This window comes from Nocardioides jensenii JCM 1364 = NBRC 14755, assembly GCF_001552535.1.
GTDB lineage: Bacteria > Actinomycetota > Actinomycetes > Propionibacteriales > Nocardioidaceae > Nocardioides > Nocardioides jensenii.
In genome coordinates this window covers 1-85,021 of the sequence record NZ_BCRJ01000054.1, presented here as the reverse complement: position 1 = coordinate 85,021, position 85,021 = coordinate 1, and the positions used below count along the sequence as shown (strand labels likewise).

The window sequence follows — 85,021 nt, the reverse complement described above, 5'->3', positions numbered from 1 at the left end:
CGGGAGCGCTCAGCCTGATGCTGTACGGCGACAGCGAGCACCAGGTCACCGTGCGCGCCGAGATCTCCCGGATGCGGCGGTCGTTGGGGGCGCTCCTGGCGACCAGCCCCTACCGCCTCGGCGATGGCGTCGAGATCACCGTCCTCCGCGACTGACCGCTCCCCGGGTCGAGGCCGCTGCTGTCAGTGCGCCGACATAGGGTGGATGCAGCATGAGCACCTCATTTCCGATCCCCGGCCTCGAATCCGTCGAGCCCGCCCGTACGCCGTCCAACGAGGCCCTTCTCGAGGGTCTCAACGAGCCCCAGCGGGCGGCCGTGATCCACGCCGGACGCCCACTGCTGGTGGTGGCCGGCGCCGGCTCCGGCAAGACCCGGGTGCTCACCCGGCGCATCGCGTGGCTGATCCGCGAGCGCAAGGCACACCCCGGCTCGATCCTGGCGATCACGTTCACCAACAAGGCCGCTGCCGAGATGAAGGAACGGGTCGAGGACCTCGTCGGCAAGCGGGCCCGCATCATGTGGGTCTCCACGTTCCACTCCGCGTGTGTGCGCATCCTGCGCAAAGAGATCGACAAGCTCGGCTTCAAGTCGTCGTTCTCCATCTACGACGCGGCCGACTCCAAGCGGCTGATGACCTTGGTCTGCCAGGACCTCGACCTCGACGTCAAGCAGTACCAGCCCCGCGCCGTCCTCAACTGGGTCTCCAACCAGAAGAACGAGTTGAAGGACCCCGACGACGCCGCGAAGGACACGCACAACAAGTTCGAGGAGAACTACGCCGCGGCCTACTCGCTCTATCAGCGGCGGCTGCGCGACGCCAACGCTCTCGACTTCGACGACATCATCATGTTCACCGTGCACCTCTTCCAGTCCTACCCAGAGGTGCGCGAGGTCTACCGCCGTCGGTTCCGGCACGTGCTGGTCGACGAGTACCAGGACACCAACCACGCCCAGTACGCCCTGATCCACCAGCTCTGTGCCGAGCAGATGGAGCAGCCGACCGACCAGACCAGCGGCGGGGAGCGGGTCGAGCCGGCCGAGCTGATGGTGGTCGGTGACGCCGACCAGTCGATCTACGCGTTCCGCGGCGCCAACATCCGCAACATCCTCGACTTCGAGCAGGACTTCCCGGACGCCACCTCGATCCTGCTGGAGCAGAACTACCGCTCCACGCAGACCATCCTCAACGCCGCCAACTCGGTGATCGGCAACAACGCCGGCCGCAAGCCGAAGCGGCTCTGGAGCCAGGCAGGTGACGGCGCCGCGATCGTCGGCTACGTCGCCGACGACGAGCGCGACGAGGCTCGCTTCGTCTCCGAGGAGATCGACAAGCTCACCGACGCCCGTGATGCGCGACCCGGTGACGTGGCGGTGTTCTACCGCACCAACGCGCAGTCGCGGGTCTTCGAAGAGGTCTTCATCCGCACCGGCCAGCCCTACAAGGTCGTCGGCGGGGTGCGGTTCTACGAGCGCAAGGAGGTGCGCGACGCGCTGGCCTACCTCCGCCTGCTGGCGAACCCGGCCGACGAGATCTCACTGCGCCGGGTGCTGAACACTCCCAAGCGCGGCATCGGCGACCGCGCCGAGGCCTGCGTCTCGGCGTACGCCGAACGCGAGCGCACCATCTTCTGGGAGGCATTGCGCCGAGCCGAGGAGGCGCCCGGCATCGCGACTCGCTCGCTGAACGCGATCCGCGGATTCGTCGCGATGGTCGAGGAGCTCCAGTCGATGGTCGACGCGGGGGAGCGGCCCGACGTGATCCTCGAGTCGGTGCTCGAGCGCTCCGGCTACCTGGCCGAGCTCGAGGCATCCGACGACCCCCAGGACGAGACCCGCGTCGAGAACCTCGCCGAGCTGGTGGCGGTGGCACGCGAGTTCTCCGACGACCCGATCGCCGGGCCGTCCGCCGACCCCACCGATGTCGACGCCGGCACAGTCACGCCCGGCCTGGGTGACTTCCTCGAACGCGTGGCGCTGGTGGCCGACACCGACCAGATCCCGCCGCCACCGGCAGACGGCGAGGACGGCGAGGCGGCCGACGCCCAAGGTGTGGTCACCCTGATGACGCTGCACACCGCCAAGGGCCTGGAGTTCCCGGTGGTGTTCCTGACCGGCCTCGAGGACGGCGTCTTCCCGCACATGCGCTCACTCGGCGACAAGCCCGAGCTCGAGGAGGAGCGGCGGCTGGCCTACGTCGGCGTCACCCGGGCCCGCGAGCGGCTCTACCTCTCCCGAGCGATCATGCGCTCTGCCTGGGGTGCCCCCTCCCACAACCCGGCCTCGCGCTTCCTCGACGAGATCCCGGCGACCCTGGTCGACTGGCGGCGTACGGCGGCATCGCAGACCTCCTGGAACCGTCCCGACCTGGGCCGATCCTCGGGCATCGACTTCAGTCAGCCGACCGCAGCCGGGCGCCGCAACTTCGGCAGCGCCGCCGCGCGCCTCGACGCGGCGAAGAAGGCCAAGCCGGCTCGCGAGATTCCTTCCCTGGAGCCGGGTGACCGGGTCGTGCACGACTCGTTCGGCATGGGCACCGTCGTGGCCGTCGAAGGTGTCGCGGACAAGTCCGTCGCCTCCATCGACTTCGGCTCCGAAGGGGTCAAGCGGCTGCTCCTCCGCTACGCCCCCGTCGAGAAGCTCTGACCGGCCTGTCGAGACCCGGTGACGCGATCGCAGTCCGCCGGCCAGTCACGAGTTGTTGATTCTGGTCGCTCGAGTTGTGGGTTCTCCCCAGGCGCCGGGGCGCCGACGCCCGCACCTGGCAGGAATCAACAACTCGACACGCAAGAACGCACAAGTCGCGACGCGAGAATCAACGACTCGTGACGCGAGGCTGCGTCAGGGCGTGATGCCGTGGGCGACGAGCGCCTGGAACGGGTCGACCGGGTCACCGGCGCCGGGACGCACCTCGAGGTGCATGTGGGGGCCGGTGGTGTTGCCGGTCACCCCGACGTAGCCGACGACGTCGCCCGCACGAACCGTGTCGCCGACGGCGACCGCGAACTCGTTCATGTGGCAGTACCAGAGCTCTTCGCCGTCGTCGGTGGTGACGATGATCTGGTTGCCGTAGGCCCCGGCGTACTCGGCGGAGGTGACGGTGCCGTTGGTGACCGACATGATCGGCGTGCCGACGGGGGCGGCGAAGTCGAGGCCGGTGTGCGTGCTGGACCACAGGCCGCTGGACTGGCCGAAGGTGGCCGTCAGGCGGTAGCTGGTGAGCGGTAGCTGCCACTGGTTCAGGGCGATCTTCTTGGCCTGCTTCTCGGCGTCCTGGGCCAGGCGCTGCAACTCGACGTTGCGTTGCTCGGCGGTCGCCTCGGCCGCGGCCTGGAGCTTCTGCTCGCTGGAGTCGGCCAGGGCGTCGCGACGGGAGTCGCGCGAGACGGTCTGCTTGCGCTCGGCACGGGCGCTCGTGGAGGAGACCGTGCTCTGACCCGACAGCGCGGTCGCAGCCGCGGCGAAGTTCACGCCGTCGGATGAGGCCGTTGACATGTCGGCCTGTCCGACGGTGACGGCTCCGGTGGCCGAGACGGTGAGGGCCGCGACACCGAGGAGGACGGGCGTCGAGGGAAGCTTGCGGAAGAGAGGGCCGCGCTGTCCGGCGTGCTTGACCGCCTTGCGCTTGCCTCCGGCAGGGGCGCCGACCGAGGGTCCCGGGGTCGCGGACTGCGCTCCACGACGGGGAGCTCGGTGGTTACCCATACAAGAATCCTCAAACCTCGGGGGATGAAGCAGCCTCAGACTTTAGCGGACACCGGGAGGGTGCTGTAAATCGAGGTCGGCGTCCATTGTGGACAACCTCCGGACAGTCTGCGTGATGTTCGCCGGAAATTCTTCCGGTGGTGACGCGTCACACCGTCCACGGCGAGACCCTCCGTGGGGCAATCTCTGTCGACGGGTCTAAGGTGCCCAGTGGAATCCCCGGACTATAACGAAAAGAAAAAGGACTGGGTGGATGTCAGACCTGATGGAGTACCAGGCGAAGGAACTCTTCGCCAAGCACGGCGTCACCACGACCCTCGGCAAGGTCGTTGAGACCGCCGACGAGGCACGTGCGGCCGCTGAGGAACTGGGCGGCGTGACCGTCATCAAGGCCCAGGTGAAGGCCGGAGGCCGCGGCAAGGCCGGTGGCGTCAAGCTCGCCAAGACCGCGGACGAGGCCTTCGAACACGCCTCCAACATCCTCGGCATGGAGATCAAGGGCCTCACCGTGAACCGGGTGCTGGTCACCCCCGCGACCCCGCCGGTGGAGGAGTACTACTTCTCCTTCCTGCTCGACCGGTCCAACCGGTCCTACCTCTGCATCGCCAGCGTCGAGGGTGGCGTCGAGATCGAAGAGGTCGCCAAGACCAACCCCGACGCAGTCAAGAAGATCTCGATCAACGCCCTCACCGGCGTCGACGAGGCCAAGGCGACCGCGATCGTCGACGAGGCGGCCTTCCCGGCCGAGCTGCGCGACCAGGCCATCAAGATGGTCCAGGACCTGTGGAAGGTCTTCGTCGAAGAAGACGCCACCCTGGTCGAGGTCAACCCGCTGGCCCGTCTCGAGGGCGACAAGCTCGAGGCCCTCGACGGCAAGGTGTCACTCGACGACAACGCCTCCGAGGTGCGCCACCCCGAGCACGAGGCCTTCGAGATCCGCGAGGAGGCCGACCCGCTCGAGGCGAAGGCCAAGGACAAGGGCCTCAACTACGTCAAGCTCGACGGCTCGGTCGGCATCATCGGAAACGGTGCCGGTCTGGTCATGTCGACCCTCGACGTGGTCGCCTACGCCGGTGAGAACCACGGCGGCGTGACCCCCGCGAACTTCCTCGACATCGGTGGCGGCGCCAACGCCCAGGTGATGGCCGACGGCCTCGACGTGATCCTCAACGACGAGCAGGTCAAGAGCGTGTTCGTGAACGTCTTCGGCGGCATCACCGCGTGTGACGAGGTCGCCAACGGCATCAAGGGTGCCCTGGAGATTCTCGGCGACGCCGCCACCAAGCCGCTGGTCGTGCGCCTCGACGGCAACAACGTCGACGAGGGTCGCCGGATCCTCAACGAGCTGAACCACCCGCTCGTGACGCAGGTGGACACCATGGACGGTGCGGCCGACAAGGCCGCCGAGCTGGCGAACGCCTGAGAACGGGACGAGAAACATGTCTATCTACCTGAACAAGGACTCCAAGATCATCGTCCAGGGCATGACGGGCGGTATGGGCTCCAAGCACACCACCCTCATGGTCGAGGCCGGCTCCAACATCGTCGGTGGCGTCAACGCCCGCAAGGCCGGTACGTCGGTCGAGCTCGGCGGCAAGGACCTCCCGGTCTTCGGCTCCGTCGAGGAGGCCATGAAGGAGACCGGCGCCGACGTGTCGGTCGTCTTCGTGCCGCCGGCGTTCACCAAGGACGCCTGCATCGAGGCCATCGACGCCGGCATCGGCCTGCTGGTCGTGATCACCGAGGGCGTGCCGGTGCAGGACTCCGCCGAGGTGTTCGCCTACCTCGACGGCAAGTCCACCCGCATGATCGGCCCCAACTGCCCCGGCATCATCACGCCCGGTGAGTCGCTGGCCGGCATCACGCCGCACACCATCGCCGGCTCCGGCCCGGTCGGTCTCGTCTCGAAGTCGGGCACGCTGACCTACCAGATGATGTACGAGCTGAAGGACTTCGGCTTCTCGACCGCCATCGGCATCGGCGGTGACCCCGTCATCGGCACGACGCACATCGACGCGCTCGAGGCCTTCGAGAACGACCCGGAGACCAAGGCGATCGTGATGATCGGCGAGATCGGTGGCGACGCCGAGGAGCGTGCCGCGGCCTACATCAAGGACAACGTCACCAAGCCGGTCGTCGGCTACGTCGCGGGCTTCACCGCCCCCGAGGGCAAGACGATGGGCCACGCCGGCGCGATCGTCTCGGGTTCCTCCGGCACCGCGCAGGCCAAGAAGGAAGCCCTCGAGGCCGTGGGCGTCAAGGTCGGCAAGACGCCGTCCGAGACCGCCGAGCTCATGCGCGAGATCCTTCAGAGCCTCTGATCCACCGCTGACCCGTCGCTCGTCGACGGGAGAGCGACACCGACCCGTCGTCACCTGACGACGGGTCGGTGTCATTTGCTGCCGACCAGGCGACGGGTCGCCGGGTCAGCCCCAGTCGTCGGCACCCGGCAGGTCGAGGTCGAAGGGCACCGACTGGTCGAGGTCCCGGATGATCAGCTCGGCCACCCGGTCCGTGTCGGCCGACGGGTCCGACGACCTGGCGATCAAGGAGTCGACCTGCCCGTGCGAGGCGTAGTGCTCGCAGACCCTGCACAACATCACCCGGTCGCCCAGCTCGCCCAGCGCGGCACCGCGCATCATGACCGCGAAGGATGCCGGCTCCTCACACATGCGGCACACCTCGTCGAGGAGGTCGGGGTCACTGGCATCGAAGTTCAGCCAGGGTGAGTCAGTCATGTGTGCGTCCTGCCTCCGTTGCGGCCGTGCCCGTTGCTCCCGTCAGGCTACGCCGGCTGTCCTGGCCTCGGACGAGGAGTGCCGCCACGCCGTACGACGAACGAGCGCCCCGGCCAACTCGGTCCCGGGGCGCTCGTCCGTCGTCGTTCAGTGCACGCAGTCCTGGTCGGCGTGCTCGAGCTGGAAGGCAGTCACCTTCGACCCGTCGGTCAGGAAGAACCAACTCCTCCCGTCGACCGCAACGGTGTTGTAGGCGTCCTGCCCAGTCAGCTCGCCGTACGCCGCCCTCACGTCGTCGACCGTGGAACCGACCCCGATGCCCTCGGGGGTCTTCATGCCGGGTTGGGCGAAGATGATCGCGAGTCCGTGCACGGTGCTGACGAAGCCGTGCACCTGTCCGCTCACGTTGGGATGGACAGTGTCGGCCCAGCCCTTGATGGTGAAGGCCCGGCATGCGGCGGCGGGGTCGTCGGCCTCCGCGATCGTGACCAGTCCGGTGGCCTCCATCTCGGCGGCGGTCATGCCGATCTTCAGCTCACCCCAGCCGTCGGGTCCCAGGTTCGTCGCCGAGGCCGGTTCGGTGCCTGACGTCGAGTCGCCGCCGCAGCCGGCCACGGTGAACCGGCACATCGCGCCGATCGCCTCGGCGGCCTGGGTGGTCATCGCGTCGATCTGGCCCTGGCCGTTTCCGTCGGGGTAGCCTCCGTGGCCGCCGTGCTGGACGATCAGGACGGAACTGCCCACCCGGAGGACCAGGGCGCTCGCGCCGAACGGCGACGGACTCCCGTTCATCGTGTCGCGCTCCAGGATCGCCCACGCCTCGCCACCGGCCGGAACCTTGCGGACCTCGCGGTGATTGACGTAGCCGTCGTCACGCTGTGGCTCCACGGGGCACGCCTGCTGCTGGGCGACCAGGCTGGCGACCGCTGCCACGGCGGCGTCCGCATCGGCGTACGTCGTCAGCTGGCGGTAGCGGTAGTCCTCGACGTTGTTCCAGTCGGCTCGCAGACGGTCGGCGTGGGACGGCTCCTGCCACGGCTCGCCGCAGGCCGTGAACTCGAGTGGGTCCAAGGTGCGGTTCGGCCCCTGCAGACCCATGTCCTTGCCGGGCTCGGCCTCCGAGTCGTCCGGCCATCCGGCACCCAGGGGGAAGCCACCGGGGATCGTGGTGGGCACGGAACCCGGGGCGGCGGGATCGGTCGAGTCGTCCGAACCCGGGGCGTCGTAGGGACCGAAGTCGCTCATCGCCACCATGACGGGCTGCAGTGCCTGACGTTCGTCGGCCACGCCGGTGTCGATGTCGGTGCTCCACGACCCGAAGGTCGAGGTGACCAGCAGGGTCCTGCCCGCGGAGACCACGTCGACGACCTCGACGGAGGGCTCTGTGGTGCTCTCACCATGGGCGAAGTCCTCGGTCACGGTGCTGCCCGGCCATCCCTCGCCGGGGCCGTGGACGGCAACGTCGCCGGTGTCCTCCGGGTCACCGTCGGTGCATGCAGCGGCGGCGTCGAGGATCGCCTCGTGCGCGGCCACCGAGGCCTCGGGTGTGTCGAGCAGGTAGAGCGTGCGGGTGATGGAGGTCTCGCCACCGCTGAGCGCGATGCTGCGCACGTCGGCCGGGTCGAGGCCGGCCAGCGGCGTGGCCCCGCAGTAGTCCAGGTCGGACATTGCCGCGGTGTCGGTCTCCTCGGCGCCCCGGACGCCGGCGGCGAGGGGGAAGTCGTCGGGAATCTGCGTCGGTGCGGGGCTCTCGGTCTGCGACGGGCTCACCGGCCCTGGTTCTTCGCCCTGGTCGACGGCGTTGTTCACCAGCACGCCGGAGGTGGCGATCACGGCCACGGCGGCGGCGGTGCCGAGCGCCATGACGCCGTTGTTCCGGCGACGCAGCCGGTCGCCGCGGCGGCGCACCTCGGAAGGTGTCAGCGGGTTCATGGGAAGTCCTTGGGGGTCGAAGCTCTCGAGGTCCTTGATCGGATCAGACATGGCTGGCTCCTTCCTGGAATCCATGGGGTTCGTTGTCCGAGAGCAGTACCGCCAGTGCCGCGCGCCCGCGGGAGAGACGAGCCTTGACCGTGCCCTCCGGGGCACCCACCTCAGCGGCCACGGCGGCCACCGGCAGGTCACACATGTGGTGCAGCACCAGGGCCCGGCGTTGCGGCTCCGGCAGCTGCTTCAACGCTGCGACCAGGGCGACGTACCTCTCGTCGACCGGCTCGGTGACCATGGCCGCGGACACGGCGCGGTCCTGGGCACGCCTGCCCAGCTTGGTGCGGCGCCAACGGCTCACCGCCAGGCGGTGTGCGGTGACCCGAACCCAGGCCTCCGGATGATCGGCCTTCTCGAGCTTGCGCCGGTGGGCCCACGCCCTCACGAACGCTTCCTGCACGCACTCCTGCGCCTCGTCGCGGTTCCCGATCATGGCGTAGACCTGACCGGTGATCCTGGCGAACGAGGCGGTGTAGAAGTCGTCGAACTCCTGCTCGTTCATCGACGTCCCCCGTCCCGATCGTTGGTGCCCTCATTGTCGAACGGGGATACGCGTGGGCGCTGCAGGCGGTTGCGTCGGACCAGACTATTTCTGCGGCAGGTTCGTCACGCGTTCCAGGCCCCGGACCGCGAGCCGGTGGAAGGCGCCGTCGCCGATCGAGTGCTTGTCGTCGGGGACGAAGCCGACCTGGACGACGACCCTGCCACGGCGCAGGATCGCCATCTGGAACTGCACGCTCTTCTCGTCGGTGATCTCGGTGGTGAGGTGCCAGATGGTCAGTTCGCCGGACTTGTCGGTCTGGGAGTGGGCCTCGACGACCTTGGTGGAGAGATCCTTGTCCTCGCAGCCGCGGAGCTTCTTGCGCACCGTGGCGACGAAGGCCTTCGCCTGACCGACCTTGCGGAAGACTCCGAGCGTCTCGGTGAGGCCGAATGCCGTGGGCAGCTTGGCGCCGGGGATCACGAACGTACGCGTGGTTGCCGACCGGACGGCCCGCCCCCGGAAGACTGAGTCGTCGCACCGGGTGGCCGCGGTGTTGTCGGTGGGGACCTCCGGATCGGTTCCGACCCAGGGACGGGTGACCCCGGCAACGGGCGGGAGGTCGACTTCCTGGAGCAGCCCGGGGGCGCGCTCTCCGGGTGGCGGCGCAACGGGGCGGGCCTTCGGTGTGCTCACGCACGCCCCGGCGGCCTCGTGCTCGCACAGCCCGGTGACGGCGCTCGCGGTGAGGTCGACCATCGGCGCGAGCCGCGGTTCACGGTCGTCGTCGAACCGGCGTACGACCGAGGTGACCAGACCACCTGTGCGGGCAATGCCGACGGTGTAGGTGCGCACCGGCGCCTGCCAGGTGCGCAGGACCAGGAGGACGGCCTCGTCGCCGACGCCGTCGAGCGCCTGGGTCGACAACAGCTGCGCGCGCGACTGGGTGCAGCCGGCATACCAGCCCAGGGTCGTGTCGTACGTCGTCTCCGCGGTCGTGGTGTCGGAGGAGAGCTCCACCGACTGGAGCGCCCTCATCTGCGGGTCACCGTCGAAGCGGAACTTGCGGACCAGCGCCGCCTCGCCGTCCGGGTTGGCGAAGCGCTCGTCCTGGCAGACCGTGTTGATGCCGGTGCCGCTGGTGTTGTTGCTCGTCAGCGGCGCCTTGAGGGTGCGGGCGGGAGCCAACCCGTTGGCCTGCTCGCGGGTGAGCAGCTCGTCCATCTTCAGGAGCGGCTCCTGGTCCGGATCGTCGTCCAGCGCCGAGTCACCGTGGGCGCTGACCCCGCCGAGTGCCGGGGTGATGCCGTCGGCCTCGTGGACCAGGGCGCCGCCACCGAGCAGGACGGCGACCGCGGCCACGATCCCCACCCCGGTGTGGGCCCGGCGTCGAGCGGCACCGGAGCGCCGGACGATCGTGACGCGGGGGAAGCGGACCGTGTCGATGCGTGAGGACAGTGCCTCGAGATGGATCCGCACCGAGGCCGAGTGGACGCCCCGGTTCCGGGCGAACTGGGCGGTCGCGGTCTGCAGCTCCTGCTCGGCGGCCTCCTGGGTGAGACCGACCTCACGGGCCATCTGCTCGATGCGGACGAAGCCGAGCTGGGTCAGCAGCAGTGCCTTGCGCTGGGACAGGCTCAGCTTGCCGAGGGCATCGAGCGTCGCCCGGCTGTCGGCGTCGAGGGTCTTGTCGCGGTGCCACAGGCGCGCGGTGTGACGTCGTTGTGCGTGGCTCCATGCGTGGGGACGGACCCAGGACTCGGGGTCCTCGAGGCGGGAGACCTTGCGCCAGTGGTGCCAGGCCGCGATGAACGCGTCGCGCACGGCACCACGAGCCGCTGGGAGGTCGCCGGTCAGCGCGTACGTCTGCAACAGCAGGCGGGCGCGGGCAGCGGCGTAGAACGCGTCGAACTCAGCGGGATCGTGCATGGCCACACCACGGTACGGGGTGTGGGGGCAACCTGTGAAACCGCCCAAGGCGGCGTGTGCAGCGTTCCTTGCGGGGCTCGTCGGGCGAAGATGGGCCGCGAGATGACCGCTACGTTGACCCCTCCGGGCCTTTCCCCAGCCGACGCCGCTCGTCGGCCGTTGACGCTGCTGGCCACCCTGGCCGGCCTCACTGCCGCTGCCGGAACGCTGACCGTGTGCGCGGCCCTCGCGCTGCTGGGTTGGTTCCTGGCCGACGGTGGTGTGCACGGTGCTCCGCGCGACGCGTTGCGCACCGGCGCGTTGGCCTGGTTGATGGGGCACGGCTCCGGCGTCCAGGTCCAGGGCGTGCCGGTGACCGCCGTACCCCTCGGACTCACGTTGGTCTTCGCCGTCGTCGTGTGGCGCACCAGCCTCCGGTTGGGGGAGCAGGTGGCCGGTCACGGGCCGGACGCCGACGCGCTCTCTGACGGCGACCGGGACTGGACCGTCCCCGCGGCGACCGGACTGTTCGGCGCCACCTATCTCGTGGTCGCCGTCGTCACCGCGGTGCTGGCCGGCACCGCGGACATCACTCCCGACCTGAACGCCGTGGTGCTCTGGTCGATCGCGCTCACCTGCGGTCTCGGCGGTGCCGGCATCGCGGTCGGCTCCGGCCGCGCGGCGATCTGGCTCTCGTTGGCGCCACCGGCCGTGCGCGCCTCCCTGCACGCGGCCGGGTCGGTGCTGGTCACCTTCCTGGCCACCGCGGCAACGGTGTTCGTGATCGCGCTCGCGCTCGACTTCGGTGCCGCGATGAACGTGATGTCGCAGCTGCACCTCGACACCGGCGACGGGCTGATGTTCGTGCTGCTGGTGCTCACGGTGGTGCCCAACGCGGTGATCTTCTCCGGTGCCTACCTGCTCGGCCCCGGGTTCCTGGTCGGCACCGGCACTCTGGTGTCGCCGTCCCTGGTCGCCATCGGCCCGGTTCCGATGTTCCCGTTGCTCGCTGCCCTGCCCGACACCGGCCCGACACCGGCCTGGACGCCGGCCCTGATCGCGCTGCCCGTGCTGTGCGGACTGGTCGGGGTGCTGGTCAGCCAGCGCCGCAATCCCACGGCCGCGTGGGACGAGGGCGCCCTGCGTGGTGTCGTCGGCGGGGCCCTGGCCGGGCTGCTGTTCGGGCTGTTCGCCGCGGTCTCCGGCGGTGCCGTCGGCCCGGGGCGGATGACCGAGGTCGGGCCGTTGGCCGCCGAGGTGCTCTGGCACGGCATCGTCTCGTTCGGAGTCGGTGGACTCCTCGGTGGGCTGCTGGCCACCTGGTGGGTCCGCCGCTCGCTCCCCGATGCGGAGACCGTCGACGCCGGGTGAGTCACGAGCCTCGAGGTTGAGACCGGTTCGGTGAATCGGCGCGCGATCGATAAACTCCGCCCGTGTCGACCTCCCGGAACCCTCAGCGCCTCGTGGTGCTCGTCTCCGGGTCGGGCACCAATCTCCAGGCGCTGATCGATGCGTGCGCCGATCCGGCGTACGGCGCCGTCGTGGTCGCGGTCGGCGCCGACCGCGACGACATCCTCGCCCTCGAGCGCGCCGAGGCCGCGGGGATCCCGACGTTCGTGAAGAAGGTCGGCCAGTTCACCTCCCGCGACAACTGGGACCACGCGGTCGCGGACACGGTCGCCGCGTTCGAGCCGGACCTCGTCGTCCTCGCCGGCTTCATGAAGCTGGTCGGGGAGGACTTCCTCGGCCGGTTCGCCGGGCGAACCGTCAACACGCACCCCGCGCTGTCCCCGTCGTTCCCCGGCATGCACGGACCGGCCGACGCGCTGACCTACGGCGTCAAGGTCACCGGCGCCACGCTCTTCGTCGTCGACGGCGGGGTCGACACCGGCCCGATCGTGGCGCAGACCGTGGTGCCGGTCGAGGACGACGACGACATCGACTCCCTGCACGAACGGATCAAGGTCGCCGAGCGGGCGATGCTGGTCGAGAACGTGGGCCGGATGGCCCGAGAAGGTTTCACCATCACCGACAGGAAGGTGCGGTTCGGCGCATGACAGACGGCAAGATCACCATCAAGCGGGCCCTGGTCTCGGTCTACGACAAGACTGGTCTGGAGGAGCTCGTCCGTGGTCTGCACGCTGCCGGGGTCACCCTGGTCTCCACCGGCGGCTCGGCCGCCCTGATCGAGGGACTGGGCATCCCGGTCACCAAGGTGGAGGACCTCACCGGCTTCCCCGAGTGCCTCGACGGCCGGGTCAAGACGCTGCACCCGCGCGTGCACGCCGGCATCCTCGCCGACCGTCGCCTGGAGTCTCACGTGCAGCAGCTCGCCGAACTCGAGGTCGAGCCGTTCGACCTGGTCGTCTCCAACCTCTACCCGTTCACCCAGACCGTCACCTCGGGCGCCACCCCCGACGAGTGCGTCGAGCAGATCGACATCGGCGGCCCGTCGATGGTGCGTGCCGCCGCGAAGAACCACCCGTCGGTCGCGATCGTCACCTCGCCCGACGCGTACGACGCAGTGCTGGCCGCCGTCACCGCCGGCGGCTTCACCCTCGCCCAGCGCAAGAAGCTGGCGGCCGAGGCGTTCGTGCACACCGCGTCGTACGACGTTGCGGTGGCCTCGTGGATGGGCTCGGTGCTGACCGACTCCTCCGACGGCTCCGGGTTCCCGGCCTGGGCCGGTGCCACCTGGAACCGTGCCGACGTGCTCCGCTACGGCGAGAACCCGCACCAGGGCGCCGCGCTCTATGTCAACGGCTTCGCGCCCCAGCCCGGCCTGGCCCAGGGCAAGCAGCTGCACGGCAAGGAGATGTCCTACAACAACTACGTCGACGCCGATGCGGCCTACCGCGCGGCCTACGACCACGGCGACCTGCCGACGGTGGCGATCATCAAGCACGCCAACCCGTGCGGCATCGCCGTCGGAGCGACCGACGAGTCCATCGCCGCCGTGCACGCCAAGGCCCACGCCTGTGACCCGGTCTCGGCGTACGGCGGCATCATCGCCACCAACCGCACGGTGACCCGCGAGCTGGCGGAGGCGGTCAAGGACATCTTCACCGAGGTGATCGTGGCGCCCGGCTTCGACGGCGAGGCGCTCGACGTCCTCACCGCGAAGAAGAACCTGCGTCTGCTCGTCGTCGACCCGCCGGTGCCCGGCGGAGTCGAGACCCGGCCGATCTCGGGCGGCCTGCTGATGCAGGTGCGCGACGCGATCGACGCCGAGGGCGAGGACAAGCTCGGCAACGCCACCGGTGACGACGCCTCGCGCTGGCGCCTGGTCGCCGGTGACGCCGCCGACGAGGCCACGCTGGCCGACCTCCAGTTCTCCTGGCGCGCGATCCGCGCGGTGAAGTCCAACGCGATCCTGCTCGCCGCGGGCGGCGCGTCCGTCGGCGTCGGGATGGGCCAGGTCAACCGGGTCGACTCCTGCAACCTCGCGGTCACGCGTGCGGGGGAGCGGGCGGTCGGCTCCGTTGCTGCCTCCGACGCGTTCTTCCCCTTCGCCGACGGTCTCGAGGTGCTGCTCAAGGGTGGCGTCCGTGCCGTCGTGGCGCCGGGTGGGTCCATCCGCGACGATGAGGTCATCGCGGCTGCGAACGCCGCCGGCGTGACGATGTACTTCACCGGGACTCGTCACTTCGCCCACTGATGTGGTGACTCCTCGGGTGTTGGCGGGGCTGGTTCCGCCGACGAAGCTGGAGCGCGACCTGGCGCTCCAGTCGGTGCTCTCGGCGTTCGCGACCGGTGCGTTCCTGACCGGCACGGCGGTCTTCTTCACCCAGGTCGTGGGGTTGACCGGAGCCCAGGTCGGGCTCGGCATGAGTGCGGCGGCCCTGGTGACGCTCGGGCTCGCGATTCCGCTCGGCCGGCTCAGCGACAAGGTCGGCGCCAAGAGACTCTGGGTGATCAGCGCGCTGCTCGAGGCGGTGCTCTACTTCTCGTGGCCCCTGGTGTCCGGGTTCCTGACCTTCGTCCTGGTGCTCTCGGTGCTGGCCTCGGTCGAGACCGCAGGTCGCTCGGCGCGCAACGTCTATCGCCTCGAGGTCTTCCCCCGGGAGACCCGGGTGCGGGCGATGGCCTTCCAGCGCTCGGCTCGCAACGTGGGCTACACGCTGGGCGCGGGCGCGTCGGGCGTCGCGCTGGGCATCGGTTCGCGTGAGGCGATCCTGGCCATCCCGCTGCTGACCGGCGGCCTGCTGATCGTCAATGCGCTGATGATCTCGTTCCTGCCGACACTCGTGCGGTCGGTCCCCGACCACGGCGAGGAGCACCACCTCTCGCCGGGCGCGTTCCGCAACCGCGGGTTCGTCGTACTCTCGATGTGCAACGGCGTGCTCTCCTCCAACCAGGTGCTGCTCAACGTCGTCGTGCCCCTCTGGCTGGTCGAGCGCACCGACGCGCCCCAGGTGCTGCTGGCCTGGCTCTTCGGCACCAACACGGTGCTCGCCGTGCTGCTGCAGGTGCGGGCCTCGCGCGGGGCCGAGACGGTCAACGGCTCCCTGCGGGCAGTGCGCTGGTCGGGCTGGGCCTTCGTGCTCTCCTGCGTGGTGCTCAGCGTGACCCACGAGACCGTCGGCTGGGTCTCGATCGTGCTGATCTGGGTCGGCCACATCACCATCACCGGTGCCGAGCTGTGGCAGTCGGCCTCCGACTGGGGCTTCACCTCCGAGCTCTCGGATCCGCGCCGGCTCGGCGACTACCAGGGTGTGTGGAGCCTGGGCTACCAGGTCGAGCCGATCATCTTCCCGGCGCTCTACACGTTCCTCGCCCTCGGCTGGGGGGCGCCCGGCTGGGTCGTGATCGCGGGCATCGCCGTCGCTGCCGCCGTCGTCTCCCATCCTGCGGCGCGGGCCGCCGAGCGTCACCTGGCCCGGCACGGCGCTGCCCCCGCACCAACCCCCGTGTGACGCGGTGTCCTTGACGCTCCGTACGTCGTACGACGCGTGCGGAGCGTCGGGAACACCGCGTCACACGGGCTGGGGAGCGGTCACTAGGATGGCCCGGTGACTGCACAGAAGCTGGACGGAACGGCCACCGCGGCGGCGATCAAGGACGAGTTGCGGGTGCGGGTCGCTGCGCTCAAGGAGCGGGGGATCACGCCCGGCCTGGGCACGGTCCTGGTCGGCGACGACCCTGGCAGTCGGTGGTACGTCAACGGCAAGCACAAGGACTGCGCCGAGGTCGGCATCGAGTCGATCCGCGTCGATCTGCCCGAGGTGGCCACGCAGGCCGAGATCGAGGACGCCGTCCGCACCCTCAACGAGGACCCCGCCTGCACCGGCTACATCGTGCAGCTGCCGCTGCCCCGCGGACGCGACGAGAACCGCGTGCTCGGTCTGATCGACCCCGCCAAGGACGCCGACGGGCTGCACCCGACCAACCTGGGCTGGCTGGTGCTCGGCAACGAGGCGCCGCTGCCCTGCACTCCCTACGGCATCGTCGAGCTGCTCCGCCGCCACGACGTGTCGATCGCGGGCGCCGACGTGGTCGTGGTCGGCCGCGGGGTGACCGTCGGCCGGCCCCTCGGCCTGTTGCTCACCCGCCGCTCCGAGAACGCCACCGTCACGCTCTGCCACACCGGCACCGTCGACCTGGCCGCCCACGTGCGCAACGCCGACATCGTGGTGGCCGCGGCCGGCGTGCCGGGCATCATCTCGAAAGACATGGTCAAGCCGGGTGCGGCCGTGCTGGACGTGGGCGTCTCGCGCGTCGAGGGCAAGCTCGCCGGTGACGTGGCAGACGACGTCTGGGACGTCGCCGGGTGGGTCTCGCCGAACCCCGGGGGAGTGGGGCCGATGACCCGGGCGATGCTGTTGGCCAACGTCGTCTCGATCGCCGAGAGCGCCCTGGCCTAATCGTGGCCGAGCACATCGAGGAGACACCCGCGCCGGAGGAACCGGACGAGCGCACCGACGAGTTCGGGGGCGAGTCGGACGCCGCGGTGGAGTCGACCGACGGTGATGCCGACGGCGACGGTGAGGCCGGTCTCGACGTCGACCAGATCGGGCCGCGTCCGGTCACGGAGCTCAAGAAGCCGTCCACCTTGGGTGGCGTGATCTATCTGGCGGTGCTTGCCGGTGCCCTGATCGGGGTGTGCGTCGCGGGCACCGGTGCCTGGCGCACCGGAGTCAGCTGGCTGTCCCTGTCACTGCTGGCTGCGGCCGCGGCCAGGCTGGCCCTGAAGGACGACGACGCCGGCATGCTGCGGGTGCGCCGCAAGGGCCTGGACGCCACCATCCTCGTGGTGATGGGAGTCGCGCTGCTCGCGCTGGTCGCCACGATTCCCGACCAGCCCGGCTGACGTCGGGCCGCTGGGAAATGGTCGAAGGGGCCATCCGGTCTCCCGGACGACCCCTTCGCTGCCATCAGATCAGGCCGATCAGATCAGATCAGGCCGAGCTCGGTGACGGCCGTGCGCTCGTCGGCGAGCTCCGCGGTGGAGGCGTCGATCCTGGTGCGTGAGAACTCGTTGATCTCGAGGCCCTGGACGATCTCCCAGTTGCCGTCCTTGGTGGTGACCGGGAACGAGGAGATCAGGCCCTCGGGCACACCGTAGGAGCCGTCGGAGCGAACGGCCATCGAGACCCAGTCGCCCTCGGCGGAGCCGTTGAGCCAGTCGCGGGCGGCATCGCACGTCGCCGAGGCGGCCGAGGCGGCCGAGGAGGCGCCGCGGGCGTCGATGATCGCCGCGCCGCGCTTGGCGACGGTCGGGATGAAGGTGTCGGCCAGCCAGGCTTCGTCGTTGACGGTCTCGGCGGCGTTCTTGCCGCCGACCTCGGCGTGGAAGATGTCGGGGTACTGGGTGGCCGAGTGGTTGCCCCAGATCGTCATCTTCTTGATGTCGTTGACCGACGCACCGGTCTTGGCAGCGAGCTGCGAGATCGCACGGTTGTGGTCGAGGCGGGTCAGCGCCGAGAACCGCTCCTGCGGGATGTCGGGCGCGTTGGTCATCGCGATCAGCGCGTTGGTGTTGGCCGGGTTGCCGGTCACGCCGATGCGTACGTCGTCAGCGGCGACCTCGTTGAGCGCCTTGCCCTGGGCGGTGAAGATCGCACCGTTGGCGGAGAGCAGGTCGCCGCGCTCCATGCCGGGGCCGCGAGGGCGGGCGCCGACGAGCAGGGCGAGGTTGACGCCGTCGAAGATCGCGTTGGCGTCGTCGCCGATCTCGACACCGGCGAGGTTGGGGAAGGCGCAGTCGTCGAGCTCCATGACGACGCCCTCGAGTGCCTTGAGCGCGGGGGTGATCTCGAGCAGTCGCAGCTCGATGGGCCGGTCGCCCAGGGCGCCACTGGCGAGACGGAAGAGCAGGCTGTAGCCGATCTGGCCGGCAGCGCCGGTCACGGCCACCTTGAGCGGTGTGCTCACAGGGGGTCTCCTTCGAAGATGCGGGTGATCGCTCCTGACGCTAGCAGCGGCTGGGACTCCCCGTTGCCACGGGTGTCGCGGATGGGATGCTCTCGGTATGCGTTCCGTGGTCGCCGTGGCACTGGCCCTGACAGTGGGGCTCGCCGTGCTCAGCGGATGTGGGTCGACACCCGAGAAGATCGACGCCACCGGGACCGACGGGCTCACCGTCCCGACGCCGTCACCGGATCCCGACGACTTCGTGAGTGTGGTGGACAACCGGTGGTTCCCCCTCGCGCCGGGGACCACCTGGACCTACGAGGTCAGCGGGAGCGAGCGGGCCGGTGGGAACCGGCGGCCGGTCTCGGCCACGACGACGGTCACCGACCGCACCAGACAGGTTGCCGGTGTGCCGACGGTCGTCGTACGACAGGAGCAGGCGGACGCCCGGGGCCGAGTGGTGGCGCGGAGCGACTCGTACTTCGCCCAGGACCGCGACGGAAACGTGTGGATCTTCGGGACGACCGGTCCCGGCGGCTGGCTGGCCGGCCAGGGCCGGACCCGGGCGACCCTCGTGATGGCAGCGGCACCCAGGCACGGTGACGGCTACCCGGCGGCGTACGTCGACGGCGTGGTGACCCGCACGGCGGAGGTGCTGGACACCGACTCGCGATCCGTCACGCCGGCAGGTGTCTTCGACGACGTCGTACAGATCGAGGAGGTCGACCGTGCCGGGGACGGATCGAGAGGACGGCCGGGCGAACCGTCGAGCGGACCGAGGTCGTTGTCCTATGCCCCCGGCGTCGGACTGGTGGAGGTCGACTCCGGGGAGCTTGACCTGGATCTGGTCGAGGTGACCCACTGACGACGGGCCCGGCTCCCCTGAGGGGAACCGGGCCCGTGGCCAGTTGAACGTGTGGATCAGGACGGGTTGTCCTCCGGCGGGCGGATCTGGGTGCGCGACCCGTCGTCCTCGGGAGCGGTCCACGGCTCGGGAGCCTGCTCGGGCTGTCCCCACTGCTGGTCGCCGCCCTGTTGCGCGGGCTGTCCCCACTGCTGGTCGGGTGCCTGCGGCGCCGGCTGTCCCCACTGCTGCTCGGGTGCCTGCGGCGCCGGCTGTCCCCACTGCTGGTCGCCGCCCTGTTGCGCGGGCTGTCCCCACTGCTGCTCGGGTGCCTGCGGCGCCGGCTGGCCCCACTGCTGTCCGGTGGCGGGCTGGCCCCACTGCTGGTCGGGCGCCCCTTGCTGCACGGGCGCCTGACCCCACTGCTGCTGGTCGTAGCCGCCGCCCTGGTAGCCGGCCTGGTGCGCGTTCGGGTCCCAGCCGCCGGCGAACCCGGTGGCCTGGGCGTTGGCGCCGCCACCGAAGTTGAGGCCGGAGCCCGGGACCGGCTCGCCGTCGCTGCCGAAGATCAGGGCGTAGGTGAAGCCGGCGATCAGGGCGCCGACCAGTGGAGCGACGATGAAGAGCCACACCTGCATCAGCGAGTCGGTGCCCGCGAAGAGGGCGGGGCCGATCGAGCGCGCCGGGTTGACCGACGTGCCCGTGAGCGGGATCAGGGCCAGGTGGATGCCGGCCAGTGCGATGCCGATCGCGATCGGTGCCGCCGCGGCGCTCGGGTTGCGCTTGTCGGTGGCCGCGAGGATCACGTAGAGGAAGATCGCGGTGCCGATGATCTCGACGATCAGCGCGCCCCAGAGAGCGATGTCGCTGGCCGCCTCGTCACCGAACGCGTTCTGGCCCATCGCTCCTTCGGCCTCCCAGCCGTCGATGCTCTTGTAGACGATGAAGAGCGCCGCGGCGGCGACGATGGCGCCGACCAGCTGTGCGGCGGCGTACAGGCCCGCCTGCACCCAGGAGAGCCGTCCGGCCATTGCGGCACCCACCGAGACGGCCGGGTTGAAGTGCCCGCCGGAGATGTGGCCGACGGCGTACGCCATCACCAGCACGGCAAAGCCGAAGGCCAGGGCGACACCGGTGACCCCGATGTTGTCGAGGTTGATCGCGGCCCCGACGCCGATGAAGACGAGCACGAAGGTACCGAGGACTTCGGCGGAGATCTTCTGGACCAGAGTCGGCTCTGGTGTTGCTGGTGTGTCTGTCATCCGAGAACCCCTTGTCGCACGACGTGGACCCCTGACGTTCAGGGCGCACGAGGAACTCTAGACCGATGCGGTGTCGGGTGCGAGGCTGGTCGCGACCCCGTGTCAGGTATCTTGATGTCAAGAAACCCATTGACCCCACAGGCACAGACCGATCAGGAGTCGCCGCAACCATGGCCAAGATCCTCTACACCTACACCGACGAGGCGCCGATGCTGGCGACCCACTCGTTCCTCCCGATCATCCAGGCGTACGCCTCCACCGCAGGCGTCGACGTCGAGACCCGCGACATCTCGCTGGCCGCCCGGATCCTCGCCCAGTTCACCGACCGCCTCCCCGCGGAGCAGCAGGTCCCCGACACGCTCGGCGAGCTCGGCGCCCTGGCCAAGACGCCCGAGGCCAACATCATCAAGCTGCCCAACGTCAGCGCCTCGATCCCGCAGCTCAAGGCCGCGATCAAGGAGCTCCAGGCAGCCGGCTACGACCTCCCCGACTACCCGGAAGATGCGGCGGACGACGAGGACGGCAGCCAGGCCGACATCCGCGCCCGCTACGACAAGGTGAAGGGCTCCGCAGTCAACCCCGTGCTCCGCGAGGGCAACTCCGACCGCCGCGCCCCCGCCTCGGTCAAGGCCTATGCCCGCAAGAACCCCCACTCGATGGGTGCCTGGAGCGCCGACTCCAAGACCAACGTCGCGACCATGGACGACGGCGACTTCCGCCACAACGAGAAGTCCGTGATCATCGAGGCCGACGACGACCTCACGATTCAGCACGTCGCAGCTGACGGCACCACCACCGTGCTCCGTGAGTCCGTCCCCGTGCTCGCCGGTGAGGTCGTCGACGGCACCGTCATGCGCGTCGCCCAGCTCCAGGAGTTCCTCAAGGAGCAGATCGCCCGGGCCAAGGCCGACGACGTGCTCTTCTCGGTGCACCTGAAGGCCACCATGATGAAGGTCTCCGACCCGATCATCTTCGGCCACGTGGTCAAGGCGTTCTTCGCCGACGTCTTCGACCAGTACGGCGACCAGCTGGCTGCCGCCGGCCTCAGCGCCAACGACGGTCTCGGCGGCATCCTGGCCGGCCTCGACAAGCTCGACAACGGTGCTGAGATCAAGGCCGCCTTCGAGAAGGGGATCGCCGAGGGTCCGCGTCTGGCCATGGTCGACTCCGACAAGGGGATCACCAACCTGCACGTGCCCAGCGACGTGATCGTCGACGCCTCGATGCCGGCGATGATCCGCACCAGTGGCCACATGTGGGGTCCCGACGGCAACGAGGCCGACACCCTCGCCGTCCTCCCCGACAGCAGCTACGCCGGCATCTACCAGGCCACGATCGACGACTGCCGCGCCCACGGCGCCTACGACCCGACCACGATGGGCTCGGTGCCCAACGTCGGCCTGATGGCCCAGGCGGCCGAGGAGTACGGCTCCCACGACAAGACGTTCGAGGTGCCCGCCGACGGCACGGTCCAGGTCGTCAACAAGGCCGGCGACGTGCTGATCGAGCACGACGTCGAGACTGGTGACATCTGGCGTGCCTGCCAGGCCAAGGACGTGCCGATCCGTGACTGGGTCAAGCTGGCCGTCACCCGGGCCCGTGCCTCGCAGACGCCGGCCGTGTTCTGGCTCGACGAGACCCGGGCCCACGACCGCAACCTGATCTCACTCGTGGAGAAGTACCTCAAGGACCACGACACCGAGGGCCTCGACATCCGCATCCTTTCGCCGATCGAGGCCACCAAGTTCTCGGTCGAGCGCATCCGCAGGGGCGAGGACACCATCTCGGTGACCGGCAACGTGCTGCGTGACTACAACACCGACCTGTTCCCGATCCTCGAGCTCGGTACGTCGGCCAAGATGCTGTCGGTCGTGCCGCTGATCAACGGTGGTGGCCTGTTCGAGACCGGCGCCGGGGGTTCGGCGCCCAAGCACGTGCAGCAGCTGGTCAAGGAGAACTACCTGCGCTGGGACAGCCTCGGCGAGTTCCTGGCCCTGGCGGTCAGCTTCGAGCACTTCGCGCAGACCAACGACAACGCCCGCGCGCAGATCCTGGCCGACACCCTCGACCGGGCCACGGGAACGTTCCTGCTCGAGAACAAGTCCCCGGCGCGCCGGGTCGGCTCGATCGACAACCGGGGCTCGCACTTCTACCTCGCGCTGTTCTGGGCCGAAGAGCTCGCCAAGCAGACCGAGGACACCGAGCTCGCCGCGGCGTTCGCGGAGCTGGCCGGCAACCTGCGCAGCAACGAGGACGCCATCAACGGTGAGCTGATCGGCGTGCAGGGCAACCCCGCTGACATCGGCGGCTACTACAAGGTCGACGAGGCCAAGACCGACGCGATCATGCGACCGTCGGCCACGCTCAACGAGCTGATCGGCTCGCTCAGCGTCTGATCAACCATCGATTCCGGGACGGCACCGGATCGCAGTCACCCACTGACCGTGATCCGGTGCCGTCTCGCACTCCGGGGCATCAGGCGGGGGCAGTGATCGCGACCAGCGTGGCGGCGTCGGGTTGGTCTCGAGCAGCACCTGCTCGAGACGGTCGGCGTCGGAATGGTCGCCGGCGACGACCACCTCGAGGTGGGCGTCGCCGCGGTGGTGTTCGCTGGCGTCGACGGCGAGCACCGGAACGCCTGAGGCGAGCACGGCGTCGAGCAGGTCGCGGATCTCCGCGGAGACGCCCTCGTCGTCGAATCGGAGCGCGCCGGGTGCGTTGAACTCACCCGCACTGAGATGCAGCTGCTCCGGATCCAGGTCACGCAGCTGGGGGACTGCCGTCACCAGTGAGTCGGCGGACTCGAAGTTCGCGACCAGGTTCCCGGAGCTCAGCGACGCGTTCCTGAGCCCGTCGGTGGCCAGCAACGAGGCCCAGCGGGAGACGGTGCGGTCCCGCTCGGAGCAGTCGACCTCCACCTCGACGTCACGCTCTTGTGATGCCTGCGCGGCAGCGATGGACTCGGGTGCCTTCGCCGAGTCGAGATGGAAGACGGTCTCCTTGTCGGGGTCGTAGCCGCACAGCTCGTCGACCAGCCCCGCGACGTCGACCGACGCCTCCGGCATCAACCAGATCTCACCACTGCCCGCATAGGGCAGGTCGTTGTTGTCCTGCGTGTGGATGATCTCGACGCCGTCGACCGCGTGTCCGTCCCACCAGTCCTCGAAGTCCGAGACCGCCTGTTCCCCGGCATTGACGTTGCCGCAGCCGGCGACGACGGGCGCGGCGGCGAGCAAGACCGCGGCGCGCAGCACGGTGCGACGCAGCCGGGGTGCCAGTGCTCTCATGAATGCCAGTGTTCCCGGACGGACTCGATCCATTCCTCGGCGCGTGAGTGGCTGCGATCAGTCCGCCGTACGGCTCCGGGCGGCGAAAAACCAGAGGCCGTACGTCGGTGCGTCGACGTAGTCTCGACAGGTCATGACCGAGACCCTCACCACCGCACCCGACAGGCCACCCGTGGCCCCGTCGCAGCACTCCCGCCCTGATGACGCACGACGGGTCGACTGGCGTCGGATGAGGTCGCCGATCGCGGCGTTCGCGCTCGCGTGTGCCGCGGTCGCGGCCGTGTCCACGACCTTCGGAACGGTCGTGATCGGCCGGCTCGCCGCGGACCCGACCGGCGGGCTGGTCTGGCTGCTGGCGGCCTGCGTGATCGGCGCGTCGTTGGTCGACACGTTCGGCAAGGTCATCTGGGTGGGGCTCTCCGACCGGGCCGAGGGGCGGCTGCGCGAAGACCTGCTGGACGCCGCCCTCCGACAACCCCTCGCCACCCTCTCCGAGCAGGCCGTGGGCGAGATCCTCGACCGGGTCGACGACGACACCCACGAGGTCGGCAACCTGGTGCGCTGGCAGCTGTGGATGTTCGCCCGCACCGTGTTCGGCGTTCTGCCGATGTGGGTCGTGGCCGGACTGACCTGGTGGCCGGCGTGGTTGCTCTTCCCGACACTCGGGGTCGTCACGTGGTTCGCGATCAAGCCGCTCCTGGGCGAGATCTCCCGCCGCAAGGTGATCGAGGAGATGGCCTGGACCGACCATGCCGCCGCGCTCGAGGAGGGCATCGCCGGGCGCGACGACCTGCGCACCAGCCTCGGCCAGGCCCATGTCATCGGGCGGGTGGCCCGACTCTCCGCGGCGGTGCACGCGAAGTTCCTCGCGGTCCTCGACGTCGAGCGTCGCCTGGCGCTGCGGGCCGGCCTGTTGCTGCACGCACTGTTGGCCGGCATCGGACTGTCCGGCATCGCCCTGGCCGGCAACGGCGACCTCTCCGTCGCCCAGCTGGTCACCCTCTTCCTGGTGACCTCCACCTTCGTCGGCCAGATCGCGATGCTGGCCAACCACCTGCCCGACCTGCAGGCGGGCCTGGGGGCCGTCATCCGGTTGCGCCAGATGCTCGCGGTCGAGCCGGAGCCCGAAGGCGGCCGGCCGCTGCCCCCTGACCCGGCCCTCGAGCTGCACGTCCGCAGGCTCTCCTTCGCCTACGACGAGGGCACTTTCGCGTTGCGCGACATCGACCTGCTGCTGCCTGCCGGTGACACGATCGCCCTGGTGGGACGCACCGGATCCGGCAAGTCGACGCTGGCCTCGCTGATCTCCAGGGCCGTCGAACCACCGCGTGGGGCGGTGTTCCTGGGCGGGGTCGACGTGCTCGACCTCGACCTCCAGCAGCTGCGGTCGGCGGTCGGCGTGGTCACCCAGCGCACGGAGATCCTGGCCGGCACGCTGGCCGAGAACATCACGATCTTCGGTGACACGCCACGTCACGAGATCGAGGGCGCGGTCACCGAGCTGGGCCTCGACGACTGGGTCTCCGGACTGCCCGACGGACTGGACACCCTGCTCGGCCCGGGCGGCACCTCCCTCTCTGCGGGGGAGGAGCAGCTCGTCGCCTTCGCTCGACTGCTGATCCGGCACGTGCGGGTCGTCGTACTCGACGAGGCCACCGCCCGGATGGACCCGCTCACCGAGCACCGGGTGGTCGCCGCTGCCGACCGGCTGCTGCGGGGCCGCACCGGTGTGCTGATCGCCCACCGGCTCAGCACCATCGAGCGGGCGCCGCACGTGGCGGTGCTCGACCACGGCCGGGTCGTCCAGGACGGGCTCCGGGCCGTGCTCGCCACGGAGCCCGGGCCGTTCCGCGACCTGCTCCACGACAGCCGCATCCAGCACCGCGGCGAGCATGCCGCCGACTTGGCTGCTGACGTGGTGGCCGTCGAACCAGTGGCTCCGGCACCCGTCGAGCACGCCACCCTCGACCACGTGACCAAGACGGAGACCGAGGCCGAGAAGGCCGGCGCCTCCGCGGTCGGAGGGCGTCGCCGCTCCGGCACCCCGCCACCGGTCCGCGAGATCGGCAACGGGCCGTCGTTGGCCACGGGCATCCTCCACGCGCTCCTGGTCCGGCCGGCTTGGGGCATCGCCGGTGCCGTGCTGTTCCTGCTGGTGTCGCTGATCGGCGCCCAGGGCGCCGTGACCGGGCTGGTCTGGGGTCACATCGTCGAAGATCTCCAGGACGGCGACACCCCGGGCCTGCTCAGCCTGGCGCTGGTCCTCTGCCTGGTCGCGATGCCGTTCATGTTGGCCGACGCCTTCTGGCGCTACCCACGCTGGTGGATCGAGGTCATGCTGCGCACGCGCATGGCCGTGTTGCACGGCCAGACCGCTCAGCAGCGCCTGGTGCGCACCCCGCCCGGCGAGGTGGTCGCCCGTTCGATGGACGCCGACCGCTACGCCCGCTACGCCGATCGCTGGGTCGACTTCATCAACGGCATGCTGATTGCCGGCTTCACCGCGCTGTTGGCCGGCACGTGGGTGGCCGGCTCGGTGCTGCTCGCGGTGATGGTCACCTCTGCCTTGGCGTCCTCGATCGGTCGTCCGATCGCGGGCCGCTCCGCGGCAGAGGCGTCGACCGCGCGTGCTCGTTTCGGTCGAGCGCTGGTCTCGGCACTCGAGTCCGCCCGCACGGTGAAGCTCGCGGCCGCGACCCCGTCGGTGCACCGGCACCTGCGCGACGTCGACGCGGGCCGGGTCAGTGCGGCGGTCAAGGAGCACCGGGTCCAGGCGTTCCTCGACGGGGTGCCGATCGTGATGGTGCAGTGCGGTGTGGTCACCGCGTGGGCGATCTACTTCGGTGGCGGGTGGGGCCTGGCCACTGCGCTCCTGGTCGCGAACGCGGTGGCCGGTTTCGACTGGTTCGGACGAGTGGCCGGCATGGTGGTCACCGAGGCCCCGGGCACCCGCGCCTGGCAGCTGGAGACCAATCGGTTCGCGGGTGGGGTCGACCTGATGGACCTGCCGCCGGGAGTCGACCTGGTCTCCGGCGCTGCGCCCGCACCGGAGTCGGCCGGCAGGGTGCCGCTGCAGCGGCTCGAGCTGCGCGGGCTCAGTGCCGTCCACGATGACGGCACCCTGGGCGTCTCGGGTGTCGACCTCACGGTCGAGGCCGGAGAGCTCGTGCTGCTCGTCGGTCAGGTCGGCTCCGGCAAGTCGAGCCTGCTTGCGGCGTTGGCCGGGCTGATCGGGCACCGCGGTGAGATCCTCTGGAACGAACGCGACGTCGACGACGCCGAACGCTTCCTGCGCCCGGGCCAGGTCTCCCACGTGGCTCAGGTCCCTCGCGTGCTGTCGGGCACCTTCGACGACAACGTGCGCCTCGGACACGACCGGGCCTTCGACGCTCCGGTCGGTGCGGCGCGTCTCGGCTCCGACATCGAGGAGGCCGGCGGCAAGGACGCCCTCGTCGGCCACCGCGGGGTCCGTCTCTCGGGTGGCCAGGTGCAACGCCTGGCCTTGGCGCGTGCGTTGGCGACCGATGCCGAGCTGATGTTGGCCGACGACGTGTCCAGTGCGCTCGACGCGAGGACCGAAATCGAGCTGTGGCAGGCGCTGCGTGACCGAGGGGCCACCGTGATCGGGGCCAGCGCCAAGCGTGCTGCTCTCTCGCGCGCGGACCGGGTGGTGGTGCTCGTCGACGGCGAGGTGGCCGCGGTCGGGCCGTGGACCGAGCTCGCTCCACAGTGGGGGCACCTCGCGGGATGACGCGTCGAGTGCCGGCGAGGGTGTGCCCAGCGACACGGAATAGGCGCTCGGCGGGACCCGGTTGGACAATGCGATGAGCATGCCAACCACTGAGCGCCCTGCCGCCGACCCCAGCCCGACCCAGTCCTCCGAGAGGTCGACCCACTTCGGGTTGGCCGTGCTCGCGCTGGCCATGGGTGGCTTCGCGATCGGCACCACCGAGTTCGTGACGATGGGCCTGCTGCCGCAGATCGCGGACGGTGTCGACGTCAGCATTCCGACGAGCGGTCACGTGATCTCGGCGTACGCGCTCGGTGTGGTGGTGGGGGCTCCCCTGCTGGCCTTCTTCGGAGCCCGGCTGCCCCGGCGGGCTCTGTTGGTGGCGTTGATGGTCGCGTTCACGGTCGGCAACGGACTCAGCGCGCTCGCCTCCAACTACGAGCTGCTGACCCTGGCCCGCTTCGTCTCGGGGTTGCCGCACGGCGCCTACTTCGGGGTGGCCTCACTGGTTGCCGCCCAGCTGGCGGCGCCAGGACGCAAGGGCCGGGCGGTGGCGCTGGTGATGCTCGGTCTCTCGATCGCCAACGTCATCGGCGTCCCCGCGGCCACCTGGATGGGGCAGAACCTCGGCTGGCGGTCGGCGTACGTCGCCGTGGCGGTCCTGGGCGTCGTGACCGTGTCGATGATCCTCGCCTCGGTGCCGTCGATCGCGGCCGACCCCGAGGCCACCGGACGACGTGAGCTCGCGGCCTTCTCCCGGGTGCAGGTCTGGCTGACCCTGCTGGCCGGAGCCGTCGGCTTCGGCGGCATGTTCGCCGTCTACTCCTACATCTCGCCGACGATCACCGAGGTGGGGGAGCTGCGCGAGTCCGCGGTCCCGGTCTTCCTGCTCATGTTCGGCCTCGGCATGACCTTCGGCACCTGGCTGGCCGGCGAGCTCGCCGACTGGTCTGTCTTCGGCTCCCTGCTCGGGTCGGCGCTCGGCATGGGTGTGGTGCTGTTGCTCTTCGCCGCCGTCACTCCGTACGGCTGGTGGGCGCTGCCGTTCGCGTTCGCGATCTCGGCGATCAGCTCGGTGCTGGTGGTCAACCTGCAACTGCGGCTGATGGAGGTGGCCGGGGACGCACAGACCCTGGGCGCCGCGATGAACCACGCCTCGCTCAACGTGGCGAACGCGCTCGGCGCCTGGCTCGGCGGCCTGGTGATCGCGGCCGGGTGGGGCTACCGATCGCCGGCACTGGTCGGCGTCGTGCTCTCGATCGCCGGCTTCGCGGTGCTGATCGTCTCGTTCCTCCTGGCCAGGGGCGAGGATCGGATCCTCAAGGCCGGGGGCGCGCACTAGCCCGCCCCGGCTGATGGAAGAATGCGCGGCATGTCCACCTCGACCGCGCCCCAGGTTGCTGCCGCCGGAACCGGGACGGGCACAGCCCGGCCCCGGGTGCTCTCCGGGATCCAGCCCACCGCTGACTCGTTCCACTTCGGCAACTACCTCGGTGCCCTGCGTCAGTGGGTGGACCTGCAGGAGAACTACGAGCCGTTCTTCTTCATCGCCGACCAGCACGCGATCACGGTCGAGCAGGACCCGAAGGTGCTCCGTGACCGATGTCTGCGCGCCGCGGCCCAGTTGATCGCGATGGGCGTCGACCCCTCACGCGCCGCGATCTTCATGCAGAGCCAGGTGCCCGCGCATGCGCAGCTGAGCTGGGTGCTCCAGTGCCTGACCGGTTTCGGTGAGGCGCGCAGGATGACCCAGTTCAAGGACAAGTCGGCGAAGGGCGGCGAGGGTGCCGCCTCCGTCGGCCTGTTCACCTACCCGATCCTGCAGGCCGCCGACATCCTGCTCTACCGGCCGCACTACGTGCCGGTGGGCGAGGACCAGCGCCAGCACCTCGAGCTGACCCGCGACCTCGCCCAGCGGTTCAACCACCGCTACAAGAAGACGTTCCGGCTGCCCGAGCCCTACATCCTCAAGGCCACCGCGAAGATCACCGACCTCCAGGATCCGACGTCGAAGATGTCGAAGTCCGCGTCGTCACCGAGCGGCATCATCGACCTGCTCGACGAGCCCAAGGCGAGTGCGAAGAAGATCCGTTCCGCGGTCACCGACTCCGGCTCCGAGGTGCGCTTCGACGTCGAGGAGAAGCCCGGAGTGTCCAACCTGCTCACGATCTACGCGGCCCTGACCGGCCGCGTAATCGAGGAGATCGCAGCGTCGTACGACGGCCAGGGCTACGGCGACTTCAAGAAGGACCTGGCCGACGTCGTGATCGAGTTCGTGACCCCGTTCCGTGACCGCACCCTTGAGCTGCTCGAGGACAAGGACACGCTGAGTGACGTCCTGGCCTCGGGGGCCGAGAAGGCCGCAGCCGTGGCCGAGCGCACACTGGCCGACGTCTATGAGCGGGTGGGCTTCGTGGCACCCGCCAGGCGCTAGGGTCGGGCCGTGCCGACCATTGGTGTAGCGATCGCGATCCCGGAGCCTTGGGCCACTCAGCTCCAGGAGTACCGCGCCTCGATCGGTGACGCGACGGCGACGATGATTCCCACGCACATCACCCTGGTGCCGCCGACCGAGTGCGAGGACCTCGACGAGGTCGAGGAGCACCTGCAGGCGGTCGCCGGCGTGCGTGCGGCCTTCCGCGTGCACCTGCGGGGCACGGGTTCGTTCCGGCCTGTCTCACCGGTGGTCTTCGTGGGCGTCGTGGAGGGCATCTCCGCGTGCGAGCAGCTGGCCGCGGCAGTGCGCACCGGTCCGCTTGCCAGTGAGCTCGAGTTCCCCTACCACCCGCACGTCACGATCGCCCATCACCTCGACGACCTGACTCTGGACCGCGCGTTCACCGAGCTGGCAGGCTTCGAGTGCCGGTTCGCTGCCGAGGAGTTCCACCTCTACGTCCACGACGAGCAGATCGGCTGGCAGGTGGACCGCTCGTTTGCGCTGATGCCCACCGACGTGGTGACCTGACCCGGTGTCCACGTCTGACGACAGTGTCTCCGAGCCGAGGCCCGACCCCGAGCCCAAGTCCGAGCCCACGCTGAAGGAACGACTCACCGCGCACGTCACCCGCCTTCGGGAGCGCCGCCCCATGTTCGACCACCTCGTGCGCATGGTCGAGCACTTCGGCAGTGTCAAGGGAAACCTGCAGGCGGGGGCGGTGACCTACTTTGCGTTCCTCTCCTTCTTCCCGATCCTCGCCCTTGCCTTCTTCGTCATCGGCTACGTCGCCAAGGTCTACCCCGAGGCACAGGGCAACCTCACCGAGGCACTCGACGGCGTGCTCCCGGGCATGATCGGCGACGACGACGGCCAGATCTCGCTGAAGTCCATCCAGGACTCCGCCGGTGCCATCGGGCTGATCGGTCTGGTCGGTGTCCTCTACGCCGGACTCGGCTGGTTGTCGGGCATGCGTGAGGCCCTGCTGGTGATGTTCGAGACGCCGCAACGCGAGCAGCCGAACTTCGTGGTCGGCAAGGTGCGTGACCTGGTCTCGCTCGGCCTGATCGGCCTGGTGATGATCCTCAGTGTGGCCGTCTCCAGCGTCATCTCGCGCTTCTCCAAGCAGGTGCTCGACCTGATCGGGCTGGGCGTGGGGCTGTCCCCTCTGCTGCAGGTCATCTCGGTGGCCGTCGGCATCGGCGCGAGTGCCGTGCTGTTCTTCGCACTGTTCAAGCTGCTCGCCGACCCCGACGTCCCTCGTTCGTCATTGTGGTCAGGGGCCCTGCTGGGCGCCCTGGGCTTCGAGGTTCTCAAACAACTCTCCACCCTGTTGATGGCCTCCACGAAGTCCCAGCCGGCCTTTCAGGCATTCGGCATCGCCTTGATCCTCGTGGTCTGGATCAACTACTTCTCACGCGTCGTGATGTACGCCGCGGCCTGGGCCTACACCGCCGCTCCTGCCCGCGCAGCCCGTGACAAGGCGGAGAAGAAGCGCCTCGCACGAGAGGCCGCGGAGGAGCGCGCAGCCCGTCGTCGTTCGCGCGGCAGACGCGCGCCGGTCCTGCGACCGGAGGGCACGCCCGAACCCGACGGTGTCACGGTCGGTGGACCCAAGGCAGCCTTCGCGGCCGGAGGAGCGTCGATGCTCGCCGCCATGGCCGTCGTACGCCGCCTGACCACCCGACGCTCCTCGAGCTGATGCGGCGCTCGATCTGATACGAGTGCCGTGGATGTGCCGCGAACGGAGGCGCTCCGGCGGCCGCTGGGTGGGTGGGACCAATTGGTCCATCACACCCAGTCCGCACCTGGCTACCTGAGTGCCTCGGCCAGGAGGCGCTGAGCCATCAGCCGGAAATGACCGCGGGGCGCCCCGGCCTCGGCCGGAGCGCCCCGTCGGACTGAGTCGGACTGAGTCGTCGGATGCGACTCAGTGGCCGTGCATCATGGCCGTGCGCAGGTCCTTGTTGAGCTGGGAGATCACGTCGAGCGGGATCTCCTTGGGGCAGGCGGCACTGCACTCACCGATGTTGGTGCAGCCGCCGAAGCCCTCGTGGTCGTGCTGGGCGACCATGTCGACCACGCGGATGTCGCGCTCCGGCTGGCCCTGGGGGAGCTCGCCGAGGTGAGTGATCTTCGCGCCGAGGAACAGCGACGCAGAGCCGTTCGGGCAGGCCGCCACGCAGGCGCCGCAACCGATGCAGGTCGCCATGTCGAAGGCCCGGTCGGCCTTGGCCTTCTCCACGGGGAGGTTGTTGGCCTCCGGGGCGGAGCCGGTGTTCACCGAGATGTAGCCACCCGACTGGATGATCCGGTCGAACGCCGAGCGGTCGACGATCAGATCCTTGAGCACCGGGAACGGGTCGGCACGCCAGGGCTCGACGGTGATGGTGTCCCCGTCCTTGAACGAGCGCATGTGCAGCTGGCAGGTGGTGGTGACCTCGGGCCCGTGCGCCACCCCGTTGATCATCAGGCTGCACGTGCCGCAGATGCCCTCACGACAGTCGGAGTCGAAGGCGACCGGGTCCTCGCCCTGCTCGTTGAGGTTCTCGTTGAGCAGGTCGAGCATCTCCAGGAAGGACATGTCCTCGGAGACGCCGTCCAGGTCGTACTTCTGCATCGCGCCGTTGCTGGTCGGGTTGGGCTGGCGCCAGATGTTGAGTGTGATCTTCACTTGTAGGACCGTGCCTTCATCTCGATCGCTTCATAGCTGAGTGCCTCCTGGTGCAGGACGGGGGAATGACCGTCCTCGCCGCCCCACTCCCAGGCGGCGACGTAGGCGAACTCGGAGTCGATGCGCTCCGCCTCACCGTCAGGAGTCTGCGACTCGGCCCGGAAGTGGCCACCGCAGGACTCGCGACGGTTCAGCGCGTCGATGCACATGAGTTCACCGAGCTCGAAGAAGTCGGCGACACGGCCGGCCCGCTCCAGGCTCTGGTTGAGGCTCTCGTTGGTGCCGAGCACCTTGACGTTCTTCCAGAAGTCGGCCTTCAGCTCGCGGATCTTCTCGATCGCCAGCGTCAGCCCCTCCTTGGTCCGCTCCATGCCGCAGTACTCCCACATCAGGTGCCCGAGCGCCTTGTGGTAGCTGTCGACCGAGCGGGTGCCGTTGGTGGTGAGGAAGTGGTTGATCCGCTCCTCGACCGACTTCTTCGCCTCGACCACGGCGGGGTGCGACTCGTCGATGCGCTCGTGGCTGTCGGCCAGGTAGTTCGCGATCGTGTAGGGCAGCACGAAGTAGCCGTCGGCCAGACCCTGCATCAGCGCCGAGGCTCCGAGACGGTTGGCGCCCTGGTCGGAGAAGTTGGCCTCACCGGCCACGAACAGGCCCTTGACGTTGCTCTCGAGGTCGTAGTCGACCCAGAGGCCGCCCATCACGTAGTGCACCGCGGGATACACGCGCATCGGAACCTCGTAGGGGTTCTCCGCGGTGATCTGGGCGTACATGTCGAAGAGGTTGCCGTACTTCGCCTCGACGGCGTCACGGCCCACTCGCGCGATGATGTCGGCGAAGTCGAGGTAGACACCACGGCGTACACCGTCGACCTCGGGGCCGACACCGCGACCGTCGTCGCACATGTACTTGGCCTGGCGGGAGGCGATGTCGCGGGGGACCAGGTTGCCGAACGCCGGGTAGATCCGCTCCAGGTAGTAGTCGCGGTCCTCCTCGGGGATCTCGCGCGGGTCCTTGGCGCAGTCCTCCTTCTTCTTCGGCACCCAGATGCGACCGTCGTTGCGCAGCGACTCCGACATCAGGGTCAGCTTCGACTGGTTCTCACCCGAGACCGGGATGCAGGTCGGGTGGATCTGCGTGTAGCAGGGGTTGCCCATGTAGGCGCCCTTGCGGTGCGCACGCCACGCGGCGGTGACGTTCGAGCCCATCGCGTTGGTGGAGAGGAAGTAGACGTTGCCGTAGCCGCCGGTGGCCAGCACGACCGCGTCGCCGAGGTGGGTCTCGATCTCGCCGGTGACCATGTCGCGCACGATGATGCCCTTGGCACTGGTCACGCCGTCGGCGTCCTCAGTCGTGATCAGCTCGAGCATCTCGTGACGGGTGTGCGTGGTGACGGTGCCAGCGGCGACCTGACGCTCCAGGGCCTGGTAGGCACCGATCAGCAGCTGCTGACCGGTCTGGCCACGGGCGTAGAACGTGCGGGAGACCTGCACGCCGCCGAACGAGCGGTTGTCGAGCAGGCCGCCGTACTCGCGAGCGAACGGGACGCCCTGGGCGACGCACTGGTCGATGATGCTGGCGGAGACCTCGGCGAGACGGTAGGAGTTCGACTCGCGCGAGCGGAAGTCGCCACCCTTCACGGTGTCGTAGAAGAGTCGGTAGACCGAGTCGCCGTCGTTGCGGTAGTTCTTCGCGGCGTTGATGCCGCCCTGGGCGGCGATCGAGTGGGCCCGGCGCGGGGAGTCCTGGTAGCAGAAGCTCTCCACCTGGTAGCCGGCCTCACCGAGGGTCGCCCCGGCGGCCGCACCGGCCAGACCGGTGCCGACGATGATCACCTTGATCTTGCGGCGGTTGGCCGGGTTGACCAGCTTGGCGTGGGCCTTGCGCTCTTCCCACCGGGTGGGGACCGAGGCGTCGGCGGGTGCCTTGGTGTCGGCGATCGGGGCGCCGAGAGTGAAGAAGTCCGCGGCGTCGCTGACCGTCGTCGGAGCAGCCTGTTGTGTGTCAGTCATGTCTGAGATCAGCCCTTAGTCGACGATGCCGAAGAGGATGGACAGCGGGACGAGCGCGAAGCCGCCGGCGATGACGACCGCCAGGAACACGCCGGCGGAGTTCGCGCGGGCACGGCTCTTGGCGGTGTTGGTCAGGCCGAGGGTCTGGCAGGCGCTCCACACTCCGTGGCGCAGGTGCATGGCCAGGGCGCACATCGCGAGCAGGTAGATCACCGCGACCCACCACATCTCGGGCTGGAACGAGCTCACCACGCGGTCGTAGGGCGAGTCCTTGTCGCCGTTGACGTTGATGGTGCGGGTGGTGAAGTGCAGCAGGTGGAAGATCACGAACAGCAGCAACGTCACACCGCCCCAGCGCATCATCTTCGAGCTGAGGGTCGCAGCCACGGCCTTCTTCACGGCGTACTTCTGGGTGCGCGCCTTGTTGGCCCGGGCCCAGAGCGTGAACGCCGCGTAGGCGTGACCGATGATCGACAGCAGGAGCACGGCGCGGACCACCCACAGCAGACCTCCGTAGGGGAGCATCGGCTCCCCGAAGGTGCGCAGGTGGTGCGCGTACTCGTCGAAGGCATCCTGGCCGGCGAAGACCTTGAGGTTGCCGTACATATGGAGCAGCACATAGCCGATGAAGACCAGGCCGGTGACGGCCATGAGGAGCTTCAGCGCGATCGTGGATCGCGTCGACCGGCTGCCTTTCACAAGAGTCGGAGTTGCCACGGTGGCACGTTACCGCTGATTTGCGCCCCAGTTCCCCGAAGGTAACCCTAACCGGATGTGAGATCCGCCCCGTTACTCGTCAGTCACCTGCCCGGAGACCGTCAGCGCGGCGATCGCGGTCGTTGCGGGGACTGCCAGGACCAGCCCGATCGCGGAGGCCAGCGTGCGCACGACCTCGGCGGCGATGCTCTCGTCGTACAACGTGTCCATGAGCGGCCGGTCGTAGAGGGAGAGCAGCATCAGCACGGCCAGCGCCGTGCCCGCGTAGGCGAACACGATCGTGTAGATGGTGGAGGCGATGTGGTCACGACCGATCCGCATGCCACTGGTGAACAGCTGCATGCGGGTCATGCCCGGCGCCGCGGCCCGCAGCTCCCACACCGCCGACGACTGGGTGATGGTCACGTCGTTGAGCACGCCGAGCCCGGCGATGATCACCGCACAGGTGAGCAGGCCTTGGAAGTTGAGGTCCGGCGCGTTGAGCATGAGGTACTGGTTCGTCTCGTCGGCGACACCGCTCAACCGCGCCGCACTCACGCCCCAGAGACCGAGCAGGGTGATGATCGCGATCCCACTCAACGTGCCGGCCAGAGCGGTGCTCGTGCGGATCGAGACGCCGTGCGTCAGATAGAGGACGACGAACATGATCGCGGTGGACCCGACCAGCGCCACCCCGATGCCCGAGCCGCCTTCGAGCAGCGCGGGCAGCATGAACTTCGCGACCACGAATCCCGCGAACACGAGACCCAACAGGGCCATCACCCCGCGCAGTCTGGCGACGATCGCGACCACGAGCACGAAGGCCAGGGCCATTGCACCCAGCGGCATGTTGCGCTGCGTGCCCACCCAGCCGTACGTCGGCTCGGCACTGGGCCGGGGGATCTTGGCCAGCTTGATCGCGTCGCCCTTCTCGAGGCCGGCCTTCGCGACGTACGGCGGCACCTGGATCGTGACCTCGTCACCGTCCACCGAGGCGGTCAGCTCGTTGCAGTGCTCGGGGAACGGCTCGTTCTCGCCCGGCGGCTTCGACGGGTCGGCCACGATCACCGGGCACGGATCGCTGACCGAGACCACCGTCGCCTGCGGGAACGTGGTGCCCTCGGCGGAGTACTGCACGGCCTCGGGGCGGTCGCCGTCGCCGGGCCAGAGGGTGACGAGTCCGGCCACCGTGCCCAGCGCGGCCAGTCCCAGCAGCCCGAGGAGCAGGAGTCGGGGGAGCGCACCCACGGCCACGTCCGGCACCGGGCCGCCGTGGGAGTGCCCGTGACCGTCCGGGGCCCCCGAGGTCGATTGATCAGTCTTGTTGCCCCGAGAAGAGTGTGCGCCGGCCATGGATGAATCCTGCCTGAGTGCAGGTCAGGCGACGCGGACGCCCCTCCCGCGCTCGTTGGTCGAGGAGGCCGCGCGGCGACCGTCTCGAAATCCGGGGTACTGCTCGGCCACCAGCTCATCGACCGCGTCGACCCAGCTGCGTTGCAGGGCAAGCTCGCGCCCGCGGGCACCGAGCTCGGCGCGGCGCTCGTCTGCGGCAAGGCTGGCCACCGCCTCGCGGAGCCCGCTGGCGGACGCCGGCTCGTGGAAGAGGCCGGTCTCGACATGACGCAGGACGTCCACGGCGCCACCCGAGCGGGGCGCCACGATCGGCACCCCGGACGCGGACGCCTCGCGCAGTGCATGGGAGCAGGTCTCGAACTCGCCCGGATGCACGAGGACGTCGAGTGAGGCCATCGCGGTGACCAGGTCGCCGGGCTCGACGGCACCGGTGAACTTCGCTCCCGGAAGGTGCGACTCCAGCCAGTGACGTTGCGGTCCGTCACCGATCACGACCAGCCTGATGCCGGGCAGTGACGCCAGCTCCGCGAGACGGCGTACGCCGTGCCGCTTGTGCAGGCTGCCGACGTGACCGACGACGACCCTGGCGGACTCCCCGGCCCGTCGCGACCACCGGTCGTGCAGATAGGCGTCGCGCAGTGCGGGGTTCCACGCGGCGACGTCGACACCGGGCGTCCATACGGGAGCGTTGACGCCGAGCACGCTCAGACGCGTGCGCATCCACTGGCAGGTCACCACGAGGTGGTCGGCGCGGGCGGCGACGGAGCGCACCCAGTGGTCGGCGGTCAGTGCCGGCACCGGTGACTGCTGGACGACCACCGTCTCGCGACCCTGGAGTGTGGCGTGCTTTAGGGCCTTGCGACCCAAGATGCCGGGCGAGGCCACGTGCACGAGGTCCGGTTCGAAGTCGGCCAGTGCGGTCGCGACCTGGCGGCCGGGCTTGTCGAGGGGGCGGATGCGCGCCACGCGAGACGAGCGATAGGTGGCCAGCCCGGGCCCGGGGGCGATGATCTGCACCTGGTGGCCCAGATCGACGAGCCGGTCGACCACCTGCTTCACGGTGCGCGTCGTGCCGTCGACCGCGGGGTAGAACGACTCGGTGACGACGCTGATCCGACGAGTTGCCATGGCGCCAGCCTCCGTCGGTCGTACGACGGGCAGGCGGCGTCGTGACCAACTGGCGGAGAACTCGAGGCGAGAACTCCTCGCTGAACGCTCAGTCGCTCCCGATGGTGCGCGGCGGCAGATCCCCACGCTCGATCGCCGCGGCGATGTCCCGGACCCTGCCCGAGCTCACCGACCAGCGGCCGGCCGGTGTCTCGAACCACGGCGTGAACCCGCGGCGGGCCTCGACGACCCAGTGCCGGCCGAACAGGATCCGGGCCAGGATGGCGAACGGCAGCAGCAGCAGGAGGAGCAGAAGCTCGACGCCGGCGATCAGCGCGAGGATCAGGAACGGGATCATGATGATCAAGAAGACGATCCCGATCACCGCACTGATCGGGTCGTCGCCCAGGACCGGGAAGTTGGGCATCAGGTCGAGGGCGCCCTTGAGCTTGCGCCGCCACGGCACCCATCGACGGGTGACCCGCCAGCGTTGACCTGTGTGGTCTCGAACCTTCATGGTGGGCTGTCTTTCCCGTTACCGGCCGGTTCACACTGTCCGAGGAATGGGAGATCTCACATCGAGTGGCCGAGGCGGTCACCGTTCCCTATTGTGCGACTCATGACTTCTGGCCCTGACGTGGACCGCCCCGAGAGCTCCCTGAGCCTGGCGGCGTCCGAGGACCAGCACTCCGCCGCGGATTGGGAGAAGGCCACCGCGGCCGTGCTGCGCAAGACCCGACAGCTGGGCGAGGACGCCCCCGACTCCGAGGTGTGGGCGAAGCTGACCCGGTCCACACTCGACGGCATCGAGGTGGCGCCGATCGGAACCCGCGACTCCGTCGCCGGTCTCCCGGCGACGGGTGTGCCCGGTGCCGCGCCGTTCACCCGCGGCCGGTTGGCCGAGAAGCCCGAGATCGGGTGGGACATCCGCCCGCACCTGTTCGGACTCGAGGCGAAGGCGCTCAACGAGGCCGCCCTGGTCGACCTCGAGAACGGCTCCACCTCGCTCTGGCTCGAGGTCGGTACGACGCTCGCGGCCGACCAGCTCGAGGCCGCGCTCGAGGGCGTCTTCATCGACCTGGCTCCGGTGGTGCTCGACGCTGCCGAGGACCCGGTGGGCGCCGCCGAGGCACTGGCCGCGATCTTCGTGGACCGTGGCATCACCCCGGCCGAGGGCACGAACCTGGCCGCCGACCCGATCGCGGCGCTCGTGCGCGGCGAAGGCGCCATCTCGCTCGACCTGCTCGAGATCGTGGCCGCGAAGGCCGAGGAGATCGGCTCCCTCGGCGTGGTCGTCGACGCCACCGCGGTCCACGATCTCGGCGCCTCCGACGCCCAGGAGCTCGGCTACAGCCTGGCCGTGGGTGCGGCGTACCTGCGCCACCTGACCGCCGGCGGCCGCCCCGTCGAGGACGCCTTGGCCCTCCTCGAGTTCCGCTACGCGGCGACCGACGAGCAGTTCCCGACGATCGCCAAGCTCCGTGCCGCCCGCCGACTGTGGGCCCGCGTCGCCGAGCTCTCCGGCGCTGCTCCCGAGGTCGCCGGTCAACGCCAGCACGCGGTCACCTCGCGACCGATGATGAGCAAGTACGACCCGTGGGTGAACATGCTGCGCACCACCGTGGCCACGTTCGCTGCCGGTGTCGGTGGCGCCGACTCGGTGACCGTCCTCCCGTTCGACTCCGCGCTCGGCATCCCCGACGCGTTCGGTCGCCGGATCGCCCGCAACACCGGCTCGCTGCTGATCTCGGAGTCCCACGTGGCCAAGGTCGTCGACCCGGCAGGCGGGTCCTACGCGGTCGAGAAGCTGACCGACGACCTGGCGAACGCGGCCTGGGCGGAGTTCGGCCGCATCGAGGAGGCGGGTGGCGTCCTCGCCGCGATCGACGACGGGTCGCTGCGCTCGCGCATCGGCGACGTGGTCGCCGAGCGGGACAGCCAGATCGCCCACCGCACCCGGCCGCTGACCGGGGTCAGCGAGTTCCCGAACCTGGCCGAGGTCCTGCCGGAGCGTCCCGCGCACCCCAACGCCGACGGCGTACGACGTTATGGCGCACCGTTCGAGGCGTTGCGTGACGAACCCGCCTCGACGCCGGTCTTCCTGGCCACGATGGGGCCGATCGCCTCGCACACCGCGCGCGCCACCTTCGCCAGCAACCTGTTCGCCGCCGGAGGCATCGACGTCGTCGTCGCCGGCGCGACCGACGGTGTCGATGCCGTCCTGGCGGCGTACAACGCGGACGGGGCCGGGAGCCCGGTCGTCTGCCTGGCCGGTGCCGACACGACCTACGCCCAGTGGGGCGCAGACCTGGTCGCGAAGCTGCGTGAGGCCGGCGCGCGCCACGTCGTGCTGGCCGGCAAGCCCGGAGCCAAGACCGTTTCCCCTGACCTGGTTGACGATTCGGCCTCGGTCGGTGTCGATGCACTCACCTTCCTGAACACCACGAGGGAGCACCTCGCATGAGCATTCCTGAATCCTTCGCGGGTCTCCCGTTGGTCGACCCGTCGAGTGGTTTCGAGACCGGCGCTGGCGCGCCTTCCTCACCCACCGAAGCGGCCACCGAGCCGTGGCAGAGCCCCGAGGGCATCCCGGTGCTCCCGGTCTACGGCCCCGAGCACCTCGAGGGCCTCGACGCCCTCGACACCTGGCCGGGTCTGAGCCCGTTCCTGCGCGGGCCCTACCCGACGATGTACACCACGCAGCCGTGGACCATCCGTCAGTACGCCGGCTTCTCGACCGCCGAGGAGTCCAACGCGTTCTACCGGCGGAACCTCGCCGCCGGTCAGAAGGGTCTGAGCGTCGCGTTCGACCTGGCCACCCACCGCGGCTACGACTCCGACCACCCGCGCGTGCGCGGCGACGTCGGCATGGCCGGTGTCGCGATCGACTCGATCTACGACACCCGCACCCTGTTCGACGGCATCCCGCTCGACACCATGTCGGTGAGCATGACGATGAACGGTGCCGTGCTGCCGGTGCTCGCGCTCTACATCGCCGCCGCCGAGGAGCAGGGGGTGAAGCCGGAACAGCTCGCGGGGACCATCCAGAACGACATCCTCAAGGAGTTCATGGTCCGCAACACCTACATCTACCCGCCGGCGCCGTCGATGCGGATCATCTCCGACATCTTCAGCTACACGTCGGCGAAGATGCCGCGCTTCAACTCGATCTCCATCTCCGGCTACCACATCCAGGAAGCCGGGGCGACGAACGACCTCGAGCTCGCCTACACGCTGGCCGACGGAGTCGAGTACATCCGCGCGGGCCTCGAGACCGGCATGACGATCGACCAGTTCGCGCCGCGGCTCAGCTTCTTCTGGGCGATCGGCACGAACTTCTTCATGGAGGTCGCGAAGATGCGTGCCGCGCGTGCCCTGTGGGCCCGCCTGGTGCGCCAGTTCGACCCGGCCAACCCGAAGTCGCTGAGCCTGCGCACTCACTCGCAGACCTCCGGCTGGTCGCTGACCGCGCAGGACGTCTTCAACAACGTGCAGCGCACCGCGATCGAGGCGATGGCCGCGACCCAGGGCCACACCCAGTCGCTGCACACCAACGCCCTGGACGAGGCGATCGCGCTGCCGACCGACTTCTCGGCTCGCATCGCCCGCAACACCCAGCTGCTGCTGCAGCAGGAGTCGCGCACCACCGAGGTGATCGACCCGTGGGCCGGCTCCTACTACGTCGAGAAGCTCACCCACGACCTGGCCGAGCGCGCCTGGCAGCACATCCAGGAGGCCGAGAAGGCCGGCGGCATGGCCGCCGCCATCGAGCAGGGCATCCCGAAGATGCGCATCGAGGAGGCCGCCGCGCGCACCCAGGCGCGGATCGACTCGGGTGCGCAGAAGGTGATCGGCATCAACACCTACCGGCTGGCCGCCGAGGACAAGCTCGACGTGCTCAAGGTCGACAACGACGACGTCTACAAGCAGCAGATCGCCAAGCTGGAGCGACTCCGTGCCGAGCGCAACGACGACGACGTACGACGCACGCTGGAGGCCCTGACGAACTCGGCCGAACGGGGCGCCACCAAGGGTTCGCTCGACGGCAACCTGCTCGCCCTGGCCGTCGACGCGGCCCGTGCGAAGGCCACGGTCGGTGAGATCTCGGAGGCACTGGAGAAGGTCTACGGCCGGCACCAGGCCGTGATCCGTACGATCAGCGGTGTGTACAGGTCCGAGGCAGCCGAGGGTGGCGACGCAGCCGTCGACGCCGTCGTCGCCGCGACCGAGAAGTTCGAGGAGGACGAGGGGCGTCGTCCTCGCATCCTGGTCGCGAAGATGGGCCAGGACGGGCACGACCGTGGTCAGAAGGTCGTGGTCACCGCGTTCGCAGACATGGGCTTCGACGTCGACGTGGGCCCGCTGTTCTCCACGCCCGAGGAGGTCGCCCAGCAGGCGGTCGACGCCGACGTGCACATCGTCGGTGTCTCGTCGCTGGCCGCCGGTCACCTCACGCTGCTGCCTGCCCTCAAGCAGGCACTGGCCGACCTCGGGCGACCGGACATCATGATCGTCATCGGTGGGGTCATCCCGCCCGACGACGTGGAGACCCTCAAGGAGATGGGCGCCGCCGCTGTGTTCCTCCCCGGCACGGTCATCGCGGAGTCCGCGATCGACCTGCTGGAGAAGCTCTCCCACTGATGTCCCGGCGGCAGGTCGACGTACCGGCCCTGGTCGAAGGTGTCCGGGCCGGACAGCGAGCCGCGGTGTCGCGGGCGATCACGTTGGTCGAGTCGTCGCGTCCCGACCACCGGCTGGCCGCGCGCGACCTGTTGGCGCAGCTGACCCCCGATTCGGGCGGTGCCGTGCGGGTGGGCATCTCCGGGGTGCCGGGCGTCGGCAAGTCGACGTTCATCGAGTCGCTCGGCATGACCCTGGTCGAGGCCGGCAGCAAGGTGGGCGTCCTCGCCGTGGACCCGTCGTCGGTGCGCACCGGTGGTTCGGTGCTCGGTGACAAGACCCGGATGGCACGGCTCTCGGCCAGCCCCGACGCCTACATCCGGCCGTCGCCGTCGGCGGGCACCCTCGGTGGCGTGGCCCGCGCGACGACGCAGGCGATGATCATCCTCGAGGCCGCCGGGCACGACGTGGTGCTCGTCGAGACCGTCGGCGTCGGTCAGTCCGAGGTGACGGTGGCCGGCATGGTCGACACCTTCCTCTTCCTCACCCTGGCCCGCACCGGCGACCAGCTGCAGGGCATCAAGAAGGGCATCCTCGAGATCGCCGACGTGATCGCGGTGAACAAGGCCGACGACGCGGGCGGTCACAGTGCCGGCGAGAGCGAGGCCCGGGTCGCGGCCCGTGAGCTGGCCGGCGCGATGCGCCTCGTGCAGGGCAAGGGGGAGTGGGCCCCACCGGTGGTCACCTGCTCCGGGCTCACGAACATCGGCGTCGACGACGTGTGGGAGCGGATCCTCGGTCACCGGGAGCACCTCGGCGAGCAGGGGCTGGCCCGCAAACGCGCCGACCAGCAGCTGGACTTCACCTGGGCGCTGGTGCGCGACGAGCTCGCCGAGCGGCTGCGCCGTTCACCGGGGGTCGCCGCCGTGCGGGACGACGTACGCACCTCGGTGCTGGCCGGCGAGATGGCCGCACCCGAGGCCGCCGACCGCATCCTCGCTGCCTACGACGCGTCCTGACTGCCGATACGCGAGCGGCGCGGCGGATATGCTCGCGGCAACATGTCTGAAGCCCACGAGATCGTCTCCACCGTCCTCGAGAAGTACGCCGTCGAGCTCCTCGAGTTCCGGCGCGACCTCCACGCCCACCCCGAGCTGTCCTGGAGCGAGGCGCGCACCACGGAGAGGGTGGCCTCGCGACTGGAGCAGGCCGGGCTGCGCGTACGCCGCCTCCCGCGCAACGGCCTGATCGCCGAGGTGGGGGAGTCGGGTCGCGTGATCGCGCTGCGTGCCGACCTCGACGCACTGCCGGTCGACGACCGCACCGACGACCGCTGGCGCAGCACCGTGCCCGGAGTTGCCCACGCCTGCGGGCACGACGTGCACACCACCGCACTTGTCGGAGCCGGCCTGGCCCTGGCCGAGCTGGCCGACCGAGGGCTGCTCGCCGGCCGCGTGCGACTGCTGTTCCAGCCGGCAGAGGAGGTCATGCCCGGTGGCGCCCTGGAGATGCTGTCGCGCGACGCCCTGGCCGGGGTCGACCGCATCTTCTGCCTGCACTGCGACCCCACCGTCGATGTCGGCACCGTCGGGCTCCGCGAGGGCGCACTCACCGGCGCCGCCGACTCGCTCGACGTCCACCTGGTCGGCAAGGGCGGGCACACCTCGCGCCCCCACCTGACCGAGGACCTCACCTTCGCGCTCGGCAAGCTGGTCACCGAGCTGCCCGCCGTGCTGTCCCGTCGCCTCGACCCGAGGGCCGGGGTCAGCGTGGTCTGGGGCCTGATCCGTGCCGGCGCCACCCACAACGTGATCCCGGCGACCGGGCGGGTCGCCGGCACCGTGCGCATGCTCGACGCCGTCGCCTGGGCCGGCGCCGAGGAGCTGGTCCGCGAGCTGGTCGAACAGATCATCGCGCCGTACGGCGTCCGCGCCGAGACGGTCTACGTCCGGGGTGTCCCACCTGTGGTCAACGACCACGACTCGATCGGCGCCCTGGGCCGCTCCGTCGCGAACGTCCTGGGCCCCGAGGGCACGGTCCCGACCCTCCAGAGTCTGGGCGGTGAGGACTTCGGGTGGTATCTCGAGCACGTCCCGGGCGCCATGGGCCGACTCGGCACCCGGACGCCCGGCGGGCCGACGTACGACCTGCACCAGGGTGACCTGCGCGTCGATGAGCGCGCGATCGCGATCGGTGCGGCAGTGCTGGCCGGGGCCGCGCTCGAGTCGATCGGCTAGAGGTGCCCGGGCGCCGCTCCGATCCGCGGGAGCCCGATCGGTCACCGCGAGATAACAGTTCGGAGCGATTGACCTCATTTCTCGAGGCGGGGGCTTACTGTGACCCGGTGGCCCGGATCACAGGGGCCTAAACCGACCTCAGGAGGACCGCCGTGAAGAAGACGGCTCGCATTGCAGTGGCGTTGAGCATCGCCGCACTCGCCCTTTCCGGCTGTGGTGAGCGGCCGAGCGACGACAACGACACCAACGCTCAGGAGACTCCCAGTGCGAGCGACTCGGCGACCACACCCAAGGAGAGTCACCCCAACTTCAAGGCCTGCATGGTCTCGGACTCGGGCGGCTTCGACGACAAGTCCTTCAACCAGACCTCGCACGACGGTCTCGTGAAGGCCAAGACCGACTACGGCATCAAGACCGGTGAGGCCCAGTCGAAGGCCGACGCCGACTACGCGCCGAACCTCGAGAACCTGGCCAAGGAGGGATGCAACCACATCAGCACCGTGGGCTTCCTTCTCGGTGAGGCCACCGAGAAGGCCGCCAAGAAGCACCCCAAGATCGACTACTCGATCGTCGACTTCGGCTACGAGAAGCCCGCCAAGAACGTCAAGGGCCTCGGCTTCGCGACCGACCAGCCGGCCTACCTCGCCGGCTACCTGGCCGCCTCCCAGTCCGAGTCGCAGATCGTCGGCACCTTCGGTGGCGCCAAGATCCCGACCGTGACGATCTTCATGGACGGCTTCGTCAAGGGCGTCGAGAAGTACAACGAGGACAAGGGCGCCGACGTCAAGGTCGTCGGCTGGGACGTCGCCAAGCAGGACGGCTCCTTCACCAACGACTTCGAGAACCAGGCCAAGGGCCAGTCCCTGGCCGACGCCCTGATCCGCCAGGGCGCCGACATCGTCATGCCGGTCGCCGGCCCGGCCGGCCTCGGTGGACTGCAGGCGGTCAAGGCCGCCGGCAAGAAGGCGATCTGGGTCGACACCGACGGTTGTGTCTCGGCCGCCGAGTACTGCGACGTGCTGCTCAGCTCGGTCATGAAGGGCATGGACGTCGCCGTCGAGGACGCCATCAAGTCCTCCATCGACGGCACGTTCTCCAACGAGCCCTACATGGGCACGCTCGAGAACGGTGGCGTGGCGCTGGCGCCGTACCACGACTTCGACAGCTCGATCGACCAGGAGACCAAGGACGAGATCGACGCGCTGAAGGCACAGATCATCAGCGGGGAGATCACGATCAGCTGACGCTGGTCCGAACGAAGCAGTCGGGGCGGGAACCACGGTTCCCGCCCCGACGCGTCCCCCTCTATCCTTCGTACGACGACCGCCATCGCACAAGGGAGTGCCATGCAGTTGCAGATCCAGGGGCTGACCCGTCGTTTCGGTGACTTCGTCGCCAACGACGCGATCGACCTCACCATCGAGCCCGGTGAGATCCACTGTCTGCTCGGGGAGAACGGGGCCGGCAAGTCGACCCTGATGAACATGCTCTACGGACTCCTGGAACCCAGTGACGGCCAGATCCTGCTCGACGGCGAGCCGGTCACGTTCACCTCACCCAAGGACGCCATCAACGCCGGCATCGGGATGGTGCACCAGCACTTCATGCTGGTCCCCGTCTTCACGGTCGCCGAGAACGTCATGCTCGGACGCGAAGGTGGCCCGGTGCTCAACCGGGGCGCGGCAGCCAGGAAGGTGCGCGAGCTCTCCGAGCGCTACGGGCTCCACGTCGACCCCAAGGCGCGCGTCGAGGACATCCCGGTCGGCGTCCAGCAGCGCGTCGAGATCCTGAAGGCACTCGCCAACGACGCCAAGATCCTGATCCTCGACGAGCCCACGGCCGTGCTCACGCCGCAGGAGATCGACGAGCTCATGGAGATCATGCGCCAGCTGAAGGCACGCGGCACCTCCATCATCTTCATCACCCACAAGCTGCGCGAGGTCAAGGCCGTCGGCGACCGGATCAGCGTGATCCGCCGCGGCAAGTTGGTCGGCACCGCCGAGCCCACCGCCTCCGAGGCCGAGCTCGCCGAGATGATGGTCGGTCGCGCGGTCAAGCTCACCGTCGACAAGGACGCCCCCCACGTCGGAGCGCCCGTCCTCGAGGTCCGCAACCTCACCATCATCGACCCCCGCGGCCACGAGGTGGTCAAGAACGTCTCCCTCGAGGCACGCGCCGGCGAGGTGCTGGGCATCGCCGGCGTCCAGGGCAACGGTCAGACCGAGCTGATCAAGTCCCTGCTCGGCCTGGTCCGGCCCTCGGCCGGCGAGGTGATGCTCGACGGTGACGAGATCACCCGGCTCGGGCCGCGCCGCACCCTCGAGGCCGGCATCGGCTACATCCCCGAGGACCGCTCCCACGACGGCTACGTCGCCGAGTTCAGCGTGCGCGAGAACCTCGTCCTCGACCTCTACCGCTCCGACGAGTTCTCCAGCGGCCCGGCGCTCAAGCTGGCCGCGATCGAGGCCAACGCCGATCACCGCATCGAAGAGTTCGACATTCGCACCACCTCTCGCGAGACACCCGTGGGGTCACTCTCGGGCGGCAACCAGCAGAAGGTGGTCGTGGCCCGCGAGTTCTCGCGACCGCTCAAGGTGCTGATCGCCTCGCAGCCGACCCGCGGTGTCGACGTCGGCTCGATCGAGTTCATCCACAAACGCATCATCGCCGAGCGTGACAAGGGCACGGCGGTGATCATCATCTCCACCGAGCTCGACGAGATCTTCGCGCTCTCCGACCGCATCGCGGTGATGTACGACGGCCGCGTGGTCGACACGGTGAGCCCCGACATCCAGCGCGAGGAGATCGGTCTGCTGATGGCGGGTGGCACCAAGGACGCAGGCACCAACCAAGGAGGTGCCGCGTGAGCGGCAAGCGCCGGTTCCGTCTCGACGGCAAATGGGTCGACTCGGTGCTCACCACCGTGGCCGCGATCTTCCTGGCCCTGTTCATCGGTGCGGTGCTGATCGCGCTGAGCAACGAGGACGTCGTCGACTCGATGGGCTACTTCTTCGTCTATCCGTGGGACTTCTTCAGCCGGTCCTTCGACGTGGTCGGCCAGTCCTACGGCAAGTTGATCTCCGCCTCGCTCGGCTCCGGTGACGCCCTGGCCAACACCCTGAACCGCTCCGCGCCACTGATCTGCGCCGGCCTCGGTGTGTCCCTCGCCTTCCGCTCGGGACTCTTCAACATCGGTGCCCAGGGCCAGATCATCCTCGGCACCCTGGCCGCCAGCTACGTCGGCTTCACCTGGGACCTGCCCGGCCCGATCCTGCTGCTGGCCTCGGTCGCCGCGGGCATCCTGGCCGGCGCCTTCTGGGGCGCGATCGCCGGTTTCCTCAAGGCGGTCGCGGGCGCCCACGAGGTGATCAGCACGATCATGCTCAACCAGGTCGCGGCCCTCGGTGTGCTGGCCTACGCGTTGAGCGAGATGAAGGCGTTCCAGAAGCCGGGTGACACCCTCGGTCTGCCGCAGTCCCCGCCGGTCCCGGACAAGGCCGCCTTCCCCGAGCTGTTCGGCGTCCACCTGGGCGTGGTGCTGGCACTGGTCGCGGCCGCGATCGTGTGGTGGCTGCTCAACCGCAGCACGCTCGGCTTCGAGCTGCGCTCGGTCGGCTCGAACCCCGAGGCGTCGCGCACCGCCGGCATGAGCACCGCCAAGGTGTTCATCCTGACCATGGCGATCGCCGGTGCCCTCAGCGGGCTGGCGGCCTGCATGTTCATCAACGGCGACCAGGCCAGCAACAACGAGAGCCTGGTCGGGTCGGTCGGGTTCGATGCCATCACCGTGGCCCTCCTCGGTCGCGGAACACCGCTGGGCAGCGTGCTGGCCGGCTTCCTCTTCGGCGCCCTGGCCGTGGGCGGCGGCGCCATGCAGACCACCGACGCCGGCACCGCCCCCGAGGTGGTCCAGGTCATCCAGTCCCTGATCGTCCTGTTCGTCGCGGCGCCTGCCGCCGTGCGCTGGCTGGTCCGCCAACGCCGCAAGGAACCCACCAGCACCTTTGCCGCGAAGGGAGTCACCCCGTGAGCGCGCCCGCAGATGCACCCGTCGCCGCCACTGCACCCACCCGCCCGGTGCGCGACCGCGCCGACAAGCTCCGCCAGCTCAAGCTGGTGGTCACCTTCGGTCTGGTCACCGCACTCGTGCTGTGGATGGCCCTGAGCATCGACGACCCCAACGTGCTCTACCTCAACGCGCCTCTGCCCGACAAGGACCACCAGCCGGAGGCCTTCAACGGGCTGCGTCTGGTCTGGATCGCACTCGTGATCTGTGCCGCGGCCCTGGTCGCCGCGGTGGCCAACGTGATTCCACGCAACGCCTGGTCGGCGGTGATCTTCGGCGCCGTCGGGCTGGCCTTCTACATGGCCTTCACGATCTGGTACTACGCGGACCAGACCGGCGTCGTGGAGTCGTGGATCGTCAACCCGCTGCCCAGCACGCTCAAGTACTGCCCGCCCCTGGTGCTCGGCGCCCTGGCCGGCGTGATCTGTGAGCGCGCCGGCGTCATCAACATCGCCATCGAGGCGCAACTGCTGATGGGCGCGTTCTTCGGCTGGGTGATCGCCGCGATGGCCTACAGCAACGGCGCCGGACTGGTCGCCGCCGCCCTCGCGGGCGTGGTGGTGGCCCTGGTGCTCGGCCTGTTCTCGCTGCGCTACCACGTCGACCAGGTCGTGGTCGGCGTCGTGCTGATCGCGCTGGCGCTCGGTCTGACCACGTTCCTCAAGGGGCAGATTCCCACCCCGGAGGAGAACAAGGACCTGAGCACCCTGCTCAGCGACAGCCCCGACCCGCTGGCGCCGATCGAGATCCCCGGCCTGTCGAGCATCCCGGTGATCGGCCGGGCCCTGTTCAACCAGTCGATCCTGGTCTACATCGCGCTGCTCGCGCCGTTCGTGGTGTGGTTCCTGCTCTACCAGACCCGCTGGGGCCTGCGGGTCCGCGCCGTGGGTGAGCACCCCAAGGCCGCCGACACGGTGGGCATCCGGGTCAACCGGGTCCGCTGGCAGGCGATCACCCTGGGCGGTGCCCTGGCCGGTCTGGGCGGTGCCTTCTTCACGGTCGGCTCCTCCACGACCTTCAACGACAACGCCTCCAACGGGCAGGGCTTCATGGCCCTGGCCGCGGTGATCATGGGCCGGTGGCACCCCGTCGGTGCCACGATGGCGGCGCTCTTCTTCGCGCTGACCGCCGCGATGAAGGACGACTTCGGTCTGGTCACCAAGGTGCCCTCGCAGCTGATCGCGGTGGCGCCCTACCTCGCCACCCTGATCGCGGTCGCCGGCTTCGTGGGTCGGGTCCGCCCGCCCGCCGCCGACGGCGAGCCCTACGTGAAGGACTGACGTGCAGGTCGACTGGGACGCCCTGACCCGGGCCGCCACCGACGTCTCCGCGCGCGCCTACGCGCCGTACTCCAACTACCGGGTCGGCGCGGCCGCGCTGGTCGACGACGGTCGCACCGTGGTCGGCTGCAACGTCGAGAACGCGGCGTACGGCGTGGTCCTGTGCGCCGAATGCGGCCTGGTCAGCTCGCTGCACGCCACCGGTGGCGGGCGGTTGACCCACTTCGTGTGCGTCAACGGGAGTGGCGAGGTGATCATGCCGTGCGGCCGTTGCCGCCAGCTGCTCTTCGAGAACGGCGGGCGCGAGCTGCTTCTGCTGACCGTGTCCGGCGTACGCCGTATGGACGAGGTGCTGCCCGACCCGTTCGGACCCGATGACCTGATGAAGGAGAGCCAGTGAGCCAGCACGACGCCGTCGAGGTGATCACCGCCAAGCGCGACGGTCATGAGCTCACCGACAGCCAGATCGACTGGGTGATCGCCAACTACACCGACGGTGTGGTGGCCGACGAGCAGATGTCGGCGCTGGCCATGGCGATCCTGCTCAACGGCATGAACCGCCGCGAGATCGCCCGCTGGACCGGCGCGATGATCGCGTCGGGGGAGCGGATGGACTTCTCCTCCCTCTCCCGTCCGACCTCCGACAAGCACTCGACCGGGGGCGTGGGCGACAAGATCACGTTGCCGCTGGCCCCGTTGGTCGCGGCCTGCGGGGTCGCCGTGCCGCAGCTGTCCGGGCGCGGACTGGGGCACACCGGCGGCACCCTCGACAAGCTCGAGGCGATACCGGGCTGGCGGGCGTCGCTGAGCAACGACGAGATGCTAGCCCAGCTCGAGGGCATCGGCGCGGTCATCTGCGCAGCCGGCACCGGGCTGGCGCCGGCCGACAAGAAGCTCTATGCCCTGCGCGACGTCACCGGCACCGTCGAGGCGATCCCGTTGATCGCCTCGTCGATCATGAGCAAGAAGATCGCCGAGGGCACCGGCTCGCTGGTGCTCGACGTCAAGGTCGGCACCGGCGCGTTCATGAAGGACGAGGCCAGGGCCCGCGAGCTGGCCGAGACCATGGTGGGCCTCGGCAAGGACGCCGGCGTGCACACGGTCGCCCTGCTCACCGACATGTCCACCCCGCTCGGGTTCACCGCCGGCAACGCGATCGAGGTCGCCGAGTCCGTGGAGGTGCTGGCCGGTGGCGGCCCCGCCGACGTGGTCGAGCTGACGCTCGCACTCGCGCGGGAGATGCTGGCCGGCGCCGGTGTCACCGACGTCGACCCGGCCGACAAGCTGGCCGACGGCTCCGCGATGGATGCCTGGAAGGCGATGATCCGGGCCCAGGACGGCGACCCCGACGCCCCGATGGCCACCGCCCGGGAATCACACGTGGTGAACGCGCCGAGCACCGGCGTGCTCACCCGGCTCGACGCGATGGGGGTCGGGCTGGCGTCCTGGCGGCTCGGTGCCGGGCGCGCCACCCTCGGTGATGCCGTGCAGGACGGGGCCGGTGTCGTCTGGCACGCCCGCCCCGGCGACGAGGTCACCCAGGGGCAGCCGCTGTTCACGTTGCTCACCGACGAGCCCGAGCGCTTCGACCGTGCCCTCGCCTCACTCGAGGGGGGCTACGACATCGGCGACGGTGCGAGATTCGACGCGCAGCCGCTGGTGATCGACCGCATCGCCTGACCTCGCTCTGTCCCGTGCAACGCGGTGTCACGGTCGCTGCACATGTCTCGTGCCACGGTGGAAGCGTCCGCAGCACCGCGCGAGGGCCGACGAACGGCGGGGGTCAGGGCAGCAGGAGTACGACGGTCTCGGCGACGCAGGCGGGCTTCTCCTCGCCCTCGATCTCGATGGTGTGACGCACCGTCAGCTGCTTGCCCTTGGGGATGTCGATGACGTCGGCGATCGCGACGTGCGAGCGGATCCGCTTGCCGACCTTGAGCGGGTTCGGGAAGCGCACCTTGTTCACCCCGTAGTTCAGCTTGGCGCCCGGGGTCTGCAGGGTGAAGATCTGGCTGCCCAGCCACGGGATCAGGGACAGGGTCAGGTAGCCGTGGGCGATGGTGCCGCCGAATGGCCCGTCCTTGGCGCGCTCCAGGTCGACGTGGATCCACTGGTGGTCACCGGTGGCGTCGGCGAAGTCGTTGACTCGTCGTTGGTCGACGGTCAGCCATTCGCTGGTGCCGAGGTCGGTACCGGCGGCCGCGGTCAGTTCGTCGAAGGTGGTGAAGACGCGCATGGTGGCTCCTCGGGGTGCGGGGTCACGGTGACAGCACGAACGTACCGCTTGCAGGGGGGTTTCATCGAGGGTGGTGCAAGGATGGCGCCATGTCGACTGAGCCCACACCCACGCCCCCCACGGCCGACCAGGTACGGCGTGCGCCGAAGGTCCTGCTGCACGACCACCTCGACGGTGGCGTGCGCCCGCAGACGGTCGCAGAGCTGGCCCACGAGATCGGCCACGAGCTGCCGGTGGACGACGACTCGCACCTCGGGCAGTGGTTTGTGGAGGCCGCGGACTCCGGCTCCCTGGTGCGCTATCTCGAGACCTTCGACCACACCGTCGCGGTGATGCAGACCGGGGCCTCTCTGGAGCGGATCGCCCGCGAGTGCGTCGAGGACCTGGCCGCCGACGGCGTCGTCCACGCCGAGATCCGCTATGCCCCTGAGCAGCACCTCGAGGGCGGGCTGACCCTCGACGAGGTGGTGGCCGCGGTTCACGACGGGTTCGCCGCCGGGATGGAGCAGGCCGGCGGGCGGATCGTCGTACGCCAGCTGCTGACCGCGATGCGCCACCAGGCTCGTTCCCGCGAGATCGCCGAGCTCGCGGTGGACTGGCGTGACCGGGGTGTGGCCGGCTTCGACATCGCCGGCGCCGAGGACGGCTTCCCGCCCACCCGTCACCTCGACGCGTTCGAGTACCTCCAGCGCGAGAACGCGCACTTCACCATCCACGCCGGCGAGGCGTTCGGGCTGCCGTCGATCTGGCAGGCGATCCAGTGGTGCGGCGCGGACCGTCTCGGTCACGGCGTGCGCCTCATCGATGACATCACCGTGCACGACGACGGCACCGTCGAGCTGGGGCGCCTGGCCGCCTACGTGCGCGACATGCGGATCCCGTTGGAGATGTGCCCGTGGTCGAACATCCAGACCGGCGCGGCCGCGTCCATCGAGGAGCACCCGATCGGCCTGCTCACCAAGCTGCGGTTCCGGGTCACGGTCAACACCGACAACCGGTTGATGAGCGGCACGTCGATGACGCGCGAGATGCACTCGCTGGTGGAGGCCTTCGGCTACGACCTGCGCGATCTCCAGTGGTTCACGATCAACGCGATGAAGTCGGCGTTCCTGCCCTTCGACGAACGACTGGCGATCATCGACGACGTGATCAAGCCGGGCTACGCCGCGCTGGTTGCCGAGTCGGAGTCGGGGAGCACGACGAACCAGGGGTGAGACCACCCGGCCAGGTCCAGGTCGCCGGAGTGGAACGCCTCCGCGTCCACGGTCCGACGCCGGCCACCCGAGGGCTCGTAGACCGTGAGGTCCGAGTCCAGGACCAGCACCACGTGGCGCGGCAGCCAGCGGTTGCCGACGAACAGTGGGACGACGTGCCCGTTGCCGGTGGCCGCACGGATCTCGGCCAGGGCCGTCGTACGCCGCCAGGGCAGGACCGGCGCGGGTCGGTAGACCGTGCCGGGCACCCCGGATGACCCGGTCATCTGGTTGGCCACCGCCCACGGTGGCGTGCCCAACGCACGCGGCCAGGGCAGCTGCAGACGCCCCAGGACGTCGACGCTGCTCGTCGTACGCCGGTGCATGGCCAGCGTCTCGTCGCGGAACGCCTGCACCGAATCGACCCGTTCGCGGTAGCGCGCGTCGTTGATCATCCGGGCCACCACCAGCACGGCGGCGCCGCAGGTCTGCTGGTTGGGTTGGCGGAGCGGCTCGGACCAGAGGCTCATGACGTCGCGTTCTCCCGCATGCGCTCGATGTCGTGGAAGGCCTGCTCGGGCGTCGTGCGACGACAGCCCTTGGCGACGGCGTCGGCGACCACGACCCGTTGGTTGCGCATCAACGCCAGGCCGCGCCGAACCAGCACCAGCGGGGGCTTGCGGCGCTCGCGCAGGTCACGAGTCAGGCGACGCCAGAACGTCACGACCGGGCGCTGGGTCACGCAGTACGCCGCGGCGAGGAGCCCGGCCTCCTCGCAGGCCGCCACGATGTCCTGGGCGAAGATGCCCTCCGCGACGAACAGGGGCGAGCCGTCGAGGTGCACGACGTGCGAGCCGCACCGACCATTCCGCGCAATCTCATAGACGGGGACTTCGGCGTACCCGCTGGTGCAGAGCTCGCTCAGGGTGGCGAGCGCGTCGTCCGGCAGCCAGGAGTCCGGGTGGTCCCAGTCGACCAGGCCGGCGTTGGCTCCCTCGGTGAGCCGGGGAAGGGTCGGGTCGCTGCCGTCCTTGTAGAAGTCGTCGAGGCGCAGCACCGGCAACCCCGTGCGTTCGGCGAGTCGGGACTTGCCGGCACCCGAGGGCCCGGCCAGGACGATCACACGCGATTGCACGGGGTCATTGTGCACCCAGGGGCACGGACGGCATTTCCTGGACGCCGGTTCGTGCATTAATCTCACCGCGGGGAGTGGGCGCAGGCACTGCGCAATGGGAGGGCGTCATGAGTACAGGTCTGCACACGCGAGAGCGGGAGCCGACGGACCGTAGGCCACTGTGGATCGGGCTGATCGTCCTGGCGCTGCTCCTGGTCGCGGTGATGGTGTGGCGGGGCGTCACAGACTCCGGCGAGGAAGCCGGATGCGACGACGGGGTGGCCAAGGCACGGCTGGCCGCCTCGCCCGACATCGCACCAGCGCTGGAGCAGGTGGCCCGAGGTCTGGCCGAGGAGTCGCCGTGCGTCTCCCTCGCCGTCGAGACCGTGCCCGCCGACGAGGTGGTCAACCAGCTGACCGCCGGCTCCGGAGACGCGCCCGACCTGTGGGTGCCGGACTCCGACGTGTGGGCACGCCAGCTCGCGGAGAACGGCGTCTCGGCCGAGACCGTGATGCCCGCGATCGCGGCAAGCCCCGTCGTCCTGGTCGGCGGTCCCGCTGCGGATGCGCCGGAGTCGTGGCTCGTGGCAGCGTCCTCGGGCCTGCTGGCGATGCAGAACCCGCTCGAGTCCACACCATCGGCGCTGGCGCTGGTGGCCGTCCGCGCGGAGCGCGAGAAGTCGGGGGCGAGCGTCGGGCAGTTGACGTCGGGTCTGGTCTCCGCGGCCCAGCACTACGGCGAGGGCGAGACCGACAGGTCATCCGCAGAGGCGCTGTCTGCGCTCACGGCATCGTCCAAGCGCGTCGTCCCGGTGTCCGAGCAGCAGTTCCTCCAGGCACTTCTCGAGAACCGCAGCCTCTCGGCGATGGTGCCCGCGACGGGCCCGCTGATGCAGCGCTACCCCCTGCTGGGCCTGCCCGGGCGGTCGGAGGAGTCGGGTGCCGTGCTCGCCCAGTTCGTCGACTTCCTGCAACGTCCCCAGGGCAGCACCCTTCTGACGGACCACGGCTTCCGTCCCGCCGACGAGACGCCTCTTCCCGGAGAGCGGGGTGTCGGCGCCGTCGATGCGCTGAAGGCTCCCTCGGCTGAGGACGTCGAGGAGGATCTCCGGTCCTGGCAGGTGCTGGCCGTGCCCTCGAGCATGCTCGTCGTCCTGGACGCCTCCGGGTCCATGGACTTCGAGACCGGATCCGGAACCCGCATGCAGCTCGCCGCCGATGCCGCGAAGCGTGCGCTCGGGGCATTCCCGGGCAACGCGCGCATCGGCATGTGGCTGTTCTCGGTCGACCAGGGCGGACCCGGCGTCGACCATCGTGTGATGGAGCCCCTCCGACGTCTCGACGCCACGACCGGCGCCGGCACCCAGCGGGAGGCACTCGGCGGCGCGATCAACGAGGCCCTGGGCCTGACCCAGGGCGGGACAGGGCTGTACGACACGACCCTGGCCGCCTACCGCAACGCGATGAAGCACTACGACGACGACTACTTCAACTCGGTCGTGCTGATGACCGACGGGGCCAACGACGACCCCGGCTCGATCGCGCTGACCGACCTGCTCACGACGTTGCGCGCGGAGGTCGACGCGGCCAAGCCCGTGCGCATCATCGCGATCGGCATCTCGAAGGACGCCGACATGGGTGCGTTGAAGAAGATCGCCGCGGCCACCGGCGGCCAGGCCTTCGCGGCACGCGACCCCCGCGGCATCATCCAGGTGATGTCGCAGGCGTTGCTGGCTCGCTGAGCTCGCCCGTGGGGGAGCCTCAGATGCCGATGGGGTGCCAGACGGTCTTGGTCTCGAGAACGCCGGTCATCCGATCGGTGCCGGGGTCCAGTGACCAGTCGGGCTCGGCCGACGGCGCTCGGCGTACCCGCTTGAGGTTCTCGGCCGAGGCCTCCTCGAGGGACTTCGCCAGGTCGGCGTCGCCGGCCACCCCGGTGAGGTCGATCGCGTTGACGTCCATGTGCGAGGCCAGCCACGGACCGGTGGTCGCCGCAGAGCCGGTGAGCACGTTGATCACGCCACCGGGTACGTCGGAAGTGGCCAGCACCTCGGCGAACGTCACCGCCGGCAGGGGACGCTCGTAGGACGAGGTCACCACGACGGTGTTGCCGACCACGATGGCCGGTGCCACGACGCTGACCAGACCCAGCAGGCTGGACTCCTGGGGCGCGAAGACCGCCACGACGCCGGTCGGCTCGGGGGTGGAGAGGTTGAAGAACGGCCCCGCGACCGGGTTGGCGCCGCCGACCACCTGGGTGATCTTGTCGGCCCAGCCGGCGTACCAGACCAGCCGGTCGATGGCCTCGTCGACGACCTTGTTGGCCTGCGCGGCGGTGCGGCCCTCGGACTTCTGGACGGCGTCGACGAACTGCGGGCGACGGTCCTCCATCACCTCGGCGATGCGGTAGACGATCTGCGCCCGGTTGTACGCCGTACGCCCGGCCCAGCCCGGAAACGCCTTGCGGGCGGCCTGGACCGCGTCGCGGGCGTCCTTGCGGGAGGCCAGGGATGCGTTGGCCATGAACTTCCCCTTCGCGTCGTTCACGACGTACGAGTAGCCGGACTCCGAGCGCGGGAACGCGCCGCCGATGTAGAGCTTGTAGGTCTTGCGGACGTCGATGCGAGCCATCAGTTCGTTCCCTTCAAGTAGCCCTCGAGGCCGTGGCGGCCACCCTCGCGGCCGTAGCCGGATTCCTTGTAGCCACCGAACGGGCTGGTCGGGTCGAACTTGTTGAACGTGTTGGCCCACACCACGCCGGCGCGCAGCTGGTTGGCCATCCAGAGGATGCGCGAGCCCTTGTCGGTCCACACGCCGGCGGAGAGGCCGTAGGGCGTGTTGTTGGCCTTCTCGACCGCCTCGGCGGGGGTGCGGAAGGTCAGCACGGACAGCACCGGGCCGAAGATCTCCTCGCGGGCGATGCGGTGGGCCTGGGTGACACCGGTGAACAGCGTCGGCGGGAACCAGAAGCCGGTGCTGGGCAGGTCGCAGGGCGGCGACCAGCGGCCGGCGCCCTCCTCCTCGCCGATCGCGGATAGCTGCTTGATGCGCGCCAGCTGCTCAGCGCTGTTGATGGCACCGACATCGGTGTTCTTGTCGAGCGGGTCGCCCACGCGCAGCGTGGCCATCCGCCTCTTGAGCCGCTCGAGCACCTCCTCGGCGATGCTCTCCTGCACGAGGAGCCGGCTGCCGGCGCAGCAGACGTGGCCCTGGTTGAAGAAGATGCCGTTGACGATGCCCTCGACGGCCTGGTCGATCGGTGCGTCGTCGAAGACGATGTTGGCGGCCTTGCCGCCGAGCTCGAGGGTGACCTTCTTGTTCGTGCCGGCCACGGCCTTGGCGATCGCGCGGCCGACGTCGGTGGAGCCGGTGAAGGCAACCTTGTCGACGTCGTCATGACCGACCAGGAAGTGGCCGGTGTCACCGGCGCCGGTGACGATGTTGACCACACCGGGCGGGAGGTCGGCCTGCTGGCAGATCTCGGCGAACAGCAGCGCGGTCAGCGGCGTGGTCTCGGCCGGCTTGAGCACCACGGTGTTGCCGGCGGCCAGTGCGGGAGCGATCTTCCAGGCCAGCATCAGCAGCGGGAAGTTCCACGGGATGACCTGGGCGGCGACACCGAGGCTCTGGGTGCCGTAGCCGGAGTACTCCAGCTTGTCGGCCCAGCCGGCGTAGTAGAAGAAGTGCGCCGCGGCGACGGGGACGTCGACGTCGCGGGACTCCTTGATCGGCTTGCCGTTGTCGATCGACTCGAGTACGGCGATCTCGCGGCCACGCTCCTGCATGATGCGGGCAATGCGGTAGAGGTACTTCGCGCGTTCCTTGCCGGGCATCCGACCCCACACGCGTGAGTGCGCGCGACGGGCGGCCTTGACCGCGGTGTCGATGTCGGCCTCACTGGCCTCGGCGATCTCGGCGAGCACCTCCTCGGTGGCCGGGTTGATCGTCTTGAAGCTGGTGCCGCCGCCGTCGACGAACTCGCCGTTGATGAACAGACCGTAGGACGGCTTGATGTCAACGATCGCACGCGACTCGGGGGCCGGCGCGTAGTCGAAGACGGGCTTCGCGGTGGTCGAGCCTGTCGAGACCTTCTGCTTTGCCATGTCTGCCTCAGTCCAGCGTGAAGTAGTCGGGGCCGGAGTAGCGACCGGTGGTCATCTTGGTGCGCTGCATCAGCAGGTCGTTGAGCAGCGTGGAGGCGCCGAAGCGGAACCAGTCCGGATCCAGCCAGTCGGGTCCGGCGACCTCGTTGACCATCACGAGGTACTTGATCGCGTCCTTGCTGGTGCGGATGCCGCCGGCCGGCTTCACGCCGATCATCTGACCGGTGGCCTCGCGGAAGTCACGCACCGCCTCGAGCATGATCATCGTGACCGGGAGGGTGGCGGCGGGCTGCACCTTGCCGGTGGAGGTCTTGATGAAGTGGCCCCCGGCCATCATCGCCAGCCACGACGCGCGTCGTACGTTGTCGTAGGTCTGCAGCTCTCCGGTCTCGAAGATCACCTTGAGGTGGGCCGGGCCGCAGGCTTCCTTGACGGCCACGATCTCGTCGTACACCTCGAGGTAGCGGCCGGAGAGGAAGGCGCCACGGTCGATGACCATGTCGATCTCGTCGGCGCCGGCCTCGACGGCGTCACGGGTGTCGGCCAGCTTGATGTCGAGGGCGGCGCGCCCGCTCGGGAACGCGGTGGCCACGGCGGCCACGTTCACGCCGCTGGTGCCGAGCGTCTCCTTGGCGATGCCGACCATGTCGGGGTAGACGCACACTGCTGCCGTGGCCGGGCAGGTCGGGTCGGCCGGGTCGGGGCGCATGGCCTTGTTGGCCAGCGCGCGGACCTTGCCGTGGGTGTCCTGCCCCTCGAGGGTGGTCAGGTCGACCATCCGGATGGCGAGGTCGATCGCGTAGTCCTTGGCCGTGGTCTTGATCGAGCGGGTGCCGAGGGCGGTGGCACGGGCTTCGGCGCCAACCTGGTCGACTCCGGGCAGACCGTGCAGGAACCGTCGCAGCGCACTCTCCGACGAGGTGACATCGGAGAAGCTGTTCCCGGCTGCACTCGACGCTGAGGCAGTGGTGGTGGGAGTGGTCGTCACGTGCCCAGCATAGGGTTGTTCCGGTGGGAGTCGGCAATCACTTGGAGAGTTCGATGGGCGAAGCGCCAACCCGGAAGTTCGAGGCGAACAACGGGCGCGGCACGGGCTGGTTCACGATGGCCATCGCTGCCGTCGTGATCGTTGTTCTGTTCATCGACGGGGTGAGCTCCGGCGACGTGACTGCGGTGGTTGTCATCGCCCTCGTGATGTCGCTGATCTGGGCCGTCATGCTGCGGCCCTCGCTGATTCATCGTGGTGACGACCTGGTGCTCCGGCAGACGTTCAGCGACGTCGTGATCCCTTTGGCGAACGTCAAGAAGGTCACGATCCGTCAGTTCATGGCCGTGACCACCACCGGCCGCACCTACCATTCCTCGGTGTTGACCCGTTCTCGCCGCCAGGTGGCCAACCGCGACGGGGGCAGGATCACGCCTGACCCGATCAAGGACTACACCGACCTGGTGGAGCAGCAGATCAACCAGCTGGCCGAGGACGCCTCCGCGAAGAGGCTGCCCGAGGGACGCGTCGTCCGGCGGCTGGCCTGGCCGGAGATCGGGCTGGTCGCCGTGCTCGCCCTGGCCTCGATCGTCCTCCTCGTGGTGTGAGGGGCACCCCGCAGCTCACCAGCGCGTTGATCGGTGTCACCCGGTGACACCACATCGCGCGCCAGTCCAGGCGCGGTGTGGTCAGATGCCGGCGGCTTCCTTGATGCCGTTGCGGAGCGCGCCCAGGCGGCCCGAGGCGACGATGCGTGCGGCGTCCACGGCGTCTCTGACAGCCTCAGGGCTGTCCGCGGACTCGACGGGTACGACGACCTCGAGGTAGCACTTGATCTTCGGCTCGGTGCCGCTCGGCCGGACGATCACCCGGGCACCGTCGGCCAGGTGGTAGCGCAGCCCGTCAGTCGGCGACAACGCTGCCGAGCCCAGGCTGAGGTCGTCGTACGACTCGACGGCCAGATCGCCGAGCGAGGTCGGGGGGTTGCTGCGCAGCCGTTCCATCGCGACGCCGATCTCGGCGAGGTCGGAGACCCGGGCCGACAGCTGGTCGGTGGCGTGCAGCCCGTGTCGCACCGCGATGTCGTCGAGCAGATCGGTCAGGGTGCGTCCCTCGGCCTTGGCCCGCGCCGCGATCTCGCAGAGCAGCAGCAGTGCGGAGACGCCGTCCTTGTCCTTCACCTGTGCCGGGTCGACGCAGTAGCCCAGCGCCTCCTCGTAGCCGAACGCGAGACCCTCCAGCCGCCCGATCCACTTGAAGCCGGTCAGGGTCTCGGCGTACTCCTGGCCGGCGGCCGCGGCGAGCTTGCCGAGCAGCGAGGACGACACGATCGAGCAGGCATACACGCCCTGCTTGCCCGAACCCAGCAGGTGGTCGCCGAGCAGGGCGCCGACCTCGTCACCGCGCAGCATCCGCCAGCCGTGGGGTCCTGGCACGGCGGCCGCACAGCGGTCGGCGTCGGGGTCGTTGGCGACCACCAGATCGGCATCGACCTCGGTGCCGAGGTCCATGGCGAGGTCCATGGCGCCGGGTTCCTCGGGGTTCGGGAAGGCAACGGTGGAGAACTCGGGGTCGGGCTCCTGCTGCTCGCTGACCACGGAGGGTGCGGTGAACCCGGCCGCGCGCAGCACCGAGAGCACCGAACTGTTGCCGACGCCGTGGAGCGGGGTGTAGACGAGCCTCAGGTCTGCCCGGCGCGGGTCTGGACCGGGGTCGATCACGTGACCCACGGACGCCAGGTAGTCGCGCACGATCGTGTCGTCCAGTTGCTCACCCGGGGCGCCCCGGGGGACGTCGGTCAGTGCGCCGACGGCGGCAATGCGCTCGGCGATCTCGACGTCCGCGGGGGGCACGATCTGGCTGCCGTCGCCGAGGTAGACCTTGTAGCCGTTGTCCTGGGGTGGGTTGTGGCTGGCGGTCACCATGACGCCGGCGACACAGCCCAGCTTGCGGATCGCGAAGGCCAGCAGGGGAGTGGGCAGCTGGCCGGGCAGCAGCAGCGCGCGCAGGCCCGCGCCCGTCATCACCTCGGCCGTGTCGCGTGCGAAGACGTCGGAGTTGTGGCGGGCGTCGTACCCGATCACCACGGCGTCGTCGGCTCCGACGACGTTGGCCTTGAGGTACGCCGCCAGCCCGGCTGCGGCCCGGATCACCACGATCCGGTTCATCCGGTTCGGCCCGGCACCGAGGGCACCGCGCAGGCCGGCGGTTCCGAACTCGAGGGTTCCGGAGAAGCGATCGGCGAGGTCGGCCGCGGCCGAGGTGTCACCGGACCCGACGGCCGAGATCACCTGCTCCAGCTCGGCACGGGTGACGGCGTCGGGATCCTCGGCGGCCCATGCGCGGGCCTGCTCCAGCAGCTGTTCGCTCATGGGAGCGAGGTTAGGCCATCGGTCGGCCGGGCCTGCTCAGACGCGACCGCAGCTCAACGGCGCGCGCGGGGACCGAAGACCGGCGCCACCTTCTTGAACGCGGCCTTGCGGGCCTTGGCGGTGTTGGAGGTGGCCAGCAGGAAGATCTGCTCGGCCCGTTCCCGGGCGAAGGTGCGCCGAGCGCTGTCGGTGGCGGACCGGTTGAACAGGCGCTTCGCCGCAGCCAGCGCGTCGGGGGACTTGCCGGCCAGCTCGCGGGCGAAGTCCTCGGCCGCGGTCACCGGGTCGGCGGCCAGCTCGGTGACCAGGCCGAGGTCGTGTGCCTCCTTGCCGTTGACCGTCTGGGCGGTCATGGTCAGGCGCTTGGCGGTGTCGACACCCACGAGCTCCGAGAGCGAACGCACCCCGGACATGTCGGGGATCAGGCCCCAACGGCCCTCGAGCACCGACCACTGCGAGTCAGGGGTGGCGAACCGGAAGTCGGCGGCCAGGGCGATCTGGATGCCGCCGCCGTAGCAGTGCCCGTGCACCGCGGCGATCACCGGAACCGGCAGGCGACGCCAGGCCCAGCAGGCCTCCTGGAACTTGTTCGTGCCCAGGAACGGGTTCGGCACGAAGGCGCGGAGGATGCCGGTCGGCTTCTTCAGCACGGAGGCGAAGTCGAGCCCGGCGCAGAACGAGTCGCCGTGCCCGGAGATGACCACCGCGCGCAGGGTGCGGTCACGGCGCAGCTCGCGGGCGGTCCCGATCAGCTCGTCGAGGGTCTGCAGTGTGAGCGCGTTCAGCTTGTCGGCACGATTGAGTCGCACGTGGGCGATGCCGTCGGAGACGGAGCAGGTCACCAAGTCGGTCGCGGAGTCAGGCATGCCCCCAAGGCTAGACGGGTCTGAGCCGCTCTTGGGGCGTCATGGTCATGATGGAGACGTGATCCCCGACCCATTGGACATCGACGCGCCGGTCGCGGTGCTGATCGACGAGCTGGCCGGCCACCTCGGCGTCACGGAGACCGTGACGCTGGCGTGCGACCTCCTCGGGGGCGCCGATCCGGCGCTCCACCAGCAGGAGATCGTCTACCTCACCGGCCATGGCGCGGAGCACACACATGAGGGGTGGGCCGACCACTGGCCGCGGGTGTGGGCCGCGCGCGCGTTGCTCCACGTCTGGGAGGACCGTGCGGCTCCGGCGGTGATCGCCGGGCTGAGTGACGGCTCGTGGCGGGTGGCCGAGATGTGCCTGAAGGTCTCGAGTCGTCGTGAGCTCCCGCAGGCCGGTGACGCCGCGGTCTCGCTCGCGCACCACGATCTGTCGCGGGTGCGCGCGCAGGCCGTCAGGTTCCTGGGTCTGGCGGGGGACACCGAGCATGTCGAGGCCGTACGCCGTGCCGAGGAGGACCCCGACCACGCCGTACGACGAGCCGCGGTGCGGGCGCTGGACCGGATGGCGATCCGACTCGACCTGGTGGACCCGTGAGCCGGCGGTTCAGGTTCAGCGGCGAGTGGCTGATCGGCCGCCAGAGTCGGGTGCTGCGCGACCGGCTGGTCGACCTCGAGCACTACCCCGACTGGTGGCCGGAGGTTCGCGCAGTGGCCAGTCTCGGCCCCGATGATGCCTGGGTCGTGGTGCGCTCGCGGCTGCCCTACGACCTCGACCTGCGCCTGCATGCCGTCCATCGCCGCAACGACCTGCTCGAGACCAGCATCGACGGAGATCTGACCGGCTGGGTGCGCTGGCGTCTCGACGAGCTCGACCCCGCGACGACGCGCCTCACGTTCGAGCAGGAGGTCGAGGTCGCCGGGCGACTGCTCGGTCTGGCCGCGGTCGTCGTACGGCCGGTGCTGGTGTGGAACCACGAGCGGATGATGCGCTCGGCCGTGGCCTCGCTCAGGAGGCCGTGATCCAGGCCAGCACCTGATGACCGATCGGCGTCGGTTCCTCGTCGGCGTCGAGGAGCGTCTCGTAACCGTGCCCGACGGGCGCCTCGACGAACTTCTTGCGTCGAGCCGGTGACAGCTTCACCGCCCGGCGCAGCTCGGTCGCACTGGTGCTGGAGTCGTCCGTCGCCGCGATCGCAAGGAACGGCACCGTGATCGTGCGCGCGGCCCGGGTCACGGACGGCACGTCGGCCCACTCGACCGGTCCGGACACGTCGACGATGCCGTCGGCCCCCGCCTCCTGGCCTGCTCCGGCGACCAGACTGCCGCCCATGGAGGCACCCACCAGGGTGACCCGGCCACCGTGCACCGCGGCCCGAGCACGGTCGAGGGCCAACCGAAGCTGCCCCACCACGTCGTGCGTGAACGTGTCCGTGCACGTCGACTCGCCGTAGTCGCAGACGTCGAGGACGACGACGCGTACGCCGTTCTCGGCCGCCCAGCTCGCATAGGGCAGCCAGCCGCACAGGCCGTCGGCATTGGTCTGGTGCACGAAGACCGCGGCGGTCGTGCCGGAGCCGAAGGTGGCCGCCGGCAGCCTGCTGCCGTCGGGGGCCTCGAGACTGAGCCGCTTCAGGCCCGGGACGTCGATGAGGCACCGCTTCGCCAGGCCCGTTCGTTCCGGCGTCGTCGACGTCGCGGAGGAGGCCGACGCGGTGGGCTGGGCGGTCCGCTCGCTCTCGGCCTCGTCGTCGCTGCCCGCGCCGCAGCCGGCGAGGAGCGCGGTGGCGATGATCACTGGGGCCAGGAACGCTGAGTGCATCAGACGCATGCCGGTCAGGGTACGCCGATCGGGTCGGCGCCGGCCGATGCCGAAACTGGTTCCGGCGACACCGACACCGAGGCCGAGTGACGACGCGCTGACCACCCAGCTGGAAGCCGTCGTCAGGTCGAGACGATCAGGCCGCGGACGAAGGCGGCCTGCCCGACGTGCTGGGCACAGTCGTCGGCCACGCTGACCAGGCGCACACCGAGGGTGACCGGCGGGTCCCAGCGCGTGTCGACGACGCGGTCCAGATCGTCGTCGACCAGCCCCTCGACGTACCCGACGGTCTGCGCATGCACCGCCGAGAGGTACGCCGCCAGCAGGTCGGCGTCGGCCCGGACCGACGCGACCTGTTCGGCGCCGTGACCGTATCCGGTGTCCTCGGGTGGCAGCGCCAGTCCGAAGCGGCTGACGAAGTCCTGGGCGGTCCACACCTGGTCGAGGCCGGCCACGTCGGCGACGTGGTCGTCCTGCACGCGGGTGAGGTGCCAGATCAGCCAGGCGATGGAGTTGGCCTGGGCGGCGGGCCTGTGGGCCAGCTGCTCCTCGGTCAGTCCTTCGACGACGGCCAGGCCGCCCTCGTGGGAACGGGCGATGGCATCGATCAGCAGGTCTGCGGTGTTCATGCGACGCTCCTCCTCGGGTCCGGTCTCATCGATTCACGCTGCTCATGTCGAGGTACCGGTCACCGGCCACGGCGTCGCGCGGCACCGCCGCCGAGAGAGCGGTCAGGTCGTCGTCGCCGAGCTCGACGGCGGCGGCGCCGACGTTCTCCTCCAAGTAGGGGATCCGCTTGGTGCCGGGGATCGGCACGACGTCCTGACCCTGGGCAAGCACCCAGGCCAGGGCCAGCTGCCCGGGGGTCACCTCGAGGCGCTGGGCGATGGCGACGACGCGCTCGACCAGGCTCAGGTTGCTCCGCAGCGCCTCGCCCTCGAACCGGGGGAAACGGCCCTCCTTGCGTGAGTCGCCGGCCTCGAGGGACTCGGCCGTGACCGCTCCGGTGAGGATGCCGCGACCCAGGGGCGAGTACGGGACCAGCCCGATGCCGAGCTCGCGCAGTGTCGGCAGGATCTCGTCCTCGACGTCGCGGGTGAACAGGGAGTACTCGCTCTGCAGTGCGGTGATCGGGTGCACGGCATGGGCACGACGGATGGTGTCGGCGGCGGCCTCCGAGAGACCGAGGTGGCGTACCTTGCCCTCGGCGACGAGCTCGGCCATCGCGCCGACGGTCTCCTCGATCGGCACGGTCGGGTCGACGCGGTGCTGGTAGTAGAGGTCGATGTGGTCGACCCCGAGCCGGTGCAGCGAGGCGTGACAGGCCTCGCGGACGTATTCAGGGGTGCCGTTGATGCGGACCCACGAACCGTCGGGGTTGCGCTGGTTGCCGAACTTGGTGGCCAGTTGTACGTCGTCACGACGGTCGCGGATGGCTTGCCCGACCAGGTGCTCGTTGGTGAACGGGCCGTACATGTCAGCGGTGTCGAGGAAGGTGACACCCAGGTCGAGGGCGCGGTGGATGGTCTTGATGCCCTGCCCTTCGGACGCCGTGCCGTAGAACTCCGACATCCCCATGCAGCCGAGCCCGAGGGCGGAGACGGTCAGCGGTTCCTTCGATCCGAGAGTGCGGGTCTGGAGCGGTGTTGTGGTCATGCCTCCAGTCAACTCCGCCGCGCAAGCTCATTCCACCGGTTGGCTCCGGGAGAGGCACTGCGCGCCTGCCTCCCGCCCCGGGGTCTCACCTGCGGTCGAGTGCGGGCCGGTAGAACTGCTCGAGGGCGAACGGGCCGCCGACGTGGGCGGCCTCGGCATCGTCCTCCGGTCGGCCCGCAATGCGGTCGGCCCAGTGCTCCGCATCGTCCTGCGGCTCGTAGCCCAGCGCGCGACCCGGTGCCAGGTCCCACCAGGCCCGGGTGTTGGCCGAGATGCCGTAGAGCACGGCGAACCCGGGAGCCGTGGCGGTGAGTGCGGCCTCGACCATGCGGACGCCGTCGTCGTGGGAGAGCCAGGTGGACAGGTTGCGCACCGTGGTGGGCTCGGGCAGGAAGGAGCCGATGCGGCAGGCCACTGCGTCGATCCCGTAGCGGTCGGCGTACAGATGGAGCAGGGCCTCGGCGGCTACCTTGCCGACGCCGTAGAACGTGTCAGGTCGGGGGAGGGCGTCGTCGGAGACCAGGTCGCGGCGGGGCGTGCGTCCGACGGCGTGGTTGGACGAGGCGTAGACGATGCGGTCGACCTGGTGGGCCAGCATCGCGTCGAGCAGGGCGGCGGTGGTCACCACGTGCGAGGTCAGCGAGTCGGTCAGGCCGGCCTCGTCGGGGTGCCCGGCCAGATGGACGACGGCATCCAACGGCTGCGCGGCGAACGCATCGAGGACGGCGTCCGGGTCGGCACAGTCGGCGGTGTGCCAGGCACCCTCGAACCCGTCGGGCGCGGGCAGGCGGTCGAGGCCGACGATCTCATGGCCGCGGTCGATGAGCCCGAGGGTGACGACCTGGCCGATGCTGCCGGCGGCGCCGGTGAGGAGGACCTTCATGCAACGACCCTAACGATCAGTCGCAGGTTCTGTGGTCGCCGGTTCGCGGACAGTCAGATGCGGGGAACGATGCGGCCGAGCAGCTCACCCATGCGGGTGGCTGCGGCCTTGCCCGCCTCGAGCACCTCGGCATGGTTCAACGGCTCGCCGGTGATGCCGGCGGCGAGGTTGGTGACCAGGCTGATGCCGAGCACCTCCATGCCTGCCTCGCGGGCGGCGATCGCCTCGAGTGTCGTGCTCATGCCGACCAGGTCGCCACCGATGGCGCGGACCATGCCGATCTCGGCGGGGGTCTCGTAGTGCGGGCCGGGGAACTGGACGTAGACGCCTTCGTCGAGGCTCGGGTCGACCTCCAGGCACAGGGTGCGCAGCCGCGAGCTGTAGAGGTCGGTCAGGTCGACGAAGTTGGCACCCTCGATCGGCGAGGTGGCGGTGAGGTTGATGTGATCGCGGATCAGCACCGGCTGACCGGGCTGCCAGCTCTCCTTCAGGCCACCGCATCCGTTGGTGAGCACGATCGTCCGACAGCCGGCGGCTGCCGCGGTGCGGACCGGGTGCACGACCGCGGCGACACCCTTGCCCTCGTAGAAGTGGGTGCGGCTCAGGAACACCAGCAGGTTGCGATCGCCGGCGCGCACGCTGCGGATCTTGCCGGAGTGACCGGCGACGGCGGCCGGGTTGAAACCAGGAAGATCCGTGGTGTCGATCTCCGCGGTCGCCGCACCGAGAGCGTCGACCGCGGGGAGCCAGCCCGAGCCGAGGACGAGGGCGATGTCGTGCTTCTCGACGCCGGTGAGTTCGGCGAGCTTGGCGGCGGCCTGCTGGGCCTGGGCCGTGGTCGCGGTCTGTTCTGTCTGAGCCACGACGGGAACTCTAGACCGTGCCCAGGTGGTGTGCCGAACCCCCGGCCCACCTCCGGCAGGTCGATCAGAGGCCGGTGGAGCGGCAGGCGCGTGCGCGCAGCGACGAGACGTAGTCGTCGGGCGCGCCGGCCGCCTCGGCCGCGTCGGCGAGCATGCCGATGCTGTACGCCGAAGGAAGACCGCCTTCGTAGGCGTCGAGCACGTAGGCCCAGACCACCAGCTCACCGGTGAGGGTGGCGACCCGCACCTTGGTCTTGCGGTAGAGCCCGGTGTCGGCACCCTCCCAGCCGTCGAGTGCGATCTCGTCCTCGGGGGTGAGGTCGTAGACCGCCACGAAGACCCGCTCGAAATGGTCCTGGACGATGGTGGTCAGCGCCCCGTCCCAACCGTGGTCCTCACCGCCGAACGTCATCCGCCAACCCTCGAGCCAGCCGGTGGTCTGCAGGATCGAGTGGGGGCAGCGTTCGCTCATGCGGGCGGGATCGAGGTTCGTCCCGTAGGCGGCATAGAGCGTCACAGGCTGCAGGATAGTCTGGCACCCGTGACCCACTTCAACGTCCTCGTCCTTGGTGCCGGTCCTGGTGGCTACGTCGCGGCGATCCGCGCAGCCCAGCTCGGCCAGTCCGCTGCCGTCATCGAAGAGAAGTACTGGGGCGGTGTCTGCCTCAATGTCGGCTGCATCCCCTCCAAGGCGCTCCTGAAGAACGCCGAGCTCGCCCACACGCTCAACCACGAGAAGGCCAAGTACGGCATCGAGGGCGACGCCACGATGTCCTTCGGCCCGACCCACAAGCGTTCGCGCCAGGTGTCGGCCGGCATCGTCAAGGGTGTCCACTTCTTGATGAAGAAGAACAAGATCACCGAGATCAACGGCCGCGGCACCCTCAAGGGTGCAGCCGACGGCAAGCAGTCGGTCGAGGTCAAGGACGCCGACGGAAACGTCACGACCCACACCTGCGACAACCTGATCATCGCCACGGGCGCCAAGGTCCGCATGTTGCCCGGCATCGAGGTCAGCCAGAACGTCGTCACCTACGAGGAGCAGATCCTCGACGAAAGTCTCCCGACGTCGATCGTCATCGGCGGCTCAGGTGCGATCGGCGTCGAGTTCGCCTACGTGATGAAGAACTTCGGCGTCGACGTCACCATCGTCGAGTTCCTCGACCGCATGGTGCCCACCGAGGACGCCGACGTCTCCAAGGAACTCCTCAAGCACTACAAGAAGCTCGGCGTCAACGTGCTGCTCTCCACCAAGGTGGAGAAGGTCGAGGACACCGGCAGCGGTGTCCGCGTGACGGTCAGTCCGGCCGCGGGCGGAGACTCCCAGGTGATCGAGGCCGACAAGATGCTGGCCGCCTTCGGGTTCGCCCCGCAGATCGAGGGTTACGGCCTCGAGACCGCCGGTGTGCAGGTGACCGAGCGCGGCGCCATCGCCGTCGACGAGCGCGGCCGCACCAACGTGCCCGGCATCTACGCGATCGGTGACGTGACCGGCAAGATGATGCTGGCTCACGCCGCCGAGGCCATGGGCATCGTCGCCGTCGAGACCATCGCCGGTGCCGAGACCATCGAGATCGACTTCGACATGATCCCCCGGGCGACGTACTGCCAGCCGCAGATCGGATCGTTCGGCTACTCCGAGGCACAGGCCAAGGAGAAGGGGTACGACGTCAAGACCGCGACGTTCCCGTTCAGCGCCAACGGCAAGGCCCAGGGACTCGGCGAGCCGGTCGGCTTCGTCAAGGTCGTCGCCGACGCCGAGCACAACGAGATCCTCGGTGCCCACATGATCGGCCCCGACGTGACTGAGATGCTGCCGGTGCTGACCCTGGCCCAGAAGTGGGACCTCACTGCCGACGAGGTGGCGCGCAACGTGTTCGCCCACCCGACGCTGTCCGAGGCGGTCAAGGAAGCCGTGCACGGCATCTCCGGCCACATGATCAACTTCTGAGCCGGCGCGGGCGGGAGATCGGTCCATGAACCGCACTGAGCGTGTCGTCATCATCGGCGGCGGACCCGGCGGCTACGAGTCGGCCCTGGTGGCCGCGCAACTCGGCGCCGACGTGACCGTCGTCGACTCCGACGGCATCGGCGGCAGCGCGGTGCTCACCGACTGCGTGCCGAGCAAGACACTGATCGCCACCGCCGAGGTGATGACCGAGGTCGCCGACGCCGCCGAGCTGGGTGTCACGTTCCTCGACGCCGAGGGTGACGTGGCCAGCAAGGTCAAGGTCGACCTGGCCAAGGTCAACGCCCGGGTGCTGCGCCTGGCCGCCGACCAGTCCGCCGACATCGCCCGCCGCCTCGAGCGCGAGGGCGTGAAGGTGATCAGTGGTCGAGGACGGCTCGTCGCGTCCGCGGCGGGCAGTCACACGATTGGAGTCACGGCCGACGACGGCAGCGAGCAGACGCTGGAGGCCGACGCCGTCCTGCTGGCCACCGGTGCTGCGCCCCGCACCCTCGAGTCAGCCCAACCCGACGGTGAGCGCATCCTCACGTGGGAGCAGGTCTACGACCTCACCGAGGAGCCCGAGAAGCTGATTGTCGTCGGCTCCGGAGTCACCGGTGCCGAGTTCGCCTCGGCCTACCTGGCCCTCGGCATCGACGTCACCCTGGTCTCCTCACGCGACCGGGTCCTGCCCGGGGAGGACGCCGACGCGTCCGCCGTGCTGGAGGACGTCTCGAAGCGCCGCGGAATGAATGTGCTCTCGAAGTCACGCATGGAATCGGTGACTCGCGAGGGTGACACGGTCACGGTCACCCTGACCGACGGTCGCAGCGTGAGCGGTTCGCACTGCGTCCTCGCTCTCGGCTCGATCCCGAAGACCGGAGACCTCGGCCTCGAGGAGGCCGGCGTCCAGGTCGACGACGGCGGCTTCATCAAGGTCGACAAGGTCTCGCGCACGTCGGTCCGCGGGGTCTACGCCGCCGGCGACTGCACCGGCGTGCTGATGCTGGCCTCGGTGGCGGCCATGCAGGGACGCATCGCGATGTGGCACTTCCTCGGCGACGCGGTGTCGCCACTGGACCTGCGCAAGGTCTCCTCCAACGTGTTCACCGCGCCCGAGATCGCCACCGTCGGCTGCTCGCAGAAGGCAGTCGACGACGGCGAGATCCTCGCCGAGGTCGTGATGCTCAAACTGGCCGGCAATCCGCGGGCCAAGATGCAGGGCGTGCACGACGGCTTCGTGAAGCTGTTCTGCCGTCCCGGCACCGGCACCGTGGTCGGCGGCGTCGTGGTGGGGCCACGGGCCTCTGAGCTGATCCACCCCGTCTCCATCGCAGTGGCTGAGAAGCTCACCGCCGACCAGGTGGCCCAGGTGTTCACGGTCTACCCGTCGATGTCGGGCTCGGTCGCCGAGGCCGCTCGCCGACTGCACAACGTCTGAGCCGCCAGCCAGGCAGTCGCCCACCTCGACGATGTGGGCACCCGGCAGGGCCGCGAGCACAGGGAGTGCGGCGCGATCAGAAGCCGCCGAAGTCGAAGCCTCCGCCGTCGCCGCCACCCCAGCCGCCGTCGAAGCCACCGCCAGCATCTCCGCCACCGGAGTCGCCGCCCCAGCCACCGTCGAAGCCACCGCCGTCCGAGCCGCCGTCTGAACCGCTGTCGCCGGCCGACCAGTCCTCGCCCCCGCCGTCGCCCCCGGCCAGGTCGCCGTCGCCGGTGGTGGCGTCGGGGCTCCACACCCCGGCCATCATCGACCCGATCAGGAATCCGGGGAACAGGCCGTTCATCGCGTAGGAGCCGTAGTAGCCGTTGGCATACTGGCTGTAGGCCGGACCGCCTTGGTACCACGGGACCATCTGCGCGCCGTCACGCACGCGGCGTACGTCGGGCTCGGCGCCGGCCTCGATCCGTTCGGCGTCGGCGAGGCAGACCGGTACGTCGCGAGGAACCCCGCCCGGCGGCGCCCAGGACACATCAGTCTGGGCGGGACCGTGACGCGGGTTGAAGAAGCAGGGCGATCGGCGCTCGGGGAGGGGCCGGTGGTCCTGACGAGCAAGCACACAGGCCTGCGCGTAGCGGCCGTCCTCGAGGGTGCGGGTCACGGCGCTGACGTCTTCGGGTGTGCGGACGTCGTCGAGCAGGGACTTGGCGTCCTCGTAGCAGTCGAGCGCACGCTGGTAGTCCTGGCGCATCGGGACGTCGAGCTCGGTGGCAAGGGTGTCGATGTGCAATTCCTGGAGCTCCTCGCCGAAGCGGGTGACGTCTTCCTCGGCGACCTTCTTGACCTTGGTCACCGCGGCTGTCTTCTCGAGCTCGAGCCGGGTTCGGCTGCGTTGCTGCGTCGCGATGAGAGCCACCACAGCCAGGACCGCCAGAACCACCATCACCCACACCATGCACCAACGCTAGCAACGGATCTGAAACTACCGACCTGCAATTCACCGGACCTGTGGACAGGGCTGGAATTCGCGTGTTGGGATCAACTGTCACTCAAGTTTTCAACCGTCCCACCGACCTCGGAGCACTCCATGCGCCGCACGCTCATCGCCCTGGCCGCCGGCGCCCTCGTCCTCGCCGTACCGGCCCTCACGAGTCGGGTCGAGGCAGGTCCGACCGACGCGAGTCAGGTCGCGTCCACGAAGCGCACCGTCACGGTCGATCAGCGCTACCCGATGCCGAGCACCGGCAGGATCGCGATCCTCGGGCACGGCTACGGCCACGGCCACGGCATGTCGCAGTACGGCGCGGAGGGGGCCGCCCGGCAGGGGCTCAGCTGGCAGCAGATCACCTCGTTCTACTACCCGGGCACCAAGGTCGTGAACGGCAGCGGCCTGGTCACCGTGCTGATCAGCGGCGACACCAGCCCCGACGTCGTGGTCGACGCCCGGAGGGGCCTGCGGGTGGGGAGCCATGCCCAACGCAAGGGGTGGACCCTGCCGGCCAGGGGGACCGGCCAGTGGCGCCTGCGCGGCACGACCCGGACCCGGACCCGGGTCGAGTACCTCGACGGCTCGACCTGGACGGTGTGGCGCATCTTCGCGGGCACGGGCAGCTTCTACGCCTCCGGCTTGCCGATCCGGCTGCGCTACGGGTCGACGTCGGTGCTCTACCGCGGCCGGCTGATCGCGGCCTTCCCGAAGGCGGGCTCGACCGACGTCGACACCGTCAACGCATTGGCGATCGATGACTACGTGAAGGGCGTGATCCCCGCCGAGATGCCGCCGACCTGGACACCTGCCGCCGTGCGCGCGCAGGCGGTTGCGGCCCGCACCTACGCGTCGTACGAGAAGCAGCACCCGCGTGCGAAGCACTACCAGATCTGCGACACCACCTCGTGCCAGGTGTACGGCGGCTACTCGCGTGAGCACCCCGCCTCGAACGCCGCGGTCGACGCCACGAAGGGACGGGTCCTGACCTATGCCGGCACACCGGCGTTCACGCAGTTCGGCTCGAGCAGCGGTGGCTGGACGTCGGCGAACCAGTTTCCCTACCTCCCGGCGAAGGCGGATCCGTACGACGGTTGGGCCGGGAACGCCAACCACGACTGGCGGATCGAGGTCAACGTCGCCACCATCGAACGAGCCTGGCCGGCGATCGGCAACCTGCGACAGATCCGGGTGACCAGTCGCGATGGCAACGGCCAGTGGCAGGGCCGCATCGAGCGGATGACCCTGGTCGGCGGCACCAGCAGAGTGACGCTCGGTGGTGACGAGTTCCGTTCGAGGCTCGGCCTGAAGTCGACGTGGGTCAGTTTCGCCGCCGCAGCCGCTCCGCGAAAGGCCGTCGCCTCAAAGCCGGCTCTCCCCAAGGACGCGGCAGACACCCCTGTTCTCGACTGATCGAGGGCGATGGAGTGTCATCTCGGCGGACCGAACCGCCGGGTGGACGATCCGGTCAGCAACTAGTGCGAGGCAACGGCAGCCAACACCTGGTCGCAGAAGGCCCGGAAGTCGGTGTGCAAGCCGTCAAGGAGTCTCTCCAGGGCGCTGGCGCTGGATGCACTGCTTCGAAGCGAGCAGTGCAGCAGCCGGTCCCCAGCTTCGTAGCCGTAGCCCATGCCGCCGTAGAACGGCGCTGTGGTCTCCCACCGGAGCGTGGTGTCCCACGGCGCGTGGTCGGCCAGAGGCTGGTGCGAAGCCCCTGCAGTGCCTGCCGGGATGTCGAGTTCGGCGAAACGCTCATCCGTCAGTGGCCCGAGTCCGGACGCCACGCCGATGAACACAGCAGGCTGACAGAGTCCGTCTTCGCCGGGGTCCAGGTCGGGGGTCCAGCTGCAGCCGACCGAGGGGGTCCCGTCGGGCCCGGTTGCCTCCCGCATCTCTGTTCCCGTGACCACGTCGGCCACCTCGGCCGTGAGCACATTGCAGTCGATGGTCTTGGGCAGAGGGCTCCGGGGCTGCTCCAGAGCTGGTGTGGTGGCTTCCTGTCCACCACCTTCATCGGCGCTGCACGGCCGACGCCATCAACAGAACCAAGACGCTGATCAGGATCCGAGCCGGCATTGAGTCTCCCGATGATTACGTTGCCCTCAGCCCACGACGACGATCAGGTCGCCGCCCTCGACGGAACGCGTGTCCGGGACTGCGACGCGCTGGACTGTGCCCGCCATCGGGGCGGTGATCGAGGCCTCCATCTTCATCGCCTCGATCGTGGCGATGGTCGCGCCGGCCTCGACCTTGTCGCCCTCGGCAACGGTCACCGTGACGACGCCCTGGAACGGCGCCGCGACCTGACCAGGCTTGCCGGGCTCGGCCTTCTCGGTGGCGGCGACCTCAGCCGCCACGCTCCGGTCACGGATGCTGATCGGCCGCAGCTGCCCGTTCAGCGTGCACATCACCGAGCGATAGCCCCGCTCGTCGGGCTCACCGATCGCCTGGAGACCGACCAGCAGCTTCTTGCCCGGAGCGAGGTCGATCTCGTGCTCCTCGCCCGCGTTGAGGCCGTAGAGGTAGTCGATGGTCGGCAGGATCGAGGTGTCGCCGTACTGAGCCCGGGACTCGGCGAACTCCCGGGCGGGTGCGGGGAAGAGCAGCTCGTTGAGGGTCTGACGCCGATCGCTGTCGAGGCCGGCGACCTGCTCGGGACTCAGGGTGGGGGACGGCCTGGTGGCGCTCCGACCCGCCAGGGCGCGGGTGCGGAACGGCTCGGGCCAGCCTCCCGGCGGGTCGCCCAGCTCACCGCCGAGAAAGCCGATCACCGAGTCGGGGATGTCGAACCTGCCGGGGTCCTCGGCGAACTCGGCCGGGTCGGCACCGACCGCGACCAGGTGCAGGGCCAGGTCGCCGACCACCTTCGAGGACGGCGTCACCTTCACGATGTTGCCGAGGATGTCGTTGGCCGCGGCGTACATGTCCTCGATCTGCTCGAACTTCTCGCCCAGACCCAGGGCGATTGCCTGCTGGCGCAGGTTGGAGAGCTGACCGCCGGGGATCTCGTGGGTGTAGACCCGGCCGGTCGGTGAGGGCAGGCCGGACTCGAACGGCGCGTAGACCCGGCGGGTCGCCTCCCAGTAGGGCTCCAGCGCGCACACCGCGCCGAGGGAGAGACCGGTCTCGCGGGCCGAGTGGTCGGTGGCCGAGACCAGTGCGGAGAGGGGCGGCTGGGACGTCGTACCGGCCAGGGCCGCGGAGCAGGCGTCGACCGCGTCGACACCGGCGTCGATGGCGGCCAGCAGCGTGCCGAGCTGACCACCGGGGGTGTCGTGGGTGTGGAGGTGCACCGGAAGGTCGAAACGCTCGCGCAACGCGGCCACGAGGGTGCGTGCCGCGGGCGCGCGGAGCAACCCGGCCATGTCCTTGATCGCCAGCACGTGGGCGCCGGCCTCGACGATCCGCTCGGCCAGCTTCAGGTAGTAGTCGAGGGTGTAGAGCTGCTCGGCAGGGTCGGAGAGGTCACCGGTGTAGCACAGCGCCACCTCGGCGATGGCCGTACCTGTCTCGCGCACCGCCGCGATCGCGGGAGCCATCTGCTCGACGTCGTTGAGGGCGTCGAAGACGCGGAAGATGTCGATGCCGGTCGCGGCCGCCTCGTGCACGAACGCGTCGGTGACCTCGGTCGGATAGGGGGTGTAACCGACCGTGTTGCGACCGCGCAGCAGCATCTGCAGGCAGAGGTTCGGCACCGCTTCGCGCAGGGAGGCCAGGCGCTCCCACGGGTCCTCGGCGAGGAAGCGCAGGGCCACGTCGTACGTCGCCCCGCCCCAGGCCTCGATCGAGAGCAGTTCGGGCGTCATGCGGGCGACGTGTCCGGCGACCGCGGTCAGGTCGTGGGTGCGCACCCGGGTGGCCAGCAGTGACTGGTGGGCGTCGCGGAAGGTGGTGTCAGTGACGCCGACCCGCGTCTGCTCGCGCAGGTCACGGGCGAACCTCTCAGGGCCCAGGGTCAGCAACCGCTGCCGCGACCCATCGGGCGCGGGCACGTCGAGGTCGAGGGCCGGCAGCTTGGACGTGGGGTCCAACCGGGTGGGGGCCGGGCCGTTCGGCTGGTTGACCGTGACGTCGGCCAGATAGTTGAGCAGCTTGGTGCCGCGGTCGCCACTGGCCCGCACGGCCAACAGTTGCGGGTGGTCCTCGATGAAGGAGGTCGTGACCCGTCCGGCCACGAAGTCGGGATCGTCGAGCACGGCCTGCAGGAAGGCGATGTTGGTCTCGACGCCGCGGATGCGGAACTCGGCAAGTGCCCGGCGGGCCTTCTCCGCGGCCTTCTCGAAGGTGCGGCCGCGACAGGTGAGCTTCGCGAGCATCGAGTCGAAGTGCGCGGAGACCTCGGCGCCGGTGTACGTCGTACCGCCGTCGAGGCGGACACCCGGACCGCCCGGGGAACGGTAGGTGGTGATCTTGCCGGTGTCGGGCCGGAACCCGTTGGCGGGATCCTCGGTGGTGATGCGGCACTGCAGCGCCGCGCCCCGCACTGAGATCGACTCCTGCGAGAGCCCGAGTTCGGCGAGCCTCTCACCTGCGGCGATCCGCAACTGGGACTGGACCAGGTCGACGTCGGTGACCTCTTCGGTGACCGTGTGCTCGACCTGGATACGCGGGTTCATCTCGATGAACACGTGGTTGCCCGAGGCATCGAGGAGGAACTCGACGGTGCCGGCGTTGGTGTAGCCGATCTCGCGGGCGAAGCGGACCGCGTCGGCACACATGCGCTCGCGCAGGTCGGGGTCGAGATTGGGGGCCGGGGCGATCTCGACGACCTTCTGGTGCCGCCGCTGCACCGAACAGTCACGCTCGAAGAGATGGATGACCTCTCCGTCCGCGTCCGCGAGCACCTGCACCTCGATGTGCCGCGGATTCACCACCGCCTGCTCGATGAACACGGTCGGGTCACCGAACGCCGCCTTGCCCTCACGCATGCAGACCTCGATCGCCTCACGCAGGGAGCCCGGATCGTCGACCCGACGCATGCCGCGTCCGCCTCCACCGGCGACCGCCTTCACGAACAACGGGAACGGCAGCGCCTCGGCCGCCGTGACGAGGGCGTCGACATCGGTCGACGGCTCCACCCCGGCCAAGGTCGGCACCCCGGCCGCCTTCGCCGCCGCGATCGCGCGCGCCTTGTTGCCGGTGAGGGTGAGAACCTCGGCGCTCGGGCCGATGAACGTGATGCCCGCAGCCGCACAGGCTTCGGCAAGAGCCGGGTTCTCCGACAGGAAACCATAGCCCGGATAGACCGCATCGGCGCCCGAGCGCAGGGCGACCTCGACGATGGCCTCGGGGTCGAGGTAGGCACGCACCGGGTGACCGCGCTCGCCGATCTCGTAGGCCTCGTCTGCCTTCAGACGGTGCTCGGACCATCTGTCCTCGTGGGGGAAGACGGCCACGGTGCGGGCACCGATCTCGTAGGCAGCACGGAAGGCCCGGATCGCGATCTCGCCACGATTGGCGACGAGCACCTTGGAGAACATGTCCCGAGGCTAGCGGTCCTCGGGCAACGGTCCGATCTCAGTTTGAGAGAAGAGACGGCAGACGGCTCGGGCATGGCTAGAGTCGATCAAGGCATGGGACGTTGTCGTGGCTCCGGAAACGTGAGCACGACGCCACAGGCCTCTCTCCTGGGAGGGAGCGAGGGGAGGGCCGCTCGGCAAACCCGGGCGGCCCTTTCGAAACCCGCCAGCGACGTCACCGGCCGCCATGGAGTCGCGACATCAGGTCGGGCTCGAGTGAGCCGAATCCGGTCGAGGCCCACGGCTCGGCATCGGTCTCGAAGTAGTGCATCGGGCCACGATGGTCGACGTCGAGGATGTCCGGTGCCTTTCCGCTGCCCAGTGCCTTGCGGCAGGTGCCGCACACCGGCACCGTCACCGTCCGGTCGTTGAGCTCCACTCTCTGCTGGTGTGGCCCGTGGCCGTGCAGCGGGTTGAGGAAGCACGGCGTCCTCGGGACGAACGAGCGCCCGGCGAGTGCCGCCTGGAGGGCCTGGGTGCCGCGGTCGCTGAGCACGATTGCGCCGACGGCGTCGAGCACGTCGACCTCATCGGCGCCCATGAGGCGGCGGGCCGCCTCGTAGTGGTCCAGCGCGGCCTGCCACGATCCGGCGTCACTGCCCTGGCTGATCTCGGTCTCGTCGATCAACTCACCCAGGGCGAGCACGTCGCCGCGCGCCTGCTTGTCCACCTGCCGGTCACGGGCCTTGCGGATTCGTGCCACTGCGGACGGCGGCAGGATGGCGGGCTTCTTGGCCGCCCGCAGAACCTTCATCGCCTTCCAGGTCACCCCGACGACGACCGCGACGACGATTCCGGCCACGACCAGACCGGTCGGGTCGATCCCGTCACCGTCGCGCTCGCTCCCGGGATCGATGCCCTTGGCCTCGTGCCAGTCGTCGCGGGCTCTCTCCTCGATGGGGGCCAGTTTGGACTCGGGCAGCTGCATGAGCTGTGTGGTCCGCACGAACGCCTCGCCCAGGTCCTGGGGCAACTCCTGCCGGACGATGCTCAGCTCGGTCCCGATCGGCCATGACTCGGACACTCCCTGGTCGTTCCACGCGCGTGCCTCGAGAGTGATGTCGGTGTATTGCGTGGGCTCGAGGTTGTCGGTCGTGGCGATGTAGAGCCCGGGTTCGGGATGCTCGGCGTGCAGCCGGGTCAGCAGGTCGACGGAGTTGCCGCCATAGCTGTCACCGGAGGCGAAGGGATAGGCAACAACAAAGACCGGCTGGTCGAGCTGGGCGAGGTTCTGCTCGAGTTGGGCGAGCTCGTCCGACGAGAACTGTGACCGCAGCGACTGGTGGATGTAGATGTGGTCATCGGCGAGGTCCTTGTGGATCGCGTCCAGCTCGTTCTTGTCGGCCGCCACGTCACCACCTCCCGGGGAGTCGCAGGATGTCGCCCGAGATCTTACGCACGACCAGGAGCAGGAGGCCCAGGCCGAGCAGGGTCACGAAGGCGAAGAGGAACCCGGCCGCGATGCCGCCCGCGGTTCCGCCCCAGTAGTCGTTGGACTCCTGCTTGCGATCCCCAGACCATTCGGCTTCCTGGATCTCGTCGAGGGCCTGGGTGATCGTCGTGACCGGGTCGCCGACGAAGTCGCTCGCTGACAGGCTCACGTAGGCGTCGCCGCCCGTGATCACGGCGTCGCCGGCCCCGGGTCCCTCCCACACCAGGACGACCGAGCGCTCGTCACGGAAGGCGGACTGCAGCTGCCGATCGACGTCGAGGTAGGCGCCGGATCCCTTCGTCTCGCGCCAGAAGATCACACGGACGGGCACGGTCAGCCCGGCGACGGCCTTCTCCAGGGTGGCCTCGCCATGCTTGTCGATCATGGGTCGGCCGTCGGGAGCGACGTGTACGCCGTCTGCGCGGAGCTCGCGGATGGCCGCACGCACCCGGTCGCCGGGCTCGGACGGCCCGCCACGCTCCTGCCCGGCGTAGTCGGCCACCGCTCGTTCCCGGTGCTCGGTGACCCACCAGCCGGCACCGGTTGCGGCCAGCGCTGCGATGACCAGGCTCAGGACGATGTTGGCAAGACGGTTGCGCATCAGCGGTCGACCTCCCCGACATGGCGCCACAGGTCGTCGACCAGCGCGCCGTACCCGGTCTCTGCCCACACCGTGTCGCCCTCGTAGTAGGGGCCGTCGATCGCGAGGCGGCGATCCTCGACGAGGGCGTCGAGCTCGCGGTGCTGGCGCATCGTCTTGTCGCAGCGGGGGCAAACCGGCACGCTGAGGCCGCCGGCCACCGGACGCTCGTGCGATCCCTCTCCGTGGAGTGGGTTGATGTAGCAGCAGCGGTAGACACCTCGGTCGGTCCGATCCAGGGCACGCGACCCGATCCGGGCCAGCACGGCCGCGCCGATCAGGTCCAGGGGGTCATCGGAGTCGAGGAGTTCGATGCCGGTCTCGTGGCTGTGCGAGGCCAGATCAGCCCGCTCGGCGCCGGCCCGGAGCCGAAGCTTCGCGTCGGCGAGAGAGCGTTCCAGTCGCGCGAGTTCATCGGTGGCCCGGGCACGGTGCTGGTCGAGGTCGCGCGTGACCCGTTCGGCGCGCGACGACGTCGGCAGCCGTGCCTCGTCGTGGGGGCGGCCGCCGGCAGCCCTCGACGTCGTCACCGGTGCGCCGCCTCGGCCCGCGACGGCCTGGAGCAGGCGGTAGGAGACGACCAGGGCCACCAGGAGGGTGGTCGTCGCGACGAGAGCGAGCAGCCCGGGGGAGGCGAGTTGGGGCTCGTCACCCGGGTAGGTGTAGGGCCAGTGGTCAGAGCTCCACATCTCGTTGGCGTAGCCGGTGAGCTGGGCGTCGGAGAGGATCGGCTCGCTGTAGTCAGGTATCGACGTGTGTGCCGCCACCTCGAGCGCGGCCGCAGCCTCGATCGGGTGCCCAGGCTGGACCTCCTCGCCACCGAGGGTCTTGACCACCGCCGTGATCTGGTCCTCGACGGTGCTGTGGGCGAGGCCGATCAACATCTCGTCGTCGTTCTCCGACGGATCCAGGTCACCCCAGACACCGACGTGCCCGGTGCCCTCGGAGGTGTGGACGACGTAGACGCCGTCCTTCCTGACGCCGGCATGGACCAGGCTGGCCAGCTCCTCGTCGGCGTCGATGCCGGAGAGCCCGGGCGGGGTCGCGGTGTAGACGACGTAGACGGGGTAGGTGGCGTGCTGCTCCTTGGCCGTCAGGAAGTCGTGCAGTTCCCGCGTGTGGCCGTTGCCCATGATCTGCTCGATCAGGATCGGATCCTGGTCGAGGCTTGCGACGATCTCGGGGACGGTGTCGGGAAAGCCGTCCGCCCCCGGTGGCGGGCCGGCCACTCGTCAGTCCTTGAGCTCGCAGATGACCTGACCGTTGGTGACGGTGGCGCCGACCTCGGCAGTGAGGCCGGTGACGGTGCCGGCCTTGTGCGCCTTGAGCGGCTGCTCCATCTTCATCGCCTCGAGCACGACCACGACGTCGCCCTCGGCGACGGTGGCACCCTCGTCGACGGCGACCTTGACGATGGTGCCCTGCATCGGGGAGGCGACGGCGTCACCGGAGACGGCGGAGCCGGCCTTCTTCGCAGCCCGCTTCGGCTTCTTGGCCGCACCCGCTCCACCACCGGTGGCCAGGCCACCGAGGCCCGAGGGCAGCACGACCTCGAGGCGCTTGCCGCCGACCTCGACGGTGACCTTGTGACGCTCGCCGGCCTCGTCGGCGTCCGCGGACCCGCCGGAGTAGGGGGTGATCTGGTTGTCGAAGTCGGTCTCGATCCACGTCGTGTAGACGTCGAAGGAACCCTCACCCGTGGGGTTGGAGGAGGCGACCCAGGCCGGGTCGCGGGTGATGACCTCGTGGAAGGTGATCGCCGTGGGCATGCCGTCGACCTGGAACTCGGACAGGGCGCGACGCGAGCGCTCGATCGCCTGCGTGCGGTCCTTGCCGGTGATGATCAGCTTGGCGACCAGCGAGTCGAACGAGCCGGGGACGGTCTCGCCCTTCTCATAGCCACCGTCGACCCGGACACCGGGACCCTGCGGCGGGTTCCATTCGGTCAGCGTGCCGGGGGCGGGCATGAAGTTGTTGCCGCCGTCCTCGGCGTTGATGCGGTACTCGATCGAGTGCCCGCGGACCTCGGGATCGTCGTACCCGAGCTCCTCGCCGGCAGCGATGCGGAACATCTCGCGGACCAGGTCGATGCCGGTGACCTCTTCGGAGACGCAGTGCTCGACCTGGAGGCGGGTGTTGACCTCGAGGAAGGAGATGGTGCCGTCGGCGGCGACGAGGAACTCGCAGGTTCCGGCGCCGACGTAGCCGGCTTCCTTGAGGATCGCCTTGGAGGAGTCGTAGAGGCGCTGGTTCTGCTCGTCGGTGAGGAACGGCGCCGGAGCCTCTTCGACCAGCTTCTGGTGGCGACGCTGCAGGGAGCAGTCGCGGGTCGAGACGACAACGACGTTGCCGTGCTGGTCGGCCAGGCACTGGGTCTCGACGTGGCGGGGCTTGTCGAGGAACTTCTCGACCAGGCACTCGCCGCGACCGAAGGCGCTGATCGCCTCACGCACGGCCGATTCGTAGAGCTCGGGGATCTCCTCGAGGGTGCGGGCGACCTTGAGGCCGCGACCGCCTCCGCCGAAGACGGCCTTGATCGCGACCGGGAGGCCGTGCTCCTTGGCGAAGCCGATGATCTCGTCGGCGTCCTTGACGGCGTCCTTGAGGCCGGGGGCCAGCGGAGCGCCGGCGGCGAGGGCGATCTGCTTGGCCTTGGCCTTGTCACCGAGGCCCTCGATGGCTGCGGGAGAGGGGCCGATCCAGACCAGTCCGGCGTCGAGCACGGCCTGCGCGAACTCGGCGTTCTCGGCGAGGAAGCCGTAGCCGGGGTGGACGGAGTCGGCGCCGGTCTTCGTGGCCACGTCGATGATCTTGGCGATGTCGAGGTAGGTCTCGGCCGGAGTGGCGCCACCGAGGGCGTGGGCCTCGTCGGCCAGGCGGACGAACAGGGCGTCACGATCGGGGTCGGCGTAGACCGCGACCGAGCCGATTCCGGCGTCCTTGCAGGCGCGGATGACACGCACGGCGATCTCGCCACGGTTGGCGATGAGGACCTTCTGCAACGGCTTGACCTCGGGCACGGACACTCCTCTGGTGACGATCTGGGAGGCGCGCAGATCACGCGCCCCGTCGGGGAGTCTAAGGCCCTCCGCTCCGGAGGTGCGCGAGGGTTCCGGTCCCTGAGCGGTGGCGAAGGCCACACCCGTGGCGAGTGACCGTTCGTCTACCGGCGAGTACGCCGGAGGGCGCGTGGGCTCCGACGTCGTGACGCGAGCGACGCGAGATCGTCGCGGCACCGGGCCTCGATTCCGTCGAGGTCGGCGATCGTCGCGTCGATGTCGCGCCGTTGCTCCTCCAGCGCCCGACGACGTACGTCGCACTGATCGATCAGGTAGTGCAGCTGGCCCGCCTCGCCCGGCGGTTCGTCGTACATGTTGACGATCACCGCGATCTCGTCGAGGGAGAATCCCACTCGTTTGCCGCGCAGGATCAGCTCGAGCCGGATCCGGTCACGCTGGTGGTACTCCCGCAGGGCCCCGGCGCGCACCGGGTGCAGCAGCCCGAGATCCTCGTAGTGCCGCAGCGTGCGGAGGGTGAGGCCGTACTCGTCGGCCAGCTGCCGGATCGTCCAGGTGGCCATGGCTGCTTTCGGTGGTCGGGTGCTGCCGTGCGGGGTGGTGTCGGTGTTTTCGGTGGTCGAGTGCTGCCGTGCGGGGTGGTGCCGGTGTTTTCGGTGGTCGAGTGCCGCCGAGGGACGAGGCGGTGTATCGAGACCTTGCTTTACGTCAACGTAAGCGTAGGAGCATGGTGGTCGTACGCCGACCAAGTGAGAGGCCACCATGTCGTTCGAGTTGTCCCGTGAGCACGAAGAGTTCCGCCGGTCCGTCCGTGACTTCGCGGAGGCCGAGATCGCCCCGCACGTCGCGCAGTGGGACTGCGATCACCACTTTCCCGTGGACGTCGTGCACAAGATGGGTGACCTGGGCCTGTTCGGCCTGACCGCGCCTGAGGAGTTCGGCGGTGCCGGGTTGGCCCCCGAGGACGGTCCGTTCACCTCCCTGTGCCTGGCCATCGAGGAGCTCGGCCGTGTCGACCAGTCGATGGGGATCACGCTCGAGGCCGGTGTCGGCCTCGGTATCAACCCGATCCTCACCTTCGGCAATGACGAGCAGAAGGCTGCCCACCTGCCCGATCTGGTGGCGGGACGGAAGCTGGCCGGCTTCGGCCTCACCGAGCCGGGCGCCGGCTCCGACGCCGGCGCGACCAAGACCAAGGCCGAGCTGGTCGATGACGAGTGGGTGGTCAACGGCGCCAAGCAGTTCATCACCAACTCGGGGTCCGAGATCACCTCGCTGGTCACCGTGACCGCTCGCACCGGCACCAAGGACAACGGCAACGCCGAGATCAGCACGATCATCGTGCCGTCCGGCACTCCCGGCTTCACAGCGGAGAAGGCCTACGACAAGCTCGGCTGGCACATCTCCGACACTCATCCGCTCTCGTTCGAGGACGCGCACGTCCCCGCCGGCAACCTGCTCGGTGAGCGCGGCCGCGGCTTCGCCCAGTTCCTGGCCACCCTCGACGACGGTCGAGTGGCCATCGCCGCCCTTGCCGTCGGCCTGATCCAGGCCTGCCGCGACCTGTGTGTGGAGTATGCGCTCGACAGGCAGACCATGGGCGGTCCGATCGGCCGCAAGCAAGGCGTCGCCTTCCAGATCGCCGACCTCGACGTGATGCTCCAGGCCGGACGACTGCTGACCTACAAGGCCGCGGCCATGAAGGACGCGGGCGCCTCCACCAAGGACTTCAAGCAGGCCGCCTCGATCGCCAAGCTCTACACGTCGGAGTCGGCCGTCACCGCGACCCGCATCGCCACCCAGGTCTTCGGCGGCTACGGCTTCATGGAGGAGTACCCGGTCGCCCGGTTCTACCGCGACGCCAAGATCCTCGAGATCGGCGAGGGCACCTCCGAGGTGCAGCGCATGCTGATCGCGCGTGGACTCGGCCTGCCTGTCGAGTGACAGCTTGCCCGTGGGGTGAGGAGAAGAGATCCGAGCGCCGACCAGGGCGCAGGGTCTGAGTTCGGGCCGACCTGTCGTGAGTTCGGGGTGACCCGTCGTGAGTTCGGGGTGACCCGTCGTGAGTTCGGCGGGACCCGTCGTGAGTTCGGCGGTGGCCACGTCGATCGTGGTTCGCGACCATCCACAGTCGCTGAATCGGGTGTGGAGAACCTGGTGGTGGTGTGA

At 69.5% G+C, this 85,021-nt stretch carries 71 protein-coding genes; 35 read left to right on the top strand and 36 right to left on the bottom strand.

The genetic code is table 11. The features are described from left to right. Positions 1–211: 211 nt before the first annotated feature. A complete protein-coding gene (gene pcrA, locus NJ4_RS12695) occupies positions 212–2,644 on the top strand; it encodes a DNA helicase PcrA (protein ID WP_067435415.1) in 2,433 nt (810 codons plus the stop codon). A gap of 195 nt (positions 2,645–2,839) precedes the next feature. Here pcrA and NJ4_RS12690 read toward each other — a convergent pair whose 3' ends face one another. After that, on the bottom strand, positions 2,840–3,703 hold the full coding sequence (locus tag NJ4_RS12690) for a M23 family metallopeptidase (RefSeq protein WP_067435412.1): 864 nt from the start codon (positions 3,701–3,703) through the stop codon (positions 2,840–2,842). 253 nt (positions 3,704–3,956) lie between these two features. Here NJ4_RS12690 and sucC point away from each other — a divergent pair, with 253 nt between their 5' ends. Next, positions 3,957–5,126 (top strand): ADP-forming succinate--CoA ligase subunit beta, encoded by a 1,170-nt coding sequence (sucC, locus tag NJ4_RS12685; protein WP_174524603.1) that lies wholly within the window; start codon positions 3,957–3,959, stop codon positions 5,124–5,126. A 16-nt stretch (positions 5,127–5,142) separates the two neighbouring features. Further along, entirely contained in the window at positions 5,143–6,024 is an 882-nt protein-coding gene (sucD, locus tag NJ4_RS12680) for a succinate--CoA ligase subunit alpha (RefSeq protein ID WP_067435405.1), read from the top strand. 105 nt (positions 6,025–6,129) lie between these two features. Here the strand turns inward: sucD and NJ4_RS12675 are convergent, their stop codons facing one another. The 4 genes from NJ4_RS12675 to NJ4_RS12660 all read right to left on the bottom strand — a co-directional run bounded on the left by NJ4_RS12675 (position 6,130) and on the right by NJ4_RS12660 (position 10,837). After that, positions 6,130–6,441, bottom strand: coding sequence for a hypothetical protein (locus NJ4_RS12675; RefSeq protein ID WP_067435401.1), 312 nt, complete (start codon positions 6,439–6,441; stop codon positions 6,130–6,132). 147 nt (positions 6,442–6,588) lie between these two features. Further along, a complete protein-coding gene (locus NJ4_RS12670) occupies positions 6,589–8,424 on the bottom strand; it encodes a hypothetical protein (RefSeq protein ID WP_067435397.1) in 1,836 nt (611 codons plus the stop codon). Next, positions 8,417–8,929 (bottom strand): sigma-70 family RNA polymerase sigma factor, encoded by a 513-nt coding sequence (locus NJ4_RS12665; protein ID WP_067435392.1) that lies wholly within the window; start codon positions 8,927–8,929, stop codon positions 8,417–8,419. The genes NJ4_RS12670 and NJ4_RS12665 overlap by 8 nt, the downstream gene beginning before the upstream one ends. Positions 8,930–9,013: 84 nt before the next feature. Beyond that, positions 9,014–10,837, bottom strand: coding sequence for a sensor domain-containing protein (locus tag NJ4_RS12660; RefSeq protein WP_067435388.1), 1,824 nt, complete (start codon positions 10,835–10,837; stop codon positions 9,014–9,016). Positions 10,838–10,939: 102 nt separating this feature from the next. Between NJ4_RS12660 and NJ4_RS12655 the strand changes: the two genes are divergently transcribed. The 6 genes from NJ4_RS12655 (at position 10,940) to NJ4_RS12630 (ending at position 17,126) form a co-directional block, all read left to right on the top strand. Further along, on the top strand, positions 10,940–12,187 hold the full coding sequence (locus NJ4_RS12655) for a cell division protein PerM (protein WP_067435385.1): 1,248 nt from the start codon (positions 10,940–10,942) through the stop codon (positions 12,185–12,187). A gap of 62 nt (positions 12,188–12,249) precedes the next feature. Then, a complete protein-coding gene (gene purN / locus NJ4_RS12650) occupies positions 12,250–12,873 on the top strand; it encodes a phosphoribosylglycinamide formyltransferase (RefSeq protein WP_067435380.1) in 624 nt (207 codons plus the stop codon). Further along, the gene (gene purH, locus NJ4_RS12645; RefSeq protein ID WP_067435377.1) at positions 12,870–14,474 is read left to right on the top strand and encodes a bifunctional phosphoribosylaminoimidazolecarboxamide formyltransferase/IMP cyclohydrolase; all 1,605 of its coding nucleotides are present in this window, start codon (positions 12,870–12,872) and stop codon (positions 14,472–14,474) included. Before purN ends, purH begins: the two co-directional genes overlap by 4 nt. A 4-nt stretch (positions 14,475–14,478) precedes the next feature. Beyond that, the gene (locus NJ4_RS12640; protein ID WP_067435430.1) at positions 14,479–15,732 is read left to right on the top strand and encodes an MFS transporter; all 1,254 of its coding nucleotides are present in this window, start codon (positions 14,479–14,481) and stop codon (positions 15,730–15,732) included. Between the two features lie 96 nt (positions 15,733–15,828). Further along, positions 15,829–16,680 (top strand): bifunctional methylenetetrahydrofolate dehydrogenase/methenyltetrahydrofolate cyclohydrolase, encoded by an 852-nt coding sequence (locus NJ4_RS12635; protein WP_067435374.1) that lies wholly within the window; start codon positions 15,829–15,831, stop codon positions 16,678–16,680. A gap of 2 nt (positions 16,681–16,682) precedes the next feature. After that, on the top strand, positions 16,683–17,126 hold the full coding sequence (locus NJ4_RS12630; protein ID WP_067435371.1) for a DUF3017 domain-containing protein: 444 nt from the start codon (positions 16,683–16,685) through the stop codon (positions 17,124–17,126). Positions 17,127–17,209: 83 nt separating this feature from the next. On the opposite strand, the gene NJ4_RS12625 is transcribed toward NJ4_RS12630, so the two are convergent. Continuing rightward, complete coding sequence (locus NJ4_RS12625) at positions 17,210–18,190, bottom strand: malate dehydrogenase (RefSeq protein ID WP_067435368.1); 981 nt, start codon at positions 18,188–18,190, stop codon at positions 17,210–17,212. Positions 18,191–18,287: 97 nt separating this feature from the next. On the opposite strand from NJ4_RS12625, the gene NJ4_RS12620 reads away from it, so the two are divergent. Continuing rightward, entirely contained in the window at positions 18,288–19,034 is a 747-nt protein-coding gene (locus tag NJ4_RS12620; RefSeq protein ID WP_067435365.1) for a hypothetical protein, read from the top strand. Between the two features lie 56 nt (positions 19,035–19,090). On the opposite strand, the gene NJ4_RS26415 is transcribed toward NJ4_RS12620, so the two are convergent. Then, a complete protein-coding gene (locus tag NJ4_RS26415) occupies positions 19,091–20,275 on the bottom strand; it encodes an MIP/aquaporin family protein (RefSeq protein WP_082748510.1) in 1,185 nt (394 codons plus the stop codon). Between the two features lie 170 nt (positions 20,276–20,445). On the opposite strand from NJ4_RS26415, the gene NJ4_RS12610 reads away from it, so the two are divergent. Then, positions 20,446–22,671 carry an NADP-dependent isocitrate dehydrogenase gene (locus NJ4_RS12610; protein ID WP_067435362.1) on the top strand — a complete coding sequence of 742 codons (2,226 nt, stop codon included), beginning with the start codon at positions 20,446–20,448 and terminating at the stop codon, positions 22,669–22,671. On the opposite strand, the gene NJ4_RS12605 is transcribed toward NJ4_RS12610, so the two are convergent. Continuing rightward, positions 22,672–23,562: a hypothetical protein gene (locus NJ4_RS12605; RefSeq protein WP_067435359.1), complete on the bottom strand. Its 891-nt coding sequence runs from the start codon at positions 23,560–23,562 to the stop codon at positions 22,672–22,674. A 133-nt stretch (positions 23,563–23,695) separates the two neighbouring features. Between NJ4_RS12605 and NJ4_RS12600 the strand changes: the two genes are divergently transcribed. From NJ4_RS12600 to NJ4_RS12580, 5 genes are all read left to right on the top strand, one after another. After that, positions 23,696–27,313: an ATP-binding cassette domain-containing protein gene (locus NJ4_RS12600; RefSeq protein ID WP_067435356.1), complete on the top strand. Its 3,618-nt coding sequence runs from the start codon at positions 23,696–23,698 to the stop codon at positions 27,311–27,313. 79 nt (positions 27,314–27,392) lie between these two features. Further along, positions 27,393–28,634: an MFS transporter gene (locus tag NJ4_RS12595; RefSeq protein ID WP_217996850.1), complete on the top strand. Its 1,242-nt coding sequence runs from the start codon at positions 27,393–27,395 to the stop codon at positions 28,632–28,634. A 30-nt stretch (positions 28,635–28,664) separates the two neighbouring features. Beyond that, positions 28,665–29,726: a tryptophan--tRNA ligase gene (gene trpS, locus NJ4_RS12590; RefSeq protein WP_067435424.1), complete on the top strand. Its 1,062-nt coding sequence runs from the start codon at positions 28,665–28,667 to the stop codon at positions 29,724–29,726. A 9-nt stretch (positions 29,727–29,735) separates the two neighbouring features. Then, the gene (locus NJ4_RS12585) at positions 29,736–30,257 is read left to right on the top strand and encodes a 2'-5' RNA ligase family protein (protein ID WP_067435353.1); all 522 of its coding nucleotides are present in this window, start codon (positions 29,736–29,738) and stop codon (positions 30,255–30,257) included. A 4-nt stretch (positions 30,258–30,261) separates the two neighbouring features. Then, complete coding sequence (locus tag NJ4_RS12580) at positions 30,262–31,428, top strand: YihY/virulence factor BrkB family protein (protein WP_082748506.1); 1,167 nt, start codon at positions 30,262–30,264, stop codon at positions 31,426–31,428. A 228-nt stretch (positions 31,429–31,656) separates the two neighbouring features. Here the strand turns inward: NJ4_RS12580 and NJ4_RS12575 are convergent, their stop codons facing one another. The 6 genes from NJ4_RS12575 to NJ4_RS12550 all read right to left on the bottom strand — a co-directional run bounded on the left by NJ4_RS12575 (position 31,657) and on the right by NJ4_RS12550 (position 38,085). Beyond that, positions 31,657–32,400, bottom strand: coding sequence for a succinate dehydrogenase/fumarate reductase iron-sulfur subunit (locus tag NJ4_RS12575; protein ID WP_067435350.1), 744 nt, complete (start codon positions 32,398–32,400; stop codon positions 31,657–31,659). After that, a complete protein-coding gene (locus tag NJ4_RS12570; protein WP_067435347.1) occupies positions 32,397–34,412 on the bottom strand; it encodes a fumarate reductase/succinate dehydrogenase flavoprotein subunit in 2,016 nt (671 codons plus the stop codon). The genes NJ4_RS12575 and NJ4_RS12570 overlap by 4 nt, the downstream gene beginning before the upstream one ends. 15 nt (positions 34,413–34,427) lie before the next feature. Next, positions 34,428–35,129, bottom strand: a complete 702-nt coding sequence (locus NJ4_RS12565; protein WP_067435345.1) for a succinate dehydrogenase cytochrome b subunit — start codon at positions 35,127–35,129, stop codon at positions 34,428–34,430. Between the two features lie 72 nt (positions 35,130–35,201). Continuing rightward, entirely contained in the window at positions 35,202–36,461 is a 1,260-nt protein-coding gene (locus NJ4_RS12560; RefSeq protein WP_067435342.1) for a YibE/F family protein, read from the bottom strand. Positions 36,462–36,485: 24 nt separating this feature from the next. Next, entirely contained in the window at positions 36,486–37,589 is a 1,104-nt protein-coding gene (locus NJ4_RS12555; RefSeq protein ID WP_082748504.1) for a glycosyltransferase, read from the bottom strand. Between the two features lie 88 nt (positions 37,590–37,677). Continuing rightward, complete coding sequence (locus tag NJ4_RS12550) at positions 37,678–38,085, bottom strand: hypothetical protein (protein ID WP_157551114.1); 408 nt, start codon at positions 38,083–38,085, stop codon at positions 37,678–37,680. A gap of 102 nt (positions 38,086–38,187) precedes the next feature. Here NJ4_RS12550 and NJ4_RS12545 point away from each other — a divergent pair, with 102 nt between their 5' ends. From NJ4_RS12545 to NJ4_RS12500, 10 genes are all read left to right on the top strand, one after another. Further along, a complete protein-coding gene (locus NJ4_RS12545; protein ID WP_067435336.1) occupies positions 38,188–40,032 on the top strand; it encodes a methylmalonyl-CoA mutase family protein in 1,845 nt (614 codons plus the stop codon). Continuing rightward, on the top strand, positions 40,029–42,209 hold the full coding sequence (gene scpA / locus NJ4_RS12540) for a methylmalonyl-CoA mutase (protein ID WP_067435333.1): 2,181 nt from the start codon (positions 40,029–40,031) through the stop codon (positions 42,207–42,209). Before NJ4_RS12545 ends, scpA begins: the two co-directional genes overlap by 4 nt. Next, complete coding sequence (meaB, locus tag NJ4_RS12535; RefSeq protein WP_067435328.1) at positions 42,209–43,207, top strand: methylmalonyl Co-A mutase-associated GTPase MeaB; 999 nt, start codon at positions 42,209–42,211, stop codon at positions 43,205–43,207. The genes scpA and meaB overlap by 1 nt, the downstream gene beginning before the upstream one ends. A gap of 42 nt (positions 43,208–43,249) precedes the next feature. Next, on the top strand, positions 43,250–44,425 hold the full coding sequence (locus NJ4_RS12530; RefSeq protein WP_067435325.1) for an amidohydrolase: 1,176 nt from the start codon (positions 43,250–43,252) through the stop codon (positions 44,423–44,425). A 152-nt stretch (positions 44,426–44,577) separates the two neighbouring features. Then, positions 44,578–45,669 carry a BMP family lipoprotein gene (locus NJ4_RS12525; protein WP_067435322.1) on the top strand — a complete coding sequence of 364 codons (1,092 nt, stop codon included), beginning with the start codon at positions 44,578–44,580 and terminating at the stop codon, positions 45,667–45,669. Positions 45,670–45,732: 63 nt separating this feature from the next. Continuing rightward, entirely contained in the window at positions 45,733–47,292 is a 1,560-nt protein-coding gene (locus NJ4_RS12520) for an ABC transporter ATP-binding protein (protein ID WP_407668059.1), read from the top strand. Then, positions 47,289–48,455: an ABC transporter permease gene (locus NJ4_RS12515; RefSeq protein WP_067435314.1), complete on the top strand. Its 1,167-nt coding sequence runs from the start codon at positions 47,289–47,291 to the stop codon at positions 48,453–48,455. Before NJ4_RS12520 ends, NJ4_RS12515 begins: the two co-directional genes overlap by 4 nt. Further along, positions 48,452–49,771: an ABC transporter permease gene (locus NJ4_RS12510; RefSeq protein ID WP_067435311.1), complete on the top strand. Its 1,320-nt coding sequence runs from the start codon at positions 48,452–48,454 to the stop codon at positions 49,769–49,771. Before NJ4_RS12515 ends, NJ4_RS12510 begins: the two co-directional genes overlap by 4 nt. Before the next feature lies 1 nt (position 49,772). Further along, positions 49,773–50,171 (top strand): cytidine deaminase, encoded by a 399-nt coding sequence (locus tag NJ4_RS12505; protein WP_067435308.1) that lies wholly within the window; start codon positions 49,773–49,775, stop codon positions 50,169–50,171. Further along, the gene (locus tag NJ4_RS12500; protein WP_067435305.1) at positions 50,168–51,451 is read left to right on the top strand and encodes a thymidine phosphorylase; all 1,284 of its coding nucleotides are present in this window, start codon (positions 50,168–50,170) and stop codon (positions 51,449–51,451) included. Before NJ4_RS12505 ends, NJ4_RS12500 begins: the two co-directional genes overlap by 4 nt. Before the next feature lie 103 nt (positions 51,452–51,554). On the opposite strand, the gene NJ4_RS12495 is transcribed toward NJ4_RS12500, so the two are convergent. Then, positions 51,555–52,007 (bottom strand): MaoC family dehydratase, encoded by a 453-nt coding sequence (locus NJ4_RS12495; RefSeq protein ID WP_067435301.1) that lies wholly within the window; start codon positions 52,005–52,007, stop codon positions 51,555–51,557. 89 nt (positions 52,008–52,096) lie between these two features. On the opposite strand from NJ4_RS12495, the gene NJ4_RS12490 reads away from it, so the two are divergent. Beyond that, positions 52,097–53,221, top strand: a complete 1,125-nt coding sequence (locus NJ4_RS12490) for an adenosine deaminase (RefSeq protein ID WP_067435298.1) — start codon at positions 52,097–52,099, stop codon at positions 53,219–53,221. Here the strand turns inward: NJ4_RS12490 and NJ4_RS12485 are convergent. Together NJ4_RS12485 and NJ4_RS12480 are read right to left on the bottom strand one after the other, a co-directional pair. Beyond that, positions 53,167–53,730, bottom strand: a complete 564-nt coding sequence (locus tag NJ4_RS12485; RefSeq protein ID WP_067435295.1) for a hypothetical protein — start codon at positions 53,728–53,730, stop codon at positions 53,167–53,169. The two genes, NJ4_RS12490 and NJ4_RS12485, sit on opposite strands and share 55 nt — an antisense overlap. Beyond that, positions 53,727–54,335: an ATP-binding protein gene (locus NJ4_RS12480; RefSeq protein WP_067435291.1), complete on the bottom strand. Its 609-nt coding sequence runs from the start codon at positions 54,333–54,335 to the stop codon at positions 53,727–53,729. The genes NJ4_RS12485 and NJ4_RS12480 overlap by 4 nt, the downstream gene beginning before the upstream one ends. Before the next feature lie 107 nt (positions 54,336–54,442). Here NJ4_RS12480 and NJ4_RS12475 point away from each other — a divergent pair, with 107 nt between their 5' ends. Further along, positions 54,443–56,056 (top strand): substrate-binding domain-containing protein, encoded by a 1,614-nt coding sequence (locus NJ4_RS12475; protein WP_067435288.1) that lies wholly within the window; start codon positions 54,443–54,445, stop codon positions 56,054–56,056. A 19-nt stretch (positions 56,057–56,075) separates the two neighbouring features. Here NJ4_RS12475 and NJ4_RS12470 read toward each other — a convergent pair whose 3' ends face one another. Genes NJ4_RS12470 through deoC form a run of 3 tightly spaced genes read right to left on the bottom strand, consistent with a single transcriptional unit; the run spans position 56,076 to position 59,405 of the window. Next, positions 56,076–56,945 (bottom strand): aldehyde dehydrogenase family protein, encoded by an 870-nt coding sequence (locus NJ4_RS12470; protein ID WP_067435285.1) that lies wholly within the window; start codon positions 56,943–56,945, stop codon positions 56,076–56,078. Continuing rightward, a complete protein-coding gene (locus NJ4_RS12465) occupies positions 56,945–58,417 on the bottom strand; it encodes an aldehyde dehydrogenase family protein (protein WP_067435282.1) in 1,473 nt (490 codons plus the stop codon). The genes NJ4_RS12470 and NJ4_RS12465 overlap by 1 nt, the downstream gene beginning before the upstream one ends. Positions 58,418–58,424: 7 nt before the next feature. Next, the gene (gene deoC, locus NJ4_RS12460; protein ID WP_067435279.1) at positions 58,425–59,405 is read right to left on the bottom strand and encodes a deoxyribose-phosphate aldolase; all 981 of its coding nucleotides are present in this window, start codon (positions 59,403–59,405) and stop codon (positions 58,425–58,427) included. A 53-nt stretch (positions 59,406–59,458) separates the two neighbouring features. On the opposite strand from deoC, the gene NJ4_RS12455 reads away from it, so the two are divergent. Continuing rightward, positions 59,459–60,010 (top strand): hypothetical protein, encoded by a 552-nt coding sequence (locus tag NJ4_RS12455; protein WP_067435276.1) that lies wholly within the window; start codon positions 59,459–59,461, stop codon positions 60,008–60,010. An 81-nt stretch (positions 60,011–60,091) separates the two neighbouring features. Here the strand turns inward: NJ4_RS12455 and NJ4_RS12450 are convergent, their stop codons facing one another. After that, positions 60,092–61,774: a phospho-sugar mutase gene (locus NJ4_RS12450; RefSeq protein WP_067435273.1), complete on the bottom strand. Its 1,683-nt coding sequence runs from the start codon at positions 61,772–61,774 to the stop codon at positions 60,092–60,094. Between the two features lie 53 nt (positions 61,775–61,827). Continuing rightward, complete coding sequence (locus NJ4_RS12445; protein ID WP_067435270.1) at positions 61,828–62,640, bottom strand: crotonase/enoyl-CoA hydratase family protein; 813 nt, start codon at positions 62,638–62,640, stop codon at positions 61,828–61,830. A gap of 58 nt (positions 62,641–62,698) precedes the next feature. Here NJ4_RS12445 and NJ4_RS12440 point away from each other — a divergent pair, with 58 nt between their 5' ends. After that, complete coding sequence (locus tag NJ4_RS12440) at positions 62,699–63,244, top strand: HEAT repeat domain-containing protein (RefSeq protein ID WP_067435267.1); 546 nt, start codon at positions 62,699–62,701, stop codon at positions 63,242–63,244. Next, complete coding sequence (locus NJ4_RS12435) at positions 63,241–63,669, top strand: SRPBCC family protein (protein ID WP_067435264.1); 429 nt, start codon at positions 63,241–63,243, stop codon at positions 63,667–63,669. Before NJ4_RS12440 ends, NJ4_RS12435 begins: the two co-directional genes overlap by 4 nt. On the opposite strand, the gene NJ4_RS12430 is transcribed toward NJ4_RS12435, so the two are convergent. The 6 genes from NJ4_RS12430 to NJ4_RS12405 form a co-directional block, all read right to left on the bottom strand. After that, positions 63,656–64,477: an alpha/beta hydrolase gene (locus NJ4_RS12430; protein ID WP_157551112.1), complete on the bottom strand. Its 822-nt coding sequence runs from the start codon at positions 64,475–64,477 to the stop codon at positions 63,656–63,658. The genes NJ4_RS12435 and NJ4_RS12430 overlap by 14 nt on opposite strands. A 113-nt stretch (positions 64,478–64,590) precedes the next feature. Further along, positions 64,591–65,097, bottom strand: coding sequence for a mycothiol transferase (locus tag NJ4_RS12425; RefSeq protein WP_067435258.1), 507 nt, complete (start codon positions 65,095–65,097; stop codon positions 64,591–64,593). Between the two features lie 25 nt (positions 65,098–65,122). Then, positions 65,123–66,124, bottom strand: coding sequence for an aldo/keto reductase (locus NJ4_RS12420; RefSeq protein ID WP_067435254.1), 1,002 nt, complete (start codon positions 66,122–66,124; stop codon positions 65,123–65,125). Between the two features lie 85 nt (positions 66,125–66,209). Next, the gene (locus tag NJ4_RS12415; protein WP_067435251.1) at positions 66,210–67,007 is read right to left on the bottom strand and encodes an NAD-dependent epimerase/dehydratase family protein; all 798 of its coding nucleotides are present in this window, start codon (positions 67,005–67,007) and stop codon (positions 66,210–66,212) included. A 53-nt stretch (positions 67,008–67,060) separates the two neighbouring features. After that, the gene (locus tag NJ4_RS12410; protein ID WP_067435249.1) at positions 67,061–67,870 is read right to left on the bottom strand and encodes a purine-nucleoside phosphorylase; all 810 of its coding nucleotides are present in this window, start codon (positions 67,868–67,870) and stop codon (positions 67,061–67,063) included. Between the two features lie 64 nt (positions 67,871–67,934). Beyond that, positions 67,935–68,387: a gamma-glutamylcyclotransferase family protein gene (locus tag NJ4_RS12405; protein WP_067435246.1), complete on the bottom strand. Its 453-nt coding sequence runs from the start codon at positions 68,385–68,387 to the stop codon at positions 67,935–67,937. A 24-nt stretch (positions 68,388–68,411) separates the two neighbouring features. Here NJ4_RS12405 and lpdA point away from each other — a divergent pair, with 24 nt between their 5' ends. Beyond that, positions 68,412–69,821: a dihydrolipoyl dehydrogenase gene (gene lpdA / locus NJ4_RS12400; RefSeq protein WP_067435243.1), complete on the top strand. Its 1,410-nt coding sequence runs from the start codon at positions 68,412–68,414 to the stop codon at positions 69,819–69,821. A 25-nt stretch (positions 69,822–69,846) separates the two neighbouring features. Then, positions 69,847–71,259 carry an NAD(P)H-quinone dehydrogenase gene (locus tag NJ4_RS12395; RefSeq protein ID WP_067435240.1) on the top strand — a complete coding sequence of 471 codons (1,413 nt, stop codon included), beginning with the start codon at positions 69,847–69,849 and terminating at the stop codon, positions 71,257–71,259. Between the two features lie 76 nt (positions 71,260–71,335). Here the strand turns inward: NJ4_RS12395 and NJ4_RS12390 are convergent, their stop codons facing one another. Beyond that, positions 71,336–72,214, bottom strand: a complete 879-nt coding sequence (locus NJ4_RS12390) for a hypothetical protein (protein WP_067435237.1) — start codon at positions 72,212–72,214, stop codon at positions 71,336–71,338. A 132-nt stretch (positions 72,215–72,346) separates the two neighbouring features. Between NJ4_RS12390 and NJ4_RS12385 the strand changes: the two genes are divergently transcribed. Then, positions 72,347–73,657 (top strand): SpoIID/LytB domain-containing protein, encoded by a 1,311-nt coding sequence (locus tag NJ4_RS12385; protein WP_067435233.1) that lies wholly within the window; start codon positions 72,347–72,349, stop codon positions 73,655–73,657. A gap of 62 nt (positions 73,658–73,719) precedes the next feature. Here NJ4_RS12385 and NJ4_RS12380 read toward each other — a convergent pair whose 3' ends face one another. The 7 genes from NJ4_RS12380 to NJ4_RS12350 all read right to left on the bottom strand — a co-directional run bounded on the left by NJ4_RS12380 (position 73,720) and on the right by NJ4_RS12350 (position 83,415). Further along, positions 73,720–74,154 (bottom strand): hypothetical protein, encoded by a 435-nt coding sequence (locus NJ4_RS12380; protein WP_157551111.1) that lies wholly within the window; start codon positions 74,152–74,154, stop codon positions 73,720–73,722. A gap of 192 nt (positions 74,155–74,346) precedes the next feature. Continuing rightward, positions 74,347–77,724: a pyruvate carboxylase gene (locus NJ4_RS12375; protein ID WP_067435226.1), complete on the bottom strand. Its 3,378-nt coding sequence runs from the start codon at positions 77,722–77,724 to the stop codon at positions 74,347–74,349. Between the two features lie 214 nt (positions 77,725–77,938). After that, positions 77,939–79,114, bottom strand: a complete 1,176-nt coding sequence (locus NJ4_RS12370) for a hypothetical protein (RefSeq protein WP_067435223.1) — start codon at positions 79,112–79,114, stop codon at positions 77,939–77,941. Position 79,115: 1 nt separating this feature from the next. After that, positions 79,116–79,796, bottom strand: coding sequence for a hypothetical protein (locus tag NJ4_RS12365; protein ID WP_067435220.1), 681 nt, complete (start codon positions 79,794–79,796; stop codon positions 79,116–79,118). Then, positions 79,796–81,064, bottom strand: coding sequence for a hypothetical protein (locus NJ4_RS12360; protein ID WP_067435217.1), 1,269 nt, complete (start codon positions 81,062–81,064; stop codon positions 79,796–79,798). The genes NJ4_RS12365 and NJ4_RS12360 overlap by 1 nt, the downstream gene beginning before the upstream one ends. A gap of 3 nt (positions 81,065–81,067) precedes the next feature. Continuing rightward, positions 81,068–82,855: an acetyl/propionyl/methylcrotonyl-CoA carboxylase subunit alpha gene (locus NJ4_RS12355; RefSeq protein ID WP_067435418.1), complete on the bottom strand. Its 1,788-nt coding sequence runs from the start codon at positions 82,853–82,855 to the stop codon at positions 81,068–81,070. A 143-nt stretch (positions 82,856–82,998) separates the two neighbouring features. After that, positions 82,999–83,415: a MerR family transcriptional regulator gene (locus NJ4_RS12350; RefSeq protein ID WP_067435214.1), complete on the bottom strand. Its 417-nt coding sequence runs from the start codon at positions 83,413–83,415 to the stop codon at positions 82,999–83,001. A gap of 199 nt (positions 83,416–83,614) precedes the next feature. On the opposite strand from NJ4_RS12350, the gene NJ4_RS12345 reads away from it, so the two are divergent. Next, positions 83,615–84,796, top strand: a complete 1,182-nt coding sequence (locus NJ4_RS12345) for an acyl-CoA dehydrogenase family protein (protein ID WP_067435211.1) — start codon at positions 83,615–83,617, stop codon at positions 84,794–84,796. Positions 84,797–85,021: the final 225 nt, after the last annotated feature.

Excerpts from the sequence above, each read along its gene's own strand:
- pcrA (WP_067435415.1), top strand. The coding sequence starts at position 212 with ATGAGCACCTCATTTCCGATCCCCGGCCTCGAATCCGTCGAGCCCGCC.
- NJ4_RS12690 (WP_067435412.1), bottom strand. The coding sequence starts at position 3,703 with ATGGGTAACCACCGAGCTCCCCGTCGTGGAGCGCAGTCCGCGACCCCG.
- sucC (WP_174524603.1), top strand. The coding sequence starts at position 3,957 with ATGTCAGACCTGATGGAGTACCAGGCGAAGGAACTCTTCGCCAAGCAC.
- sucD (WP_067435405.1), top strand. The coding sequence starts at position 5,143 with ATGTCTATCTACCTGAACAAGGACTCCAAGATCATCGTCCAGGGCATG.
- NJ4_RS12675 (WP_067435401.1), bottom strand. The coding sequence starts at position 6,441 with ATGACTGACTCACCCTGGCTGAACTTCGATGCCAGTGACCCCGACCTC.
- NJ4_RS12670 (WP_067435397.1), bottom strand. The coding sequence starts at position 8,424 with ATGTCTGATCCGATCAAGGACCTCGAGAGCTTCGACCCCCAAGGACTT.
- NJ4_RS12665 (WP_067435392.1), bottom strand. The coding sequence starts at position 8,929 with ATGAACGAGCAGGAGTTCGACGACTTCTACACCGCCTCGTTCGCCAGG.
- NJ4_RS12660 (WP_067435388.1), bottom strand. The coding sequence starts at position 10,837 with ATGCACGATCCCGCTGAGTTCGACGCGTTCTACGCCGCTGCCCGCGCC.
- NJ4_RS12655 (WP_067435385.1), top strand. The coding sequence starts at position 10,940 with ATGACCGCTACGTTGACCCCTCCGGGCCTTTCCCCAGCCGACGCCGCT.
- purH (WP_067435377.1), top strand. The coding sequence starts at position 12,870 with ATGACAGACGGCAAGATCACCATCAAGCGGGCCCTGGTCTCGGTCTAC.
- NJ4_RS12620 (WP_067435365.1), top strand. The coding sequence starts at position 18,288 with ATGCGTTCCGTGGTCGCCGTGGCACTGGCCCTGACAGTGGGGCTCGCC.
- NJ4_RS26415 (WP_082748510.1), bottom strand. The coding sequence starts at position 20,275 with ATGACAGACACACCAGCAACACCAGAGCCGACTCTGGTCCAGAAGATC.
- NJ4_RS12610 (WP_067435362.1), top strand. The coding sequence starts at position 20,446 with ATGGCCAAGATCCTCTACACCTACACCGACGAGGCGCCGATGCTGGCG.
- NJ4_RS12605 (WP_067435359.1), bottom strand. The coding sequence starts at position 23,562 with ATGAGAGCACTGGCACCCCGGCTGCGTCGCACCGTGCTGCGCGCCGCG.
- NJ4_RS12600 (WP_067435356.1), top strand. The coding sequence starts at position 23,696 with ATGACCGAGACCCTCACCACCGCACCCGACAGGCCACCCGTGGCCCCG.
- NJ4_RS12595 (WP_217996850.1), top strand. The coding sequence starts at position 27,393 with ATGCCAACCACTGAGCGCCCTGCCGCCGACCCCAGCCCGACCCAGTCC.
- trpS (WP_067435424.1), top strand. The coding sequence starts at position 28,665 with ATGTCCACCTCGACCGCGCCCCAGGTTGCTGCCGCCGGAACCGGGACG.
- NJ4_RS12570 (WP_067435347.1), bottom strand. The coding sequence starts at position 34,412 with ATGACTGACACACAACAGGCTGCTCCGACGACGGTCAGCGACGCCGCG.
- NJ4_RS12560 (WP_067435342.1), bottom strand. The coding sequence starts at position 36,461 with ATGGCCGGCGCACACTCTTCTCGGGGCAACAAGACTGATCAATCGACC.
- NJ4_RS12555 (WP_082748504.1), bottom strand. The coding sequence starts at position 37,589 with ATGGCAACTCGTCGGATCAGCGTCGTCACCGAGTCGTTCTACCCCGCG.
- NJ4_RS12550 (WP_157551114.1), bottom strand. The coding sequence starts at position 38,085 with ATGAAGGTTCGAGACCACACAGGTCAACGCTGGCGGGTCACCCGTCGA.
- NJ4_RS12545 (WP_067435336.1), top strand. The coding sequence starts at position 38,188 with ATGACTTCTGGCCCTGACGTGGACCGCCCCGAGAGCTCCCTGAGCCTG.
- scpA (WP_067435333.1), top strand. The coding sequence starts at position 40,029 with ATGAGCATTCCTGAATCCTTCGCGGGTCTCCCGTTGGTCGACCCGTCG.
- meaB (WP_067435328.1), top strand. The coding sequence starts at position 42,209 with ATGTCCCGGCGGCAGGTCGACGTACCGGCCCTGGTCGAAGGTGTCCGG.
- NJ4_RS12530 (WP_067435325.1), top strand. The coding sequence starts at position 43,250 with ATGTCTGAAGCCCACGAGATCGTCTCCACCGTCCTCGAGAAGTACGCC.
- NJ4_RS12495 (WP_067435301.1), bottom strand. The coding sequence starts at position 52,007 with ATGCGCGTCTTCACCACCTTCGACGAACTGACCGCGGCCGCCGGTACC.
- NJ4_RS12490 (WP_067435298.1), top strand. The coding sequence starts at position 52,097 with ATGTCGACTGAGCCCACACCCACGCCCCCCACGGCCGACCAGGTACGG.
- NJ4_RS12485 (WP_067435295.1), bottom strand. The coding sequence starts at position 53,730 with ATGAGCCTCTGGTCCGAGCCGCTCCGCCAACCCAACCAGCAGACCTGC.
- NJ4_RS12475 (WP_067435288.1), top strand. The coding sequence starts at position 54,443 with ATGAGTACAGGTCTGCACACGCGAGAGCGGGAGCCGACGGACCGTAGG.
- NJ4_RS12470 (WP_067435285.1), bottom strand. The coding sequence starts at position 56,945 with ATGGCTCGCATCGACGTCCGCAAGACCTACAAGCTCTACATCGGCGGC.
- NJ4_RS12465 (WP_067435282.1), bottom strand. The coding sequence starts at position 58,417 with ATGGCAAAGCAGAAGGTCTCGACAGGCTCGACCACCGCGAAGCCCGTC.
- NJ4_RS12455 (WP_067435276.1), top strand. The coding sequence starts at position 59,459 with ATGGGCGAAGCGCCAACCCGGAAGTTCGAGGCGAACAACGGGCGCGGC.
- NJ4_RS12450 (WP_067435273.1), bottom strand. The coding sequence starts at position 61,774 with ATGAGCGAACAGCTGCTGGAGCAGGCCCGCGCATGGGCCGCCGAGGAT.
- NJ4_RS12445 (WP_067435270.1), bottom strand. The coding sequence starts at position 62,640 with ATGCCTGACTCCGCGACCGACTTGGTGACCTGCTCCGTCTCCGACGGC.
- NJ4_RS12430 (WP_157551112.1), bottom strand. The coding sequence starts at position 64,477 with ATGCGTCTGATGCACTCAGCGTTCCTGGCCCCAGTGATCATCGCCACC.
- NJ4_RS12425 (WP_067435258.1), bottom strand. The coding sequence starts at position 65,097 with ATGAACACCGCAGACCTGCTGATCGATGCCATCGCCCGTTCCCACGAG.
- NJ4_RS12420 (WP_067435254.1), bottom strand. The coding sequence starts at position 66,124 with ATGACCACAACACCGCTCCAGACCCGCACTCTCGGATCGAAGGAACCG.
- NJ4_RS12415 (WP_067435251.1), bottom strand. The coding sequence starts at position 67,007 with ATGAAGGTCCTCCTCACCGGCGCCGCCGGCAGCATCGGCCAGGTCGTC.
- NJ4_RS12395 (WP_067435240.1), top strand. The coding sequence starts at position 69,847 with ATGAACCGCACTGAGCGTGTCGTCATCATCGGCGGCGGACCCGGCGGC.
- NJ4_RS12390 (WP_067435237.1), bottom strand. The coding sequence starts at position 72,214 with ATGGTGTGGGTGATGGTGGTTCTGGCGGTCCTGGCTGTGGTGGCTCTC.
- NJ4_RS12385 (WP_067435233.1), top strand. The coding sequence starts at position 72,347 with ATGCGCCGCACGCTCATCGCCCTGGCCGCCGGCGCCCTCGTCCTCGCC.
- NJ4_RS12375 (WP_067435226.1), bottom strand. The coding sequence starts at position 77,724 with ATGTTCTCCAAGGTGCTCGTCGCCAATCGTGGCGAGATCGCGATCCGG.
- NJ4_RS12365 (WP_067435220.1), bottom strand. The coding sequence starts at position 79,796 with ATGCGCAACCGTCTTGCCAACATCGTCCTGAGCCTGGTCATCGCAGCG.
- NJ4_RS12350 (WP_067435214.1), bottom strand. The coding sequence starts at position 83,415 with ATGGCCACCTGGACGATCCGGCAGCTGGCCGACGAGTACGGCCTCACC.
- NJ4_RS12345 (WP_067435211.1), top strand. The coding sequence starts at position 83,615 with ATGTCGTTCGAGTTGTCCCGTGAGCACGAAGAGTTCCGCCGGTCCGTC.